Source organism: Mangrovibacterium lignilyticum (assembly GCF_010882175.1).
GTDB classification, from domain to species: domain Bacteria; phylum Bacteroidota; class Bacteroidia; order Bacteroidales; family Prolixibacteraceae; genus Mangrovibacterium; species Mangrovibacterium lignilyticum.
In genome coordinates, this window is sequence record NZ_WKLH01000002.1 from 57,672 (window position 1) to 173,014 (window position 115,343).

Below are 115,343 nucleotides of genomic sequence, written 5' to 3' on the forward strand. Positions count from 1 at the left end.
AGAAATTCTGAATTTGAATGCCCCGACAGAAAAGACGATCTCTAGCGCCATGAAAATTTTTGAAGATAATTTTCAAAATATTTGGATAACGACTTTCAATAAGGGTATTTTTCTTTATGACCGAAGTAACACTTCTTTTCCAATTGCAAGGGTTGATTTTCCATTGAATAATCAAAGCACTTACGGAGTGCGTTCGCTATTTGAAGACCGGGACGGCGAAATTTGGGTTGGAGCGCGTGAGGGCGCGATTTTTTCAAGATACAATAATAAGACAGGTAAATCCTATAGTTTTGCTTTACCGGTTATGGCCGGGGGGACCAATATCGAAGATGATTTGGTTTTTAGCATTGCTGACGCAGAGCCAGGCTGCTTGTGGATATCAACATTACACAGCGGTTTGATTCACTTTAATAAATTGAATCAACAATTTCGTTCGATTCACTATTCTGCTTTGCATCCCGAAAGGCTCAAATCGAATTCGATCTATTCATTGATGAATGACGGAGAGGGGAATTTGTGGATTGGATACTCAGACAAAGGACTGGACATTTACAATGTCAAAAACGATTCGTTTGAAAATTACAGTGCAGCAAACAGCTCACATCGTATTTCTGATGATAAAATACGATGTATTTACAAGGATAAGCATGGAGTGGTGTGGGTTGGTACCACGCATGGCTTAAATAAGTTCGGTCGAGAATCGCGTACATTTCAAAGCTATTATTCTATTCCGAATGATTCCAATTCGTTGGTCAACAATCATGTCAATTGTGTCTATGAGGACTCACGATTTATCCTATGGGTTGGGACTTACCTTGGGCTAAACCGTTTCGACAGGGACAGCGGAAAGGTGAAACAATATGCAAAAGAATCGGGATTTGGTTTTAACAACCTGTTCAATATATTAGAGGACGGTGATGGTAAACTTTGGTTGAATGGAGAGAGAGGTTTATCGCGTTACAATGTCTTGTCTGAGGAGTTCGACAATTACACAGATGCGAATGGTCTTCACAATCCGGTCTTTTATCATGCAGCCTGTAAATTAAATAGCGGTGAATTGCTTTTCGGAGGGATCAACGGGTTTAATAACTTTAAGGGAGAGGACGTGAAACATCAGGAAAAGGTACTGGATACCAAGATCACGGATATTAAACTTTTCAATAAATCGGTGGGATTAGGAGAGGATTCACCGCTTCAAAAGCATATTTTGCAAACCGATACAATAACGCTTTCATACAAGAATACGGTTGTAAGCTTTGATTACTGTGCCTTAAATTATGGTAGCGATGCCAATACGGTTTATGCCTACCGGATGGCTGGTTTTGAAAAGGAGTGGAACTATGTGAACAACCGGCGTTCGGCAAGTTATACTAACCTCCCTGCCGGGGAATATACATTCGAAGTTAAAGCATCGAATAATGATCGTGTTTGGGACAGTCCCCCCAAAAACCTGCGCATTACCATTTTGCCGCCACCTTGGAGGACCTGGTGGGCCTATTCCCTGTACTTTTTGCTGGCAGTTGGATCATTGCTAAAGTACCGTAGTTTTCTGGTAAAACGGCACGAACAAAAACGGAAAAAAGAACTTGATGAGGAAAAAATGAAATTCTTCATTAATATATCGCATGAATTTCGCACTCCGCTAACCTTAATGGTTAACCCGTTGATGGATATTCAATCGGATGAGGGAGTTTCTGAACAAATAAAAAGACGCCTCTCCGTTGTTTCCCGAAGTGCACAAAAATTACTTCAGTTAGTAAGTCAGTTGCACGAATTCAGGCGGCTGGATTTTTCAGGCGTACGACTAACCGTTCAGCAGGTCGATGTGATTAATTTGACTCAAAAGTTGCTCGACCAGTTTCGGGAATTGGCAGAAAACAGAAAGATGGATGTTCGTGTTGAAACTGCACAAGAGCATTTGGATGCCTATTTGGATGTGGACAAATATGAGAAGATCCTGAATAATTTGATATCGAATGCGTTTAAGTACACCGGCGAAAACGGAAAAATAACCATTCGGCTAGAAATAGAGGAAATTCGAAGCTTACAAAATCAACGCGGAAAATCAACTGTGGTGAAGTACCTCGTAGTTGAAGTACGGGATACGGGAATCGGCATGTCTAAGCAACATCTGGATCATATTTTTGAACGTTTCTTCCAGGTGAATTCGAATAGTGTGGGAGCTGGGATCGGGTTGAATTACGTAAACAGCCTGGTGAGACTACACCGTGGATTGCTCGATGTTAAAAGCGAGGAAAAAGTGGGGACAAGTTTTTTTGTGAAATTACCAATCGAGGGTAAGCAATATACCGAAGATGAGTTGTCGTTAGTTGCAGAGGATAGAGAAAATCTCTCTTCTCGTCATTCCATGATCAATGCACTGGAATACGACTTAATGTCGATGGCTGAAGACGAGGAAGGACTTCTGGAAGACGAGCAAGTAGACAAAAAACAAACGATCTTAATCGTTGAGGACAATAAAGCGTTGCAGGAACAAATAAAAAGCTATCTCAGCACCACTTACCATGTTTATACGGCAAAGAACGGTGAAGAGGGAATGCGCAGAACCATGAAATTAATTCCAGACCTGGTTATTTCTGACATTATGATGCCTGTCATGGATGGCATTGAAATGCTAAAACAACTCAAGGAAAAAGAAGAAACCTGTCATATTCCTATTATTCTGTTAACAGCAAAAAGCTTGGTTGAAGATAAAATTAGGGGGTTTGAGACCGGGGCTGATGCCTATATTTCGAAGCCTTTCTACATGGATTACCTGAAAGTAAGGGTAAAGAATATTCTGGCGAGTCGGGCTTTATTGAAGGAGCGCTTTAAGTCAAAAGACCTGTTAGTCGACTTGGTTGAAGAGCAGGTTGAGAACAAAGATGAATTGTTCCTCGATAAAGTTACCTCCATCGTACTTCAAAATTTGGATAAAACAGACTTCTCGGTTAAAGATATTTGCTCCGGGATGAGTATTGGGAGCAGTCACCTGTTTAATAAACTCACCAAACTAACCGGGCAAAATCCAAGCGGATTTATCCGTACCATCCGTTTGAAAAGGAGCGTTGAATTGTTGCTCAAAGATGGCGCATCGATTAAAGAAGTCGGCTATCAGGTTGGCTTTAATTCGCACGCCTACTTTTCCAAATCATTCAGCGATTTTTACGGTTGTTCTCCCAGCGAGTACCTGAAAAAGCTCAAAAACGAAAATCGGGTATAAGTCGATATTACATACGCTATTTTTTTCTGTGTTTGTCCTCTGCATTTCTATCTGTAGGTTTTGGTTGAGGTCAAAAATACGATAACAATAAATGAAAGAAAACTGATGAGGTTGGCCGGGTCGGTCAACCTCATTTTTTGTTTGAAATACCAATCCGATGCCGCTTTGTCTTCGGTCGTATGCCTTTCGCTTTTAAAATGATGTAATTTAATTGATTGGTTAATAGTATCTTGTCTGGTTTGTGGCAATGGTTTAAAGCCATTTGATGATAATTGAAAGCCGATCTGAGCCCGATTGTCAACCTTTGATTTCGAAAATTAAACTAACAAAGATCAAACGGTAGACTTATGAAAAAAGAGACTTGACTTACCCATTCGTTTATCCGGAGACGAAGCTCTTATCCGGGTAATTCATTTGCATCAACATGCGCATTTTAAAGGATGACAATTCTGTCAGTCTATTAATTAGTAGAATGACTTTAAAATTTAAATGTTGTAATCGGTTCAAACCGATCCAGGGTGAAGTGAGAACCTGACACAGACCTCAGTTTTTATTAAAATCATCTTAATCTTATGAAAAAAAAATGTATAACTTTTTTGAAAACGCGAACTGTTTTATTTAAAGCTTTTTTGCTTTTTGTTGCGTTTTGCTTAACCATTCAAGCGGATGTTTTTGCAGAACGATTTGTTGGTCAAGAAACTATTTCTGAACAACAAACTAAGACGTTCTCAGGCACTGTTAATGACGAATCAAACCTACCATTGCCAGGCGTAACCATTGTTGTTAAAGGAACTTCAAAGGGAACGATTACTGATATTGATGGTAAGTTCACGTTTGCTGACTTGAAATCAACCGATGTTTTGCTCTTTTCATTTATAGGAATGGAACCGCAGGAAGTAACGGTTGGCAGTCAATCAGTATTTAACGTTGTGATGAGTTCCAGCTCTATTGGTCTTGAAGAAGTAGTTGCCGTTGGTTATGGTACGCAGAAGAAAGCGACCATGACAGGATCTGTTGAACAGGTCAAATCTGATGTCCTTGAGAGTAGGGCAGTAACAAATGTCGCTCTTTCGTTGCAGGGGGAAACTCCCGGGCTGGTCGTGACCCGTAGTTCGCCACGTCCCGGTAACGAAGGGATTAAATTCCAAATCCGTGGTGCTACTTCGGTTAACGGTGGATCTCCCTTGTTAATCGTCGATGGTGTGCCAGTAATTAACAACGGTGGCGCGGGTTTCGATAACCTGAACCCGGATGATATCGAGTCCATATCTGTTTTGAAAGACGGTGCAGCTTCAATTTACGGAGCGAAGGCTGCCAACGGCGTAATTTTGGTTACCACTAAAAGAGGGAAAGGATCTTTAAAGGTCGATTATACCGGTAATATGCGCTTTACAACCAATGGTATTGTAAACTATTCGCCCGACATGACCCAATATGCTACCATGTGGATAGAAGCAAACAAAGAGGAAGAGGTTCCAAACTGGTGGGTATGGCAAAATGAAGAAATCATGCAGAAAATGCAGCAGGGCGTGGAAGGTGCTTACCCCCTTTTTGGTACCGATTACTTCATTTTTAATGCTAACAGGTTGGACGAAATGTTTGGCACCCGCTTTTCTTATCAGCATAATTTGAGCCTATCAAACAGTACTGATAAAATGGGATACCGGATATCGTTAGGATATGCAGATAACCAAGGTAACCTGCTAACTGCCTACGATGGGCAGAAACAGTACAATTTCCGATTGAATTACGACTATAAGCTTTCTGAAAAGCTTAAACTGGAAACTGGTGTTAGTGTGATCAATACAAATACAAGTGCTCCATCCGTTGGCCTTGATAATACACTCTACGGTTATGATATGCCTTTCTTTCCTGCAAAAAACCCGTATGGACAATGGTTTGCGTGTTTTAATGGGATTGATGCGGGAGCAAACCGGAATGCTGCTGCAATGACCAGTGATGGTGGTCGCGACGATCAAAAAGATCTTCTTGGAAGAGTGGATTTAAAAGGTACTTATCAGATTATTGACGGCCTGGATTTTGAAGCCATGGCTTCGTTGCAAACTCGGAGATATGACCAGGAGAGATACGTATTGGAGGTGCCGGTATATAACTGGTATGGTGAACAAACCGGGATAGGTAAAAATACCGGCGGAACGGCTAACAATTACTATGTAAAGAGTAGAACCGACAATTATCAATATTATTCAGCCTTGTTGCGCTTCAATAAAACAATTAACGAAGTACATAATTTCTCAGCGTTGGCTGGTATTAATGCGGAAAAATATGAAAGCCGGTATATCGATGCCAAACGTATTGGTGTTGACGATTATGGCGTACAGGATATTAGTTTAGCTTCAGCAGAGACTCAGACAAACGGAGGCGGTAAATCTGAAAACGGGACCTTCTCTTACCTGGCTAAGTTTAATTATAATTACAAAGAAAAGTACCTCGTTGAAGCGATGGTTCGAAGTGATGGTGATTCTCGTTTTGCATCAGATTATAAGTTTAAAACGTTTGCGTCAGCATCAGTGGGGTGGGTGTTTTCAAGTGAAGAATTTTTTAGCGGACTGAACTCAATTATCAGTTTTGGTAAATTACGGTTTAGTTATGGTAACGCAGGGAATAACGTAGGCATCGGCGAATTCGACTACCTCAGCCTTGTAAATACCGGAACGAGCGTTCTGGGAAATCCGGCAGCACCACAAAACTCTGCATCTTTAGCGAATAATGGTTTGATCAGCTATCAAAGAACCTGGGAACGGGTTGAGCAAACAAATGGTGGTATTGATTTAAGATTTTTGGACGGCCGTTTATCTGCGTCATTCGACTACTTTGAAAAGAATAACATTGGTATGTTGACCAATGTAACTTATCCTTCTGTATTGGGGGGCAGTGCACCAAAAACCAACAGCGGGCGTTTCAACACCAAAGGATGGGAAGCGATAGTTAGCTGGAACGACAAGATCAAGGATTTCAGTTATAACCTGTCTCTAAATATTGGTAATACCAATACAATGGTTACCGAGGTTGAAGGAGCTGACAATTACGGCGCTGGAAAAAACGGTATCGTCAATGGTCATCCTTACCAGAGTTGGTTCGTTTATAAAACGGATGGCTATTTTAAAGACCAGGCAGAGGTTGATGCCTATTATGCACAGTATGGAGCCAGTGACGATCTGGCCAGCTTACCTGCAGGTAACTCAAAAGCAACATTACGCCCGGGCGATACCAAGAAAGTGGATGTAGCCGGGACAGGCAATATTACATCAACAGGTAATGAGAAGAGTTCATTGGTATATGCCGGAGATGCTGCTCCACACTACAACTTTGGTATCCGGATGGGAGCTTCCTGGAAAGGATTTGATCTTTCAGCTCTTTTTCAGGGACAGCTGAAGCAGAATATCATGCGTAGTGGCTATATGGCTTATCCGTTTACAGCCATCTGGACAAACCAAAACCCAAATTTTATCGGGAATACATGGACTGAAGATCATACAGATGCGCTGTTTCCTCGTTTAACGGTTAACCCAACTCGCGCAAAATGGAACTATGCCAACAACGACTTCATGTTACAGAACAACCGATATATTCGTTTGAAGTCATTGGTCGTAGGGTACACGCTACCGAAAAGCCTGACAAGTAAAGCCAAGTTAGAAAAAGTACGTGTTTACTTTTCTGGAAACGATTTGTGGGAATCATCTAGCATAAAAGACGGATTTGACCCGGAGATGGGAGAAGCATCTGTTGATAGCAACGGTTATCCATTTGCTCGTACATGGTCGTTTGGTGTAAACGTTGGATTTTAATTGGGTAAATTTTACGGTTAACAGTAAAAAAGAAATATGATGAAAAAATTAATATATTTTATTGTAATTGGAACTTTGTTTCTGGCTGCAAGTTCTTGTCAGGACAATTTTATCGAACTGACACCGCCGGCACAATTCACAGACGAGGTATATTTTAAGGTTTCTAGTGATTTTAAAGCGTATACTGCAAGCTTTTACGGTGGTTTACCAGGATGGGATTTTGGAACGATGGATAACAGTTCCGATCTTACTGCAAATGGAAATGGTGCCGGTTTTGATTTGGGACATGGCACAATATCCTTAGGTGGTACTAGCTGGAGTTATTCCGGAATTAGGAGCTATAATATTTTGTTGGATAAGGCTAAAGAATATCCAGGTAATGAAGTGGATATAGCTCAATATGTGGGTGAAGCCTATTTCTTCCGTGCTTTTGCTTATTTCAATTTATTGAAAACATTTGGGGGAGTTCCTGTTGTGACTTCTATACTTGATATTGACTCTCCTGAGTTGTATGCACCACGTAACAGTCGTTATGAAGTGGTTGACCAGATTATTAGCGATTTGGATGCTGCAATTGGCAAGTTGCCGACAGAACAGGCTATTGGCAGTGATGATAAAGGCAGGATCAGCAAATGGGCTGCTGAAGCATTTAAGGCTCAGGTGTTACTTTACGAAGCGACCTGGGAGAAATATGTAGGACAGGGCCCCGACGGTGATGGAACAACGGCTGGAGCAGGTAAAGCAGGCTATGATGCTGCCGATGTAGATCAATATTTGTCTGAAGTTGTGACGTTGACAGAAGACGTGATGACCAACGGAGGATATGAATTGTGGAACAAGAATGATGATCCGTTGATGGACAATGCGAGCCATTGGTACCTGTTTAACCTGGAAGATGCAGGCAGTAACCCGGGCGGTTACGATAAGACAACCAACAAAGAATATATTTTATACCAGGTGTATGATTACACGTATAAGCAAAGTGGTAAAAACCTAACCTGGACTGGTTATCAATTATATCCCAGCCGCAAGTTTGTTGATATGGCCGTTTGTAAAGATGGCTTGCCACCGGAAAAGTCTTCTCAATTTCAGGGATATCACACAAGAGGTGATGAATTTATGAACAGAGACTTACGTCTGATCAATTATGTCTATGGGTCAGAAGAGCCTTCTACAACTTTGACATTGGATTATGGAAGTTTAGGTTTCAGTGGCTATGGCAACATGAAATATGCAGTGTACTTGCCTGGTCCTGAACCCAACGGACGACGTACCGATGGAACAGAGTCCTATGACTATCCAATTATTCGCCTGGCTGAGGTTTATCTGATGTATGCCGAAGCCTTGGTTGAACTGAACGGTGGCATTACAGATGAGCAATTGAACGCCTCGATTAACAAGCTACGTGACCGTGCTGCTGTAGCTCATCTGACAAACGAATTAGTTAACGTTAACGGCTTGGATCTATTAACGGAGGTAAGAAGAGAGAGAGCGGTAGAATTATACAAAGAAGGAAAGCGTTTTGACGACCTGAAACGTTGGGGGATTTTAGAGGAATCATTGAATGCATCTCACTGCGGAATGGTTGTCGGCGATGCCTCATATTCGACCGAGTTTAAAGACGAGCAAGGCAATGCAACAGCTAACTATTTGCCTAACTCCTATGTGTGGGGAGAGGAAACCGTTGAAACTCCATCTGGTGAGTTGAAGTGTGTCGTTGTAGACAGCTACCAGAACATTACCGTTTCGTCGAAGCACTATCTGTATCCAATCCCACTGTCACAAATGATTTTGAATGAGGATTTGCTTCAAAATCCGGGATATTAATCTTACTGGTAGAAATTATCTAATCCGAATTTTTCTCGAGAACGAAACATGATTTGTACTTCCTGTTTTCCATTGAAAAGCAAATGAATCATGCTGGTTTTCGGCAACAATGAATTTTAAAATGATTCACTTATGAAAAATAGAATATTTCATATAGCTTTTTTACTAACCGTATTGAGCTTGCTCTTTTTCGCGTGCGAAGAGGGCCCGAATTTCGTAGATTACAGTAACTATTACCCGGAAGCAACGGTTACCGGGCTAAGCAATACTATCGGATTCCCCGGCCAGGAGGTCACCATTAACGGAAGCAATCTCGACACGTTGACCGGGGCTGCCAAAGTTTGGTTTGGGGGAATACAAACGTTGGCTACCGACCTGGTAAGCAGTAATGGTAACCAGTTGGTTGTAAAAGTACCTGCTGACGCGGTATCCGGTCCGGTCGGCTTGCAGATATGGACAACAAAAATCGATAGTATTGCGATGTTTACAGTTTTGCCCGCACCCGCAATATCGTCGGTAGTTTCTCAAGGAGTAGCTGAAAATATTGCCGAGCCAGGTGATGTGGTGTTAATCAACGGAGCTAACTTTTTGACCGATCAGGCAAGTGTTGCAGTAGATTTCAACGGAACACCAGTTTCTGAGATCGTCTCGTTGAGCAGTACTCTGATAACAGTAAAAGCACCTTCGGGTTACGCTGCCGGGAATGTAAATGTAACCTTCAACGACGATTTTACAATTACTGGTTCTGGTTTTGCCTTGTCTCCGGGAATCTCTCCAGGAGATGTAAGTGTAATCTTCCTGAAAAACTACATGCAGCCGTTTACGACCAATAATATGACCACAGACCAGGGTTTCAGTGGGACAAACTGGGGTACTCCGGACTTCTGGACTGTCAATGAAGCTGGCTTGAATGTAACAAACAGTGGAGCTACGGCGCCAACCGGTGGGGCAAACTATCAAAAGAGTGGTATGGCTAATATCGGCGAACTATGTTTCCAGGCGGGCTGGGGATGCGCAGCTCTCACCAATGGAAAATATTATCAAACAACCACGCTGCCGGCAGGTAGTTACCAGGTAGATATCGAGGTTCAGGAAAGTGCCGGCAATCTGTTCAACGGTACAAATGCCATTTATTTGGTAGTTGACAATGGAACTGAAATTCCTGATTTGGTAGGAGGCTATGAAGCTCCAACTGCTCTGGCTTCTCTTGCGATACAAAAAGGAATTAGCTATGGTACTAAAACAGTTCAAAATGTAACGTTTACGTTAGCTGAACAGACTGAGGTGTCGATTGGATTTGTCGTTACGATGGCACCGAACTCTTATGTGAGAGTGAATTATATGAAGCTTATTTTGCTGGAATAGCGGTTTTGAGCAGCAATTACGGGAGCTGTTTTCAGCTCCCGTAATTTGATGTTAAGCCCTCAATTTTTTTGAATGAATTAGATAATGTTCCAGATGAAAAGTAAGTTAAGCAGGATTTTATGGGGAAGTATCGTCATGGTTGTGATGGCTTCCTGGTTTGTGAGTTGCGGGAAAGACAATCCAACTGAGATTATAGATGATGACGGTGATGAAACAATAGTCGAAGATGAGTTTCCGGTAGACGAAAACAAAGTTTTCAAGCATCCCGGGTTATTGCATACCCAAGCTGATTTTGACCGGGTTATAGCAAAAGTAGAGAGTCAATCCTCTCCCTGGATGGAGGGATGGGAAAAGCTGACCAATAATTCGCATGCTCAATTAACTTATAATCCGGCCCCGGTTGTTAAGTTGGTACGCGGTGGAAATTCAGCCGAAGAACCCGATTCTGACAACTACAGCCGGGCAATGAACGATGTTGCTGCAGCTTATCAGTGTGCAATAAGATGGAAGGTTACGGGCGATGAAGCTTACGCCGATAAAGCCGTCGAAATACTTAATGCCTGGGCTGAAGTTTGCGAGCGTATTAGTGGAAACTCAAATACAGCTTTGGCTGCGGGAATTTATGGGTATGAGTTTGCCAATGCAGGTGAGATTATGCGCGACTACGAGGGGTGGTCAGAAGTTGATTTTCAAAAGTATCAACAATGGATGCTGGATGTTTTTTATGCAACGAGTTCTGCATTTATTGAGACGCACTGGGGAACATGTATCACCCACTACTGGGCCAACTGGGACTTGTGTAACATTGCTTGTATCATGTCGGTCGGTGTGCTGTGCGATCGCGTCGATCTCTATAAAGATGCGATCGATTATCTGATAGATGGCTTGGGAAATGGAAATCTCCATAAATGTATCAATTACATTCATCCAAAGTCAACAAACGATGATATCGACTTGGGGCAGATTCAGGAGAGTGGTAGAGACCAGGGACATACATTAATGGATATTGGTCTTTTAGGAACAATTTGCCAAATGGCCTATAATCAGGGCGAAGATCTGTTTGCCTACGACGATAATTTGGTGCTGAAAGGTGCGGAGTACACTGCTAAATACAATTTTGCAAATCTCCAGGTGCCGTTTACCGAATATACGCGTGTTTATACTGATGCGTGGAGCCAATGCGGTGGTCGCGAAGTACATACTCAAATTAGTTCATCCGGCAAAGCGGGAGAACGACCTATCTGGGAACTGATTTACAATCACTATGTGGTGAAGGAAGGTATTGAAGCCCGTTATGTAACCCTGGCGGCACAGCGGCACCGACCCGAAGGAGGAGGTGGAGATTATGGCTCTAACAGTGGTGGGTTTGATCAACTCGGATTGGGAACGTTGATGTATGCGCTTGAATAATGAAAGTGTATATTTTGTTAATCATAAAATATTGCGAAACCCTCATTTAGGTTGCAATAAGAATAAAGGTAGCAGAGGGGATTTACCCGGCAGGATGATTCTTCATCTGTTTGCCGATGTAATGCCGCCGATCTGACCAATAATTTATTTGAAAATAAAAATGAAAAAAAGGAAACTAAATATTCGTCTTTTGCAAATTGGTTTCATTCTGACCGTATTGATTCTTACGGGCACGCAAGCCTTTTCAAAAGATAAGCTAATTACATATCCAGCACCGGAAGGAGCAATATTGACGAAAGACTTTACAGTCAAGGTTCGTCAAGCAGGGCAGGAGTGGCACGAGCTTGCCGGTTACCGGGTAAAAGTGGATGAAGTTAGAGAAACCAAGCATAACGAATCGATTGCAACAATGAGTTATTTCGACTTTTTCGGAACGGTTGAAGTCGCAGTTACGTTTAATAACGGTACTGTTGAATCGGGCCGGGTTCGTCCGCTATCATACGAAATTGAACCGAAGATCGATGGAAATACACTGACTTTTCAACTTGATCGTCCCCGCAACCTTTCAGTGGAGGTTAATGGCGACATTTTTCATAATCTTCATCTGTTTGCCAATCCAATAGAAGATTATATTCCGAATCCGACCGACACCAATACAATCTACTTTGGACCAGGTATACATCAATTTGAAAACAGGAAGCTTTATGTGCCTTCAGGAAAAACGGTCTATATCGCTGGCGGGGCCATATTGATGGGACAAGTATTGATCGAGAATGCGCAGGATGTAAAGGTACTTGGACGCGGCATGATAGACCACCGCATTAAGATGGGTGTTAGCATTGCTAACTCGAAAAACGTGTTGGTAGAGGGTATTTTTTGTACCCAATGTGCAACAGGCGGTTCCGATAGTGTGACCATCCGCAACGTGAAAAGCATTAGTTATTACGGTTGGGGCGACGGGATGAATGTTTTTGCCAGCAACAATGTATTGTTTGATCATGTTTTCTGCAGGAACTCTGACGATTGTACAACTGTTTACGCCACGCGGAAGGGATTTACCGGAGGTTGTAATAATATCACCATGCAAAATTCGACACTTTGGGCCGATGTCGCACATCCCATTATGATCGGTATACATGGCAACAGTGATGATCCTGATACGATTCAAAATTTGAAATATCTGAACATTGACATTCTTGACCAGAAAGAAATGCAGGTGGATTACCAGGGATGCATGACCATCAATGCAGGTGATAATAACGTGGTCAAAGATGTTCTTTTCGAAGATATTCGGGTAGAAGACTTTCGGGAAGGTCAACTGCTTAACCTTCGGATTTTTAACAATCAAAAGTATTGTACGGCACCTGGATTGGGGATCGAGAACATAACGTTTCGAAATATCGAATATAACGGAGATAATGCAAACCTATCCATTATTTCAGGCTACAATGAAGAGCGAAAAGTTAAAGATATCACATTCGAAAATCTTAGAATAAACGGGCGCCTGATTTCTGATGATATGCCGGGAAAACCAGCATGGTACAAAACTTCCGATTTGGCTCGTTTTTTCGTCGGCGAACACGTTGAAAATGTTCGCTTTGTTGATACCGAAAAGAATGATTCGGAAGCGAAGTGTACTTCCGAGTAAGCGCTGTATGGGATGTTGAAAAGAGCAATTGAAGGAAACAATTTTGAGAATCAAGAAATGAAGATAGTAGTTCAGTTTGTAGTCGTAATAGTAGTAGGGCTAATTAGTTCCTGCACAACTTCCGTCAAAAAAACAGAGGCGTTTGATTCAGGAAAAAAGTTGGCTTATTGTGTGGAGAAGACTAAGGCATCGATGAGCATGCTCTCGTTTGCCGACAGTCTTCCTCGCAATATCCTGCAAGGACAAACAGCCTGGAACAAAGTAGGTATTCACGATTGGTGTAGTGGTTTCTGGCCGGGCATATTGTGGTATGCCTATGAAGCCTCAGGCGATAGCGCAATTTTGGAAAATGCGCGCAATTTTACAGAACCCTTAAAGGGTGTTCTGGATGTCCCGGTTGACAACCACGATCTGGGATTCATGTTGTATTGCAGCTTTGGCAATGGTTATCGATTGACAAACGATTCTGCATACCACGACTTTCTGTTAGTTGCAGCAGACTCATTAGCGACCTTGTACAATCCTAAAGTCGGAACAATTTTATCGTGGCCGGCTATGCGCGAAAAGATGGGATGGCCGCACAATACGATCATCGATAACATGATTAACCTCGAGCTACTGTTCTGGGCTGCGAAAAACGGAGGAAGTCACGATTTATATGATATGGCGGTAAAACATGCCAAAACCTGCATGACTACGCTGGTTCGTCCGGATTATTCAATCTACCATGTTGCAGTTTTTGATACTATTGACGGACACTTCATAAAAGGTGTTACTCATCAGGGCTATAGCGACAGTTCTATGTGGGCTCGTGGCCAGGGGTGGGGAATTTATGGCTACACCATGTGTTATCGGGAAACAGGCAAAGAAGAGTTTTTGACGATGGCCGAAAAACTATCCGATAAGTTTTTGGAACGTTTGCCGGAAGACGGTATTCCGTACTGGGATTTTGATGATCCGGTTATTCTTAATTCACCCAAAGACGCTTCCTCTGCAGCAGTTGCTGCGTCAGGTATGTTGGAGCTTTCAACTTATATGAAAGATGAAACGCTAAAAGCTAAATACAAAGACGCAGCCGTAGCGTTACTTGAATGTTTGTCAACTAACGATTACCTAAGTAATGATAAGAACGAGGCTTTTTTATTGCACTCAACCGGTCATTATCCGGATGGTAACGAAATAGATGCCTCAATTATCTATGCCGATTATTATTATCTGGAGGCATTGCTGCGTTTGAAAAAATATTATCAAGAATAAAGTAACCAAATACCAGCTAAACAGCAAGGAACGATCAGCTTCAGGTGTTATCGAAGGGTTAAGGTAGATGGGTTTTTAATTTCTGTTGTCCAAAGTAGTTTCAGGCAATACGCAATATAAACTTGATTAAACAAATAGTATTCGTTTTAATCAGAAGCCAATCGCAATTTTCCAGTGATAACTCTGACGCTTGTTCCAATAATGTGAGGGTTTGTTTTATGTATAAGAAATTTCAAATAGGTCTTTGGTTGGTCGGTTTTCTGTTTTTGATTGCAGCTTTTAACGATAAGGTACCTACAAATCAAGAGACAGTAAATGTTAGTCTGAAACCGGGCTACGTTTCGTCAGTTTACGTTTCTGATAATGGAGACGGGACATATACGAATCCAATCTTACAGGCCGACTATTCCGATCCGGATGTAATTCGGGTTGGTGACGATTATTATATGACGGCGTCAAGTTTCAATAGTTCCCCCGGCTTGCCGATTTTGCATTCCAAAGATTTGGTGAACTGGCAAATTGTGAATTATGCCTTACCTGTGCTACCGGAAGAGGTTTATAATACGCCTCAATACAGCAAGGGTGTTTGGGCGCCTTGCATTCGGTATCACGGCGGTGAGTTCTACATTTTTTGGGGAGATCCTGATTTTGGAATTTACCGGGTGAAAACCAAAGATCCTTTAGGCGAGTGGGATAAACCTGTTTTGCTGAAAGCCAGTAGAGGAATGATCGATCCCAGTCCACTTTGGGATGATGATGGTAACGCTTACTTGATTACAGCTTGGGCTGGCTCGCGTGGCGGGGTGAACAGTATTCTGACCGTTTGGCGCATGTCGCCCGATGCTACAAGCTTGTTGGATAGAGGGCATAATGTTTATTCCGGACACGATCATAACCATACAATTGAAGGCCCCAAATTATACAAGAAAGAAGATTATTACTATATTCTGGCTCCTGCTGGTGGAGTGGAACAGGGCTGGCAGTTGGCACTTCGGGCGAAAAACGTTTTCGGCCCTTATGAAGAGAAAATTGTAATGGCTCAAGGAAACACCAACATTAACGGCCCCCACCAGGGAGCCTACATTGAAACGCAGACTGGAGAATCTTGGTTCATACATTTTCAGGCCAGGGACGTTTACGGACGTATTCTTCATTTGAACCCAGTGACTTGGGGCGATAATTGGCCGGTTATCGGTGAGGATAAAGATGGAGATGGCTGCGGGCAGCCGGTACTTACATATAAAAAGCCGGATGTTGGCCGCCAGTGGCCGATTATGAGTCCGGATGAATCGGATGAGTTTAATGATAAAACTATAGGATTGCAGTGGAGCTGGAATGCAAATGAGCAAGTGACTTGGAGCGTATCGATTCCCGCTAAAGGGATGTTGCGATTACTGGCAGTTCCCAGACCTACTGGTGACGCTTCGTTGTGGAACGTTCCCAATATTCTCACGCAACGTTTACCCGCCGAAAATTTTACGGCTACAACCAAGGTCAGATTAAACATTGAATGGGATGTTTGGCAAGGCAAACAAGCCGGGCTAATCATGTTGGGGAATGATTATTCATACCTCGCAATTCGTAAAGATGCGGAAGGGTTTTATTTAGAACAACTTCAAAATCAGGGCGCGAATCAGGGCGGTTTGGAAAAATGTCATGGGAAAGAACGTCTTAGTTCGAATGAAGTTTACCTGAGGGTAAAAGTAGAAGGACCCGACGCACTTTGCCAGTTTAGCTACAGCGAAGACGGTCAGAATTTCAAGGAAATCGGAAATGATTTTCACGCTTCACGGGTTTTGTGGAGTAGTGCAAAGCTTGGAATTTTCTGTTCGTCGGAACCTGGATATCGCATTGGCGGCTGGGCCGACTTTGATTGGTTTAGAATTGAAAAACTGTGATTTCTGTAGATATAAAATGGTTAGTCTTATTTGAAAATAAACGAGAAAAAGATGTAGCCCATCTGACAGGCTAGCTGGTTGAATTCTAAAATAAAAGATTTTACAATGAAAAGAAGAATAGTTGTAGTGTTGGTCTTTTGTGTATTAAATGTTTCTGCGTTTGCCCAGAAACGTGCTTTTTTGTTGCATACCGATGAGAACATCAATCGCCTGAAGGGGCTGATTGAAAAAAATGACGAAATACGCGAAGCTTGGAATAAGCAGAAAGAAGCAACGGATCAGATGTTGGAACGCGATCGTTTTGGTGCAGCTGATTGCCAAACGTTGGGTTTAGTTTACCGGATGACAGGGGAGGATAAGTATGCAGAAGCCATCAAAAATATTCTCTTGGATCAGGTGAAACGGGACAGTTGGGAAGGACGAGAATTGTTAAGCCGTACACCAAGTTGGCAGGGTGGTTTGGGGGGTGCGCACAATTCTTTTTTCCTGTCAATTGGCTTCGACTGTGCGTACAATTACCTGAGTGCTTCAGAGCGAATGGAAATTGCTGAGGGCTTGGCTCGTTTGGGGGTTCAGCCACAATTGCACGACTGGTTAAATGCAGAAACAAACATTCACACCTTCGATACCATGGGGCATAACTGGTGGAGTGCCTGCGTATATATTGCCGGTTTTACTTCGTTGGCCATCCGTAACGAAGTCCCGAAGGCACAGAATTGGGTAAAAGAAATTGAGGCTACTGCTCCCGAATGGTTTAAATATTCAGGTGATTTGCTTCAAAATAAGATTCCAACCTTCGATCGGAATGGCGGATACTGGGAGAGTATCAACTATGCGAATTTTGGTGTCTCCCAATATCTGATCTTCCGTCTGGCATTGGAGAATGTGATGCCCAAATTTCAGCAGAGCGACATTCCGATTCTGGATAACGTGATCGATTTCTTTATAGCGACAACCTATTTCGCGAAAGACGAAGCGCCGATGTGTGTTAATTTCGGCGATGGAAACATCCATAAAAATGGGAATGCCTGTGCTGTTTTGTTGTGGAACCTGGGATATCACAAAGACCGCTATGCCTGGTACATTTATAAGGTTGCGCATGGCAATGATAAAGAAGGATTGCAGTTGGGAACCCCTAATGGATTGATCCTGTTCCCTGAGCTTCCCATACTTAATGATGACTATAAACCCGATCTGGGCGACTCATTTATCTATCCGGATATGGGATGGGCAACCATACGTAACTCGTTGGACGACAATGCGACTATGCTCGCGGTAAAATCAGGTTTAACCTGGAATCACTCGCATGCCGATGCCGGTTCATACATCTTATTTCACAAGGGTAAAAATTTGATTATCGATTCCGGAAACTCGTCATATAGTAACCCGCTCTACACAGAGTATTACTGCCAGAGCGAAGCCCACAATGTGGTTCTTTTTAATGGAGAAGGACAAAGTCGCAAAGATCCATACTTTGGTTCGGTGAACCATGCGACAATTCATAATTTGGTAGATGGTGATAAATTCAAATATTTGTTAGCCAACGCTACTGGACCGTATTTCCATCTTCTGGATCGCAATTATCGAAGCTTTTTGTGGATAGGTAATGTAATCCTGGTGATTGATGATTTGTTGGCCCGGGAACCCGGAAAATTTGAATGGCTGCTGCATTATAATGGTGAATCGAAACGGAGAGGATTGGATTTATCCGTGAAGCAAGATAATGCCGAAGTACTAGTTCGTCCGCTGTATCCGGAAACCTTTCCGGAAGGAGGACTTCCTCACGATTTCCCCGAAAAAATGACATTGGAAGAGCGGTTGGGATATGAAGACCATCATCCGGAAAATAGAGTCCCGTATTGGTCAATCAGTCATTTTGAAAAGACTGACCGAACTAAATTCATCACTGCCATACTACTTAAGGACAACGAGAACACTGACAATCTACCAGTAATTGAACGCTTCCAAGGAAACGATTACCTGGGTGTTCGGATCACTCAAAAAGGTGAAACAACAGAGGTGTATTTCAACTTGCTGGCTGACGGTCGAATCAAGCATCGCAATAGTATGATTAACATGAATGGTTGGGAAACGGATGCTTACCTGACGGCGTTGACTTTTAACGTTGGGGCTGATCTTAATAATGCAGATAATATCCGAGACTTATTTATAACTCATGGAAGCTACCTGCGTCGCGACGGACAAGTTTTGATTCACGCTTTGTCGAAATATACTGCTGAAATTGAAAACTTCGGGCAGTCTCCTAAAATGATTTTTCAAGGGCAAAAAGGTGTTTATCTGGGTATCTACAATAAGAGCTCTGTAAAGTCGATCTCGGTGAATGGAGGGAAAGTCGATGGTGATTACAATACAAAACTGAAATTAACCCAAATAAGAATCGACTAGATGAGAAAATTAATAATAGCATTGATATTGGCTTTTGCCGGGGGAGTGCATACAAATACCCAAGCCCAATCACAAAAAATGGTTGCTACAAACGAGATAGAATCGCCAAACGGAAAGCTTAAGTTCCAGTTCTGCCAAAAAGAAATTGGCGATGATAAAACGCAAATGTATTTTTCCGTGAGCTACGACGGAAAGCCGGTTGTGTTGGAGTCGGAGTTGGGGATTATTGTTGAAAACCAGATGTTTGAGTCTGCTTTGGGAGTTGAAAATGATCATAGCAAGTTTTGGTGTGAGAACCTGGAGTTGAAATCTGTTTCTCGTGGTAGTTGCGATCAAACTTGGAATCCTGTTTATGGAGAGCGCTCGGTTGTTCGTGATCATTATAATGAAATGACATTGCATTTTAGTAAGTACGACGAAGCTGGAGAAATCCAGGAAGGTCATTCCGGTACCAGTTACGATAAACGTCGGAGCTACCAGATGGATATTGTTGCACGTGCTTATAATGAAGGCATTGCTTTCCGCTATCATTTCCCGGAAACCTCGAATGGTTTGTTTTTGCACATCGCAGGCGAACAAACCAGTTTCACTTTCCCAGAAGGAACGATGGCCTACTACGAAGGCTGGGCACAAGGCCCTTTCAGCTATTTGCCTTTAAAAGATTGGCCGGACGAATGTGAACGTCCACTGACGTTGGATCTGAAAAGTGGTTTGAGCGTAGCTTTGCTTGAAGCTCAAATGATTGATTACAGCCGTGGAAAATTCAAACTCGATGCAGAGCAACCAAATACCATTGATTTGACGATGTACAGCAAAGTTGATGTAATCAGTCCGTATTCGACTCCCTGGAGAGTAATTATGGTCGCTGAAACACCAGGGCAGTTACTCGGAAATAATGATTTCGTACTGAATCTGAATACGCCGAACCAATTGACAAATACGTCTTGGATTAAGCCTGGAAAAGTGATTCGCTCGAATCTGACAACAAATGAAGCAAAAGAATGCGTTGATTTTGCGGCAGAGCGGAATCTAGAGTATGTCCATTTGGATGCCGGATGGTATGGCCCGGAAATGAAAGTGGCTAGCGACGCAACGACCGTTTCACCAACGCGCGATCTGGATATGCGGGTATTGGTGAATTATGCAGCGAGCAAAGGAATTGGCATTTTTGTTTATATCAATCAGCGAGCATTAACTGACAAATTGGATGAAGTTTTTGGACAGTGTCGAAAATGGGGAATCAAAGGCGTTAAATTCGGTTTTGTGCAAATTGGTTCTAACCATTGGACTGTTTGGTTACACAATGCCATTAAAAAGGCAGCCGAATACCATCTTTTAGTTGATATTCACGATGAATATCGTCCAACTGGTTTCAGTCGCACTTATCCGAACCTGATGACTCAGGAAGGTATCCGTGGAAATGAAGAAATGCCGGATGCGACCCATAATACAACATTACCGTTTACCCGGTATCTGGCAGGTGCTGGTGATTACACGATTTGTTACTACAATAATCGCATTAAAACCACTCACGCACATCAACTTGCACTTTCAGTCGTGTATTATAGTCCAATTCAGTTTTTGTACTGGTACGATAAACCTTCTTCTTACCATGGTGAAAAGGAAATTGAGTTTTTCGATGCTGTGAAAACGGTATGGGATGATACCAAAGTGTTGAATGGTGAGGTAGGTAAATATATCAGTGTTGCTCGTCGCTCAGGTGATGAATGGTTTGTAGGGGCAATTACGAACAATGATGCCCGTACCGTTGAAATAGCTTGTTCTTTTCTTGAGGCGGGAAAAAAGTATCTGGCAACGATTTATTACGACGATCAGAAATTGAATAATCGCACTAATGTGAGCATTAAAACACAAAAAGTAGACGCTTCTAGGAAATTGATTTTCGATTTGGAAGCCAGTGGTGGTGTAGCCATTCGAATTATTGAAGAATAATTTTGAATATGCACTGGAAAAAGGCAAATGTTGTTGCTTATTTGATCTTTCAGGCAGAGAGAAAGTGGCTGATGGTCATAGGTGTCGTATTTGGAGAATGAAGGAATAAATAGTCAAATTGGCTAAATCTGATGAAATGGAGAATGTATTTGAAACAAGGTGTAACTGGGATGAGGAGAAATTCAGCTTTTTATTCGAGCAGTATTTCGAGAGTTTGTGTTTTTTCGCTGATCGGTATACGGAGGACATGGATTTATCAAAGTCGGTTGTGCAGAGTGTTTTTGTTAATATTTGGACGAAACGGAATCAAATGGCTGAAATATATTCGGTCAAATCTTTTCTGTTTATTGCTGTCCGAAATAAGACTTTAGATTTTCTGCGTAAAGACAAGAGGAGCAAGAATGTGAAAATCTCTAGTGATATCGAAAATAGCTTGGTAGCTCCATTTTGAAAATTAATTGAAGAAGCTGAAATCAATACTCTAATCAACCAGTCAATTAATGAATTACCAAAACGATGCCGAGCAGTTGTCGTTCTATGTTGGTTCGAAGGATTAAAGTACAGTCAATGTGCAGAAAAATTGGAAATAAGTGTTAAAACAGTGGAGAATCAAATGTCAATTGCTATAAATTACTTTTCAAATGAAAATCATCGATTTTAAAGACATGAGGCTTAGCCATATTATGCGTAACCTTCACCGGGATATTGGCTATTTGGTTTTAGGTATAACTCTGATTTATTGTATCAGTGGCACTATATTGTTGTTCCGGGATAAAGGGGTTTTTGTCTATAAATGTCCGATTGGAACGTCCTTTGGCCCAGGTAGAAAGCGGGCTTGGAGCTCATGAGTTAGAACCTTTGCTCTTACAAAACGGGATGAGCCGTAAGTTCGTTCTTGAAAGCGAGAATGACAGCCTGGTTGTTTTTAATAAGAATGAGTTAATCTATAACCTCAAAACAGGTGTTGTAAGCTGTCGCTATTTTACTAAGCCGCAGGATAGCATAAAAGTAGAACTGAAGGATGGTTTGACCGAAGAACAACTGGTTCAGACACTTTCGAATGCAAAGGTAATTCAAGGTTATTTCCCAGTTTCAAAATCACCACAAACAATTGTTTTTAACGGTGACAGTGTTGTCTACAAAAAGTCAAGTGGAAATATCGTACGTCCGTACCTACAGCCAAAATTACCATGGTTTGTTCAGTAAATTACACGCCTACACCAATTGGCCAGTAAGGAGGCCTTTCACTGGGTTGCTTTGATATACGCTATTTTACTCGCCTTTTTGGCAATATAAAGTTTTTGGATGTTCCGTTTTGGGTCGAGCAATTTCAAGCGGGGATTAATATTGGCTGCTGTTGGAGTTATCTTGACCTTTGTTTTTATCTATTTGATTTAGATTAAATTAAGGGGCCGTTAGATAGGCGATCCTTCACTTCGAGGGAAGAGAATGATATGTTGGATGGCAAGGGACGAGGCTTAAAGTAATTTTACAAGAATGACTGAACTCGTTAGGTTTTCGACATCGGTTACTGTTAGTAAACAGCGATTAATTTTTCATAGAAGCTGGAACTTCATTCTCGCACGATTTTAAGTTTGGCGTTTGGTAATTCAGTTTACCAAACGCTTTTTTTTGTTGTGCCTTAATATGAACGGCTGTACGAAAGAAGCAAGTTACAGCATTTAGATGTGCCTTTGTTACTGAAGGCTTTTTAAAACAGTTAGCATGTTACACTTCCAGTTCATGCTTTGATTTTTTGGGACGAGTTTGCATATAACTTAGCTCAGTGAACAGAAGAACAATGGGCGCAGAGTTGAAATTTATTACCCTATTTCGGCTGATTTTCGCTAGAGACTCACAACTCAATATACATCCTCATGATAGCGCTTTTCGGCCAATAGCTTTGCCACCGTGTATTCCGAATTACGTGTTGTCGCTAGTTTGTTGAACGTTTCCTTCACTGCCTGCCCCATCTTCCGAGAGCCACACACATAAATATGGGCCCCCGCTTTTAGCCATTCCTGAACCTCTTTGGCTTCCTGTAATAATAAGTCCTGCACGTAAATTTTAGCCTGCTGATCGCGCGAAAAAGCAAGATTCAAACGTTCCAGTTCATCAGTTTCTTTCCGGCTTTCCATTTCTGCACTGTAGAGGTAATCCACAGCCCTGGTCTTTTCGCCAAAGAACAACCAGTTACGGCTATCGGCTTGCTGGCTACGTTCCGAAAGAAATGCCCGAATAGGTGCAATACCTGTTCCGGCACCGATAAAAATTGCAGGAACCGAAGGATCAGGTAAGCGGAAATCATCGTCGGGCGAGATGAAAAACGATATAGAAATTCCGACTTCGAGTGAATGGCTTAAATAGCTTGATGCTGCACCATGTCTGCGGCGTTTTTTGTGTTCATATTGCACTTTCTTCACTGTCAAATGTAGCTCGTTAGGCGATACTACCTGATATGATGCAATGCTGTAATAGCGAATCTTTGGCTTGTCGAGCAAGCCGGGCAGGTCAGCGGCATTCAGTCTACATGGAAAATCGTGCAGAAGATCCAGAAAATCGTGCTGGTGTAAATAGTCGAGTGTGGCATGCTCGTGCTTCAGTAAATCGGCCAGATTTTCGTCTGCACATAGCGACAAATATCGTTTTAGTAAATCACGGCTTAAATTAGTCAGCTCGGCTTTGGTTTGCAAAAAATCGCTTAATGCTGTTTGCTCCTTATCCACCAGCTCGTCGGGTGCCAACTGCATGACGCCCAGTATTTGCCCGATCAATTCTTCCGGGTTTCGGGGCACTATTCCAATCGAATCACCGGTTTGGTACTTCACTGTTTGTTCGTCAATAGCCAGGTTCAAATGCCAGACTGCCTCTTTGGACCCTGGATTAAGCTGGTGCTTTTCTCGAATAACGGCAGTATGCCACTGGTGGCTTTGAATTGCATCTAAGTTGAAGCTATCTCCTGAATCATCGACCGTGAGTAATTTCGAAACAGAAGAAATCCAGCTGGCAGCAGTCTTTTCGAAGGCGGCATCGCAATCGACACGTGGCAGAATAGCTTGTGCCCCCATTTGCAGCAAACGCTTTTCCAAATCTTTCCCGGCCTGACAAAAGTGTTCGTATTCGGAATCACCCAATGCACAAAGGGCGAATTCTAAGTTAGCCAGTCCTACTGTACTGAGCTCATTCAACTGACGAAAAAAGCGAAGAGCTGCGGGGGGCGGATCACCCTCTCCATATGTGCTAACCACGAAAAGCACACGACTCTCATCCAATAGATTCTCCGCTTTGTAGGAAGACATATTTTTCAAACGGACCTTCAATTTTCCTTTACTTAAATGGCGTGTCATTTGAGAAGCGACAAATTCGGCATTCCCCGATTTACCTCCGTACAAAACGGTTATAAGATCGCTATCAACAATGGTTGTATTTCGTTCTCCAAATAATTTTCTTAAGCTCGCAAACATCTTATTCAATTTTGTTTTCTGTTTTCAATTCATTAAAACTAATAAACCGCATGCAAGTTCATCGGCGGAGATCAAAAAACGCGTAAAAATGCCTTTAGGGTGACATTTATTATTCTTTACAAAATATTTACGACACTTCCGGTCATCATTGTCACATAAGCCCGGACATGCCGGGTAAGGCAGGTGTTTCTGCGTCGGGTGTTGTGTTCGATGTTGGTTCGGTTACAGAATGTATCAATTGTTATATGTAAGGGCGATATTATAGGGGAGTTGATTACAGACGTAATCATAGCTTTCGGAATCCGAGGCTTGGCCTTTCGATTAAAACGTTACGCCGAATGCCAGTGACAAGTGCCCTGTGAGGCAAACAATTGAATGGTTTGATAAACATATAATAGCGTGGTTTGGAAAAGAGCGGCGATTTCATTACGCTCAAGCTTTTGCATGTGCTGCGGATGGTGATCCCCAAGCTGCGGGCGTACTAAAAGAGATTGCGGCGAATGATCATTACCTGCCCAATATTCGAAGTTTGACGCTGCAGAATTTTGATTCTTACTTCCCTGATTCATTGGGTGGACCGGTCGACAATTATCTCGTCAATTTAGCCCCCTCGTTAAGACTTGCTGCGATGCGTTCTTTAGAACAACCAACTCATGGAAATATTGCCAGGCTATTAAACGCGTTGACTAATTCATTGCCGCCTTTTAGTTATTACAGTTTGTTTGTTTGTTTGTTTGTTTGTTTGTTTGTTATTCATTGAGAGATGATTTGGAGGGGGAGCTTTTGCTAACACTGTGAAAAAAGAGGAAGACTAGGACCAAATCAACCTATCGAAAGCTACCTGTTTATAAGGCTCCGAAATTGCTGTTTAAACTATCATCGGGATAAAAAAGCTCGTTTATTCCGTCGAGGATGTCAGGTATGAACTCGTGCAATTGTTGCAGTTCATCTTCCAAATTCAACATTATTATTTCATTTTTATTAAAATTTCGGTCAATTTTTGCTTTTTTTGAATAGCGAAAATTTGAGTTTATGAAAGAAGTGAATCATGATGCGTTTATTCTAAAGAAACTGGTTGCGGGAGATGAAGATGCATTTAAATACTTCTTTGATCACTATTACGACGATCTTTGCAACTTTGTAAATGCCTATGTGCGCGATGAGAATCTTGCCGAGGACATTGTGCAAAATATCTTTGTTGACTTGTGGGAAAACCGGGATCGTCTGGCTGACAATAAATCGCTGAAATCTTATTTGTATTCTTCCTCTAAAAATAAGAGTTTAAACCATCTTAGGGATCTCAAAAATCATAACCGTATTGAGAAAGAGGTTGTTGGTATTTCTGCCGATTCAACTGATTCGACTTCAGAAATCATCGACTATGAGGAAATGAAGATGCTGATTTCCGGGGCTATCGATCAATTACCCGATCGCTGCAAAGAAATTTTTCAGCTTAGCAGAAATGAAGAATTGAGCAATAAGGAGATTGCTGAAAAGCTTGGCGTTTCCGTTAAAACTGTTGAAAATCAGATGACAATTGCCTTTCGGAAAATCAAAGAATACCTTGCGCCGTACCACGATAAGATCCTTCTCTTGTATATTATTTCAACTTTTTTTTGAGCTTGTTTGGGGGATGTGATTAACTTGTGTGCTATAGTAGTAAAAACATCTCATCTCCATGGAAAATAAAATACCACTTTCAATAATCATGCAGCATATCGCATCGGGAGGAAAGGAGTATTCCGGTGAAGCCAAAACGTGGGTTGAAGAATCAGAAGCAAACAAAAAAACATTTGACGATCTTTCGCTAATCTGGAAATTGACCGGGAAATTCCCGGAGCGTTATACTCCCAATAAAGATTTAGCCTGGTCTAAAATCAAGGGGCGCATTAAACAGCCGAAGCCCAAATTCAATTTGTATCGTCGCGTTGCACAAATTGCAGCCGCAGTATTGGTTGCTGCACTGTGTGTTTGGTCCGGTGCCGAATTTAAAGATGCTTTTAATCAACCAAGGTACACCGAAGTTATTTCTCTGGCAGGACAAAAAACAAAAGTCATGCTACCCGATAGTTCGGTTGTGCAATTGAATGGAAATTCACAATTACGGTACAGCAGTGATTTCAGTAAGGCTGACCGGGAGGTAGAGTTGAAAGGAGAAGCCTATTTTGATGTTACCAAAGATAAACACCACCGGTTTGTTGTTCATGCGGGAGATCTCGATGTCAAAGTTTACGGAACCTCGTTTAATGTGAAAGCCTATGATACTGATGCATTGATTGAAGTGGGGCTGAAACATGGTAGCGTTGCACTGGAGAAAAATAATAGCGAAGTTTTAAGATTAGTTCCCGGACAGCTGGCCAAATACGATGCCGCTAAAGACAAAGTGAATGTATCTGAAGTAGATATCGATTTAGTTTCGGCCTGGACCCGAAATGAGATGATCATCGAAGAATTGCCCTTGCAGGAAATTATTCTGTACCTCGAAAGATGGTACGGTGTGCAAATTAAGGCTTCCCCGGAGTTGCTTGATGGCGAACTGTTTACCTTTAAAGTGAAAACAGAATCACTACACGAAGTTATTGAAATGTTAAGTGTGTTAAAACCAATAAAATATAATATTGACGGAGAACTTGTGACGCTGTCGAATAAATAAAATCTGCCTATGAAATAGTAAATGCCGAATCTAATTTAACTAAACAAAAAAGGTTTGCCATTCCGACAAACCTTTCTAAAACAAATTTTTATTAACACAGTCTGAGGAAAGACAAATTACACCACATAGCCTGTATTTCCTTTTGAGACTGGTAATCATTACAAAACTATGAAAAAAAACTGTAGTTCGGGTAGCTATTGCTCAATTTTGACTGCCCGAAGAAATCTTATTTTGAAGATGAAAATAGTCTTAATCCTAATTTGTATCGTTGGCTTGACTGGTAGTTATGGCTCGGTTTATAGCCAGCAGTCGAAGCTCGATATAAGAGTTCAGAATACCGCGATCAAGGATATTCTAAAGCAAATTGAAGAAAATACGGATTATTCGTTCATGTATAATGCCAGCCAGATTGATGTCTACAAAACCTTGGATATCAATGTGGAAAACAAGTCGGTGGAAGAAATTCTTGATTTGATTTTTGGCGAAGATCAGGTGAACTATAAAATTATTGATCGTCATATTATCATATCTACAAAATCGCAGAATCCGGTAAAAAACGAATCCAACCAAACCAAAAGTGTGAAGGGTCAGGTAACTGATTCAGACGGAAATCCCTTACCCGGAGTTACTGTTGTGGTAAAAGGAACGACCAAAGGAACCATTACCGACATGGATGGAAATTACACACTGGGAGATCTAAAACCAGCTGATGTGCTCTTGTTTTCGTTTATTGGTATGGGAGTTCAGGAATATGCAGTTAACGAGTCTTCGGCGATTGATGTTGTGATGCGTGAAGATGCTGTTGGTATTGAGGAAGTTGTTGCCATTGGTTACGGAACGCAATCAAAGCGAAACCTGACCGGAGCCATCCAGAATGTAAGCAGCGAAGATTTTGAAAATATCCCGACAGCGCAGTTAACTCAAAAGCTGCAAGGTAAATTGGCTGGTGTGCAAATCAATCAAACAACCGGTATTCCCGGACAGGGAATGTCTATTCGTATTCGTGGACAAGCTTCAATTTCGGCAGGTAGTGACCCGTTATATGTTGTTGATGGATTTCCAATTACAGGAGATATTTCAAACATTAACCCCGATGAAATTGAAAACATTACTGTATTGAAAGATGCGTCATCGACAGCTCTATATGGTTCACGTGCAGCGAACGGAGTGGTGATGATCACCACCAAACAAGCCAAATTCGGAAAATCAAGTTTGACTGTAAGTGCTTATGGTGGACTTCAGTATATCCCTGAGAGTTTGAAGCCTGAAATGATGAATGCACGCGAGTTCGCGCAATTCAAAAAGGAGATTCAGGAAGAAAATGGCTGGGGAGTGCCGGAAATGTTTCAAAATCCGGAACAATATGGCGAAGGTACCGATTGGTTGGATGCAGTTACAAGAACGGCCATGATTCAGAACTATTCGGTTAATTACAGCGCCAGTAAAGATAAATTCAAATCATCGGCAGTGGCTGGATTCTTCAGTCAGGATGGTATTTTGTTGAATTCGAATTACAAACGTTTTTCGCTTCGTGTAAATTCTGAATACCAGTTTAACGACAAACTGAAAGTTGGTGTAAACGCATCAAACACAGTTACAGCGAACAAAACGCCGCAAAGTGATGGTATCTGGTATAATTCACCAAGTATTGTACAGTCGGCATTGCTAACATCACCGTTAGCGCCCTACATCAATGAAGATGGAACGATTCCTGTAAATGCCGGAGAATGGGGAAATGACTACGGTTCTTCTCCTGGTCCAAACTGGTACAACCAGGTTCGGGTTGTGAAAAATACTTCAAAAAATATGGGGCTTTTGGCTACGGCATTTGTTGAGTACGAACCTATTCATGGGTTGAAGTTCAAGTCGTCTGCAGGGGTTGACCTGGGAAGCAGTGTGTCCGATTTTTTCAACCCATCTACAGCAGGTAGTATTTTCAATCCGGGTAATGAGGCTGATGCTTCCCGTATTTATGCAACGCACGGAAATTCTTTCGGATACTCTTGGTTGTGGGAGAATATCTTGACCTACAAAAAGAGCATCAAAGATCATAACTTCGAGCTTTTGGCTGGTTATTCGGCTCAAAGTGCGCATGGAGAAAGTGGTTCGATGACCGGAACTGGTTTCCCTGATAATAATATTCAAACGCTGAATGCAGCCAAAACGATCACCGGAAGTACCGACATTCAGGATTGGTCATTGAATTCGATCATTAGCCGTTTGACGTACAATTACAAGCAGCGCTATTTGCTTACGCTGGCTTATCGTCGCGATGGTTCTTCAAAATTCGGTTCCGACAATCGCTGGGGAGGATTCCCTTCCGGATCTGTGGGCTGGGTTGTTTCCGATGAGAACTTTATGGGATCTCTTCCCCAGGTATCTTTTCTGAAGGTGCGCGCAAGCTGGGGGGTTACCGGTAATAACAACATTGGTAACTACACGCAGTATGCAAGTATGGTGGCCACCAATAATCCGGTAAATAGCGCACTAATCAGCGGGAAAAGTCTCGCCGGATTAAACAATACCGAGTTAGGTTGGGAGAATACAACTGAAACTGACTTTGGCCTTGACTTTGGATTGTATAATAATCGGATCTATTTCTCATACGATTATTATCATCGCATTACAGATGATTTGTTGTACAGTGTTGACATTCCTATTTCTTCCGGATTTTACAATTTTACAACCAACATTGGTAAATTGAAGTTTTGGGGACACGAGTTTACCTTAAGTACTAAAAATCTCGAAGGTAAATTCAAGTGGAATACTGATTTCAACATTGCATTTAATCGCAATAAAGCACTTGAACTTGGTACTTCAAATGCAGCTATTTACGGCGACAATACGATTACCGAAGTTGGCAAACCACTTGGACAACTTTATGCGCTGGAATGGGAAGGACTGTATTATACCCAGGACGAAATCGATGCTGTTGGTCGCGATGGTGCTCAGATTGGTACGGTGAAATTTGCCGATCAGGATGACGATGGCTGGGTTTATAATGACGACCGTGATAAAACAGTCTTGGGTAGTTCTGCGCCAAAAGGTGTTTACGGTATTACCAACACCTTCTACTATAAAAACTTCGACCTGTCCGTTGTAATGCAGGGAGCCTATGGTCATAAAATCTTCAACCATATTGAACGTTTTTCAACAAACCTTGATGGAGCATTTAACGTGCTTAAAGCTGTTGATCGCAGATGGCGTTCTCCGGAAGATCCGGGAGATGGTATCTATGGTAAAGTTATCTCGGGAACTACCGGCTATGAACGCGACTGGATGAGCTCTAAATTCCTTTACAAAGCCAATTACTTAACCGTGAAGAACATCACTTTGGGATATCAGGTTCCAATTCGCAACACAAAATACTTTAAAGGTGTGCGTATTTACGGAAGCGTTCAACAAGCTTTTGTGTTTACCAAGTATCCCGGAAACAATCCTGAAGTATCTTCAGGTGGAGGACTATTCTCCGGTAATGACTACACGACTTATCCGGTGCCAAGAACTGTCACTTTTGGATTGAATGTAAACCTGTAAATCTAAATCGACTCGAAAAATGAAAAAAATTAATATCATATATCTGCTGCTTGTTGTCGTATTTGCGACAAGTTCATGCAAAGAAGACTTTCTGACCAATTTGCCTGAAACCGTAGTTTCGGCAGAAGATTTTTATAAAACCGAATCTGACTTTGCCCAAGCTATTATTGGGGTTTATCAGCCGGTTCGATCGCTGTATAATACTGGATTGGCAGGCTACGGAGCCTGGTCCATGGGTGAAATGAGATCGGATAATACGACCTTTAGCTATAATGCCTCCAACAGAGGATATGCCGACCGGGAATATGTAGACCTGTTTATTGATGATTCCAATGGTGGACCAATTTCTAACAAGTACAATAATGATTACATAGTAATCGGACGCGCAAACCAAATTCTAAGTCGGATCGATGATGCAGACATTAGCGACGACGCCAAAAATAACTACAAAGGACAAGCGCTGTTTTTGAGAGCTTTCGCTTATTTCGATTTAGTTCAATACTTTGGCGAAGTTCCGTTGGTAATCAACCCACCAACAAGCTATGCTCAAACGCTACAAGACAGAGCATCTACCGACGCGATTTATGAACAGATTATCGCAGATGCTGCTGAAGCGGCCGCTATTTTGCCGGCAAAGGCAGCTCAGACAACAGGCTATGTCGCCAATGGAGCGGCTTATACACTATTGGGAAATGTTTACCTGGTGCTGGAAGATTGGGCCAAAGCGGAGACTGCTTTAAGTAGTGTGTCTGGTTATACCTTGCAATCTGATTATGCAGCTATTTTTAACCCCGGGAATAAGAATAATTCGGAGATGATTTTTGAGGTCCAGTTCACTGATGACCCGACAGCTGGAGCAGCCAGTAACTTTGCCTATAACTTTTTGCCAATTTTGAGTAATCCCGGCGTTATTCCCGGATTTCCGAATGGCAACTCCAATGCTTATGCTGGTTGGAACACACCGACTCCGGATTTAATTGCCGAATATGAATCGGGTGATATGCGCATGGATGCGTCGATTGGTTATTACTCGGGTGAAGGCTATGTAAACCGTCCGTATGTGAAAAAGTATGTTCATGGTGCCTCAATCGCTCCGAATACAAACGACGACTGGCCAGTTTATCGCTATGCCGAAGTCTTGTTGATGTTGGCTGAAGCAACCAATGAACAGGGAAATACAGGGGCGGCATTGGGCTATTTGAACCAGGTACATGCACATTCGCGTACGGGTTTAAGTGCGCTGACTATTGCTGATCAATCGCAATTACGTGAAGCGATCATAAAAGAACGTCAAATTGAATTGGCTTTCGAAAATAAACGTTGGTTGGATTTGGTGCGTTGGGGAATCGCTGTCGATGTCATGAATGCACAGGGAGCTAAAATTAAAGCGAATCCGCAAGCATACTATTATCCCGATGGAGTTGGCCCAATTACTGAAGCTTACAATGTAACTGAAGACCATTTGTTATTTCCAATTCCCGAACGTGAGATGCGTTTAAATCCGGATTGGGAACAAAATCCCGGATATTAATTTGAAAATAGGCGACCATTGCGGCTGTAGTGGTCGCCTATGCTTACTTATTAGGAGCTAAATCATCGGTCAAAATTGGTGATAATGCCACTGCTGTATCTAAATTTTCTGTTGGATAAACCCGATTTACAAACCTGTATCGACTTGAATAATGAATAGAATATTTAAAAACATGCGCACATTTTTAGTGGGACTGTTTTGTTTTACGACCCTTGCGGGTTATGCGCAGTTCGACAGCTCAGATTTTCTGAAAGCTGCCGGGCCGGTTATTAAAAATCAATCCGGAGAAGGGGAGCTTGTTGCTTTGCGGGGAACCAACCTTGGCTCCTGGTTGAGTATGGAATATTGGATTGGCCCGCTTGGCTATGGTGCGATTAATCGGGATAACTGGATTGTGTCAGGCTCAGCTTCTGTTTCCGGTACTAACTTATCCTACATGTTGGATGGCGATGAGTCAACAAAATGGAATTCAGGAACTGCACAGGTTGCAACAGATGGGCAGACGATTACGATCGATTGTAAAAAGAAGGTTGTATTCGATAAAATAACAATGAACGCCGGCGATGTGGCAGATGAAACACCTTCTTTCTACCGTATTTCGATATCAAACGACGGAATTAGCTGGACTGAAGTTGCTAACGGTACCGGAACAACAAAAGTAATCGATGTTTACATCGGAGCGGTAGAGGCTCAGTTTATAAAAGTTGCTCAAAAAGGGAATTCCGATAATAGCTGGTCGATTGCCGAATTTTACTTGTTGATGAATGATGATTATTCTGTGCGCAATGCAAATTATGATCGGTTTGGCGTGGATAAGACCGACGAACTTTGGGATTACTACCAGGATCTGTGGATTACAACGACTGATATGGACAGCATAAAAGCCATGGGAATGAATATGGTTCGTGTTCCGTTTTATTGGATGGAAGTGATGAACAATGACGGAACCATCAAAGCCAATGGTTTTAAACAACTGGATTGGGTGGTTGAGCAATGTTCCCAACGCGAAATTTATGTCATGCTCGATTTGCATGGAGCACCCGGAGGGTTGGATGGTTATATTACCAGCGGACAGGCAACGACCAATGAACTGTGGAACGATCCGGAATCTCAGCAAATGACGGTTGATCTGTGGAAAGCAGTTGCTACACATTTCAAGGGAGAACCGGCAGTTTGTGCCTACGACTTGATGAATGAACCTGTCAGCAGCAATTCATCATTTACAACAAGTGATATGTATGATCTGATTTACAAAGCAGTTCGTGCTATCGACCCGGATCATATTATTTCCGTTCAAGCCTTCTATAACTTCGATATGATTGACTCTCCAAGTCAGCGTGGATGGGAGAATATGTTATATCAAGCCCATTATTACAATACTGATTTTTATAATTGGGATTCTCAAAACGGTTTTATTAACTGGGCTTTAGGAGATATGGCCTGGCACCAGCTTCAGTGGGATACTCCGGTTTTGGCCGGTGAGTATAACTTCTGGGGATTTCTCGATCTGTGGAGTAAGTGGATGAATGGATTAAACTGTTTCAACGGTGCCTGGTCGAACTGGACGTACAAAAACATGACTTCGAATTTAAACTGGGGATTGTACCTGGGAAATTCAAACCCAATCCCGGACCTTAGTTTTGAATCGGAGGAAACCATTAAGGCGAAATGGGATAAGTTTGAAACAAAATACTTCTATCGCAATGCCGGCTTAATTGATACGATCCGCGGAAATACGGAACGAATAGCCTATCGGGGCATCGGCAGCTATATCAGTTTCGAAGCTTACAACAATACCTTTATAAGCTCTGAGGGCGGAAACGCTGCGATGACTTGTAACAGGTCGTTACGTACCGATAGTGAATATTTTTTGATTGAAGATGCCGGAGAAGGTTTTATCGCCCTGAAAGGAAACAATGGGAAATATGTGAGTTCCAACAACGGAACCAGCTCAATGACCTGCGATAAAGATGTCATTGGTGAAACAGAAAAATTTTACTGGATTGATCTGGCTGGAGGAAAAATGGCACTGCTTGGTAAGGGAGGCTTTGTTTCCATGGAGGGTGGTAGTATCCCAATCAATGCTAATCGTACCGGAATCGATGGCTGGGAAGTCTATTATTGGGATAAAAAGGATATTTCAACATCGGTTAATGATCTTGAAAATTCATCCCTGATTTACCCGAATCCGTTGTGCCAGGGGCAAAGACTAAACTATACATTGGAGAACTCGCAGGAAAGGCTTTTGTCCATCTACAATGCCAATGGCATAAATGTTTTTAAGCGGGAAATTCAGGGAGCCGGAACCCTTGATTTATCGTTCTTGACTGCCGGAATCTACCTGGTCGAATTTGGACGCAAAACAGAAAAACTAGTTGTGCTTTAAACGATTTTTTTGCATAAAAACCGCATATTATTGAACTGAAGCTATGAGAATAAGACGATCAAAGAACCCATTAAATCGAAACCTAAAACGAATTGCAGCCCTTGTCGGATTGGCTAGCCTGATCAGTTGTGGCTCAAATAAAACACCAGTAAAACTTGGCGTTAGTTCCAACCAGGAAGTAATTGCAGCAATGACTTTGGATGAAAAAGCCCAATTGTTGGTTGGCGATGATCCCGGCTTTCCGCGCGGGTATCCTTCCATATTTGGGGGTGCCGATACGCTTTTTATGTCACAGCCTCCGGTTGTTGGAAAAACGGAAAAACTGGTGCCGGGTGCCGCCGGAACAACCTATGCCATTCCCCGCTTGGGAATTCCGTCGATTGTTTTGGCTGATGGCCCGGCAGGTGTCCGTATTGACCCTACGCGTCCCGATACCTCAAAAACTTTTTATGCGACTGCTTTCCCCATCGAGTCATTGTTAGCTTGTTCGTGGGATACAGAGCTTGTCCAAAAAGTTGGCAAATGTATGGGTACTGAAGCCAAAGAATATGGTGTCGATATCCTCCTGGCTCCTGCTTTGAACATTCATCGCAATCCACTGGGAGGCCGCAACTTTGAATACTATTCAGAAGATCCGGTTATATCAGGAGAGATGGCTGCAGCCATGGTAAACGGTGTTCAGTCTGTTGGCGTTGGCACGTCGATCAAGCACTTTGCAGCCAACAACAACGAAACCAATCGTATGTCGATTAATGCGAATATTGACGAGAAAACATTGCACGAAATTTATTTGAAAGGTTTTGAGATCGCCGTCAAAAAATCGAATCCCTGGACGGTGATGTCGGCCTACAACAAAATTAATGGCGTTTATTGTTCCGAAAATCCGGTTTTGCTGGATTCGATCCTAAGAAAGGATTGGGGCTTCTCGGGTTTTGTAATGACCGACTGGTTTGCCGGTCGCGACCGCATTCAGCAAGTGAAGGCTGGCAACGACCTGCAAATGCCCGGGAGCAAATATATTGCAGAACAGATTGCTAAAGCTGTCGAGAATGGCGAGTTGGATGAAGCCATTGTAGACCGGAATATTGATCGGATTCTCAATATTATCAAACAGACACCGCGTTTCAATGGCTATGATTACAGCGACAATCCTGATCTTCAGGCGCACGCCAAAGTTGCGGCACAAGCAGCTACCGACGGGATGGTGCTGCTTAAAAACAACCGGAATACGCTTCCGCTGGGTAAGTCGATTTCTAAAATTGCAGCATTCGGTATCGCTAGTTTCGAGACGATTTCTCGTGGTACCGGCAGCGGTAATGTAAATAGTTCATACACCGTGTCGATTAGAGAAGGTTTGGAGAATAAAGGTTATAAGATTCCCGACGAATTGGAACCTGCCTATGCGGAGCATGTGAAACAGGAAAAAGAGAGAGTGGGAGAGAAGAAATCTTATTTTGATCCCGATATCATGCTGCAGGAGAAGAATTGGAGCGAAGCCGAACTGAAGCAGTTTGCTGTTGATTGCGATCTGGCTTTGTTTACCATCTCCAGAACATCGGGTGAGTTTGCTGATCGTAAAGTGGCGGATGATTTTGGGTTAACCGCTGCAGAGCAACAAATGGTCAAAAAGCTATCCAAAGCTTTTCATGCGAAAGGAAAGAAGCTGGTGGTTGTTCTGAATATTGGTGGAGTCATCGAAACAGCTTCGTGGAAAAATGAGGCTGATGCGATCTTGCTAGCCTGGCAGCCGGGGCAGGAAGCCGGAAATGCTATTGCACAAATTCTCTCCGGAGATGTTACACCCTCCGGAAAACTGACGATGACTTTTCCTGTGAAGTACAATGATGTTCCTTCCGCACCCTATTTCCCTAATCCGTCAACTAATCCTCAACAAGCTGATTACACGGAAGGAACTGCAGTGGGGTACCGATACTATAGGGAAGCAGGTGTTGCCACTTCTTATGAATTTGGCTTCGGTTTGTCTTACACAGACTTTGTCTACAACAATCTCTCGGTCGACTCACTTCCGGATCATAAATGCGAGATTGAGCTAAGTGTTACCAATACCGGGGTAAGCAACGGACAGGAAGTGGTTCAGCTTTATCTGAAAGCGAAAGACTCGAAAATGATTCAGCTGAAACATTTTGCGAAAACCGCTTTGTTGAAACCCGGTGAATTGGAAACCCTGAAATTTGAAATTACAGCCGAAGATCTGGCCGGATATGATCCCAAACAGAAAGCCTGGATCACAGAGCCTGGTGCTTACGACGTCCTGCTTGGTGCTTCGTCCGAAGATATTCGGCTGAGAACAGAGATTGCACTCGACCAGCAGGTCGTTTTTAACTACTAAATAAGGAACAACTGAAATTTTACACCATGCAGAAATTACATATTCAAGTATTACTCTTTGTCCTGTTACTGGCGGTATCCAGTCAGGCAGTGGCTCAAAACTATTACCCCAATGGCAAACAATGGATAGAAAAGGCAGAAGCTTTAAAACCGAAGCTTACTGAAACGATTGTTAAGCCTGCAACTTTAGTTGAGTTGGTCCAGAACGAGAATGCTTTTCAAGGCTGGGAAGCTAGAAAGGTAGCACCAATTGATTCGCTTTACAGCAAATCAATCCGGCAAATAAAAGAAGTTATTGTTGATCTTGGTGATCATTACACTGGGTATTTCACCTTCAAGCTGAAGACAATTTGGGGGGCAGCAGATTCGCCTGTCCGGTTTCGGCTTACATTTGGCGAAGTTCCAGCCGAGTTGGCAACTCCATTCGATCCTTTCCCGGGAACAATCAGTCGCGCTTGGCTGCAGGATGAGCAGATGACGATTATGAATGTTCCTTCAACGAACACGCTCAGTCGCCGGGTTTCTTGCCGCTACATCAAAATAGAACTTACGGGAACTTCGCCTTATTTTGATTTTGGAATCAGTGACATTCAGTTTAAAGCGCTAACCTCAGCTGTTAAACAACCAGAAGCATTGGCTGCAACAGCATCTCCAATTGTGAAAAAAATTGATGAAATTGGTTTGAAGACGCTGAAAGAATGTATGCAAACGGTTTACGAAGATGGCCCCAAACGTGATCGCCGTTTGTGGGTGGGAGACATGTATCTGGAATCTCTCGCGAATGTTTACTCCTATGAGAATCACAATCTGACAAAAAGATGTCTCTATATTTTGGCCGGGTTAAGTGATGACGAAGGTTATGTGTTAGGGACTATTTTTGAGGAACCGGAGCCACATCCTCAGGCTGGCCAGCGGTTAATGGACTACTCCTTGCTGTATAATGTGACCCTGAAGAATTATCTGCAGGCCACAGGTGATAAAGTCACAGCAGAAGTACTTTGGCCCGTTGCGAAACGTCAGTTGGATATCATCTTCAATTACGTCGGTGAAGATGGACTAATTGATTACGAACGCGCCAATAAAGAATGGTGGTTATTCTTCGATTGGAAAGAAGGGTTGAACAAGAATGCTGCTATCCAGGGATTGATGTTATTTGTACTGAACGAAACCTATGAGTTGGCAACACTTTTGGGAAAGGAAAGCGAAGTGGTGAAGGTTCCTTCGTTGATCAAAACGATGAAGAAAGCAGCCATGGCTAATCTTTTCAATAAAAAAGATGGTCTGTTTGAGTGCGGTGACGATCAGCAAATTTCATATGCTTCACAAATCTGGATGATCCTGGGAGGTGTGCTGAACGAGAAACAAAGTCAGAAGGCATTGACGACAGTGATGGATACGCCGGAGGCGCTTTATCCGGGCGGTCCGTATATGTATCATTATTTTATTCAGGCTTTAATCAATTGCAATATGCAGGCTAAAGCCAAAGAACTGCTGGTAAACTATTGGGGAGGCATGGTTAAAAAAGGCGCTGATACCTTTTGGGAAGTATATGATCCGAACAACGATTTTCTGTCGCCTTACAACTTCTATCCGATCAACAGTTATTGCCATGCATGGAGTTGTACGCCGGTTTATTTCATCCGCAAATACCCCGGTATATTTCAGCAGTAGGCAGACTAAAACTCTAAACAATAACAGAATATGAAATTTACTGGTAATCATCGATTGTCAGCACTAGTCTTTTTGGCTTTTTTGTTGCCCACCGGCCTTTCGGCAAAAGGAAGTAACGTAGACAAACCCGGAGAAAGAAAGATATTTATTGACTCTTTGATGTCCAAAATGACATTAGATGAAAAACTAGGCCAACTAAATCTCCTCGCTTGGGATGGCAGCCTCCAGACCGGAGCTGCTGCCAACTCAGGCGTTAGCGAGAAGGTAAAAGACGGTCTCGTTGGTGGTCTTTTCAATATCGAGTCGAAGGACGTACGCATGCAGGTGCAGCAGCTGGCTGTTGAACAGTCGCGATTGGGTATTCCAATAATTTTTGCGCAGGATGTGATTCACGGACACCGTACTGTTTTCCCAATTCCCCTGGGACTGTCGTGCAGTTGGGATCCGGAATTGATAAAGCAAACAGCCCGTGCAGCTGCTGTTGAAGCAAGTCGCGACGGGATCGATTGGGTCTTTTCACCCATGGTCGATGTGTCGCGCGATCCTCGATGGGGGCGTGTTGCCGAAGGTGCCGGAGAAGACCCGTACCTTGGTTCCCTGATTGCGAAGGCGATGGTTGTGGGCTATCAGGGGGACGACATGGCAAAACCGGATGCAGTAATGGCTTGTGTGAAACATTTTGCGCTTTATGGAGCTGCTGAAAGCGGACGCGACTACAATACGGTTGATATGAGTGAAATCAAAATATTTCAGGACTACCTGCCTCCATACCAGGCTGCTGTTGATGCAGGTGTTGGTTCAGTTATGACTTCCTTCAACGACATCAACGGAGTTCCGGCAACTTCCAACAAGTGGCTGATTGATGATGTATTGCGGAAAGATTGGGGCTTTAGTGGTTTTATAGCGACTGATTACACTGCTATTCGCGAAATGGGCGCACACGGCTTAGGCGATCTCGAAAGCTGTTCAGCCCTGGCATTGGATGCCGGCATCGACATGGATATGGTGAGTGAAGGTTTCGTCAACACCTTGAAAACCTCCTTGGCAAGCGGTGCAGTGACGATGGCTGAAATCAACCTGGCGTGCCGGCGCGTACTCGAAGCGAAATATAAATTGGGTTTGTTTGTTGATCCGTTTTTGAGGCTAAAGGAAGCCGATGGAAATAGCCTACAGAATAAGCGTTTTATGGACTTAGCACTTGATGCAGCTCGAAAATCTGCTGTATTGCTTAAAAACGAAAATCAGACTCTTCCCTTAAAAGAAGGACAGAAAATAGCTGTTGTTGGTCCGTTAGCGGATTCGAAGAAAGACGCTATGGGCACTTGGGTGCTTAATGGCGATGAAACCCGTGTAACCACGGTTCTCGAAGGATTGAGAAAACGAAGTGTAGTAAGCTACGCCAAAGGTGCTAAGCTGACTGATGATGGCGCTATGGCTAACCTAATTGGATATTCGATGGACGAGCAAAGCAATGACGAGCTCATTGCTGAAGCATTGGAAGTTGCACAATCTGCGGATGTTGTGGTGGCAGTTTTAGGAGAATCGGCTGCGATGAATGGCGAGGCAGCCAGCATGGCAGATATTAGTTTGCAGGCTTCACAAAAGCGACTCCTTCACAAACTCGTTGAAACCGGTAAGCCAGTGGTCCTAGTTTTGGTCACCGGACGTCCGGTGACACTGGAATGGGAAAATGAGAACTGCGCAGCCATCCTGCAGTGCTGGTCGGCAGGTTCGCAAACCGGAAATGCGGTGGCGGATATCCTTTACGGAGATTATAATCCATCGGGAAAACTCACAATGTCCTTTCCCCGAAAAGTAGGACAGGTGCCGGTGTATTACAGTATGAAAACAACGGGACGCCCGTTTTGGGATGGTGTGAAATATACCAGCCGTTATCTTGATGTAGCCAACAGTCCGCTCTACCCGTTTGGCTATGGATTAAGCTATACTTCGTTTACGATGAATGATATTCAGTTGAACAAGACAACTTTTTCGGAGAACGATACGCTAACGGCTACTGTTAGTCTGACCAATACGGGAGGAATGGCGGGTGAGGAAACCGTACAACTGTATGTCCGGGATTTGGTGGCTACCATCACCCGGCCACAAAAGGAACTGAAACATTTTCAGAAGGTTTATCTTAAGCCGGGCGAGACAAAAACCATTGGCTTTAAAATTACCATCGACGATTTGAAGTTTTACAATTCAGCCTTGAAATATCAAGCCGAACCCGGAGAATTCCGACTCGAAATCGGGTTCAACTCCCGAGATATAAAAGCGATAAACTTTACCCTTGAGTAAGTCCTTTCTGATACTTAAACCAATACCTAAACTCGTTTTTGGGACCGATTAATGCTTAAATTTTAGTCGGTCCCTTTTTATTTGTAAAAAGGGGAGGAATGCTGCAAAAGGGAATGTCAGTGAAATAGCTTTTTGGATGGGATGGTGGAATTCTAGTCCCTATTGCAAATCTTGTTTGAATGGTGAACTAGATTCCTCAGACAACGCGGTTTTGGTAAAGGTTATATTTTCCTTTTATCGTTAGGCTTTATGCAGTTAAACTCCCTATATTCTATAACATTTAGTGGAGATTTTGGGATAATTAAATTATCTTCAAGGTAAACTAATTACCCCTAATTTATGCCACGAATACCCGAGGCGAATTTGTTGAATGCTCTAAAGTCCAACCAAAAAGGATCCTTAAAACAAATCATGGAGGCATGGTACGCTCGGCTTTTTAATTTTGCGAATGGCTATTTAAAGAATGATGAATGGAGTAAAGAGGTTTTGCAGGATGTCTTTCTTCAGTTATGGGATCATCGCGAACAACTATACCAGGATACCAGTCTGAAAGCCTATCTTTTTACAATCACTCGCAACCGTTGTATTGATGTTATCCGGAAGGAACGAGCCTCATTGCAGTTTCAAAAAGATAAAAAGGATGAATATGTGAGATTGAAGAATAGCTATAATGCACTGCATGATCCGATTTTAGATGAAATTTTCACGAAAGAGTTTCAATCAGGGATTGATAAAATAATTGGTTCGTTACCAGATCAATGTCGGCTTATCTTTATTCTAAGCAGGGAAAAAGGACTGAAAAATCGTGAAATTTCAGATCAGTTAGGCCTTTCATTAAAAACAGTTGAGAGTCATATTACCAAAGCGCTAAAAACCATTCGTGAAGAGTTGGAACATAAATTCCCGGAAACTTTTCATCTTCTGTTTCTATTTTGGAATTCTTTGGGAGAGTGTGCTACTATTTGATTATTAGATCTTTTGTTGTGAACGATTTCATGTTTGCTGTTTCTATTCCGGTTTTTTGAAAAAAGTTGAGTTCCCACTCAGGGTATATCTTTCTTCTTCCGTTCTACTAGTATAGCGCTCAATACCCAGAAGAAAGGAGCCGTAAAATCTAACAAAACTTTTATTTATCGAAGGAGTTATGAAAAAATCAATTGCAAGTGTAGTGATACTGATAGGAATCGTAATGGCACTAGTGGTGTCAGTTAGTGGGCAAAAAAATCAAAAATCGCAGGAGGCAGGTACAATTAAAACCTTTAGACCGGGCCAGCCCTGGTATGATACAAATGGTAAATTAATTCAAACTCATGGTGGTTCTGTTCTGTACCATGAGGGGATGTACTACTGGTATGGAGAAGATAAAGAAACCTATAAACCAGGTGGGAAAGTATGGCATAATGGCGTAAAGCTTTATTCTTCCACTGATTTGTATAATTGGAATGATGAGGGAACCATCCTGGAAGTAGCGGATGACATCTCAAATCCAATGCATCCGGAACGTATAATGGACCGTCCCCATATTATCTATAATAAACGAACAAAACAGTTTGTTATGTGGGTGAAATTTGCCGGTACTAATGAGGACCATTATGATTGGCTCACACAGTATATGGGAATTGCAGTTTCAGATGACATTACGAAACCGTTTAAAATGGTAAAGATCATCCGTCCGTTGGGCATGGAAACGGGCGATTTTGACTTATGGGTTGACGAAAGAGACGGCAAAGGTTATTTTATTGCTGATAGAGTGCATACGGAGGTCGTGATTGCTGATTTAACCGATGATTATCTGGATGTGACAGGGAACTATTCCAGCCATTTCCCTCATACCGAGCCACCTCTTGCCAGAGAAGCACCTTGTTTCTTTAAAAAGGAAGACAAATATTATGTGATCTCATCAGGAACGACCGGATATCATCCTAACCCTACGGAAGTTGCTGTCTCAAAATTAACTCATGGTGGCTATGATGTATTGGGGAAGTTTTGTGTTGATGATGATGAGGGTACAAGCTTTGATTGTCAATTTAGCTCTGTATTCAAACACCCCACCCGCTATGGGCTCTATATTGCGATTGGAGACAGGTGGATGGCAAAAACGTCATTGATCAATGGCGGGGAAGAAGCAGAAACGAGCGAGGCAACCTATGTCTGGCTGCCCATCAGATTCCATGGTGATACAGCATACGTTTCTTGGGAGGACGAATGGCAACTTGAGGAATTTGAGGTGAGCGATGGACCCATCCCCTGGTGGAAAAGGTAATAGTCCCAGAACTAGAAAAGAGAAGTTATTTAAATTGAATTGATGAGGCTGAGAATGCAGCAGTAGCAACTTTCAAAGAGACAGATTTTGTATTTCCAATTTCGTTAAGTGGATGGCAGCGCAATCCTAGTTTGAGTACAAATGATGCCTGTGCAAGTAGATAATAGTGGACATAAGAAGTTTCATTGTTGAGCTCAGCCTATTTTCGTTGAGTGGGAAGGTTGATTGACTAAAGCACACATGTGAACCAGCGATGTACACGTGTGCTTTTTGTTTGCTGTCCGGAAAAATTAGATGGACGTGTTGTTGTGTGATTAGTCGTGTTTTTTAGTGGCGTGTTTTCGGTTTGGCTATTTCTTTTCGTTTTTTTTTGAAAAATAGTGATTTTCGACTCAGGGTAAAATTTCGCTCTTCCGTTCTACTAATATAAAGCGTAAGAATTATGAACGAAGATACTCTTTACAGATATGTTACTGGTCAATCCAATGAGTCAGAGAAAGCGGAGGTAGAGCGTCTTTCTTTGGAATCTGAAGAATTTAGAAAAGAACTGAATCGCCTTCAAAACATCTGGATTCTGGCTGGTATCGAAAACGAGCTTGACGATGAGTTCATTCAGGTCGAGATTGAAAAAATCCTTTCTCGAATTGAGGTCAATCCTACCCCCAATCGTATTCGGATGACAAACCTAAGCATATTGAAATATGCGGCAGTACTGGTTGTGGCTGTTTTGGTGTCGGGAACAATCGGCTATTTCGCTTCGAATATATTTTCTCGATCATCAACGAGTCAGACAACTGAGGTGATTGTTGCGCGAGGCGAAAGGTCAACCGTTGTACTTCCTGATGGGTCCGAGGTGAAGATTAACAGTGGGTCAACCTTGCGTTTTCCAGCATCTTTCAACGGTTCTAAACGGGAGGTTTCCCTGGTGGGGGAAGCTTTTTTTAGTGTTAAAAAAAATCCGGACAAGCCATTTGTTGTCGAATCGGGCAAGCTAAAAGTTGAAGTGCTGGGTACCCAATTTAACCAGTGTAATTATTGTGAGGAATGTGTGGCATCAACCTATTTGAAAAGCGGAAAAGTTAAACTCGTGTTGAATGGAAAGGAGCGAATCTATATGTCCCCCAATGATTTGGTGAGAGTCGACAATCGTGGCCATTACGAAAAGGTAAAGGTGGCGGACGACTATTACATGGATTGGACGAGAGGAATATTCACTGTCCGGGGAGAGACAATAGAATCATTGGCCATAAGGTTGGAGCGACTGTTTGATATTCAGGTTCATTTTGGCGATGAAGAAGTTCGTCGGCACACCTATAGCGGCTCCATGAAAGATGATAACCTTGGAAATATACTGGAAGCGCTTGAATATGCATCATCACTAAAATATAAATGGAATGAGAAAAATCGGAAAGTAACCTTTTACTCAAGATAAAACCGGAAAACATTCGCAGTGTTTCCCGGTCATCTTAAAAGTTTAAATAATGTGCCTGTAAGATTCGCAGTCCAAAGGCACAATTACTAACTAAATAGAAGCCTAAAATTATGAAAAAAAATCTAACGTTCGACCGCTGTGAGTTTTTACGGCTGGTCAGAAAGGGAATTATTATTATGAAACTAACTCTCTTTTTAGTGCTTGTTGCTGTTTTATACAGTTCTGCTGCTGTATCGCAAGCAAAACGCTTCAACCTAGTTGACAGAAATGCGACTGTCAGAGAGGTTTTAAACCAGATTGAAAAAGAAAGTGACTATCGTTTCTTTTACGAAAATGATAAGTTGGCTTTAGATAGTAAGCTTAATCGAGAATTTAACGGACGTTCAATCGATGAAATTTTAAGTCAATTGTCCGAAATCGGTTCTTTCAGCTATAAAATAATGGACAATAACTTTATTGTTCTCAAACCAGCTGAATTTATTTCCAATATGTCGGTGTTAGCCCAACAACAGAAAGTTTGGGGAAAGGTTACCGATACAGCGGGAAATCCTTTGCCAGGGGTAACAATCGCTGTTAAAGGTACGATGAACGGTACGATTACAGATTTTGATGGAAACTATACGATCTCTAACATACCAGCCGATGCTGTTCTTACTTTTTCATTTGTGGGGATGAAATCACAGGAAATCACGCTGGATGGACGTGTGGAAATAAATGTAAGCTTAGAAGAAGAAGCGATTGGTCTGGGTGAAGTTGTGGCTATTGGCTATGGTACCCAAACCAAAAGGAATATGACGGGATCTATTCAGAATGTTAGTGCCGAGGAACTAACCGACATGCCGGTACCACAGGTCGCTCAAAAGCTGCAGGGGAAATTGGCAGGAGTACAAATTACTCAAACAACAGGGATTCCCGGGCAGGGGATGACCGTTCGGGTTCGGGGACAGGCTTCGATCACTGCCGGGAATAGCCCTTTGTATGTTGTTGATGGAACTCCGATTGTAGGTGACCTAAACAATATCAATCCAAATGAAATAGAAAGTATTTCTGTGTTGAAAGATGCAGCATCCACCTCCCTTTATGGTTCAAGAGCAGCTAACGGTGTGGTATTAATAACCACCAAAAGAGGTAAAGCCGGAAAAACATCTGTGACCTTCAACGCCTATTACGGAGCTCAAGTATTGCCGAACAAGGGGAGGCCAGATATGATGAATGCGAGAGAGTTTGCCCAATTTGAAAAAGAATTGGCTATTGAAAATGGTCGCGAAGTAGATCCTGCATATCAAAACCCGGAGCAATATGGTGAGGGAACAGATTGGTATGATATTTTATTCCGTGTTGCGCCCGTGCAAAATTATAACCTCAGTATTACAGGAGGAACTGAAAAGTTTAAAACCGCTGCTGTCGTTGATTACTATGACATGGATGGGATTATGCTTAACTCGAATTACAGACGTTTTTCGTCCCGGATTAATACGGACTTTCAGATTAACGACAAATTGAAAGCTGTAGTCAATATTGCGCCTTCATTTTCAATCAATAAAACACCACAGTCTGACGGGGTTTGGTGGACTGTCCCAAGTATCATTCAGGGAGCGATTCTGACAACACCTTTGGCACCTTACAAAAATGACGATGGTACAATCCCGTTAACAGCAAGCGGACCTGGGTTATTCCCAAATCCGAACTGGTACAATGTTTTGCAGGTTGTCGAAAATGAAACGAAAACTTCACGCTTAATAGCTAATGGATACCTTGAATATGAGTTGATTAAAAATTTGTTCGTGAAATCCAACTTAAGTGCGGAACTGAGTGATGAACAGTTCTTTAATTTTACACCTTCAACAGCAGGGTCTTTATTTAACCCACCACCACAAATTCCGAAGGCTACGCAGAATATCATGAAATATTATACCTGGATGTTTGAAAATACAGCCACGTATAGTAAGACAATTCAGGATCATTCTTTTGATATGCTTATAGGTGGAACCGCTCAGAAATATCATGCCGATATTACATCCACATTGGCGAGCAACTTCCCTGACGACCAGATTAAAACATTAAACGCAGCGACTTCCACATTAACAACTTCCGACATACAGGAATGGACTTTGTTGTCAGGTATTGCGCGTTTGAATTATGCCTACAAGGATAAGTATCTGATAAGTGCGGCAATTCGTGCAGATGGGTCATCTCGATTTGGTAGTGAAAATAAATGGGGGTATTTCCCGTCGATTTCGGCTGGTTGGATTGCTTCAGATGAAGCGTTTTTTCCAAAAATCGAAGCAGTTAATTTCATGAAAATAAGAGCAAGTTACGGTATCACGGGGAATAATAACATTGGTAACTACACTCATTATGCTTCGGTTGGAAACCTTACTGGTGTGAATGGCGAAGGACAATCGAAGACCATTAACTATGTTTTCAATAATACACTTTCCAGTGCGCGAATTGGAACAACTTTGGGAAACCCTGATTTAGGATGGGAACAAACAAAGCAGGTTGATCTTGGGTTCGAGTTGGGATTATTTAAAAATCGCGTGTACTTTACTTACGATTACTACCATAAGAATACCAGTGATTTATTGTACCAGGTTGACGTGCCTCTTGCTTCCGGTTATCCAAACCTTATTACAAACATTGGCGAGTTGGAATTTTGGGGACATGAATTCTCTGTCAACACCAAGAATACAACTGGCAAATTGAAATGGGATACTGATTTAAATATCTCGTTTAACGACAATAAGGTTATAAAATTGGGAACCGCAGATGCTCCTATTTATGGTGATTTTAGCGTTACGGAAGTCGGAGAAAGACTAGGCCAGTTTTACGGATATATTATGGAGGGTGTTTACGTTGACCAAGATGACTTTGATAACTCTCCAAAGCAAGTTACGTCAACAGTTGGATCTGCTAAAATGAAAGATGTAAATGGAGATGGCTCGATTACCGCGGATGATCGTACGGTCATTGGCAATCCACTTCCTGTATTTCTGTTTGGGATAACGAATAGTTTCAAATATAAAAACTTCGATCTGTCAATAGTTATGTCTGGTACTTATGGTAATGATATTGCTTACATGACGCAAGAATTTACCACCAATTTAGATGGCGTGTTTAATGTGGAAAAAGAAGTGGCCAACAGGTGGAAATCGCCAGAGGATCCGGGTAATGGGAAATATGGTACAACAAAAGCCGGAGCTACTGGCTTGAACCGAAGTTTCAATACAACTTACGTCTACGATGGTAGTTATTTGACGGTTAAAAACATCACGCTTGGCTACAATTTAACATTCAGAAATTCCAAATTTGCGTCGAGTGCACGGATTTATGGGAGTATACAGCAGGCTTTAGTCATTTCAGGTTATAAAGGGGGCAATCCGGAAGTTGCGACAACCCGGGGTGGAGGTACTGCAGACGCTTTAAGCCTCGGTATTGACCACTCGACATATCCTGTTCCGAGAACATTTACAATAGGTGTTAACGTCAATTTTTAAGTGTAACCTGTAATTTAAAATTTGAACTTATGAATAAGCATATTAAATATAAAAATATTGCCAGAGTAATGGCGCTTTTGTTATTGCTGGCATCCTGTTCTGATTTTCTGGAAGTGGCTCCGGAGAGTTCTTTATCAGCGGAAACATTTTTCAAAACGGAAGCCGATTTTGAACAAGCAGTCAGCGCCACCTATAAGCCGTTACAAGATATTTATGGTGTTAGTGTGACTGATAATCCGGGATTTGGAGCTTGGATTATGGGGGAGATGCGCTCAGATAATACCCATTATATTTTGAACACAGGAAACCGTGGATTTGAGGCATGTGAGTGGATTGATAATTTCCTTGATGATTATGATAATGGTTACCAGGCATGGAAATATTATTATAATTTTATTTTGATTGGTAGAGCAAATCAGGTCATCGTACAGATCGATAACGTTGAATTAGATAGCTCAGCAAAAGACAATCTGAAAGGGCAAGCATTGTTTTTAAGAGCGTTGGCCTATCTCGATTTAGTACAATATTATGGTGGGGTACCGCTTCATGTTACTCCTGCTTCATCTATGGAAGAAACAGCTTTGCCAAGAAGTACGAAAGAGCAGGTTTATGACCAGATTATCTTGGATGCAACCGCTGCGGCCTCAATGCTGCCAAATAAAGCTGACCAGGAACCTGGTCGCGCGACTTCAGGAGCTGCAAAAATGTTGCTGGCTAACGTATATATTGTACAGCAAGAGTGGTCGTTAGCTGAGCCGATTTTGAAAGAGATCGTAACCTCAGGACAGTATGACTTAGTTCCCAGTTATGAAAACATCTACTTGACAACCAATAAAAACAACCAGGAGTCTTTGTTTGAAGTGCAATATATGCAAGGTGCGACAGAAGGGCAGCGGAGTAATTTTATCTATAACTTTTTACCAAGGCTAGTTGACCCAAGTGTTGTGACTGGTGTTTCCGGTTCGGCAAACTCTCAAGGGGGATGGAATACGCCAACTCCGGATTTAATCGCGAGTTATGAGGACGGAGACTTAAGAAAAGACGCTTCGATCGCTTATGTAGATGGCTATCCATATATCAAAAAATATTTGCATCCTCATTCTACCTGGAATAACACCGATGACAACTGGCCGGTGTACAGGTATGCTGAAGTATTGCTCTATTTGGCTGAGGCTTTAAATGAACAGTCAAAATCGGCAGATGCTTTACCCTACTTAAACCAAGTGAGAGCAAGGGCCGGATTGGATGATATTACAACAACGGATCAATCCGGCTTGAGAGATATCATTATGCACGAACGTCAGGTGGAGTTAGCGTTTGAAAATAAGCGATGGTTAGACTTGGTTCGGACTGGTGAGATGGTTGAGGTGATGACTGCTTTTGGAGCTCGAGTTAAAGCCAATCCACAAGATTATTATTATCCGGAAGGATATCAACCTGTTGAATCTGCTTATACAGATATTGATGAACATCGGGAGATATTTCCAATTCCTCAGCGTGAATTACAATTGAATCCGGATCTAGATCAGAATCCAGGTTATTCAGGAGGAAATTAATATTTACAGTAATGGCTTATTGGGCTACACAGCCCAATAAGCCATTCGTTTTTTTTCCTTAGTCAAAATTGAGTTAGTACCGATAAGGAAGCACGAATATTACCTGGTTGCTTTTATTCGTTTAATGGAAGAACTGCTTTGGATGCGCAGGAAATGATTGCTCCTGATCAAATTGATTTGTTGCAGATCAAATGAAAATTGAAAAATATATATTGGAAAAAATTATGAATCAAAAAGTTACCACCCCAATTCACAGGATGCCATTGATTTTATGGGCCGTGTTTTTATTGGTTAGCATAGCAATATCTAGCTGCAACAGGAGTGAAAGTTTAATCAGGAATTTAACGGTTGAGTATACGACGGTACCATTGGGTATAGACGTGGAAAAACCCCTTTTTGCCTGGCAGATGCTTGCCCCAGAAAATGAACGTAGATACTTTCAGACAGCCTATCAAATTGAAGTCGAAGATTCATCTGATGAGCTTGTTTGGGATTCAGGTAAGATAGAAGACCAGAAAGCGTTGGCAATTCAATATGATGGTTCACCGCTTGAGGCGTCGACCCGATACCGCTGGACCGTTACAGTGTGGGATCAGAACGGAAAGGCCCATCGGGCAAGTTCGTGGTTTGAAACAGGGTTAATGAATCCGGAAATAGAAGCCTGGGATGGCGCCCAGTGGATCGGGGGAAGCGATGACGACCTGGTTTTCTTCTCTGATTACGAACTTATATTTAACGCAAAATATGATGTGACTATAAACAATGGTAGCACCAAAGCCGGTTTTGTTTACGGTGCCAACGATCTGCGCCTCATGGATAAATACAAAAACATTTACCAGCTTGAAAACAAACACAACGAAAGTTATATCAAGCTTGAACTTGATATTTCAGAACTTGAAGAATCGGCAAATGGATTGGCTAAATTTAATGTTTACCGAGCGGGTTATGCTCCCAACGATCAGGCAGATGTACCCTTTAAAACATTTATAATAAAATCTACGGTCATCAATTCGAAAAATAAATATGCCTCTCATAACATCGAATTTAAAAGTGCATATGGCAAAATTTCAATAAGTATTGATGGCAACGATGAATTCTTTGTAAAAAGTAAGGCAGACGAACCGCAGAACGAATTGCCTGCATTTATGCGGCGCGACAGTGGAGCTACTGTAATTCTCAACCCTGTTGGTCCGGATCACGACTATATTCCTTTTGGCATGGTTTGCGAAATGGGCTTTGCAATGGATGCCGGGCAACAAGCCAAATTTTCAAATGTTGAGATTCTAAACAATCGGATGCCAAACAATCCGCTTTTCAAAGAAAATCTAACAGCCGATTACAATGGAATATTTAGCGGACAAGTAACAATTGATGACGGAGCTTATCTTGTTGATGGAGGAAAAGGTGGGAAATTTGTTGTTGCTGATCCGAGCCACAATTCTACCCCCATGTTACGAACCGAATTTATAACTAAAAATAAAATAGCCTCTGCCCGTTTATATGTCACGGCCCGTGGGATTTACGAAGTTTTCATCAATGGCGAAAAAGTAGGTAACGATCATTACAATCCGGGGCAAACTCAGTACAATAAAACACATTTTTACCAAACATATGATGTCACTGGTTTATTAAAGGAAGGCAAAAACGCAATGGGAGCAATGATGTCTGAAGGTTGGTGGAGCGGCTTGCTTAGCTTCGGTGCTACCTGGAACCATTTTGGTGACCGCCAGTCATTATTAGCCATGCTTGAAATTATCTACACCGATGGAGAGAAACAAACCATAACAAGCAACGATCGTGATTGGAAATATTTTAACGACGGACCAATAATATACAGCAGCCTCGATTTAGGAGAGGTTTACGATGCGACCAAAGACGCTGACATCGAAGGTTGGACAAGTCCTGGATTTGATGATTCGGCATGGGACAGAGCTTCAATGGTACCTTTGGAAGGAACCACTTTCTCGGGAGAAGTACGCGAATTTACGGGGGCTGTCACACAATTTAACTACGACGATGTTAAGTTGGTAGGTCAAATAGGAAATAATGCAGGTGTATTTAATGTACTTGCGGCTCAAAGTATGGACGAAGTTCGTCCGGGGGTTTACGTCTACGATATGGGACAAAACTTTGTGGGTGTTCCAAAGATTACACTGGAAGACGGAATCGCCGGCGATTCCATGATCATGCGCGTTGCCGAAATTCTTTACCCCGATCTTGAAGAATCGGGTAACAATGTTGGAATGATCATGACAGAAAATTACCGTGCAGCAATAAGTCAGGATATTTACATCATGAAAGATGGTCACCAGGTCTTTCAACCAAAATTTACATCACACGGATGTCAGTATATCGAGATAACCGGCATTGATAAGCCCCTTCCGTTGGAAGCCGTTCAGGGTGTTGCCATCAGCTCGGTGACAGAGCTTTCCGCTGATTATAAAACATCAAATCCAAAGGTTAATCAGCTTTGGTCAAACCTAACCTGGTCAAACGTAGATAACTTCCTGACCCTGCCAACTGACTGTCCGCAACGAAACGAACGGATGGGCTGGTCGGGTGACATCTCTGTTTTTTCGAGAACGGCTACCTATTTGTCTAATTCCGATCAGTTTCTGAGACGGCACATGTTTGCCATGCGCGATGTGCAGAAAGAAAGTGGCAAGTTTTCGGATATTGCTCCTATTGGAGGCGGCTTTGGCGGCGTACTTTGGGGAAGTGCCGGTCTCACAGTTCCATGGGAAGTTTATCAACAATATAACGACGTGGCTTTGCTTAAGGAACATTACGACGCCATGGTCGCCTATATAGATTACCTGGAAACTACAATTAATCCGGAAACCGGGATTACCAACGATGGACAGTTGGGCGACTGGCTTGGGCCTCAAAACAATCGGCTTGGTACACCCTATTTAACCACTGCTTATCATGTTTACGACCTGGAGATCATTAAAAATGTTGCTGAAATCTTAGGCAAAAAAGAAGACGCTGCACGGTTCGAGAAAATGTATCAGCAGCGTAAAGCATTCTTCAACAAAACATTTATAAATGCCGACGGAAAAACAATGGGATTGGTTGGCGGTGGTGGTTTTGGTGCCCCCCCCGGACAAAAAGCAGCGTTCAAACTGGCAGACACACAAACATCGTATGCGGTAGGTTTGGCACTTGGCGTTTTCGACGATGCTGTTGAACTTCAAATGGCTAAAAACTTAGCAGAAGCGATCGGACGTAAAAATACAGATGACAATGGCGTTCTTCGACCTGAATATTCGTTAATGACTGGTTTTATTGGAACAGCGTGGGTAAGCAAAGGATTGTCAGACTATGGATACAACGAAGCAGCCTACAGACTGTTACAGAACGATAGTTACCCTTCGTGGCTCTACTCGATTGAGCAGGGGGCAACAACGATTTGGGAACGCCTGAACGGCTATACGGTCGAAAATGGATTTGGGGGTAATAACAGCATGAATTCATTCAATCATTATTCGTTTGGTGCCGTTGGACAATGGATGATTGCCTATTCGTTAGGAATACAGCGCGACGAACCGGGTTTCCAAAAGTTTATTCTTCAACCAACGCCTGATCCATCCGGAATGATGACATGGGCTGAAGGGCACTACGATTCCATGTACGGGGAAATATACAGCAAGTGGGAGGTTAAAAATGGTCAATTGTTGTACGATGCCGTTGTGCCTGCGAATACTTCTGCAACTTTATATTTGCCTGCAAAATCAGAAACCGATGTGCTTGATTCGGATGGTTGTGAACTTGCTAATTTTGAAAACGGGAAAGCCGTTTATCAGCTAAAATCCGGAAGTTATCGCTTCGTTTCGGCTTTTTAGTTTGTACCGAATTACTAACAGCAGCTCAATAATGCGGTTCGCTAATCGCACTGTTGAGTTCCTGTTAAACCTGACCATGAAAAAAAACACAGGCTTTTTGCATCGTTTTGGGCTTTATATGTGGAGCCCAAAAACCATTTCTTGAAATGTGAATAACAGTTTAGGTTAATATCATCGAAGGTAGTTTTGTTGATGTAACTACATTGTTAACAGATTAGTAGTTGGTGCAGTATCTGCTATTTGTTGAATGTCTGTTTTGGGTCGTTTTCTTCATACTGGGATTTAAAAAAGTGGGTGAAGTTGCTGATCTATTCTCTTTTCAAGTACCGAAAAATTTACTGAATCATTCTTGGTATGGCTTAAGTGGATTTCAGCTCCATCAAGGTTGGAACTATTTTTTCGAGTTGGCGCTTTTCCATAAACTTGGCTACCTCTCTCTCTAATTTTATCCGTTTGTTTTATGATATTTTTCCACGGAATCAGGCTTGTTGCTTGTCATTAAGTCCTTCGAATTCGGATATCGTTTCAATTTTTCAGGGATTACAAATGTATCGTTCTAAATACCAATTTCATTTCTGGTCAAAAATTGATAATATTGTTCCACTGTGAAATGAATCTATGGGAGTCCTGTTTCAAAATAAACTCACTTTGTCGGATGCATCTTTGTTTGAAGAGTTCTTTAAAAAGAACTATCAGCTTTGCTGTCTGGTTGCTTTGCGCTATGTGAAAAGTGAGCAGATTGCGGACGATATTGTGCAGGAGGCATTTGTTACGCTCTGGCAAAAAAGGCATGAGTTGCGTATTCAGACGAGTTTGAAAAATTACCTGTTAAATATGGTAAAGAATCGGAGTCTGAATTACCTGAGGGATGAGACGCAGATGGATGAAATTACAGAATCCAGTTTGTCGTCGGACTTGATAGATGATCCGAATGATAACTTCTCGCAAGAAGAATTGGCATTGCATATTGCGAAAGCTATTGATGAATTACCGAGTCAATGTAAAAAAGTATTTCAATTAGCTTACCACGAACGTCTGACCTACAACGAAATTGCGTCAACGCTGAATTTGTCGAGAAATACCATTAAGACCCAAATGGGCATTGCTTACAAGATGATTCGTTTCAAACTTTCCGACTATTTCCTGAATCTTTTCAGTTTTTCATTCTTTCGTACGAAAAAGTAATCCCTGTAAGTGGCAGATTAACAGGTGGGAATGAATTTTTGTTAAAAAAAGTTTATTTATTCTTCACCCTATCGGCGTTTTTTCGTGTCTAAAGAGTGAAATGACAGAACAAGCAAAAAATAAGTGGGAAGAATTAGCTGCAAAAATGCATGATGAAGAAACAGGTTCTTTGGTGCAGTTAGATGCTGGTGATGAAGATTTGCAGATCGCGCAACAGATTTTTGACGCTCGCGACAAGGTTGCGAGACTCGGAAATCAAAAATCTGCCGATAAAGCATGGAGAGAGGTTCAGGGCAGTATCACAAAAAGTCGGAAACTATGGCTTAGTTTTGCGAAGTATGCAGCCGTGTTTGTTGTAGCTGTTTTACTCACCGGCGGACTGTTTCTAATCCAAACGCCTCCTGCCATGCCCGACACTTTTGCCTGCATATCTGCTCCCAACGGACAAATCTCAAATGTGACACTTTTCGATGGCACGAATGTGTGGTTAAATGCCGGATCAAACCTAAAGTATAAACAATCTTTCGGCGGCGAAAATCGCGAAGTGTTTTTGGAAGGTGAAGCTTTCTTCTCGGTCACCAAAGACAAAAAAATCCCATTCATTGTACATGCCGGTAATTCGGCTATCAAGGTACACGGTACCCAGTTTAACGTGAAAGCTTACGAGAACGAGCCTGTGATTGAAACCGTACTGGTTGAAGGTAAAGTTGAGTTCTTATCGGACAATGAGGATGTGATGATGAAGCCCGGGGAGCAATTGCGTTTTACCCGGAAGTCGGGCGATGTGGAAACCAAAGAAGTTAATACGGACGAGTTCACCTCGTGGAAAGGTGGAAAGATTTACTTCAACGACGAAACGCTGTTGAGCCTAACCAAACAGCTTGAACGTTGGTATGAAGTGAGTTTTGCATTTGAAAATGAGAAGATTAAAAACTACCGTTTTTCAGGAGTGATTAACAAAGATCGCTCATTGGACTACACGCTCATAATCATTCAGGAGATTAATAAAGTGAAATTTAAAACCAATAAAGAGCAAATTGAAATAATGGACAAATAAAAAAACAGGCCGGAGATGTTACCAGCATCATCCGACCTAAAATCTCAAACCTGTTTTACCAGAACAGGCTTAATTAAGTAATAAAACTCAAGGACAAACTTATGAAAAAAAATCTGATCTATCCGCCTGATTGGCAGGGGTATTTCGTACCTAAACTTTTCTTGTGTATGAAACTAACAATCTTTCTATTCTTTTTGAGTATGTTGGGTGCCACGGCAAGTTCCTTCTCCCAGCAAAGCAAATTCAACCTTCAGTTGAAAAATACCTCGATAAAAGAAGTGTTGGATGAGCTCAAAAGTCAAAGTGATTACCAGTTTTTCTACAGTAACGATGATTTTGATGTCAGCCGTCGTGTTGATGTTGACCTGAACAATGCGAGCATTGACAATGTGCTCGAACAAATTCTTGGGGATATGGATGTTTCCTATAAGATTGTCGATAAATCGGTGATCATTTCCAAGAGCGATGTTGTGTGGTCGTTCGATCAACAACAGCAACAACAACAACAAGTTTCGGTTAGCGGAACGGTGACAGATGTTACTGGCCAACCGCTTCCTGGAGTTACTATTGTCGAGAAAGGTACAACAAACGGTACGGTTACCGATTTCGGCGGTAAGTATACGTTGAAGGACGTTCCAGCGGGAGCAACGATGATTTTCTCTTTTGTTGGGATGGAAAATATGGAGATTCTTCTGGAAGGAAGAACTCAGGTAGATGTGGTGATGATTGAGCAAACCATTGGTTTGGAGGAAGTTGTTGCTATTGGTTATGGCGTACAACGAAAAGAAGAAGTTACCGGTTCTGTTGCATCTGTCAATGCAGAGCAAATGAAAGAGATACCTGCAGCTAACGTTTCTCAGGCTTTGCAGGGGCGTGTTTCCGGTGTTCAAATGACACAAACATCTTCAAAACCAGGATCTTCTATGCAGATTCGTATTCGTGGGACCCGTTCTCTGAATGCAAGTAACGATCCGTTAATCGTATTGGACGGGATTCCATTTGCCGGTTCGATCAATGATATTAGTCCAAGCGACATCAAAAGTCTCGAAATCTTAAAAGATGCCTCCGCCACTGCAATTTATGGTTCTCGTGGTGCTAACGGTGTGATTATTATCACAACGAACAAAGGTAAAATGGGACAGAAAGCAACTGTAAGCTACGATAGCTATGTCGGGTTAAAAACTCTTTTTTCTAAATATCCAATGATGGGGTCGTCTGACTTTATTAAGCTTCGCGAGTATGCTGGTCTTTATGCAAATGGTACGGATGAAAGTGATGATGTGAGTACTGATTGGCAGGATTTGTTGTTCCAAAATAGTATGGTAACTTCTCACGATGTTAGTGTATCTGGAGGTACAGAAACTGGGAATTATAATTTTGGTATTGGCTATTATAAAGATGAGGCTTTGGTTCCGGAACAAAATTATACTCGTTTTGCAATTCGCTCATCGTTAGACCAAAGAATTGGCGACCATGTTAAAGTAGGCTTTTCGACAAATAGTAACTACTCCATTACTAACGGTAGCGATTTTAGTCTTTACAATACTTTGGCTACTACTTCTATCACTAATCCTTATAATGAAGATGGTTCTTTAAAGACCCGTGTAAATGTTGCCGGTATTGATGATATGTATTCGTATACCAGGGATGGTATCAAGTCACTGGGCGACGCTTGGGTAAATAAGTCGTTAGCATTTGGATCGTATAATACTATTTATGGTGAAGTTAAAATACCTGGAGTTGAGGGATTAAAATATCGTTTGAATATAGGTTTGAACTTCCGTACGACGAATGATGGGGATTATACTGGTGAAGGTGTTTTTAATTCAAGTGAGTCAGCAGTTTCTGTGGCAACTATCGGGAACTCGCTTACAACTAACTGGGCTATTGAAAACCTGATTACTTATGACCGCGTGTATAATGATAAGCACAACTTCAACTTCGTCGGTCTTTATTCAGCAGAACAAACTCATTATCATAGTTCTGTTGTTTCAGCTACAGGAATTCCAGCAGATCAGTTTCAGTTCTATAATTTAGGACAAGCTACGAATGAGATTACGATTGATCCCGACAAACAAGGGTATTACGAGGCAGGATTGAAGTCGTTGATGGCCCGTGGAATGTATTCTTATGATGGTAGATACATGGTAAGTGTTGCTGTCCGGTCAGACTGGTCATCCAGGCTATCTCCAAGCAATAATAATCATACTTATCCTGCAGTTTCGGCCGGTTGGAATATTAGTGAAGAAAACTTCATGGGTAATCTGAAAGCAGTTGATAGATTAAAACTTCGTGTTGGTTATGGACAAACATCGAACCAGTCAGTAGATCCTTATTCAACGCTTGGGTTGTTGAGCTCATCGCCTTACAATTACGGTAATCAATATGTAACAGGTTATTATGTTTCTGAGTTAGCTAATAATAATCTTGGATGGGAATATTCAGCAACTTATAACATCGGGTTGGATTTCGGATTAGCCAATAGTCGTATAACCGGTACTTTGGAATATTACATTCAGAAAACAAAGGATATTTTGTTTGATGTGAGCCTTCCGAGTACTTCAGGGGTTGAAAGTTACACGGCAAACATTGGTCGTTCTCAGAACAAAGGTTTTGAATTGTCTCTTAACGGAGTAATCATGGAAGACCATAATGGCTGGACATGGGATGCTGGCATCAACCTCTACGCAAACCGAAATAAACTGACAGGTTTGGCTTCAGGTGTGGAGCGTGACGAGTCAAACTGGTGGTTCGTAGGACACCCGATTGATGTAGTTTATGACTACAAGAAGATTGGTATCTGGAACGAAGGAGACGCAAACATGTCCATTTTAGAACCGAATGGCCAGCCGGGGGATATCAAGGTTGAATATACCGGAGATTATAATGAAGATGGCACTCCTACAAGGCAAATCAATACGGATGATCGTCAGATAATTGATCTGGAGCCGACATTCCAGGGAGGTTTCAATACCCGCGTTGCGTACAAAAATGTTGATCTCTCAGTTGTTGGAGATTTCAAGGCTGGAGGTAAGCTGATCAGTACACTCTATTCTTCAAATGGTTATTTGAACATGTTAACCGGACGTAGAAATAACGTTGATGTTGATTACTGGACAGAATCGAATACTGATGCAAAGTATCCAAAGCCAGGTGGTACGTTAGCTGGCGACAATCCAAAATATGGAAGCACTTTAGGTTATTTCGACGCTTCTTATCTGAAAGTGAGAACCATTACATTGGGATATAATTTTGATCGCGAAGGGTGGCTTAAAGACGCCGGCATCAGTAAACTGAGACTTTACTTTACTGTACAGAATCCATTTGTTTTGTTTTCTCCATATCATAAAGAATCGGGTGGAGATCCGGAAACTAACTCTTATGGTAATGAAAACCAGGCTGTGTCGACTTCTTACGCAAAGCGTCTTTTGGTTATTGGTACAAACTCTCCATCTACGCGTAATTTCTTATTTGGTATTAATCTGACTTTCTAGAACCTGATAACTATGAAATATTTTCAATTTAAAAATATAATAGGAACAGCCTTACTGGCATTGTTCTTTGTAGGGTGCTCCGATATTTTGGACGAAACCCCGCGTGCGACATTCACTCCCGAATATTTTAAAACCCAGGAAGGAGCAGAAGGAGGACTGACATATTTATATGCGAATTTGCGTTACATGTTTGGAAACGGGTATTTTCTGAATGCATATGAAACGGGTACTGATGAGTATACGTACGGTTTCAGTGCTGATGAACAGTTCAAAGCAATGGACTATTCAGGGGCTGGAGTCTTGACCTCGGCAAATAGTAATTCCAATATCACCTGGGAATATGCTTTTAAAAGCATCAATACCGCAAACGGTATTATTCAATATGGAACAGATGCGGGAGTCTCAGATGCATATATCGCTGAAGCTAAATTTTTCCGTGCATTCAACTATTTTCTGTTGGTTCAGACCTTTGGGGGGGTACCTTTAGATTTAGGATCAGGTGAGTTGGCTTTTAATACAAGTCCATCACGTACCTCAGTGCGCAATACCGTGGCTGAAGTTTACACAACAGCGATTTTTCCGGATTTGTTGGACGCTATTGCGAACCTCCCGGAAGAAGGTCGGGCAACAGGTACAGCAACGACGACTTTAGCACGTTTATTTTTGGCAAAAGCTTATTTGACTTATGGCTGGTGGCTGGAAAATCCGAACGACATTGCCACTTATCCGTTCGTTGATAGCAGAACTGACCCTGACGGTCAAAGTGCATCCTGGTATTTTCAGGAGGCTTATAATGTAGCAGTAACTGCAATTGACAATCCTGGCCCCTTCTCTTTGCAAACATCATTTTATCAGATACATGTAGGTTCAAACGATCGGCACAGTGAGATGCTGCTATATGCCGATCATACTGAAGATAGTGAATACTATGACGGCTCAAGTCACTCTTATAACAGTGGGTCAGCTCCGGGTAACTTTGCTGCATGGTTTCCTAACTGGAACTATTCAGGAAACTTAACAAGTTACACTGCCAGCGGTTCGGCTTTAATTTCGACACAACGTGAGGAAGCTCAGCCTTACGGACGTCCTTGGAGTCGTATGTCAACACCAATTGGTGTATTTGAAGATACTTTTGGAGATAAAACTTATGACTCTCGTTACGACGGAACATTTAATACTGTTTTCAGAGGAAACTGGCAAAAAAATTCTTCTTATGAAGGATCTGACTATGACGTTTTGTATAACGCAAACAACTTAGCTGTGGAGATGGGTGATCCGGTTTTAACTTTCGTAAATGAGGATTCTTCAGAGATCAGCTATCCAGCTTCTTCTTCAGAAGATAAAAGTGGAATGGGAGCCGGTACGCTTCCCGGAAGAGCAGATTGGATTGTCGGTCCCTCGGCAATCAGTCGGTTTGCCTGGCCAACGCTATGGAAGCTGGGACCTTATGTTTCGACGCATGAGCAGGATGGTGGATTGGGTTCACCGAATAGCGGTATCACACGTCCATTCCCGATTGCTAAATTGTCTGAATTGTATCTGGTTGCTGCTGAAGCTGCGGTAAAGGGTGCATCAGGTACCTATTCTGCTATTGATTTTGTAAACGTTCTGCGTGCCCGTGCCGGTGTATGGACATACAGCAATAGCGGTGATTCGATTGTAAGTGTCGATTATAGCGCTCAGATGATTGCCAATACTCCTTCTGCAATTACAATTGATTACATTCTGGCCGAACGCTCTCGTGAATTCTTCGGAGAGGGTTACCGTTGGTTGGACTTGGTTCGTACCCAAAAGTGGGGTGAGATTGCCGGAGAATTTGATATCTGTAGTGATGCCTCAAAAGAGAATGCTCATGTGCACGATAGAGAGACTTTTAACAGGACTATAACAGAAAAAGATTATTTGCGTCCAATTCCTTCGAACCAGATTGATGGTTTAGAGATGTCGGAAGCCGACAAAGAGGCTTATCAAAATCCAGGTTATTAATTTGGTAGGATTTCATAAGTTTAATTGAATAGATTCAAAATGGGACCGGACTAAGTTCCGGTTCCGTTTTTCCAAAATAGAGGCAGGCACAATTTCAGTTTGCTAATGTGTCAGCCAGTCTTGATTTTCCGACCGGCACGGAAAGCGTATCCAAAACTGGTGGTGCTTTCAGCCAGAAAAAATTAGTCAACGATGAATCGAACCTACACGAAGACCAGGAACTTACTATTCCTCTGTTTGCTCTTTTTCGTTTTTGGATGCAAGCCGAACCCGGCAGCTGAAAAAGTTGTCCGCGAACGTATCAGTTTAAATGGCGGATGGGCTTTTTACAAATACGATAGCTCCGAAAAGAGTGACTCGCTGATTTACGATGTGCGCCCGGATGGAAAAGAGAATAACGACAGCAAGGATGCCGATTCAAAGCCGACAGAGGCTGTTGATATCGAAGCAAAGCAACTGGCATTGAAACCGTGGGTAATGCCAACAGCAAACGAATTTATCGCAAATCCTTCTGCGAAGTACAGTCGGCCGGAAGGAAATCCCGGCGGCGATTTCCCGTTTGTTCAGGCTGATTTTGATGACAGTTCGTGGGAGCCGGTAAATTTACCACACGACTGGGCGATCAAAGGGCCATTCTTCGTCGGCGAAAATCCCGAAGTTGGTGGCGGTATGGGACGCCTCCCTAGCAACGGTGTGGGCTGGTACCGTAAAAAGTTGACTATTCCTGCTGCTGATGCCGGAAAATCCATCTTTCTTGATATCGACGGAGCCATGTCGTATGCTATCGTCTGGTTAAACGGAAATTTGGTTGGAGGCTGGCCTTATGGCTATAATTCCTGGCGCGTCGATCTGACGCCCTACCTTATCCCCGGAGGCACAAATCAGCTGGCTATCCGGGTTGATAATCCTAATTATTCAGCTCGCTGGTATCCCGGCGGCGGCATTTACCGCAATGTTTGGCTGGTAAAAACAACCCCTGTTCACATTGTCCATTGGGGAACATTTGTAAGAACGAGCGATATTTCCAACGAGTCTGCCAAACTCGATCTGGAAGTAAAAATTGAAAACAGTTCAGAAAAAGACATTGAAACAAAACTGATTACCCGGATTTATGAGTTGGACGAAAACGGCAAGCGAAAAGAAGCCGTCGTTGGAGGCTTTGAGCCACAAACCTTATCTGTTGTTGCAGGAGAGCAGGCAAAAGCTGAAACGAGCACAATTTTTAAAAATCCAAAGCTTTGGGGTCCACGTCCAACGCAGCAACCAAATTTATATGTTGCGGTTACAGAGCTTTATGAGAATGAAAAATTAATCGACCAATACGAAACACGGTTTGGCATTCGCGATGTGAAATTCGCCCCGAATCAAGGAGTTCTGGTGAATGGCGAACTGATCAATATTCACGGAGTTAACCAGCACCACGATTTAGGCGCTTTAGGCGCTGCCTTTAATACCCGAGCTGCCGAACGCCAACTCGAAATATTACGTGACATGGGTTGCAATGCCATCCGAATGTCGCACAACCCAGCGGCTCCGGAGCTGCTGGAGCTCACCGACCGTATGGGATTCCTGGTCATCGATGAGATTTTCGACTGCTGGGAAATGAAAAAAACGCCTCACGACTTCCACCTCATTTTTCCGGATTGGTCGGAGCCGGATACACGCGCCTTTATTCGCCGCGACCGCAACTGTCCGTCGGTTATCATTTGGAGTTTTGGTAATGAAGTCGGCGAGCAATATACCGCCGAAAAAGGAGCTGCAGTTGGGCAGCGGCTGTATGATTTAGTGAAAGAAGAAGATCCGACACGCCCGGCAATTACGGCGATGAATTATGCGAAACCATTCATGGAACTTCCCAAGGTGCCCGATTTGATTGGGCTGAATTACCAGGGCGAAGGTATTCGGCAGGATCCGATGTTTGAAGGTACCGATCGCATTCGGACGGCACCTCAGTATCCAGCCTTTCACGAGCAATTCCCGGGCAAAGTCATTATCAGTACCGAGTCGGCATCAGCTTTAAGTACCCGTGGAACCTATCTGTTTCCGGTGTCGGAGAAAGTGAGTGCTCCGGTTCGCGAAGGTAAAGGTGGAAATGAAGCCAAAGGCTATGTGAGTGCCTATGAGCTCTATGCTGTCGACTTTGGTTCAAGCGCAGATAAAGTGTTTGCTGCTCAGGATGCACATCCTTTTGTTGCCGGCGAGTTTGTCTGGACTGGCTGGGATTACATAGGCGAGCCTACTCCATACTATTCTGCCAGAAGTTCTTATTCCGGAATTATCGATTTAGCGGGATTTCCGAAAGATCGTTACTACCTGTACCAGGCACGTTGGCGTCCCGATTTGCCAATGGTTCATGTTCTTCCACACTGGAACTGGCCCGGTCGGATAGGTCTGGTGACACCGGTACATGTGATTACCTCGGGCGACGAAGTTGAGTTGTTCCTGAACGGCCGTTCGTTGGGTAAGAAAACCAAAGGTGAATTTGAATACCGCTTGCGCTGGGATGATGTGCGTTACGAGCCGGGTGAGTTGAAAGCAGTGGCTTACAAAGATGGAAAAGAGTGGGCTGAGCAAATTATTGGGACGACCGGTGAGGCTTCAGGGATAGCATTGGAAGCTGATCGAAATAAAATTTCTGCGGATGGTAAAGATTTGGCATTTGTTACCGTAAAAGTGACTGATGAAAACGGACTGCTGGTTCCGGATGCTGCGAACAATATCCATTTCAGGGTAGAAGGGCCCGGCGAAATTGTGGCGACCGACAACGGCGATCCCACTGATATGAACGCTTTCCCGTCGCACGACCGAAAAGCATTTGGCGGACTTTGCCTTGTGATTGTAAAAGCGCAGGCCGGAGCCGAAGGACCAATTCTGTTAAAAGCGGAGTCCGCTCGGCTCAAGTCAACCGAAATCACCATTGAACTGAAACTCTGACGATAATTAACGAAAAACCACAAACCAATGAAAATAAAATCAATCATATCAAGCCTGTTTATACTGTTGTTGGTCAATTCTGCCTCATTCGCTCAAGCGATTGATGGTTCCCAATTGTGGTTCACCAACCAACAGCATTCGGCCAAAGTTAGAACCGCGATTCCGACGATTGTTTGCATTCAGGAAGAATCAGCCACTTTCCAAATTATAAAAGAGGAACTTGCCGAAAGTATTCCGGCTTTAGGAATCGGTGAAGTGAGTTTCACTCAAAAAACCGCCAAAAATATCGTACTGGTTGGAACTTTAAAATCGAAAGCAATTGCCAGCCAGCTGAATGAAGACGAATTGACAAAGCTTGGAAATGATGGCTTCATCATTCGCAGATCGAAAGGTGAAGGTACAATATTAATTGCTGCAAACACGGAGTTTGGAACATTATACGGAGTTTACGAATTTCTGCGTCTGATTAAAACAAGCTCTTCCGATTTGGCAGAAATTGATCGGATTGAAATCCCTTCGTACCATCGCCGGGTTTTAAATCATTGGGACAACCTGGATGGAACAGTAGAACGTGGCTATGCCGGTCATTCCATCTGGAAATGGGACGAGTTGCCTTCAACAATCAGTCCGCGCTACGAGGCGTATGCCCGAGCGAATGCATCTATCGGTATCAACGGCGCGGTGTTGAATAACGTGAATGCCAATCCCGATATTTTGACGAAAGACTACCTGGAAAAAGTAAAAGTTATTGCTGGTATTTTCCGCCCTTACGGCATCAAAGTTTATTTGTCGGTTAACTTTTCGTCGCCTAAAGAATTGGGAGGTTTGGAGAATTCAGATCCGTTAAACGACCAGGTAAAAGCCTGGTGGAACGATAAAGCAGATGAGATCTACTCGATGATTCCCGATTTCGGAGGCTTCCTGGTGAAAGCTAATTCCGAAGGCCTCCCGGGGCCGCAGGACTACGGTCGTACGCACGCTGATGGCGCCAACATGTTGGCCGACGCACTGGCTCCGCATGGAGGTATCGTCATGTGGCGTGCTTTTGTTTACAACCCGGATGGCGACGACCGTGCCAAGCAGGCCTACAAAGAGTTCGTTCCCCTGGACGGACAGTTCCGGAAGAATGTGATCATCCAGCTGAAAAACGGTCCGATTGATTTTCAACCTCGCGAGCCTTTCAGCCCGATGTTTGGCGCGATGAAATACACCACGCTAATGCCCGAATTTCAAATTACACAGGAATACCTTGGATTCTCTGATCATCTGGTATTCTTGTCAACGCTTTTCGAAGAGTGCCTGAATACGGATACATACGCGGAAGGGCCAAACACAACAATAGCCCGGATTACCGATGGTGAAGTGTTTAACGATTCTATAACGGCAATTGCCGGGGTAGCTAATATTGGTGAAGATACCAATTGGTGCGGGCATCATTTTGCCCAATCAAACTGGTATGCTTTCGGACGTTTGGCTTGGAACAATAAGTTGTCTTCAGCAGAAATTGCCAACGAATGGCTCAAGCAAACCTTCACCCAAGACGCGGATTTTGTTGCTCAAATGCAAACGGTGATGCTGCAATCGCGCGAGGCAGTTGTCGATTACATGACCCCGATCGGTTTGCACCACCTGATGGGCTGGAGCCATCATCACGGACCGGAGCCTTGGTGCGAGATCCCGGGAGCACGGCCGGATTGGTTACCGACCTATTATCACAAAGCGGATTCGGCAGGCATTGGTTTCGATCGCTCAACAACCGGAAGTGAAGCGGTATTGCAATATGCGGAGCCGCTTCGGTCAATCTACGATAATATTTCAACCTGTCCCGAAATGTACTTGCTGTGGTTCCATCATTTGTCCTGGGATTACATCTTGCACAACGGCAATACGTTATGGGATGAACTGTGCTACAAATATTCCTCTGGAGTTGATCGGGTAAAAGTATTTCAGCAAACCTGGGATCGGATGGAAGGGAAGATTGATGTGCAACGTTTTAAGGACGTTCAGGCGAGATTGGCGATCCAGGCAACCGAAGCTATGTGGTGGCGCGATGCCTGTTTGCTCTATTTTCAAACCTTTTCGGGTAAGCCTATTCCGATGGAGCTGGAACGCCCGGTTCATGTGCTAGAGAAGTTGAAACAAATCAAGTTCGACATGACACACCACAATTAGAAAATCAACAAATCACAAATCTAATACCAATCAAATATGAAAGCCGCAATAGAAAGAATATCGGTTGTCGAGAAGATCGGCTACAGCCTGGGAGATCTGGCTGCCAACCTGATCTTCCAAACGCTTATGGCATTTATTGCCTTCTTTTACACCGACATTTATAAAATACCACCGGTGACGGCCTCTGCCATTATTTTCGGCGGCGGTATGTTCGGTGCCTTTTTCAACCCGGTAATGGGCATTATAGCCGACCGCACCAGCACGCGCTGGGGAAAATTTCGTCCCTGGGTTTTATGGACTTCAATTCCCTTTGGCTTGTCTGCGATTTTAGCTTTTGCAACGCCGAACTTTAGTCCAAACGGCAAAATCATTTATGCGCTTGGCACTTATGTCTTTTTGGTGTTGATGTATTCGGCCAACAACCTGCCGTACTCGTCGCTTAGCGGAGTGATGACCGGTAGCATGCAGCAACGCAACAGTATCTCGGCATACCGTTTTACAGCGGCCATGATTTCACAATTTATCATTCAGGTATTGTTGCTCCCTTTAGCGATCATTTTTGGCGATGGCGATAAAACAGTTGGTTTTGGGAAAGTGATGACGATGTTTGCCATCATTGGCATCGTTTTTTTCATCATCACCTTTTTAACAACCAAAGAACGGATTGTGCCAGAGGCAGAACAGGAAGCAACCGTCAAACAAGACCTTTCAGACTTAAGTAAAAACCGCCCGTGGTTGATGATGTTGGGTGTTATCATCTTTCTGTTTATCACCGTGTCGCTTAAAGGCGGCATGTATGTGTATTATTTTGAAGACTTTGTTAACCGTGAAAAGCTGGGCTTGTTCCTCGAAAATATCGGCTTCAACGGTTTTATCGACGGCTTGAATTCAGCCTTTGTAAAGATTGGTTTGCATGGTTTTCAGTGGCCTGAGGATATTGCGACTTCCGGTTTTAGTTTATTCAATGCATTAGCAACCATTTGCATGATCATCGGAATCATGTTCTCCAAGCGTTTGGCCGATCGTATCGGTAAGCGCGAAGTGTTTAAATGGGGAATCGTCATATCAGCATCCTTTCAATTGTCATTCTTTTTCTTCGGCCCGGGGGCGGTAGGTGCGATTTTCCTGATTCAGATCATGCATGGTTTGTTCTACGGGCTCACCATTCCTATGCTCTGGGCTATGATTGCCGACGTTGCTGATTATTCAGAATGGAAAAACAACCGTCGTGCGACCGCTATCATCTTTTCAGCGATGATTTTCGGATTGAAAGTGGGCTTGAGCGTTGGCGGTGCTTTAGTAGCCGGAATATTGGGCTGGTTTGGCTATGCAGAGCAGATTGCTGTCCAATCTGATCTGACGGTTCTGGGAATCAAACTGTCCATGAGTGTTTTCCCAACGATCACTTTTGCGGTATCTGTCATCTTCTTGCTTTTCTACGAGATCGATAAAAAGACCGAGGTTAAGATCGAAAAAGAGCTGGAGGAACGAAGACGAAATAAGAAAGAAAACAAGGTACAGCCTGTGCCGGTAGTAGCCGATTCCGCAGGCAGTAATCCAATATTGACCAAAATAGAACCATAGTAATAAAACGTTACCAACTTAAAATTAAAAGGAATGAAAACAGCAATCATGACCGAACTGGAAAAAGTAGAGATTCAGGAAACAGCGATTCCGGTTCCAACAGCGAATGAAGTTTTAGTGAAAATAGAATATGTAGGCGTGTGTGGCTCCGATTTGCATTATTATGAGCATGGCCGCATCAGTAATTTCATTGTTGAAACACCTTTTGTGTTGGGACATGAGTGTGCCGGAACAGTGGAGAAAGTGGGCGAAAGCGTGAGCCATTTGAAAGTCGGCGATCGGGTAGCTTTGGAGCCGGGAAAAACCTGTGGCGTGTGTGAGCACTGCAAGTCGGGAAAATACAACCTGTGTCCGGATGTCATCTTCTTCGCGACACCACCGGTGCCTGGAACTTTTCAGGAATATGTAACCCACGAAGCCGGTTTATGTTTCAAGTTGCCGGATAATGTAAGTACGATGGAAGGTGCGTTAATTGAACCTTTGGCCGTTGGTTTCCATGCTGCCATTCAAGGTGGTGCATCGGTGGGGCAAACAGCGGTTGTTACCGGTGCCGGCGCAATTGGCTTGGTGAGCTTGTTGGCAATGAAAGCCATGGGCGTGTCGAAAGTGTACGTGGTAGATGTGTTGCCGAAACGCTTGGAAAAGGCGCTTGAATTGGGTGCGACTGGAGTGATCAACGGGATGGAAGAAGACGCGGTCGCAAAGATTATGGAACTGACAGAAGGCGAAGGAGTGGATCTTTCGATTGAAACTGCCGGAACTGAAATTACCATGACACAGTTGCTGAAAATGGCCAAGAAAGGTTCGACGGTTGTGTTTGTCGGATACAGCGCAAAAGAAACAGTGAGCCTGCCGGTTAACCTGATCATGGATAAAGAATTGTCAATCCAGTCGGTTTTCCGTTACCGGAATATCTTCCCGCTGGCCATTGAAAGCGTTGCTGCCGGTATTGTGCCAATCAAAGACATTGTGTCGGACTCTTTTGACTTCGACGATATTCAAAATGGCCTGCAAAACTGTGTGAAGAATAAAGCCGATATCGTGAAAGCGGTTATAAAACTTTGATGTATGGATCGTCAATATTTTGAAAATCCGATTCTGAGTGGCTTCTATCCCGACCCTTCCATCTGTCGGGTGGGCGACGATTACTACCTGGTAACGTCATCCTTTGTGTACTACCCCGGCTTGCCGATTTTCCACAGCAAGGACCTGGTCAACTGGCAACAAATCGGGCATGGTATTCACCGCATCAATCAGCTTGACTATAAGAATTGTGAGACATCTTTAGGTTTGTGGGCACCTACCATCAGATATCACAAAGGGCGTTTTTATATTATAAACACCTTTGTGTCTGAGGGTAGGGAAGCTCGCAGAGATAACTACATAATAACTGCAGAAAAACCGGAGGGCCCCTGGAGCGATCCGGTTTTTGTTGCGGGCGCCGACGGGATTGACTCGTCGCTGTTTTTCGATGACGACGGCCGCGTTTGGTATGCCGGTAATTGTATCATCCCCTACGACAAGCAAGAGTACGAGGGCCATCACGCAATTTATTTGTGTGAGCTGGATCCGGAGACTTTCCAAATCATCGGCGACAAGAAAATCGTCTGGAACGGGAATCGTACTACCAGCAAATGGATTGAAGCACCGCATATCTATAAGAAGGGTGGTTTTTATTACATGATTGTGGCAGAGGGCGGTACGTTCACCAACCACAGTGTGATGATGGCGCGGGCTAAAGAGATTGATGGTCATTATGAGATTTGCCCTCGTAACCCGATTGTTTCGCACCGGCATGTGTCGCTGATGAACCCCATTTCGGTGGTTGGCCATGCCGACATTGTGGAAACACAAAACGGCGAATGGTGGATGGTTTTGCTAGGTGTGAGACCTTACGAAGGAATCAATTACAACCTTGGGCGCGAAACCTTTTTGGCTCCGATCATTTGGGATGAAGATGGCTGGATTCGACTGGACACGCCTTATGGGTTGATTCAGGAAAAAGAGCGTCGCCCGAATTTGCCGGAACATCCTTTCCATGTGAAGATGGTACGGGACGATTTTCATGGTGAAATCGACCTTGTTTGGAACACGGTCCATCCGTATTCAACCGGTTTTTTTAGCTTGAATGAACACCCCGGGCACTTGCGTATTCATTTGCAGCCCGAAGTCATTCACGAAATCTGTACACCCGCTTTTGTGGGACGCAGACAGCAGCATAAGAATTTTGAGGCCAGTTGTTTAATGGCGTTCGATCCAAAGGCTGATAACGAAGAAGCAGGAATGGTTTTGTTGAGTGATCATCGGTTCAACTACGTTTTTGTTGCAGGCCGGCAAGGAGAAGAATATGTTATACGGCTATACAAGACTGAAAGCGGTAAAAATATTTTGATAAGCGAGGCGAAAGGGGTATTTTCAAAAACTGTCATATTAACAATAAGTGCAACGGATTTGGAGTACAGCTTTTATTACCAGTTGCCGGGTGGCGAGAAAACGCTCTTTGTGGCCAATCAAAAAGCATCGCTGCTAAGTTCAACGGTTAACGAAGGTTTCACCGGCACTTACATTGGAATGTATGCCAGTTCGAACAAGCAGCAATCGGGTAATTATGCCGATTTCGATTGGTTCGAGTATAAGGCGTTGACCTAACAGAACTAAAAACCATGGCTAACAGATTTTCTTTACGGCTAATATTTGCCTCGGTATTTGTTTTCTTGTTGATTTCTACAGGAAAACTGATGGCCGAAGGGGGAGATAAGCTGGTTTTGTTTGAAAAAAATGAAACTGGATTTGTCTTGTCTGACGAAGGTCGGACAGCGACCATCATTTTGGGAAGTGACGAATATAAAGGTGTCAAGTATGTAACCAATCTTTTTGTCGAGGATTTGAAGCGAATTGGCCTGGCTGAACCCAAGCTGGTTATTGGCGATGTTCCCGCCGAAACGAATATTGTGTTGATAGGAACAGTTGGGCAAAATCCCGTGCTCGATGAATTGGAGAAATCCGGGAAACTGGATTTATCAGAACTTCGCGGGCAGTGGGAGAAAAGCCTGGTTCAGGTTGTTGAAAATCCGTTTCCGGGAGTTGACAAAGCGCTGGTTTTGGCCGGTAGCGACAAGCGCGGAACTATTTATGCTATGCTGAATTTATCGCGTGCCATGGGTGTTTCACCTTGGTACTGGTGGGCCGATGTACCGGTTAATCAGCATTCGGTAGTTTCCATCAACCCTGGTCGTTTCGTGACCGACAGCCCGAAAGTGAACTATCGTGGGATTTTTCTGAATGATGAAGAACCGGCTTTGGGAGGCTGGGTACGAGATAATTTTGGCGACTTTAATGGGAAATTTTACAGTCATGTGTTTGAGCTGATTCTTCGACTGCGGGGGAATTACCTTTGGCCGGCCATGTGGGGGAAAGCCTTTTTTGATGACGATCCGGAAAATGGTCGTTTGGCTGACGAGCTGGGTGTTGTGATCGGAACGTCGCACCACGAGCCGCTGGGCCGCGCACACGATGAATGGCGTCGCTACGGTTCAGGCCCCTGGGATTTTAGTAAAAATGCCAAAGTGCTCACCGACTTTTGGGCCAAAGGCATGGAGCGCATGAAAGACTACGAGACCATTGTGACGGTTGGTATGCGTGGTGATGGCGACGAAGCGATGAGCGAAGGAACGAACATTGCTTTGCTGGAAAAAATCGTTCGCGACCAGCGGAAGATCATCAGCAAAGTAACCGGCAAGAAGGCCGAAGAAACACCGCAAATGTGGGCCTTGTACAAAGAAGTGCAGGACTATTACGATAGAGGCATGCGTGTGCCTGACGATGTGACCTTGTTGCTGTGCGACGACAACTGGGGCGATGTACGTAAACTGCCGAACATCAATCCTCCGGCTCATCCCGGAGGATATGGCATGTATTATCATTTCGATTATGTTGGCGGGCCACGAAACTATAAATGGACTAATGTGAGCCAAATTCAACGGGTTTGGGAGCAAATGAATTTGACATACAGTCATGGCGTCGATAAGGTTTGGATTGTCAATGTTGGTGATTTGAAGCCGATGGAATACCCGATCAGTTTCTTTTTGGACATGGCCTGGAATCCCGATCAGTTCAATGCACAAAACTTGTTTCAGCATACAGTTAACTGGTGTGCTGAGCAGTTTGGCGAGAACTATGCCGAGGACGCTGCACGGGTCATCGACCTGTACACAAAATACAATCACCGGGTGACGCCTGAGCTGTTGGATGAAAACACTTTCAGTCTGGAAAATTACAACGAGTTCGAGCGCGTGCGTAACGATTATCGAGGTTTGGCGCTGGAGGCGCTGCGTTTGTATAACCTGATTCCGAATGCATCCAAGGACGCGTTTGACCAGCTCGTGCTGTTCCCGACAAATGCCTGTTCGAACCTTTACGAAATGTACTATGCCGTGGCAAGAAACCACCAGTTGGCGGCGGCGAATAATCCGGAAGCGAATGATTGGGCTGCTGAAGTGCAGCAGTGCTTTGATCGCGATTCCCTGTTGACGGTTCATTACAACCAGCAAATCGCGGGCGGTAAATGGAATCATCAAATGGATCAGATCAGGATTGGCTACATCGATTGGCAACAGCCCGATGTGCGAAAGATGCCGGAGGTTTTCCGGGTTGAAGTGCCGGAAATTCCAAATTCGGAGAAAGTTTTCGTGGAGGAAGATGGCTATATCTCTATCCCGGCAGAGAACTTTCAGGAGGCAAAAGGAACCCGTAAAATTCACTGGGAAGTGATTCCAGAACTGGGAAAAACAGGCTCGGCCATAACTACTTTCCCGCAAAACGAATACCCGGCAGAGACGGATTCTGTCTATCTGCAGTATGCCGTTCAGTTTAAGACAACCGGAAAATTCGATGTGCATGTGTTGGTTTCTCCCAGCTTGAATTTCAATGCTAACAAGGGATTGCGTTATGCGATTTCTGTTGATAATGGAGAAGAACAAATTGTCAACATGAATGGTGAGTATCGCGGAGAGCTGGGGCAATGGCAGGCCGACCGGATTATTGAAAAGACGACGCAACACGAGATAAGTGCCCCCGGAGTACATCAGTTGCGGATTCGGGTGCTGGAGCCGGGAATCGTGCTTCAAAAAATACTAATCGACTGCGGCGGGCTGAAACCGAGTTTCCTGGGAGCGCCGCAAAGTGAACTAATAAAGCCGGACTAAATGAAATATAAAGGAAGTGAAATCTGGATTCTGCTGATTGTATTGCTTGGCCTGGGGGTGTCGACTCAGGCAGCTGTGAAACTGCCCCGTTTGGTGAGCAATGGCATGGTGTTACAGCGCGATGTGCCGATCAAAATCTGGGGGTGGGCAGATTCGGGCGAAAAAGTGAACGTTGAATTCAAGGGAGAAAACTATAACACGAAAGCGGACAAGAATGGAAACTGGGCGATAGACCTGCCTGCAACAGCAGCCGGTGGACCTTACGCATTGAAAGTAAATGAAATTGAACTGACGGATATTTTGATTGGAGATGTGTGGTTGTGTTCGGGGCAGTCGAATATGGAATTGCCAATTCGCCGGGTGATGGATTTGTACAAAGATGAAATCAGGCAGGTGAATAACCCGCAAATTCGATTGTTTAAAGTGCCGATGCGCTATGTCTTTACCGATGCGAAAGCGGATTACGAAGGGGGCGATTGGAAGACAGCGACCGCCGAAAACAGACTGGATTTCTCTGCGGTTGCTTATTTCGTCGCTGCCGATTTGTATCAAAAATACCAGGTTCCGATTGGGCTGATTAGCTCCGCCGTTGGCGGCTCACCGGCTGAAGCCTGGCTGAGCGAGACGAGCTTGAAGAAATACCCGCACTATTGGGAGACTGCTCAACAATGCCGTTCTGCAGCTTTTGTTGACAGCGTAAAATCGGCCGATCAAAATCGAATCCGGGATTGGCATAATGAACTGAATCAAAAAGATTCCGGTGTGAATCGTTGGTCGACAGGTGATGCTGAAGTGTCTGACTGGCCCGGGATTTCCTTGCCCGGATACTGGAGCGAGCAAAATATCGCGTTCAAAAACGGTTCGGTTTGGTTTTGCAAAGAATTTGAGCTGACAGATGAATTGGCGGGAGAGGATGCCATTCTCCGCCTGGGGCGTATCATTGATGCGGATTCAGCCTTTGTGAACGGCACGTTCGTTGGCACCATTTCCTACCAATATCCACCGCGAATTTACAAGGTGCCCGCTTCTGTGTTGAAGACCGGTAAAAACCAGCTGATGGTTCGGGTGATTAGCCAAAGCGGCAGGGGAGGCTTTATGCCGGATAAACCTTATGCGCTGCGTTTTCCGTCGGACACGATCGACTTGACCGGGCAATGGCATTACCGGATGGGTACTGAGATGCCCTCGTTGGATTCGCAGACCTTCTTTCAATATAAACCCGGCGGACTTTACAGCGGGATGATTCATCCGGCGCTGAATTACACGCTGAAGGGAGTGATTTGGTACCAGGGCGAATCGAACACGGACCGGCCGGGAGAGTACCGACAGTTATTCGGCGATCTGATTTTGGATTGGCGGACTCAGTTCCAACGTCTTGAGTTGCCCTTCCTGTTTGTGCAGTTAGCCAACCTGGGTGAGCCTCAGAAATTGCCGGCCGAAAGTAATTGGGCCGAATTGCGCGATGCGCAGCGCCGCACACTCGAACTTCCCAAAACCGGAATGGCCGTGATCTGCGACATCGGTGAATGGAATGACATTCATCCTTTAAATAAAAAAGAAGTTGCCCGTCGCTTGTCATTGCAGGCACAGCATGTTGCCTATGACGATAGCACTGTCGTTTACAGTGGCCCACTTTACAAAGCAATGGAAGTTAAAGCTGGCAGTATCATCGTGACTTTCGGCTCGGTGGGATCAGGGCTATTCACCAATAGCCTGCTTCAAGGTTTTCAGGTTGCCGGAGAGGATGGCCGGTTCGAATGGGCTCATGCAGTGGTCCTCCATAAAAATACAGTGAGAGTGTGGAGTGAGAATGTAGCAATCCCAACAACGGTTCGATATGGCTGGGCCGATAACCCGGCCGATGCGAACCTGAAAAATAAGGAAGGACTTCCGGCTTCTCCGTTTTCAACAAACAACTAAAACACGAACCCAATAACACAGACCTAATGACTACAAATTCTCAAAAAATCTCCATCGTGGAGAAGATCGGGTATAGCCTTGGAGACTTGGCTGCGAACCTGGTATTTCAAACCTTAATTACCTATCTGGCCTTTTTCTATACCGATATTTACGGGTTGAAGAACAACGATGCTTCAATCATTATGTTGTCGGTCGGATTGGTAGCGGCTTTTCTTTTCAACCCGATTATTGGCGCTGTTGCCGACCGCACAAAATCGCGCTGGGGTAAATTCCGTCCCTGGATTTTATTTACGGCTGTTCCGCTTGGGGTGATGGCCTTGCTGGCCTTTTCAACGCCTCATTTTGCCTACAAAGGAAAGCTGATTTATGCGGCGGCAACCTACAGCTTATTGTTGTTGCTTTACGCATCCAGCAACCTGCCTTATTCAGCTTTAAGCGGCGTGATAACCGGCGATATGAGCGATCGTAACAGTATCTCGTCCTATCGTTTTGCGGCAGTGATGTTTGCGCAGTTTTTTGTGCAGGTCTTTATGTTACCGATTATCGAATTTGCAGGTAAAGGTGACAAAGCAGCAGGCATGGAAACGGTGATGACCTGGCTGGCCATCGTTGGAACAGTGATGTTGCTGATTACCTTTTTCACGACCAGGGAGCGGATTGTGCCTACGGCGGAACAAGCGTCCAGTCTAAAAGAAGATCTTTCGGATTTAGTTAAAAACCGGCCCTGGCTGATCATGCTGACCGTTACAATTTTGATTTTTGTGACGCTGGCGATAAAAGGCGGGGCGCATGTGTTTTACTTCAACAATTATGTCGATGCTGTTGCCCTCGAGAATTTTATCAGCCCCATATTGGCTGTCTTATCGGGCATTGGTTTAAACTTCTTTGGTAACGATCCTGTTTCTGCCGGCTTTGGTTTGTTTAATGCGGGAGGGATCATTTTCATGATGGTTGGCATTGCGTTGTCGAAGAGGCTGGCCGATAAATACGGAAAGCGCGACGTGTACATGTCGGGGCTTTTTATATCCACCTTATTCATTCTGATTTTTTATGTCTTCCCGCCCAAAAGTGTTCTGTTAATGTTCACTTCCCAGATGTTGTACGGGCTTTTTTATGGTGTTACCATACCGGTGCTGTGGGCGATGATTGCCGATGTTGCTGACTATTCGGAATGGAAGAACAACCGCCGCGCAACAGCGATCATTTTTTCGGCAATGATGGTTGGACTGAAAGCAGGTCTTTCAATAGGAGGGGCATTGGTTGCCTGGATCTTGGGCTTGTACGGTTACCTGCATCAGGATGCGGTAGCTGCCGGGCAGGAGCTCATTCAGCCTGAATCGGTTTCAGCCGGTGTTAAAATGCTGATGAGTGTGTACCCGGCGATTCCGTTTCTATTGGCTTTTGTGTTGCTTTTCTTCTATCTTATTAATAAAAAGATGGAAGTGCAGATTGAACAGGATTTGATTGACAGACGAAAATAAAAACAGAAAGATGAGAGCATACATTCGAAATATATGCGTACTGGCTTGTGCATTTTATGCTGTAGCCTGTACTCCGGCAGAAAAGGTAGAAAAACCTTCGACCCTGAAAGATGCATTTGCCGGCAGGTTTTATATCGGCGCGGCCTTAGACTCTGTTCAGATTAACGGGAAAGACACCGCAGCAATTCGCGTTGTGCAAGAGCAGTTCAATGCGATTGTGCCTGAGAACTGCATGAAAAGTGAGAACATTCAGCCTCAGGAAGGCATGTTCGACTTTGCACTTCCCGACAAATTTGTGGCGTTTGGTGAGCAGAACGATATGTTTGTTACCGGGCATACGTTGATCTGGCATTCGCAAACACCGCCTTGGTTTTTCGTTGACAGTCTGGGAAATGATGTGTCGCGCGAGGTGATGATCGAGCGGATGAAAACGCATATTGAAACGGTTGTTGGCCGCTACAAAGGGCGCATAAAAGGTTGGGATGTGGTGAATGAGGCTGTGTTGGACGACGGCTCATTCCGTCAGAGTAAGTTCTTCCAACTTGTTGGCGACGATTTTATCCGCCTGGCTTTTGAGTTTGCGCATGAAGCCGATCCCGATGCTGAGCTGTATTACAACGATTACTCGATGGCTAATCCGGGTAAACGGGAAGGGGTGGTTGCCATGGTGAAGAAGTTGCAACAGGAAGGTGTTCGCATCGACGGAATTGGCATGCAGGCCCACATTGGACTTGAACATCCGGATATTAATGAATTCGAAAAGAGCATTGAAGCATTCAGCGCGCTTGGTGTGAAGGTGATGATAACCGAGTTGGATTTAACGCTCTTGCCATTCCCCGATATGAATGTTGGGGCAGAGGTTTCGGCCAGTTTCGAATACCAACAGCAAATGGATCCTTACAAAGAAGGTCTGCCTGATTCGGTCAATGTGCAATTTGAAAAGCGTTACCTCGACTTTTTCAACCTGTTTCTGAAGCATCAGGATGTGATTTCGCGGGTGACCCAGTGGGGGGTGAATGATGCCCAGAGCTGGCGGAACTACTGGCCAATCGATGGTCGTACCGATTATCCGCTGTTGTTTGATCGCGATAACAATCCCAAACCGGTGGTGGCGAAGATTATTGAGTTGGCAAACGACTAATGAGGCTGCCTAAAAAGGCGGATTGAATAGATTTCAACTTATAAATTGAAGAGCGACCTTGAGATTTACCCTACCAACCACCCTTGAAGGGTAGGCTAAAAGTCCCCTTCAAGGGATTTAGGGGTGACGAAATCTTGGGCATCTAGATAGAGAAAAGAATAAATCAAAACATACAATACAATGAAAAAAGCAAGATACCTCGTTCCGCATTTATACACGGCCGACCCGGCAGCCCACGTGTTTAACGGAAAATTGTACATTTACCCTTCGCACGATGTGGAGTCGGGCATTCCCGAAAACGATAATGGCGATCACTTCGACATGCGCGATTACCACATTTTCTCGCTGGAGGACATTGAAGGAGAAGTGACGGATCACGGTGTGGGTTTGGCCGTGAAAGATATTCCCTGGGCAGGTCGTCAGTTGTGGGATTGCGATGCGGCTTACAAGGATGGCAAGTATTACCTCTATTTCCCGCTGAAGGATCAAACCGATATTTTCCGCATTGGTGTGGCTACGAGCGACAAGCCGGAGGGACCTTTCGTGCCGGAAGAGGCGCCGATGAAGGGCAGTTACTCCATCGACCCCTGCGTGTTTTGCGACGACGATGGTTCGCACTACATGTATTTTGGAGGTTTGTGGGGAGGGCAGCTGCAACGATACCGCAACAATAAAGCGCTCGAATGTGCAGCCTTTCCTGCCGATGATGAGCCGGCTTTGCCTTCGCGCGCTGTCAGGTTGAGCGACGATATGATGGAATTCGGTGAAGAACCACGCGAACTGATTATTTTAGATGAAAACGGTGAAGCGATAAAAGCAGGAGATGCCGATCGCCGTTTCTTCGAAGCTTCGTGGATGCACAAATACCAGGGCAACTATTACTTCTCGTACTCAACCGGCGATACGCACAAGTTGTGCTATGCTGTGGGCGATAATCCTTACGGCCCGTTCACCTACCAGGGAGTGATTCTGACTCCTGTTGTGGGTTGGACCACGCATCACTGTATAGTTGAATTCAAAGGGAAATGGTATTTGTTCCATCACGACTGCGTGCCGTCGGGCGGAAAAACCTGGTTGCGTAGTTTGAAAGTTGTTGAGTTGGAATATGATGAAGACGGCACGATCAAAACCATTGAAGGTTTGGATGATGAAAGACCTTAAGATGGGGATGGAAATAGCCCATGGTATGTGATGGAACCTGTTAAAAATGTTTTAGAATAGTTAAGGCTGTAGAATAGCTGTTCCAAATTTTGGAATCATGGGCAAAATTCTATCTTTGGTTGTGTAATACCAAACGAATGGCTAAACAGAGCGAGGATTTGCAACTGTGGAATGATTTCAGAAAGGGAGAGGAATATGCTCTTTCTGAAATCTATCGTCGCCATGCAGATTCGCTTTACAGTTATGGTAAGAAATTTACGAGCAACAGCGAATTGGTCAAGGATACCATTCAAGACCTGTTTTTCAACCTCATTCGCACCCGGTCAAAGCTCGGAGTTACCGATAACATCTATTTTTATTTGTTGCGCTCGTATCGGCGGGCATTAACCCGAAATCTGAAGAAGACCGAGAATGCCAACGTATTTCAACTAAATCCGGAGTTGCCGGTCATGGAGTTGAAGTATAGTTTGGAAGAAGAGTTGCTGCGAAAGGAAAAATTGGATAATCGGGAACGTATTATTCTGAATAGCCTGCAAATGCTTAGTCCCAAGCAAAGGGAGATCATCTATTACCGGTATACCTGCGATTTTGATTACGATCAGATTTGCGAGCTGATGACGCTGAAATATGATTCGGCCCGCAAGTTGGTCTTTCGTGCGATTAAAGTTTTACGGGAGCAATTAGAGAATGACAAAAAGTTGATCTTGCTGTGCGTTAGTTTTCAGTGAATTATATGTGTCGTTAAAAAAAATCTCAAATCCTGTCCACAAAATTTGCGGTTGAGTCTTTATCTTATTAAAAGCATAGAGGATACCGTGAAAAAAGAATATCTACATTATAAAATTGAAGAATTAGTTGATAACAGCGATTTCATTGCCTGGGTTGTCAACGGAACGAATCAAGAGCTTTGGGAGCAGTTTATCAGCAACCACCCGGATTTTGAGCCTTCGGTTAAAGAAGCTCGTCGCTTGATCGAATCATTACGTGATGAATCTGAACATTTAACATCCGAAGACTTTCATACGATCTGGCAAAACATAGAATCGTTTGATCGTTTGTACAAATCGGAACGAAGATTAAATCCAGCGAAGAAATTAATGCGTTACGCCGCGATTTTCATTGGCCTTGTCGCTGTTGGAACAGCCGTTTTTCATTATTCTCAGCAAAGCCAGCTGTCAAGCTATGTTTTCAATACCAGCCCTGAGGACGCCGATCAGCAGCAGTCGCAAATTGTTTTGGCCGACGGAACCAAAGTACCTTTGGAAAATGAATCATCGAATATTACGATGACTGGCAATGAACAACTCATTATTGACAGCACCAGGGTCATTGATATGACGCAGCTGGAAACGGCTGATCCGGCAAAGATGAACGAGGTGGTTATCCCTTATGGCAAACGGTCGCAGATTGTTTTAGCCGATGGAACACATGTTTGGCTTAACGCCGGAAGTCGGTTGGCCTTTCCGAGTCAGTTTAATGGAAAACAACGGGAGATTTACCTGGAAGGGGAAGCCTATTTCGAGGTCGCTCATAACACGCAGCAACCGTTTATTGTGAATACGGATGTTATTGCTGTAAAAGTGCTGGGGACGAAGTTTAATTTATCGGCTTATGCCTCGGAGCCGGTTGCCGAGACTACGCTTTTGGAAGGAAAGGTTGCTATGGCGGATTTAACCAGGAAGCAACTTTTTAATCGGGAGACCATTCTGGCACCTAACCAAAAGGGAACTTTTAATAAGGAACAGCGAGAGATTTCGGTGAAGGATGAACCGGATGCAGACTTGGCCATTGCGTGGATCGAAGGATGGCTGGAATTTCATCAGCAACCGCTGAGCAGTGTCATTGCGAAATTGGAACGTTACTACAATGTTCAATTTAAGGGTGTAGAAGGAAAAAATATCCTAGTAAACAGAGTCGAAGGAAAAGCAGGAAATGTGTTGATCTCCGGTAAACTTGATTTAAAAGACTCCCTGGAGCGGGTGCTCATGGTTTTGTCTGATGTGAGCGGGCTGCAGTACGAAATTCAGGGAAATCAAATTAACGTAAGCATGAAACCAAATTAATAAAATGAAATAAAAAGCCGGTAAGTCTGCCAACTTACCGACTGACGTAGTTGAAAAACTACGGGTGTTTAATCTAAACAATTCAAAATTATGAAAAAAAATCGAACAGGGAAGTACTTCTCCGCAAGAGGTATGTCCGAAATTTTGCTGAAAATGAAACTGCTAACTCTATTCGTGTTAATATCGTTGGTCTCCTCGGCGGCCAGCAGCTATTCGCAACAAACGAAATTTAGTTTCAAACTAAAAAACGTTACGATCAGCGAGGTTTTTCAGGAAATTGAACAAAACAGCGAATTCATATTACTTTATAACGAAAGCCAACTCAACGTTAATCGGCAAGTTAGTGTAAATGTAGAAAACGGAAATGTTGAAACCGTTTTGGAACAAGCGCTTCAGGGTAGTGGTACCACCTACAAGATTTACGATCGCCAGATCGTTATTACGCCCAAAGAAAACCCGGACCCATCTGTTCTACCTGTCGAACAGAAAGAAGAGAAAGAAATTAAGGGAACTGTTAAAGACCAAAAAGGAAATGCAGTGCCCGGTGCCACGGTGATTGTTAAAGGCACAACCATTGGTACAATTACCGACCCGGATGGAAATTTTATACTGGATGTTCCGGTTGATGCGCAAACCCTATCGGTTTCCTTTGTTGGAATGGAAACACTGGACATTCCTATCGGTGTGCAGACATCTTTTCAGGTGGTGATGCAAGAATCTACTCAAGGTGTTGATGAGGTGATCGTAACCGGTGTTTTTGACCCACGCAGCCGCATGGAAGCTTCGGTGGCTATTACTGCTATAAAATCGCAACAGATCGAACAGCTTGCAGTAACCAGTGCCGGTGATCTGTTGAAAAATGTTCCGGGTGTTTTTGTGAATACATCGATGGGCGAAATTCGGAATACCGTTTATTCGCGTGGCGTTTCAGTAGGCTCTAATGATGGTGAATCTGGCTACTACTATGTGTCGATGCAGGAAGATGGACTGCCTGTAACCAATGCGACCTTTGGAAATTATGGGCCTGACTACTATTTGCGTCCTGATGCTACATTGGGGCGTCTGGAAGCAGTTCGAGGAGGTACCGCTTCAATCTTAGGTAATAATGCTCCGGGTGGAATTTTCAATTACGTATCGAAAACCGGGGGTGAAAAACTTGAAGGCGAAGTGCGGGCCAAGTACGGGTTGGAAGGAAATGGAAGAAATCCGTATTACCGTGCCGATTTTGATTTAGGAGGATCGCTTGACCCCGAAAGGACTTTGCGCTATAATGTTGGCGGCTTTTACCGTCGTGCCGATGGAGCTCGTTATCCTGGTTATCCGATGAACGAAGGAGGCCAACTAAAAGCTAATCTTTTAAAAATTTATGGTACAGGAAACATTAAGTTTTACGTGAAATATTTAAACGATAAGAATGCCTGGTTTGAATTTTTGCCTTCAGTTGATTTCGATAACCCACGGTTGGCCGATGGCGTTAAGCAACATTACTCGGTGTTGATTCCACCGGTTACAGCTGACTTCAGAGTCAATCAAACGGATAAGATCGTACATTTCGATTCTACAGATAAAATTCATTCTATCGACAAATCATTCGGTATGAATTGGGATCAAAACTTCGGAGAAGGATGGAAAATTGAGAATAAAATGCGCTATTCCATGAAAAGTTCGATCTGGAATACGACTGCTGTAGCCTATCCAATAGCGGTTGATAATCTGATCTTCCATGCTATTGCCGGAACATTGGGCCATTTTGGAACATATTCATTCAACGATTTGAAAACCGGTAATTTGTTAGGTAAAGTATTGCAATCACCAAACATCATTGACGGGAATTTTGCCGGATTCAATTTTACGATGCTGGATAGTAACTTCCCGGGAGAGTCTATTCAGGCCAATTCGCTACTCATGAACCCAGTCGTATATCTTGAAAATGAAATGGATGAATTCATCGATCAGCTGACCATCTCGAAAAAGCTGGACAACATGAGTTTCACAGGTGGATTGTATTATGCCCATTCCAAGTTGGATCAGCTATCCGGTTTTGGTGCTGCAGAATCATTCTCACAAATGACTTCCCCCCGTCCCAGCCAAACTGAAATTACACTGGAAGGATTTGATGGACAAACTTATTACGTGACTAATCCGGATGGGATTATTGGAGGTACTGCCGCAAGTGCTCCTTTCGATTATATTACAGCAACGCAAAGTCAAACAGCATTTTTCTTTGGTCACAATTGGGAAATTACCGATGACTTGAACCTGGATTGGGGAATTCGTTATGAGAGAATAGCTATAAATGGAGAAAATCAATGGGCTGCTGAAACAGCTGTCGATGATGGTGGTGCTGATGGTAATGTTTACACGCTTTACGATAATTACGAATCGGATATTGCGGAAGTGTATTCCTATGATGATCAGGTCATGAATACATTCTCGTTTTCTGCAGGGGTGAACTACAAGCTTTCTGATGTTTCTGCAGTCTATGGTCGTTATTCGCAAGGTGAGAAAGCTCCGGATTTAAGCATCTTCGTTGCCATCGATAATCAATTTGCATTAGACAACCTTGATCCGCAAAGTCAGAAAATTCAACAGTTGGAAGTAGGTTATAAAATGAATGGCCGTAAACACCATTTATTTGTGACACCATTTTTGAGTTTTTTGAGTAATGTGCCGCAGCAAACTACAGCTAGTGAAGACGGCAGTGTTGACGGCATGTACTCTTTGCCAACACTGTACAATGAATATCGCACTGTTGGTGTTGAAATTGAAAGTATTTATGATATTACAGATCGGTTTAGCGTACGTACTGTTGCGACGTTCCAGGATGCTGTTGCGACAAAATTCCAAACCTGGGATGTGGGAGATAATGGAAGCAGTGATGACGTGATTATAGATTTTTCAGGAAATAAAACAGACAATAGTGCTCATGCCATATTACGTATATCTCCGAGCTACAACACCGACAAGATGTTTGTTTCTGCCGACTTCTCATACATGGGAAAACGGTCAGCTAACGTGGCTAATGCTTTTGACTTGCCATCGTATAACCAGACAAATCTGAATTTTGGCTATAAACTGACCTCAAAATGGCAGCTTCAGCTAAACATCAACAATGTGTTTAATCAAAATGGTGTTATGGGCTGGTCCGCACCGGGCGGTTTCCCAAGTTCACTGGACCGGCAAGGATTTACGCAGGAAGATCTGGATGCCAATCCTGATGCCGTTTATTCGACTTTAAGCTTGCCCCCAAGAGCCTATTTCCTGACATTGAGTTATAAATTCTAACCACATTGCGGGACATTAATCGGAAGGGATTTTCCTTTCCGATTATTGCCCTACTTTAAAAGAAATCAGTAAGTGCTTTGACAGGCTATCTGTGATAACCCGAAAGTGTTATAACAGATGCACCCTTTTACAAAATATAGAAGATGAAACAAATTATAGTCATTCTGCTGGTAATTATTTGCTATCCAATAAAAGGACAAGATGTTCCAATAAGCTTTAGTGAGTTGTCTGCCAGAAATCCATTTACCCCCTTGGAAAACAATGATGGGGCGGTTAGCTACCAAAACCCGGTGATCCCGGGATTTTACTCCGACCCCAGCGTTTGCCGGGTGGGCGCCGACTATTATTTGATTACGAGTACTTTCGAGTACTTTCCTGCAGTTCCTGTCTTTCATAGCAAAGACCTAATTAATTGGGAGCAAATCGGACATTGTATCCACAGAAAAGATCAGTTGCCGGAAGGATTCAACTTGTTTGCAGCTACTTTACGCCATCATGATGGGGTTTTCTATATGATTACGACCAACCTTTTTGGTAAAGGAAATTTTTATGTGACTGCTACAAATCCGTCCGGACCATGGTCTGATCCAATTTGGGTGAACGCCAAAGGAATTGACCCGGATCTGTTTTTTGACGAAGATGGGAAAAGCTATATAATTACTTCAACCTTCGAACTATTTCAGATTGATTTGGATACAGGGAAACTATTAAGCGAAGGTCGAAAGGTTTGGCATGGCACCGGGGGTAGATATCCGGAAGGACCACATATCTACCTAAAAGATGGTTTTTATTATCTGATGGCTGCAGAGGGAGGGACAGAGGAAGCGCATTGCGAAACCATTGCCCGAAGCAATTCAATCTGGGGGCCATATGCTAATAATCCGGCTAATCCGATTTTGACCCATTGCAACGCAGCGGGTCAGGGAAAACCTATTCAAGGCGTGGGACATGCCGATATGGTAAAAGCTGAAGATGGATCTTGGTGGGTTGTGTTCCACGGTTACCGTTCTATTGCAAATAATCCGCAGCATACGCTTGGGCGCGAAACCTGCCTGGCACCAGTCAGCTGGCCTCAAAACGGATGGCCCGTTGTGAATGGCAATGGTACCGTGAATGAAGAAATGAATTGTCCGACACTACCGTTGGTTCCGGTAAACATTGAAAGCGGAAGGCTGAACTTTGGCGAAGAGCAATTGGGGCTGGAATGGAATTACATTGGTGTTCCTGATTCACATCAATATTCCTTGACTGAGCGGAAAGGCTATTTGCGGTTGAGAGGATCAGCCTCAAAAATTGCAGAACCCGACTCCCCAACTTTTGCAGGACGAAGATTACAGCATCTGTATTTCACAGCAACTACCAGTCTGGAGTTTGAACCTGATAAGGATGGAGAAGAAGCAGGAATGATTCTGCTCAATAATGGTTCTTATTTCGACATGATGATTGGACGAGAAGCTGGACAGAAGTACCTGTCGGTTAAACTGATGTTTGGCACTACTCTTTCTGAATCGGCGAGAATACCTTTGAGTTCAGGGCCAGTAACGTTAAGAATCACGGGCGAGAAATCAAGCTTTTCATTTTCATATGCACAAGATGAAGACAATTTCCAGGAAGTAGAGAAAGTAGATGCGAAGTTTTTAAGCTCTGAAACGGCTGGTGGTTTCACGGGGGTTTATGTTGGACTGTATGCGACGGGAAATGGTGAAGCCTGCTCTTCAGATGCTGATTTTGATTGGTTTGAATATCTCCCAAAAGATAACAAACATTGAATGCCAACAAATTAAACTAAGCTTAATTGAATGATTTATGAGCTTGACTAAAACTAATAAGTTGAAGACTATGAGAAAAAAACTCATCAAAACTGGACTATGGCTTTTCGCTTTGTCTGGAATGACGATCGGACTACTAAGTTGCGCGAATCAACAGAACGAATCGATAGACCAGTTATATGCGGAATTTCTAAACCCGCCTCAAAGTGCCAAGCCACGTGTTTGGTGGCACTGGATGAATGGCAATGTCACCCAGGACGGTATTCGAAAAGATCTGGCTTGGATGGATCGTGTTGGAATCGGTGGTTTCCAAAATTTCGATGCCGCGTTAATGACGCCGCAAATTGTGGAGAAACGGCTCACTTACATGACGCCCGAGTGGAAAGATGCTTTTCAGCTCACAGCTCATTTAGCTGACTCGTTGAAGCTGGAGATGGCGATTGCCGGATCTCCGGGATGGAGTGAATCGGGAGGTCCCTGGGTAGCACCCGAGGATGGAATGAAGAAACTGGTGTGGACGGAGACACGCGTAAAAGGCGGAACATCGGGCGTTCAGCTGCCGAAACCTTCCGACATAACCGGGCCGTTTCAAAATATCCAGAAACAGCCGGAATTTGGAGTCCCCGTAGATATGGAGCGTTTACCGTCTTACTATAAGGATGTGGCAGTCGTGGCTTTTAAAGTACCGGAAGCTGATCTGTCGCTGAAAGAGCTGGGGGCGAAGGTAACTTCCAGTGGTGGTCATTTTACCATCGATCAGCTAACCGATGGCGACCTGGCAACGGCTGCTTTATTGCCGAATCATTCATCGGGTAAAGGCTGGATTCAGTTTGCCTTTCCGCAAGCTCAAACGATTAAGGCGATAACCATGGTTGGTGGCGGAGAACCCGGCATGTTTGGCAATGGAGCTACGGCTCCCGATGCTCGTCAATTAGAAGCAAGTAACGACGGTGTCAACTTCGATTTCGTTTGCAATATTCCGGCAGGAGCAATTCTGCAACAAACCATTGCTATTCCCGAGACTACAGCCAACTATTTCCGGGTGACGGTGAATAATCCGCCTCCAAAATTTAACCCGCTTGCTGCTGCAATTGGAATGGACGTGAAGCCTGAAATTTTACCAGGAACCGAAATTGCCGAGATCGTTTTGCATCCGGCTGATGTCATCAATTGCTTTGAAGAAAAGGCGGCTTTTGCTCCCGTGGACGATTTATCAGAAAAATTAACGGCAAAGAGTGAGGATACCGTAGATGTGGCGAATGTTTTGGATTTAACAGCCCAAATGAATGCTGACGGAACATTGAATTGGGAAGCGCCGGAAGGCGAGTGGAAGATACTTCGTTTGGGATATTCGTTGATGGGAATAGAAAACCATCCGGCTTCTCCTGAAGCTACCGGACTGGAAGTTGACAAACTGGATCCCGATGCGATCAGACGATATTTCACCAACTACCTGGATCAGTATAAGGCGGCCACCGGTGGTTTGATGGGCGCTAACGGAGGCCTGCAATACCTGGTTACCGATAGTTGGGAAGCTGGTGCCCAAAACTGGACAGCCAATTTGCCTGCTGAGTTTCAACAACGAAGAGGTTACAGTCTGATTCCGTGGATGCCGGTTTTGACCGGCGCTATTGTGAAAAGTGCCGAAGCCAGCGAACAGTTTTTGTTTGACTTCCGGGAAACCCTGAGTGAAATGGTTTCGGACTACCACTACGATGGACTGACGGCAATTTTGAATGAATATGGCATGAAGCGTTATTCGGAATCGCACGAGAACGGTCGGGCGATGATTGCTGATGGGATGGAGGTGAAGCGTACCGCAGCGGTTCCAATGGCTGCCATGTGGACACCCGGCGGCATCAGCCCGGATCAGATCAGGCACGAAGCCGATATTCGCGAATCAGCATCGGTTGCGCACATTTACGGACAAAACCTGGTAGCAGCCGAGTCGCTCACCGCATTGGGAGTGCCCGAAGCTGCCTGGAAATATTGCCCGGAGAATTTGAAACCGACAGCCGACCTGGAACTGGCCAGCGGATTGAATCGCTTTGTGATTCACTGCTCGGTACATCAACCGGTTGACGATAAAATACCCGGTCTGGGCCTTGGCCCTTTCGGGCAATGGTTTAACCGCCACGAAACCTGGGCAGAGCAGGCCCATGCCTGGTGCGACTATCTTTCCCGAAGCTCTTATCTGTTGCAGCAAGGACACTTTGTTGCCGATGTGCTTTACCTGTATGGCGAAGATCGAAACATTACGGCGCTGTTTGCCAACAAACTGCCTGACATTCCGGAGGGATACAATTACGACTTCGTTAATGCGGATGCGTTAATCCATGTGATTGGTGTGGAAGATGGCAAACTGACCACTAAAACAGGGACCAAATACCGGTTGCTGGTGCTCGACGAAAGTTGTCAACAGATGACATTGCCGGTTTTGCAAAGGATCAACGAGCTGGTGCAGGCCGGCGCTACGGTAGTAGGTAACAGACCAAGCTCAGACTTGAGCTTATCGGATGATCAAGCTGAATTCGCCCGTTTGTGTGACGAATTATTTGGAGCTGAAGGCCAGGCCAAAACGATTGGTAGTGGTACCGTGTATGCCGGAATGACAGCCATTCAGGCATTAAATGCAATCGGTTTAACGCCCGACTTCGCTTACACGCAGCCGCAAGCCGATTCGGAATTGATGTTTGTCCACCGGGCGGTTGACGACACTCAAATTTATTGGGTGAACAACCGAAAGGCACGAACCGAAAAAGTTGAATTGACTTTCCGGGTTGACGGAAAAACACCGGAATTGTGGAATCCCGAAACAGGCGAACAGTCTGCAGTACCCTATACAATCGCTGACGGTCAGACAACCATTCCCTTGACTTTGACGCCTGACGATGCTGTCTTTATTGTCTTTGGCCAAAAGGCGAAACAAAAGTCGCTGACATTGCCGCTGACACTTGAGTCGGTTGTTCAGGAGATTGACGGACCATGGGAGGTGAGCTTCCAAGCTGGAAGAGGCGCACCGGCTGAGAGTACTTTTGATAGCCTGACCAGCTGGACCGAAAAAGCAGATGCCGGGATTAAATACTTTTCGGGAACTGCCGGTTATAAGAACAGTTTCAAACTCGAGGCTAAGCAGGAGGGGAGTCGGATTGTGCTGGATCTGGGAGATGTGAAGAACCTGGCCGAGGTATTTGTCAACGGTGTCAATTGTGGAATCGTTTGGAAAACACCATTCAAAGTTGATATTACCGATGCGGTGCAGACCGGCGAAAACCAATTGGAAGTACAGGTGACCAACCTTTGGGTGAACCGACTGATTGGCGATATGCAAGCCGGCGTTACCGAAAAAATTACCTATACAACGATGCCTTTTTACAAAGCCGATTCGTCCTTGTTGCCATCAGGCTTGCTGGGGCCGGTAAAACTGATTCAAATTAAAAAATAGGGGATGAATTGCTAGCCATTTCATCGTCCTGATCGCGAACAAACAAGAAAGAACTGAACTATGAAAAAGTATATTCTGATTGTCTTTTTGACGATCAGCCTGGGAGCTTTTGCTCAAACTGAAAGGCCTCCTTCGCCTATTCCTGTTGAAGTAATGGCCGGGAACCACTCCAATGTGTATCAACTGATCGTGAATAAACGCTTCGGCCCGGAAAGCCCGTTTAAGTTCTTCAACCTGATTAGTTATGAGATTGACGATAATGATTATACACCGGATGATTATATCATTCAAACCATCGGCTACTATGAGTTTTATAACGGATTTGATGCCGGGGTGGGAACCAACTTTAAGGCGTATGGCGGCTTTAAACCGGTGGTTTCAGTTGAATACACCAGGTTTTCACCAACCTGGGGAATCGTTGTTCAGCCGGTGTACGAAGTTGACAAAGACGGCGAGTTTAGCACCCTGGCTATTGTTGAATGGCACCCGATGAACGGGAAAAAGATTAAGCCGTATTTTAGGTTCCAGGGATTAACGGCCTGGGCCAGCGAACATGCCTTTAGCTATCACCGCTGGCGAGTGGGAGCACAATACCATCATTTTCGCTTTGGTCCCGCACTGAATGTTCAGTATGCAGGCCCCGATAAACTAACAAGTTGGAATTGGGGCGCTTTTCTGAATGTCGAGATCTTCTAAAAAGTTTTCCTTAACAGCCCCCAAACAGGGGGAATTTGAAAAATGATCAATCAAACAAAAACTGATACGAATGAAAAAAATAGCTGTAACAATCGTTTTACTGGGCCTGTTGATCGGCAGTTCCCGTGCTCAAGGTCCGCAACCGGATAAAGCTGATTTCCCCGATGATTTTTTGTGGGGAGTTGCCAGTGCGGCCTACCAGGTAGAGGGCGCTTATCAAGCTGACGGTAAGGGTGAAAGTAAATGGGATTTCTTTGCTAATACAATCGGAGTAACTCAATTTACGATCGGAGAGAAGCAAACTGCGAATGTGGCCATAAACCAATACGATCGCGAACAATACCTGAAAGATATTCAACTCATGAAGGAGTTGGGCGTGAATACCTACCGGTTCTCTATTCCATGGAGTCGGATTATTCCCCATGGAGTGGGCGAGGTGAATCCTAAAGCAATAGCCCATTACCATTTGTTGATTCAGGATTTGAAGGCAGCCGGTATCGAGCCGCTAGTTACACTTTATCATTTCGATTTGCCCTTGGCGCTCTTGCAACAGGGAGGATGGTTGAACCGTGAATCTGTTCAGTGGTACAAGAACTACGCAAAGGTAATTTTCGAGAATTTCGGGAATGAAGTGAGTCATTTTATCACCTTCAATGAGCCATATATTGAGTTCTTTGTGGCCAACTTCCTGATAAATCCTTCGCAAAGTAAAGAGTCGGCAAACGTGCGCTATGCAAGTGAGATGAATAATGTGCATCACCAATTGTTGGCCAGTGCCGAAGCGATCCGCTTATATCACGAGATGAATTTGAACGGTAAGATCGGGATCACCTTCAACCTGTCTCCATGTTTGCCTTTCGACCCGAACAATCCGGAAGACGTGGAGGCTGTTTCGTTGCAGGATGAATTGTTGAACCGCATTGTACTCGATCCGGTTTTTAAGGGGAAATATCCGGAAAAAGCGTTGGCTGCCATTCAGCAGTATAATCCCGGTTTTCAACCATCCAAACAGGATCTGCAGTTGATGTTGGATAATCAACCCGATATCCTGGGGATTAATTTTTATGCACCTGCCCAGGTTAAGAAAGACGATAATGCACCGCTTGGTGTTTCATGGATGGGCAATAATACCGATGCTGTTAAAATGGCTAACGGGCCTGTTCGGCCGGAAGAGCTATACAATTTGTTGATGCGGGTTAAAAACGAATACGGTGATCCGGAAATCATTATCACTGAGAATGGCGCCAGTTTCCACAACGATGAAGATACGCTGGTAGAGGAGAAGGTGGCTGATGCTTTACGCAAAGACTATATTCAGCGCCATATTGCAGCGGCTTTGCAGGCCAAAAAGGAAGGTGTGAAGCTCAAAGGCTATTTTGTTTGGAGTGGCTGGGACAACTTTGAATGGGTATTTGGCTACACGGAACGTTTCGGCCTCATCTATGTCGACTATGACACGCAGCAACGTTATCCCAAGAGCAGCTATTATTGGTATCAGCATTTTCTGAACAACCGTGCGATGAAGTAAACGCAACATAGATGTCACGGATGAATCCTGTTGCCCGGTCTGGGGTAGCAGGATTTTTTTTGCAACCTGCTTCCGATAAACTCCTTGTTTGTTGTAAGGCAAAAAATCACTGTTCGGTAAAATGTGCTGAAGCCTGGTTGAAACAACAGTCGGCTTTGCTTACAGCGCTTTTAAACACATCGCGCAATGTTCTAATTGGGACGTAAACGACTTATTCAGAGTATGACAGGGCTTAAACCCCCTGTTTTTGGCTGGTATATTTAGTATATTTTCGGCTTAGGATTGTATAGCCGCGTCCGGGTTTTGTACAAAACTGCCGGGGTTTTATACAAAACTCCCAGGGTTTTATGCAGCCGCGCCGGAGTTTTATGCTATTGTTCGGTCGTTTTTTAGGGATCAGAGGTTGGGGGAAAAGATACTTACCGGGTGACTCGAAAGTCACCCGGTAAGTTGCAGCCGGCTGTTTAGAACAAAGCTAAATTGCGGTTTCGGATATAAGTATTTTGTAAAGTTTTGTAAATTGAAGATTGAAACCAGTTAAGAGCCCGATGCCTGAACAGCGATCCATCAAACTAAGTTATGCTACACACCGGCAACAAGCTGTTGTGCGGATTGATTCGTTAGGGCATTCGTTTGCACCCCATTTATTAGAGCAGGGAGTTGATCTTCGGTATATCCAAGAGCTTTTAGGGCATTCATCCTCTAAAACCACGGAGATTTACACCCATGTGAGCACCAGGTCTCTTGCAAAAATCAAAAGCCCATTAGACTTGATTTTAAAAGATAAAACGCAAAATAACAACGACTTATAGCATGAGCCCTATAAGCGACATATAATACACCCGTCGAATACACAGATGTTGGTACCAATATAGGAGACAGACACAAACATGAAACATATGAGTACGATTTTATGGATTAGTTTAACAATTTTAGTTGTTTTCGGATTACTAAATAGAAATTCACTATTTAAAAAATCATCAAATAACCAGATAAATAATCAAGTTGCGATTGAGTCTGATACTAATGATATTTTGACTTCAGCTGAACTTAAAAATAGATTCGCAAAATTGGGATTAGGTGAGCATTGGGACAAATTTGAATCTTTGCTTAGAAATGAGATTAGGATAATAACATCTATATCAGATTCTGAAAACCTTGAACTTGGACAATCAAAAATTGGTGGGCAACCTGATTTGCCGCTAGAAGTTGATTGGTTTAAAGAGAATAACGATAAACCTCTTTCATTTATCGCACAGATTAATTTGAGTGAGATTCACCCTTTCGATAAAGATAACTTACTGCCCGATAGAGGGATAATTTATTTCTTTTATTCTGCGGAGCAAGAGGCATGGGGATTTGACCCAAAAGACAAAGATAAGTTTAAGGTGTATTGTAGCACTGAGACTGATAACTTGACTAGACGTGAGTTTCCAAGTGATTTGCCTGACTATTCGAGATTTAATGAATGTAAACTGGATATTAAAACAACTGTTGGATTACCAAGCTGGGAGAATGAATTTGTGCAAAAGAATCTATCAGAAAAAGAAATTGACCAATATCTTAATTTGCCTCAGGATTATGCAATAAATAAAATGCTTGGATACTCAAATAATATCCAAAGTGAAATGGAACTTGAGTGTCAATTGGTGACAAATGGGTTATATTGTGGAGACCCATCAGGATACAATGACCCAAAAGCAAAAGGACTGGAAAAGGGTACTAAAGACTGGATTTTATTATTACAAATAGATTCCGAAGATGAAAAAACAGGAATGATGTGGGGAGATGTTGGTCGTTTGTACTTTTGGATTAAAAAGGAGGATTTAAAGAATAAGGATTATAGTAAAACTTGGATGATTTTACAATGTTCATAAAAATACTGGCGCCAACACTAAACATAGGCAATAGCGGTTTCTGTGGGTATTCGGGCGGTAGTGGTTCTAATTAACTCCGCCAAATCTGCCGATTTGACTATTTAGCTAAGGTGCAGCTTTGGCTACTTGGTAACTTGATCCGAAACCGCTTTAAAGTCCGCTACATGCTCATATTATTAACGTTGTGTACCATATTGAAATCAGACAACCAAACAATCTTGATAAATGGAAAAAACCGAAATCAATATAAATCATTTACGACTCTTTTTTCAAATTGCAGTTATTATCAGTTTAACTTTTTTCTGCCATGTAAAATCAAAAGCTCAAATTGCATTTGTTGCCGGTGGAAACTATTCAAATATTCGAAGTAATGTATCCCTTGAAAATAAAAAACCAATACTTGGTTACAATTTTGGGGTGTCTGTTCAATACTACCCTTTCAAAAAATTTCAAAATATTTCCTTGCTCAACGAGCTGGAATTTGTTCAAAAAGGATATCAGCAAGATTTTACGGAGAATTATTCTTTCAGATTTAACTACTTGTCATTCCCCGTATTAATTAATTATTCACTTTCTACTCAAATTTCAATCCAAGCAGGTATCGAACTGAGTACTTTAATCTCAACTAATATTGAACAAGGCACAAAAACATACAATAATTTCGATACAGGATTGGCATTGGGAATAATTTGTTTTGGAGAAAAAAGAATTAGTTGTTATTCAAGATTTACCTATGGATTACTTCCGATGCTTAACTATTATCAAATTGATGAAATTGGAAATTTCAAAAACGAAATACACGATTTGAAAAACATCTGTTTATCTATTGGAATTAAAGTCAACCTATACAATGAAAAAATTCTACTTCATAAAAATTAGAACGGTATTGGTAATTTTATTCCTCATTCTTAATGGATGTGATGGCATATTTGTACCTGACCCAATTGACCCACGAATTCCCAAATATACAGAAGATGGAAATAACGTAGCGGGAGCATTTATAAATGATAATATTTGGAAATCAGTTGTTACGATAGGATTCCCTTATTCTTATAATCAACCATTTATTAACGTATGGCAGGAAAATGACAGCCTTGTGTTAAGATTAAACGGAAATACTGCAGGCGAAAGCTCGTCTATTGAATTCCATCTAACAGGTTTGAAGATTTCAAAAATTGAAGAGTTAGTAACTCTTGATGGTAATAAAATACAACTTGATGGAATTAAAAATATAGGTTTTTACATAGAGAACTACACTCCATCCAGTTATGACAACAAAGGAATTGGACAGATTTATTTTAAACATGTCGGTATTCAAGATTCAAATGTTAGTGTCGAAGGACAAACGTCTAAAATCGTAATAATCTCAGGAACATTTGGTTTCTCGATTAATGATTCGAATGGGGAAATTACAAAAGTTACTTCAGGACGATTTGATTATAGAATTACAGAAAGTACTAATTTCCAAACAGAATGAAAAACGGCACACAATAATTAAGCGTTCGAGCCGCGCGCAGCGCAGCGCTTGAACGCGGTGTTGACGTAACCCGGGATTGATAGCCGAAACAAGTATTATGGGTTTTCCGATGGAAAGTAAGATATGTAGCCTGACCACGATGGTCGGGCATTTTTGTTTTTGGCAGATACTGCTCCTGTTTTTAACTGTTTGAGCGAAGGATTTGCTTTCCGAATTTGTGTTTAGGAAACCGGTTTACGGGTTTTACTTCGCTACCGGGCAAAGCTCCGCCAGGCCCCGCCAGTCAGGGCTTTTTTACAAGATTTATCAAATAGTTTAGGATGTCCGTATTCGGAGGTGGCCCGCGTGAGTTAAAGCGCCAGATGGTGACCAGCTTTCCTTTGCGGCAGGCCGGACATTGCAGACGCATATCGGGGCGTTCGGGAAGTTTGATGCGTCCGAGTTCCTGTTGCAGCAGTTCTACGCAAACTTTTTTGAGCGTACTGCTCAGGATGCCGTAGTGACGAATGCGGGTAAAGCCGCGTGGCAGGATGTGCAGCGAAAAGCGCCGGATAAACTCTTCTACACTAAGGCTTAGCAGGTATTTGGCTCCGCCCCGGCGGTAATCTTTAGCCTGGAAAGTCACCTGTTCGTTTTCGATACTTCGGATACGGTGGTTGCTGATGGCAATTTTGTGGGTGTAACGTCCCAGGTATTCCACCACTTGTTTGGGGCCGAAGAATGGTTGCTTGCAGTACACCACCCAGGGCTTGGCAAACAGTGCTTTGTACAGCCCGGCATCATCGACCTTGGCAGCTCTTAAATTTTCAACATACTTAGCCCGGAACACTTTACTCATGGCCTTTACGGGGAACAGGAATTTATCCTTTCCCCGGGCTGCTTTCCACTTGCCGGAGGTGTTGATTCCGCCACCGGGAACAATGCAGTGCAGGTGCGGATGAAGCGAAAGGTTCTGCCCCCAGGTATGCAGTATGGCAATCATGCCCGGTGCGCCACCGATGAACTTCGGATTTGCAGCGAACGCTTTTACCACTTGCCAGGCAGTTTGAAACAACAAGCTATACACCAGTTTGGGGCGATGCAATGCCAGTCGGTTCAAGTCATCGGGCAAGGTAAATACCAGGTGATAGTATGAAGTTCGGAACAGTTCCTTTTCCCGGGCCTGCATCCACTGTTCGCGTTTGTGTCCCTGGCATTTGGGACAATGCCGGTTGCGGCAGCTGTTGTAACTGATATGCAGTTTCCGGCACTTGGTATTATCGCACACATCGACGTGCCCGCCCAAAGCAGCTGTGCGGCAAACCGACAAAGCCTGCAGAGTTCGCAGTTGCTAGCTACTGCGGCAAAGCTGCTCAAGCCGATGCGCTTGATTATGCAATACATCGGCCACTTCAAAAGCCGGCTTCATGACTTGGGGTATAAGCGGTCGAGCGGGCTGAAAGCTTTATCGCGCCCCAGCTGCGCGATATGCAGGTACATCAGGGTGGTATGGATGTCGACATGACCGAGCAGGTCTTTCAAAGTCATGATGTCCATGCCCATTTCCAGCAGATGGGTAGCGTAAGTGTGGCGAAGCGTGTGCGAAGTTACCCGCTTCTGAATCCCGGCCCGTTTCACAGCCTGGGTAATGACCCACTGCACACCGGTTTCAGAAAATTGCTGTAGCTGTCCGGTATTAGTTTTTCCGTTAAAGAGCCACACATAAGGAGGCTCAGCCTGCAGATAGGCGCGCAGTCCACGCATCAAGTGCCCGCCAAGCGGCACATAACGGTCTTTTCGGCCTTTGCCTTCGCGAACATGCAACTGCGAACGGTCCAGGTCAACATCGGCCAGTTTGATGTTCAGCAGTTCGTGGCGACGTAGTCCGCAGCCATACAGCAGGCCCAGGATCAACCGGTGCCGAAGCAAGGCCGGTGCTCTGAGCAGTCGCCTGACTTCCTGTTGACTCAATACAACGGGCAGCTTCTTCGGAAGCTTCATTTTTGGCAGGAACACCTGTTTTTGCGGCATCCCCATGGCCCGGTAAGCAAAACGAAGCCCGTAAACAGTGTGCTTAAAGTAGCTTTCGGAAGGTGTGCGGCTTTGCGTTTTGACCAGGTGGAGGTAGTCCAGCACCTGATCTTCCTCAAGATCCAGTGGATTGCATCGAAAGTGAAGGGCCATCGTGGCCAGGCAACGGGAATAGTTGTCAAGGGTACTCTTACTTTTGCCTAAAAGCTCAACATGGCGTTGCAGCTTTTCATAAACTTGCTTAAATTCAGGGAGTGAAAAACAAGCTTGCTCAATTAACGTGGTGCTTTTTTTTCATAATCAACAGATTTTATTGATGAACACTAAAGGTACTGGAGCCTGAGCACTTTAGCTACCTTTAGGTTTCGTTCAACAATTAAGTGTTCGGCCAGTGCGCAGCACAGTGGCTGAACCGGGTGTTGACGTCCTGTCCGGCGGCCAGACAGGAACCCTGGATTGATAGCTGAAACAAGTATGATGGGTTTTTCAGATCGGAGATAAGCTGTTTTGTCTGACCATGCTGGTTTGGCTTTTTCATAGAATGACCGATATTAGATGAGCCGGATGACGGGAGACTGTCAAGTCCGGTTCTGTGAGAGGCTTGGGGGGAAATTCCCCTTGCCGACTCGATGCCGAACCGTTCGCGGCAACCATGTGCGTGACACAATGAATATTATAAAATTAAACGCATGAAAATTAACTTACTCCTTTTTATTTGTTCATTTTGGTTTCTTTCAAAAGCATATTCGCAAGAAGTAGTATCACTTCATCCACTTTTTATAGAGCAGGACGCTGTGTTAATACCTGAAATCGAAGGTTCATGGTGCATTGAGGGGATAGACACGATTTCAATTCAAAAAGCTGGAGATAATTTCTATTTATTGAAATATGGTAGTGAAGCAAACCCATCAACATTTGAAGCCGTCTTTTTAAAAATCAAGGATCAAATATATCTGGACCTTAACGGTGTATTCCCGGATACATTAGGGGATGAATATTATAGAAATACCTTCCTTTCGGTTCATTCGTTATACAAAATCGAAATTTGTAACGACACTTTGCAGCTTTTTGAACCCAGGTATGCCTGGTTTTATAATTATACGATGCAAAATGATTCACCGCTTAAATATGAATGGGTGAAAAATGGCATGTTGTTAACCTTCAAAACGGATGAATTAAAATCATTTTTTGCAGAACAGAACAATAACCAGGAGCTGTTTGACAATCCTACTTCATTTATAAATAGTCGTTCTGATAATAAGGGGAAAGAAAATAGTATGCTAGATGGATCAACTGTTAAATCATCCAGCGGTATCTCCCAAACATGTATTCCTCAATTTCCTTTTAAAGATGGCTGGTTTGGTGGTGATGGTGATGTGTCTGTTCCAATAAATGCAACGACCACTTTATTTATTTTTAGTGATACTTGGGTAGGAACAAAAAATCAGCAGAGCAGAATGGAACCGGGTATGAAAATGGTCAACAATTCTGTCGCTGTTGAAACTTGTTTGCCAAATGGAGAAACCGATGTGAAATATTACTGGAGAAATAAATATTCTGAGCATCCAAAACCCATTTTTGAAAGCTTTACCAATCGATATATTTATTGGGTGCCACAGGCATTTATGATGAATGACAATCTCTATGTACTATTGGAAAAGGTTGGGCCCCGGTTAGCTGCACCTCCAAAGGCAACTTTTAATTTTTCCCTTTTAGGATACACGCTGGCAAAAATAAGCAATCCTGACGCTGCACCGGATAAATGGGAAATCGAGTATACTCCTTTACCAGACTTTGGATATCCATCCAAGAGTATAGGAGCCTATGTAATATTGGATGGCTACTTCTATTTCTTCGTAAGCCGCCATGACAAGGCTCAGGTGCTGGTCAGGAAACGAGTCGATGTCTTTGATGATCCTCAAAAACCCTACGAATATTTTGCCTTGAACAAGAAATGGAACGAAGGTTTAAACACAAATGATATGGATACGCTAATCAATGGATTTAGAACCACTACAGTTAACTATCATCCGGAAATGAAACAATGGGTAATGATTTGTGATATTAGACCTTGGGACAATAAAATAAAAATGCGAACGGCACCTGAATTAACCGGTCCATGGTCGGATGAAATAGATATTTACGAAATCCCCGAAGTAACGCCTGGCAATCCTTCTTATACCGAATCAAATTTTTGTTACCTGCCACGGGAATGCATACAAAACTATGATACTGCCCGCCATCAAATGCTCATTACATACGATATCAACAATCCGGATTTTTCCATAATAAATGCAAATCCTAAAATTTATACTCCAAAGGTAATTACCATTCAATTAAAGTAGAATGGTAGCCGCTAACAAATAAGTGTTCGGCCAGTGCGCAGCACAGTGGCTGAACCAGGTGTTGACGTCCTGTCCGGCGGCCAGACAGGAACCCGCGATTGATAGCCGAACCGTTATCTCGGAAAATTCAAGCTGTTGGAATTATTTCGTTTCTCAACACTTTCATTCTATCAGCATTTTAATAATTTTGGAACTCGCTTGCCCGTAAACAAGAAGGTACATTCGCATCCGGACACAAATAAGAGCGACATCGATACCTGTCTGTTCGATGAAAGGCTTCTATAATATTAAAATTTATACCCAATGAAATTAGTGACACGATTACTTTGTTTGGCGATTTTTTCCATTAGTATTCTCAGTTGTCAGCAGCAAAAGGAACTGTTTGTTGATCTCGACGGTACGGTTCTCAGCAAGGCTGATGTCAGTGGCAGCGATGCGCCCTATCTACAGATTCAGAACTCCAAATTATCCAAAGGAGTGCTTGTGTTGTATCCGGGCAGTGGCGCCGACAATGGATCTATGTCAACGGTATTTCAACAATTGGGTTTTTCGGTTGCCAGCTTGAAAGGTGACAGCCTGAAACCTGCCGATGCGATCAAAGCTTTTCGCTTGATCAAGTCAGGGGTAAATCTCAATTTAAAAACAGATCACACGACTTTGGTTGGTTATTCCAACGGCGCAAAATTGGCCGCTTTAACGGAATACGAATTAGATGAAAACGAGCGTCCGGACGATTTGATTTTGATTAACCCAGCCAATTTCGATGAGACAACACCGGGGATTGTCTTTCCGGTAGTTAATCCTCCGCTGACAACAAAAACAAAATTATTATGCATTGCCGATACCTTGGTGCTGGATCAAACAGCGTTAAAAGCGGCAAGTGAATACACCAAAACATGGATTGGATACGACGGCGTGGCCTTCCGGCAGGCAATTGGAGACGCGCAAGACGGAGCTTCCAGAAACAACGGGTTGATTGCTGTTTTGACTTCCTTTTTGAACGGAGAACTTGTTTTACCAACGGTAGCTGAAAATCCAGCGGCTGTTCCGGTTGAAGGTTATTCGCCCAAACGCCATTCTGAGAAGGTCGCGCTGGTTAAAAATCACAAATACGATTTGCTGTTTGTCGGCAACTCGATCACCAACAATTTTGAGAAACCGGCATATCAGCCAGTCTGGAACAAATACTATGGTTCTCGCAATGCTGTCAACCTGGGCTTTTCCGGTTATCGCACCGAAAACATCATCTGGAATATTGAAAACGGGGAGCTGGAGAACCAGTCGCCGAAAGTGATTGTGCTGGAGATTGGCACCAACAATATCGATGAAAAGAATTACCCGACACGCCATACGGCAGGGCAGTTGGCTGGAGGTATTGAAAAGATTGTGAGCCTGCTTCGTGAAAAATGTCCCGAGGCGAAAATCATCGTGCTTCGTTGCTTCCCGGGATGTTATGGCGGACCAAACCCAACATCGCATCGCCGGATATTGGAACGGGCTTCTGATTTGGTTTCTCATTTGGCGGATGGCAAGCACGTTTTTTACTGCGATGTCAACCATGTTTTTCTGAATATGGATGGCTCGATCAATCACGACATGTTGGGTGATTGGTTACATCCCACGCCAGCTGGAGCCGAGGCCTGGGCCCAGGCGATGGAACCGCTGCTTTCGGAATTGATGGGAGACAAATCGCAAGACGATCAAAAACCCCGGAATACAGCGATCATTCCGGCTTCGAAACTCGAGCAGGACAGTTACGACTGGTGGGTGCGACACAACGATGTACTAGCGGTCAAAGATTCATTGAATCCGGAGATTGTTTTAATTGGAAACTCCATCACGCATTTCTGGGGAGGCCAGTATCCGCCGCTGAAATATGCCGACGGAACTTCACGGAAACCGAACGGCCCAAACTCGTGGAAAGCGACTTTTGGCGGTCATCGGGTGTTAAACCTGGGATTTGGATGGGACCGTACGCAGAACGTGTTGTGGCGACTGGATCATGGTGAGCTTGACGGGCTCGATCCCAAACTGGTTGTGATACACATTGGCACCAACAATACCAGCGATACAAAGAATGCACGCATAAACACGGCTCCAGAGATCGCAGAAGGCGTTAAAGCGGTTTGCATGCGTGTTCGGTCGAAAGTACCACGAGCCAAAATCGTTTTAATGCAAATTATGCCACGCGAAGAAATGCCCGATAACCCACGCCGGCTGATGATCAACGAGACGAACAAAATTCTTCAGCAGTTTGCCAGCGAAAATGAGATCACCTTGCTGGATATTAGCTCACAAATGCTGACTCCGGAGGAAATTCTAACGAAGGAAGTTGCCGGCGATTTCTGCCATCCAACCGATGCGGGCTATCAAATCTGGGGAGACGCTTTGCGGTCCTACATCGACGGCAAAAGCCAACAAATTAAATAAGCCCGGCCACCCATCTGCGAAGGGCCCCACTGGTATCGTGGTATCTTTGCGATTCCCGAGGCTCACTTCGTTCAGGGGCGAGTTTTCCGGCTCCTGGTTGCAAATACGGATAATTATTCTTTTATATCCTTTAGCCGGACGGGCTGTTACTTTTTGCCTGCAGTCGCAGAAAAGCTTGTCAGGCTTTGACTGATAACCAAAGAAGACCGCGCTGCCTGAAAAATTAGCTAAAAACCAGGGTGAATCTAAAATCAAAAAACTCCTCCTTGTAGTCCGTCGTACCTATGGACTACCGTTCGTCAAACAGTTTTTCAAGCAAGTAAAAGGGCCATTGAAATTTCACTAAAAAGCATTAATTTACTAAGTACATTAATGCCATTTCGCTATGAAAAGGATACTTACTCAATTTTCGCTGAAAAAGCGTGTTCTGATGTTTGTAGTCGTTATGGTGCTGGGGGTTTCCGTTCTGCAGGGACAGCCCGCAAGCTACGGTGATATCGGTGTCGGTGCCGGATTAAGTTATGGTGGACTGGGAACACGGCTCACCTACAAGCCCATCGAACAATTGGGCCTGTTTGGTTCTCTTGGGTATAATTTCGATGCTCTGGGATATAACGTTGGGGCGCAGGTGCAGGTGCTAAGCCAAAAAAAGCTGAGCGCATACCTTACCGGTATGTACGGATACAATGGTGTATTGATTGTTGACGCGATCGGGATGAAAACCAAAACAACTTATTTTGGTTTTTCGACCGGTGTTGGTGCCGCATTCAAACTAAAGGAAAAATCATTCCTGTGCGCCGAAATACTGGTGCCATTTCGTCCTCAGGTCTTCAACGACGCGGTAGATGATCTTAAGTTGATCGGTTACGATATTAAAGAGCCGCTGCCGATCGCCATTTGTATTGGTTATCATTTCAAATTTTAAATTGAAGAAAATGAATCCAAGACTGAACCGCAATAAAAGCAGACTTAATCAAGGACTTGTGGTGCTTGTGCTGCTTTGCCAAAGTGTTTTGCTGAATTCCTGTTTCGAGAATCCGACCCCGCCGGAACTCACAACCCGGCCAATAACGGTTGTTGATCTCTATACGATAACGAGCGGCGGAACGATAACCGACGACGGAGGCTCGGAGATTTTCCAGAAAGGGATTTGCGTAAGTCTCGACAATACGCCAACAATACAGGATTTTTTCTACTCGATTGATGGTGTTGGCAATGCTGATTTCGTATCGACTGTAGCGCTGGAGCCGAACACCACTTTTTACATTTGTGCTTACGCTGTTAATGGCGCGGGCATCGGCTACGGAAACATTTTATCCTTCACACAGTCTTATGTTGAAGTCGTTATCATGGATTTTGGTGATATTACCGGCAATGAAGCCTTTATGCGCGGGCGACTGGCAACGAGTCAAACCGTTACGTCACGGGGAGCCTGCTGGGGCACTTCACCCAATCCGACCATCAACGACAGTAAGACCGAAGCAGGCAGTGGCTCCGGAATTTTCGAAACTACCCTTACCGGACTAGAACCTGGAACCAGGTATTATACGCGCGCATATGCCGTTGCGAACTCCGAGGTTTTTTACAGCGACAACTACGAATTCACAACGCTGGGATATCCGCTACTGACAACCAAAGAAATCAGCAACGCAGGCACGTTCATCATTTCAACCGGCGGCGATATTCTTTCACAGGGGCTCATTCTAAATGCCGGGGTTTGCTGGAGCACTTCACCTTGGCCAACCATTGCTGACAGCAAAACCGACGACCAACTCGTTCTGAACTCATCCACCGGCAATTATAATACATTCAACAGCGACCCATACGGACTGTTACCGGCTACTACGTACTATATAAGAAGTTACGCCACCAATATTGCCGGTACCGGATATGGAAACGAAATTGCCATTACGATGCCCGATGCAACGGTTTACGATTTGGACGGGAATCCCTACTCGGCTGTAACGATTGGCACACAGACCTGGCTGGTCGAAAATCTCAGGACCACCAAATATGCCAATGGCGATCAGATCCCCAATGTGGTGAATACGAATGAATGGCAGAATGCCACATCCGGTGCCTGGTGCTACTATGAAAATCTGGCCGATTATGCCGTTCCATACGGCAAACTGTATAACTGGTATGCTGTAACCGACGCCCGTAATGTTTGTCCCGCAGGATGGCATGTTCCGACCGACGCAGAATGGCAAACACTCATTACTTTCGTGGGCGGCAGTGATGTTGCCGGCAATGCCTTGAAGGAAACAGGAACTGCACACTGGCATCCCAATGATTTGGCAACGAACAGCAGCGGGTTCACGGCATTGCCCGGAGGAGCTCAAAGTGCATTTATCGGAACCGGATATCCCGCAAACAGCCTGGGAATGTTTTGGACTGCAACACCTGTTGATGGCGAAAATGCTTACGGTTATTATTTATTCGATGGCTATCAATCCATCAATCAGCAGGGCTATGTGAAACAAACAGGGCTTTCGGTGCGATGTGTCAAAGATTAACAGTCGATATACACCGGATTGCCTGCGCCAATAAGCCATTCGCGAGGGGAGACCTGTCTGCATGAACCTGACGAATGACAAACGAAGTCCCAAACTTACCGCAAATTTGCCCCTTACCGCGTTTTGCCCACCGGCAATTGGTTCCCCGGCGGCTGGGGAGAGCATTGCTCATCGGCAATTGGTTGCCCGACGGATGGGGAGGGCATTGCTCACGGGCCAAGGACCCGGCAAAACCAATCGCCCCGAATCAACCATTTGTTGCTTTCGACCTGACAGCCAATGGGCTGCGCGGACATTTGTTGAACCTTTATTAATAAGTTAAATGCAGCAATCGCCTGCTGTTTGGGTTGAATATGCTAAATTGACCGTCGAAATAAAAACCGCTAACCAAGCCCCCAGGCCCGGATGAACAGTAATTCATTTCAGGCAGGAAGTCAGTCCTTGAAATTGTTGAGAAATCCGATGAAACGACCGATTGTAAAGGCTTTCGGGGTTTGGTGATATAAGGGAAATAAGCGGCGGGTGTTATATACATAGCGGTTGAACGTTAGCACACATATGGTAACAACAAACATTTTTACCAATGAATAAAGAAATATCAAATGTATTATTTAGCGTATTGACAGAGTGCCGAAACGATGGATTTGTAGTTCTAACCAAGGATTCTCCAGTTGAGCTAAGAGAAGCAATCAATGAAGCAAAAGCAAGAAATTGGATTTGTAGTAAAAATCCATATAGCTACGAATTGACGCCAACGGGAATAGATATTCTTGACTTTAGTTCTCTTGATGAGTATTTGGAACATCAGAGAATTATACACGAATCAAAGAAAGTAATACAACAGCCAGTAATAAATGCTGTGAATGTTTTGTATGGAGAAAATCATGGGACTATTAACCAATCATCATCCCATGATAAAATCACAAAAATAAATTCAGTAAAAAGACATCGGAATAAACTTTTTAAAATACTGAAGACGATTATTATAGGGATTATTATATGGTTGATTACCCAGTATATTCTTATGCCATTTTTTTCAGGAAATTAAAAAAACAACCGCAACTAAGCGTTCGGCTAGTGCGCAGCACAATGGCTGAACCCGGGACTGATAGCTTCTCCGGCTTCAGGCAGGGGAGCGCCGGGTGCATGTTAAAGATGACTGTGAAAAAATAAAATTACTACTCAATATCGCCTGAAACTACAAAGGGCAATTCTAACTAAACTATCAAAAAATGATCTTATTCGAATTTAAAAACCGGCTTCGTTATTCATTGTTGCTTTGCGTTCTTTTGTTTGTAAGCCAGCAAACGACTTACGCGCAGGCTACCCGCCAAACCTATAACTTCAACGCCGGCTGGAAATTGTATGTTGGCGATCCGGAGGGGGGCGAGCAGGCAAACTACGACGACTCAAAATGGAAAAGTGTGACGCTTCCGTATGCCTGGAACGAGCAGGAAGCTTTTCAGAAAGATATCCGGGAGCTTTCAACGGGCATCGCCTGGTATCGAAAAACGTTTGTATTGCCCGAAAACGACCGTCATCCGAAAATATTTCTCGAGTTTGAAGGAGTCCGCCAGACCGGCGAATTCTATGTGAATGGCACCATGGTTGGTTTACACGAAAATGGGGTCATGGCGGTTGGACTTGATATTTCACAGCTGGTAAAACCTTACCCGGCAATAAATGTCGTCGCCGTTCGCACAGATAATGATTGGGAGTACCACGAGCGTTTTTTCAAGCAGAAATATCAGTGGTCTGACAAGAATTTCAATGCCAATTACGGAGGCCTTCCAAAGAATGTTTACCTGCACACGGCGGCTGATGTCTATCAAACGCTTCCGCTTTACTCAACCCTGGGAACTACCGGTGTGTATGTTTATGGCACCGATTATAACATTCCCGAAAAATCAGCCACCATTCATGTTGAATCGGAAGTGAAAAATGAAAGCTCCAAAGCCGTTGTGGCCGGTTTGGAAATAACCGTCAACGACCGCGATGGCCGGGAGATTGCGAATTTTAAGGGCACCCCCCGGATGATTTCACCGAATGGGATTCAAACCCTGTCGGCTTCGGAAGCGGTCAGCGGACTCGAGTTCTGGAGCTGGGGATACGGTTACCTCTACCAGGTTACATCGAAGGTGGTGGTTGACGGAGCAACCATTGACGAGGTTCCTGTTACAACCGGTTTTCGGAAAACAGCTTTCCAAAACGGGATGGTTTACCTGAACGACCGCGTCATCATGATGAAAGGTTATGCGCAGCGTACCAGCAACGAATGGCCGGCGGTGGGCATGTCGGTCCCCGCCTGGTTAAGCGATTACAGTAATCACCTGATGGTTGAGTCGAACGGTAATTTTGTGCGCTGGATGCATATTACGCCCTGGAAACAGGATGTGGAATCGTGCGACCGGGTGGGCTTAATCCAGGTAATGCCGGCGGGTGATGCCGAACGCGATGTTACCGGTCGTCGCTGGGACCAACGCTGCGAGGTCATGCGGGATGCGATCATTTACAACCGGAACAACCCGAGTATTCTTTTCTATGAGGGCGGAAATGAAAACATCAGCGAGGAGCATATGGCTGCGTTAAAGCGCATCCGCGACACCTACGACCCCAATGGCGGGCGTGCAATCGGCAGCCGCGAAATGCTCGATAGTAAGGTCGCCGAATATGGTGGGGAAATGCTCTACATCAACAAGAGTGCCGGAAAGCCTTTATTTGCTACCGAATACTCGCGCGACGAAGGGCTGCGTAAATATTGGGATGCGTATACGCCTCCTTATCACAAAAACGGAGAGGGTGGTACGTTTGCTCATAACGTCAATGGCAGCAAAGTCACCGATGCGAGCGCTTACAACCATAACCAGGATTCGCATGCCATTGAGAATGTTATTCGTTGGTACGACTATTATATCCAGCGTCCCGGCACAGGAACGCGGGTTAGCAGCGGTGGGGCAAATATTATTTTCTCCGACACCAATACGCATTATCGCGGAGCTGAAAATTACCGCAGGAGCGGCGAGGTTGATCCGATGCGTCTTCCGAAAGATAACTTTTTCGCCCATCAGGTGATGTGGGCCGGCTGGGTCGATCTTGAAAAGCAATTAACGCATCTAATCGGACACTGGAACTACGAACCGGGAACCGTTAAACCAATTTATGTGGTGTCGGGCGGCGACAAGGTCGAATTGTTTATTAACGGCAAATCGCAGGGTCTGGGCGAAAATTCATACCGCTATCTGTACACTTTCCCGGCCGTCAAATGGGAAGCAGGGGAGATCAAAGCGATTTCCTACAATGAAGCCGGCGAAGCGGTTTCCGAAGATGTGATCAACACAGCCGGCGAGCCTGTTGCGCTTAAGCTAACAAGTGTGCAGTCGCCGGTTGGTTTTAAAGCTAATGGTGCCGATTTAGCGCTGATTCAGGTTGAAGTGGTCGACAAAGACGGGCAACGTTGCCCAACAGCGCTTAACCCGATCAAGTTCGATTTATCCGGAGAAGGAGAGTGGCTGGGCGGTATTGCCAAAGGTCCTGATAACTATGTCGGCGCGACAACTTTTCCTGTGGAATGCGGCGTGAACCGGGCATTGATTCGCTCAACAACGAAGGCCGGTAAGATTAAGGTCAAAGCGTCTGCTGCCGGGCTCGAGTCTGCCAGCATTGGACTGGAAACGATCCCGTTTGCCGGAAAAAACGGTTTGACGACCGAGCTGCCTTCAGCTGGATTGAAAGGGAATTTGTCGAAAGGGCCAACTCCTTCGACGCCATCATACCGGGTTTCCCGCGAAACAATTGCGATTACAGCTGTTAAAGCCGGGGTCAACCAGGAAACAGCGCTGAATAGCATCGATGATAATGAGATGACAGAGTGGACGAATGATGGTAAAATGTCAACGGGGTGGATTACTTACGAGTTTGCGAAGGAAGAACAGATTGATGCGGTCTCGCTGAAGATGACAGGATGGCGAAGAACCTCATATCCGATCGATATTTTGGTGGATGGCAAGAAAGTTTGGGAAGGCGAAACAGCGCGCAGTTTGGGCTATATTCTAATTCCGGTTTCACGTACTGTTGGGAAAACAGTAACCATCAGACTTACGGGAGCCGGAAGGGATGAAGACGCTTTTCAAAATATGATTGAGCTGAGCGGAAACAAAGAGCTTGACGGATTTAAAGATCCGGAGGGCATGGATACCAAGGGCCAATTGCGTATTGTTGAAGCTGAAATATTCAAAAAAGTTGAATAATAAAAACGGGCAGTTCCGGAATAATTCGGCTGCCCGCTTTTTATCCTTTTTTAGCAATCTGTACTTTAATGAGGTGGAATTGAAGGCGCTATAGCAATACCCGGTAAGGTATAACAACGTTTTGCGGAAAATTGAATCGTCAAATGCTACGCTGCCAATTGGTATCTCGGTGTGTGATCTTTTCGTCTGTCGTTCTTGCTTGCCCTTTGGCGGTTCTTGATTGCCGGCGTAACATCAGCTATATTAATACCATTTTTCAACCATGTCCTTCAGGAACGCCAGGCTTCCTTTGGCCAGGTCTTCCGAGTTATATGTCGATGGTCTCCATAGCGAGGTCGGTCCAATTAACGCCTTTATTTCCGATGAGAAATTTTCCAGAACTAACGGTCCCTGGTAGTTAATCTCTGCCAAAGCCTTAAAAAAATCATCCCAATGCACATTTCCTTCACCGGTCATGCCCCGGTTGCTTTCCGTAATGTGGATGTGTTTCAGACGGTCGCCACACCAAATAACCGGATCGTAAAAATTGTCTTCTTCAATGTTCATGTGGAAGGTATCTAAATGAACTCCGATGTTCGTAGCCTTTGTTTCATCAATTAAATTCAGCACCTCTCCGGCGCTTGTGAAAACATAGCTTTCGTAACGATTGATGGGTTCCGGTGCAAGCGTGATTCCGCGTTCGGCTGCATAAACCGACAGTTCGGTAAAGACCTCGTTGATAATTTTCCGTTCCCCGGCAGTACAGGGTTTCCCGGTAAACTTGCCAATAGCCGAATGCAGCACACCTCCCAGAAAATCACCTTCCATTTCGGCAACAAGATCAAGCGCGCTTTTTATCAAACGCAAAGCCTTTTCGGGATAAGCGGGCAGGTGGCAACTCTGCGGAATATTTAACGTTAACCGACATTCGATACCGGCTTCCGTCAGTTGTTTTTTCACTGTCTGAACATCAAAGTCTAACAATGAAGGCAGACAGATCTCAAGCATATCGAATCCATATTCTGCAGATTTCTGTATGGCATATTTGCCACCTTCGGGAGACCATGATGGAATAAACGATAAGTATGAAGTTCCAAACGTTGGCATAATTGTGAGTTTATTTGGTGAAAAATTAGAATAACCACATTTCAGTTTTAATCCCGATGTAAGTTCCCCATCGCTGGTGATTCAGTTGCAGGTATGGGGAGTATTGGTTGTCACCGGCAAAATCGTTGTAACGTGCAGCAGAAAATACAAGACGAATATGAGGGCGGCACCATGGATTCTTTTTCCCCAACGGGACAATGGAAGGAGCGAAGGAAAATTTCAACATGGCAGCAGTTGGATTATCGCCGTCTTTGCGCGTTGCATAATGCGCTTCATTAATCAAGTGTAACCAGTCGGTGGCATAATAAAGTGAACGAAAACCAAGTACAAAATCCGTTTTTTGGTTATAGATCTCGTTACCGTCAAAGAATAGTGCTTTGTCGGTACTTGAAGCACCGCCTTTACTCCGGGTAAAAACACCATATCCGTTTAAACTAAACCTTTTATGCAGGTTTAATAGAAAGTGCTCAACCAGGGTAAACGAATATGCACCGGCATATTTGCCGTTGGTGTCCGGGGCGCCATAAGTAGCCCAGGTCCAGGTATTCCCGTTATCGCCACCATTGGCAATTCCGGCACCATAGCGAACGGCGATCTGGTTAAACGATCCGGGCATCGTCGTTTTTAAAAGGGAATTAAATTTAACTCCTGCTACCCAACCTTTATCTGACGGATATGAATAATTTGCATCTGCGGAATTCGCCGCCACACTGTGATATTCACCCAACAGCTTAAGCGAGTTGCCATTCTTAAAATGCAAGCTGTGTTCTCCAACAAAAACCAAACGCTGGCGAATAACGGGATTGGTCGCTCCTTTTACGGTAATTTCGTAGTTGTAAGGATAAACACCCGCCGAATCGGACGACGAGGGCATATAAACGGCCAGTTCGGTGTTCTTATAACTAAATCCTGCCCCCTGAGCCGAGTGATCATCGAAATAGAAATAGTCGCAAATATGGATGTCATCATAACGTCTGAAGCGAACACCTGCCCAGGCCGACCAGTCACTTCCCATGATATTCCGTGCTTCGATGTATGCTTCGGGCAGGATAAACGTTAGTCCCTCGGGAGAACGCGAACTAACATTTCCCATAAACTGGCCATTCGCCGAATACATTCCCAAACGCACCTGAAGCGTAACATCCGTCGTGTCTTTATTATAGGTCTGCGGCGTAAAGTGTATGGCAGGTAGTAAGTCGATATAATCGTATTGTTCCATTCTGCCAGCCAACGAACCCTGCCCTGACAGGTTTAATGGTTTCCATTGATTTCCCTCTCCGTTGGGCGAAAGTCCGATACCAATACGTCCGGTTGTTCCCATCGAGAAATTTGTATTGGTAATCACAACCTGCGCTTCCGCTGAGAGACAAAAAGTGATCATCAAGACGATAAGTTGGATTTTGTGTTTCATGATTAGGTTTTTTTTACAGCCAAAACGGAGTGAGATTTTGACCGGATATATGATTGCTTTAAAAGTTTCAGTGAATAGATTGGCTGAATGTTTAAACGTTTAAACATTCAGCCAAAATAAAAATCAGGCAAGAACCTCTTCTTCCGTTTTTTCTTTGTACCCAACCATACCATAATAGGCTATAAATGCAAAGCAGATCAGCGGGATTACAATGGCATTGCCGATACCGAAATACACCGATACTAATCCCATAACGGGAGTCAACAAAGCACCGCCAATGATTGCCATCACCAAAACCGATGAAGCCAACTTGGTGTGCTCACCGAGTCCACGAATACCTAATGAGAAGATTGTCGGATACATAATCGACATGAAGAAACTGGTAGCAACCAAGGCCCAAAGTCCAATTGTTCCGGGGAATGCTAAAGCAACTGCAATTAGCGTAACATTTAAGGCGGCATAAAGCCAAAGTAAATTGTGCCCTTTAATTCGTTTTAACAAGGCCGTTCCGATAAAACGTCCTGCTGTAAAGACAACCAACGAGATTGTCAGGAAATTAGCGGCGTCTTTTTCCGATGTGCCTGGAATTGTTTCCTGGATGTAACGAATCAGGTAGCTCCAAATACAAACCTGGGCACCAATATAGAAGAACTGCGCAATTACGGCCATTCGGTAGTGTCGCTTGCTAAGTATAAATTTCAAGGTTTGGCGGGTCGAAACTGACGATTGTGTTTCTTCGTCGCGCACGACCGGAAATTTTGTTAGGAAAATCACCAGTGCAGCGACTACGATTGTCAAACCAATAATCAGATAAGGCATTTGTACGGTGTGAGCTTCAGCCGTGTAATAAGCTTGGACGGCCGCATGCGACATGCTTGCCAATTCTTCTTTGCTATGCTCAACACCGGTTAAAATGAAATGCTGACCGATTAAAATACCGGTAACACAACCAATCGGATTGAATGCCTGGGCCAGGTTTAGCCGAAAAGTGGCGGTTGCCGGGTCTCCCAAAGCTGCCACATAGGGATTTCCTGCAGTTTCAAGAAATGTCAGTCCGGAAGCGATAATAAACAAGGCAAACAGAAAAAAGGCATAAGACTCTAACTGCGCCGCCGGATAAAAAAGAAAAGCACCGGCCGCAAATAGGAACAATCCCGTCACAATGCCAGTCTTGTAATTAAACTTTTTCATGACAAGCGACGCCGGAATGGCAAAAAGAAAATACCCCAGGTAAAAAGCGGACTGAACTAAACCGGACTCAAAATCGGTCAATTCAAATGTCTTTTTGAACTGCTTAATCAGGATGTCGTTTATACTACTTCCCATTCCCCACATAAAGAACAGGCTGACAATAAGAATAAGTGGCAAAATGTAGCTATTTGCCTTGGATTTGGATGGCGCAGCGGATTTTGCGCTAAGACTAAATGTTGTCATTATTGATTTGTTTAGTTAGTTGATTTTAGACAGAAATACTCGTGCTCAGGTTGGCAAATTGCTCCAATTCATCAATGGAATAGGAAGGGCAGGCTCCCTCATTCGAAGCAACAAATGCCCCCAGGGCTGTCGCATAAGACATGCTTGTGTCAATGCTTTCATTTTGAATTTTGTTAGCCAGAAAAGCGGCCAGAAAAGAATCTCCGCTTCCAACTGTGTCTTTTACATCGACTTTGAAAGCCGGGAAATTGTAGGTATTGTTGCTATCGTAATAGGTCGCTCCACAACTTCCTTTTGTCACAATGACTTCCCCAATGCCAAATCTTTTCTGTAGGAACCGGACAGAAGTTGCTTCGTCGGGCAGATCGTTCTTGTACCAAGAAAGGATCAGGTCAAGTTCCGAGTCGTTTAATTTCAGAAGATTACACTGCTGCAATAAATATTCAATAACCTCTTTCGAGTAGAAAGGTGGGCGCAGATTGATATCGAACACTTTATAAGATGCTTTCTCCAGTAGTTTATAAAGTGTATTTCGGGAGGCTTGGCTGCGGGTAACAAGCGTTCCGAATACAAAAGCATCCGATTTTTCAACCATTTCACCAGATTGATTGCATGGCTTAATTTGGTCCCAGGCAACATCGGGGTGGATCACATAGGTCATTTCATGATCATCTCCGGAAATGGCTTCGACAAAGCCTGTCCGGTACTGTTCGTCAACCTGACAATTTTCAGTCGGAATTTTCCATTCTTCAAGTAGATCCAAAAGAGCTTTACCTAAAGCGTCAGCACCAACACGACTAATCATCCGGCTATCAATGCCGAATTTTTTCAAGTGGTAAGCAACATTCATTGGAGCACCTCCCGGTTTCGAACCGTCGGGGAAGATATCCCAAAGTACTTCTCCGTAACATACAATCGTTTTGACGTTTGATTTTTTTGATTTCATAATTGATGGATATTTAAGTGCATAATCAGTTTAATCGTTTAAGCAACTGGTGAAAAAAAATATTAGCCTGTTGTTGAATGCTGAATGACCAGTTCTGTTTGTAAATTAACAGTAGTCTCAGTTGGAACACCGGATATCGCTTGCTGAACAAGCTTTACGGCTTCAACTCCCATTGCATTCATCGGTTGATTGACGTAGGTAATCGTAGTGTAAAACAGATCGAACGCGTCGGTTTTGTCGAAAGCGATGACAGCTAATTGATCGGGAATCGTAACCTGAAGTTTATTCAGATATTTCAAACCGGAAATCGCCAATAAATTGGAGAGGAAGAAAATAGCTTCGACCTTATTTTCAGGGTTTAAAAACGCCGTAATTGCAGCCTCTACATCTTCCTCAATATTTCCCAAACGAACTTTCCCAACTGTGGCATTTCCGTTGCAACTTTCCAGGGCACCCCGCAAACGTTCTTCTAAGTGGAATAAGGATGTTTCGTAAGTAACAATGCCAATTCGCGCGATGTTATTTTCTTGTAAGTGCTTTATTGCAGCCTCTGCCGCTGAATAATTATCGATAGTAACCGAATTGGTCGAAATTTCAGGAAAATAACGGTCCAGTAATACAAAAGGGATTCCTTTTTCCTTTAAATCGGAAACAATCTCTTCCGAGTTTTCAGGGAGCGATAAGATTAGTCCATCGACCTGCCGGTTTAAAAATAATTGGATTAAGCTTTTCGATTTTTCAACCTGTTCATCGGAGCTTCCGATGATAACAGTATATCCGAGTTTATTGGCTTCGTTTTCAATAATCCGGGCTATTTGAGACGAAAAGGGGTTAGCAATATCGGCCAATAGCAAACCAAGAGTATGCGTTCTGTTGGTCTTTAAACTTTTTGCAATTTGGTTTGGGCGGTAGTTTAACTCTTCTGCTACAGCTTTGATCTGTGCTGCAACCTCTTTACTGATTCTACCTTCCATTTTACCATTAAGGACATAGGAAACCAGTGCTGTAGAAACCCCAACTTTTTCGGCAATGTCTTTTAGTGATACATTCTTTTTCATACAGGTAGAATTCAGAGATCAAATTGGCTTTTATTAATTTGTCACTACAAAGCTATTGTTTAAACGTTTAAGCTCGACAAAATATGCTCCAAAACACATCGTGTGATTCGGTATATCGTGAGTCAGCTCGAATGATTCACAATGGAAAGACGTGGAGACAGTCGATATTTAGCATTTCAACGGAGTTTCTCTGTTTTATGTCTCAGAAATTCATTCGACGATCGTACTTCCATCGATTCCATGAGTGCCTGTGTTTTTCTCCCTTTATGCCTCCCGGTTTTCTATGATCTAACTTTTTATTCCGAAGCCCATTCTTTTATTGATGGATCAAACTGGTCGGTGAATTCATTAATTTACATCAGTTTACTTATAGCATAGAACTCTGGTGGAGCAATTTCCCCCGCTTATTTGGCAGAGAAAGAACAAAGAATATTCATCCAAGACGCACGAGTTATCAATAAAATTCTATTTTTGACGGAATTAATACTTAAGAGAATCACATTATGAAAGAACTTTTAGAAAAGATTAACGCAGAGATTGCTTTGTTTCAAGAGAATGCCGGATCACAATCAGAAAACGGCAACAAAGCGGCAGGCACTCGTGCACGTAAATCAAGTTTGGAATTGACAAAGCTTTTGAAGGAGTTCCGTCAAGTTTCACTGGAAGAGTCTAAAAAGTAAATCCCATTCCTCTCTGCTCATTCCTTTTGAGCAGGGAGAATTCTTTCTCCCGCTCTGGGTGAATCGGACTCTCAAATTTCCGAAATTTAAATTAGAACAATACAGGCACTTATCCAGAAGTGGTTAAAGATGAGTTTTGGACTAACGACCTGGAAACTGATCGACAGAGATGTTCGTTTTGGCTTTTCTTTTGTTTAGGCGGTTTGGACTCACCAAACACGCAGCCTTTTGAGATTGATTAGCAAAATCGATTGAATTATTTCTTTTACTTTTAGCTGATGTTAGGCTAGTAATTCCCATTTTTAACAGCTACAATTTAGCAAACGAGAGAAAACGTTATGATACAGGATTTATTTGACTTGAAAGGAAAAGTGGCCTTAGTAACCGGTGGCGGTCATGGCATAGGGATGGCTATCGGGAAAGTATTGGCACAGGCCGGG

69 protein-coding genes and 1 pseudogene (2 of these 70 cut by a window edge) are annotated in these 115,343 nt (G+C 43.7%); 62 read left to right on the plus strand and 8 right to left on the minus strand.

All coding sequences use genetic code 11. The annotated features are described in order from the left end of the window. The 13 genes from GJV22_RS07750 to GJV22_RS07810 all read left to right on the plus strand — a co-directional run. Positions 1 to 3,223: the 3' portion of a hybrid sensor histidine kinase/response regulator transcription factor gene (locus GJV22_RS07750; RefSeq protein WP_163711264.1), read on the plus strand. 878 nt of this gene lie to the left of the window's left edge; 3,223 of the gene's 4,101 nt are visible here — the last part of the coding sequence; its start codon lies off the left edge, out of view; the stop codon is at positions 3,221 to 3,223. A 572-nt stretch (positions 3,224 to 3,795) separates the two neighbouring features. After that, the gene (locus tag GJV22_RS07755; RefSeq protein WP_163711267.1) at positions 3,796 to 7,032 is read left to right on the plus strand and encodes a SusC/RagA family TonB-linked outer membrane protein; all 3,237 of its coding nucleotides are present in this window, start codon (positions 3,796 to 3,798) and stop codon (positions 7,030 to 7,032) included. A gap of 39 nt (positions 7,033 to 7,071) precedes the next feature. Next, positions 7,072 to 8,859, plus strand: coding sequence for a RagB/SusD family nutrient uptake outer membrane protein (locus GJV22_RS07760; RefSeq protein ID WP_163711270.1), 1,788 nt, complete (start codon positions 7,072 to 7,074; stop codon positions 8,857 to 8,859). A gap of 132 nt (positions 8,860 to 8,991) precedes the next feature. Beyond that, entirely contained in the window at positions 8,992 to 10,224 is a 1,233-nt protein-coding gene (locus tag GJV22_RS07765; protein ID WP_163711274.1) for a DUF5013 domain-containing protein, read from the plus strand. Between the two features lie 93 nt (positions 10,225 to 10,317). Next, positions 10,318 to 11,634: an alginate lyase family protein gene (locus tag GJV22_RS07770; RefSeq protein ID WP_163711277.1), complete on the plus strand. Its 1,317-nt coding sequence runs from the start codon at positions 10,318 to 10,320 to the stop codon at positions 11,632 to 11,634. Positions 11,635 to 11,794: 160 nt separating this feature from the next. Next, positions 11,795 to 13,282 carry a glycosyl hydrolase family 28 protein gene (locus GJV22_RS07775; protein ID WP_205461788.1) on the plus strand — a complete coding sequence of 496 codons (1,488 nt, stop codon included), beginning with the start codon at positions 11,795 to 11,797 and terminating at the stop codon, positions 13,280 to 13,282. A gap of 57 nt (positions 13,283 to 13,339) precedes the next feature. After that, positions 13,340 to 14,539 carry a glycoside hydrolase family 88 protein gene (locus tag GJV22_RS07780; protein WP_163711280.1) on the plus strand — a complete coding sequence of 400 codons (1,200 nt, stop codon included), beginning with the start codon at positions 13,340 to 13,342 and terminating at the stop codon, positions 14,537 to 14,539. Positions 14,540 to 14,757: 218 nt separating this feature from the next. Beyond that, the gene (locus GJV22_RS07785; RefSeq protein ID WP_163711283.1) at positions 14,758 to 16,437 is read left to right on the plus strand and encodes a glycoside hydrolase family 43 protein; all 1,680 of its coding nucleotides are present in this window, start codon (positions 14,758 to 14,760) and stop codon (positions 16,435 to 16,437) included. A 105-nt stretch (positions 16,438 to 16,542) separates the two neighbouring features. Next, the gene (locus tag GJV22_RS07790; protein WP_205461789.1) at positions 16,543 to 18,843 is read left to right on the plus strand and encodes a heparinase II/III domain-containing protein; all 2,301 of its coding nucleotides are present in this window, start codon (positions 16,543 to 16,545) and stop codon (positions 18,841 to 18,843) included. Then, complete coding sequence (locus GJV22_RS07795; protein ID WP_205461790.1) at positions 18,844 to 20,796, plus strand: glycoside hydrolase family 97 protein; 1,953 nt, start codon at positions 18,844 to 18,846, stop codon at positions 20,794 to 20,796. 136 nt (positions 20,797 to 20,932) lie between these two features. After that, positions 20,933 to 21,247 carry a sigma factor gene (locus tag GJV22_RS22385; protein WP_163711286.1) on the plus strand — a complete coding sequence of 105 codons (315 nt, stop codon included), beginning with the start codon at positions 20,933 to 20,935 and terminating at the stop codon, positions 21,245 to 21,247. Between the two features lie 6 nt (positions 21,248 to 21,253). Further along, a complete protein-coding gene (locus GJV22_RS22390; RefSeq protein ID WP_163714814.1) occupies positions 21,254 to 21,457 on the plus strand; it encodes a sigma factor-like helix-turn-helix DNA-binding protein in 204 nt (67 codons plus the stop codon). A gap of 140 nt (positions 21,458 to 21,597) precedes the next feature. Beyond that, on the plus strand, positions 21,598 to 22,002 hold the full coding sequence (locus tag GJV22_RS07810; RefSeq protein WP_163711289.1) for a hypothetical protein: 405 nt from the start codon (positions 21,598 to 21,600) through the stop codon (positions 22,000 to 22,002). A gap of 656 nt (positions 22,003 to 22,658) precedes the next feature. Here the strand turns inward: GJV22_RS07810 and GJV22_RS07815 are convergent. Further along, positions 22,659 to 24,260 carry a diflavin oxidoreductase gene (locus tag GJV22_RS07815; protein WP_163711293.1) on the minus strand — a complete coding sequence of 534 codons (1,602 nt, stop codon included), beginning with the start codon at positions 24,258 to 24,260 and terminating at the stop codon, positions 22,659 to 22,661. Between the two features lie 358 nt (positions 24,261 to 24,618). Here GJV22_RS07815 and GJV22_RS07820 point away from each other — a divergent pair, with 358 nt between their 5' ends. From GJV22_RS07820 to GJV22_RS08015, 40 genes are all read left to right on the plus strand, one after another. Then, a complete protein-coding gene (locus GJV22_RS07820; protein WP_163711296.1) occupies positions 24,619 to 25,020 on the plus strand; it encodes a hypothetical protein in 402 nt (133 codons plus the stop codon). Between the two features lie 272 nt (positions 25,021 to 25,292). Further along, positions 25,293 to 25,880: an RNA polymerase sigma-70 factor gene (locus tag GJV22_RS07825; RefSeq protein WP_163711299.1), complete on the plus strand. Its 588-nt coding sequence runs from the start codon at positions 25,293 to 25,295 to the stop codon at positions 25,878 to 25,880. Between the two features lie 58 nt (positions 25,881 to 25,938). Continuing rightward, positions 25,939 to 26,913, plus strand: coding sequence for a FecR family protein (locus tag GJV22_RS07830; RefSeq protein WP_163711301.1), 975 nt, complete (start codon positions 25,939 to 25,941; stop codon positions 26,911 to 26,913). A 237-nt stretch (positions 26,914 to 27,150) separates the two neighbouring features. Then, on the plus strand, positions 27,151 to 30,450 hold the full coding sequence (locus tag GJV22_RS07835) for a TonB-dependent receptor (protein ID WP_205461791.1): 3,300 nt from the start codon (positions 27,151 to 27,153) through the stop codon (positions 30,448 to 30,450). Positions 30,451 to 30,469: 19 nt separating this feature from the next. Then, positions 30,470 to 31,981 carry a RagB/SusD family nutrient uptake outer membrane protein gene (locus tag GJV22_RS07840; protein ID WP_163711304.1) on the plus strand — a complete coding sequence of 504 codons (1,512 nt, stop codon included), beginning with the start codon at positions 30,470 to 30,472 and terminating at the stop codon, positions 31,979 to 31,981. Between the two features lie 172 nt (positions 31,982 to 32,153). Further along, complete coding sequence (locus GJV22_RS07845; protein WP_163711307.1) at positions 32,154 to 34,367, plus strand: cellulase family glycosylhydrolase; 2,214 nt, start codon at positions 32,154 to 32,156, stop codon at positions 34,365 to 34,367. A 43-nt stretch (positions 34,368 to 34,410) separates the two neighbouring features. Further along, a complete protein-coding gene (locus tag GJV22_RS07850) occupies positions 34,411 to 36,717 on the plus strand; it encodes a glycoside hydrolase family 3 C-terminal domain-containing protein (RefSeq protein WP_163711309.1) in 2,307 nt (768 codons plus the stop codon). A gap of 26 nt (positions 36,718 to 36,743) precedes the next feature. Continuing rightward, positions 36,744 to 38,387, plus strand: coding sequence for an alpha-L-rhamnosidase-related protein (locus tag GJV22_RS07855; protein ID WP_163711312.1), 1,644 nt, complete (start codon positions 36,744 to 36,746; stop codon positions 38,385 to 38,387). A 30-nt stretch (positions 38,388 to 38,417) separates the two neighbouring features. Continuing rightward, positions 38,418 to 40,688, plus strand: coding sequence for a beta-glucosidase BglX (gene bglX / locus GJV22_RS07860; protein WP_163711315.1), 2,271 nt, complete (start codon positions 38,418 to 38,420; stop codon positions 40,686 to 40,688). Between the two features lie 339 nt (positions 40,689 to 41,027). After that, positions 41,028 to 41,654, plus strand: a complete 627-nt coding sequence (locus tag GJV22_RS07865; RefSeq protein ID WP_163711318.1) for an RNA polymerase sigma-70 factor — start codon at positions 41,028 to 41,030, stop codon at positions 41,652 to 41,654. 178 nt (positions 41,655 to 41,832) lie between these two features. Then, positions 41,833 to 42,951: a family 43 glycosylhydrolase gene (locus GJV22_RS07870; RefSeq protein WP_205461792.1), complete on the plus strand. Its 1,119-nt coding sequence runs from the start codon at positions 41,833 to 41,835 to the stop codon at positions 42,949 to 42,951. 442 nt (positions 42,952 to 43,393) lie between these two features. Then, complete coding sequence (locus GJV22_RS07875; protein WP_163711322.1) at positions 43,394 to 44,383, plus strand: FecR family protein; 990 nt, start codon at positions 43,394 to 43,396, stop codon at positions 44,381 to 44,383. Between the two features lie 110 nt (positions 44,384 to 44,493). Beyond that, positions 44,494 to 47,880, plus strand: coding sequence for a SusC/RagA family TonB-linked outer membrane protein (locus GJV22_RS07880; protein ID WP_205461793.1), 3,387 nt, complete (start codon positions 44,494 to 44,496; stop codon positions 47,878 to 47,880). 29 nt (positions 47,881 to 47,909) lie between these two features. Beyond that, positions 47,910 to 49,436 (plus strand): RagB/SusD family nutrient uptake outer membrane protein, encoded by a 1,527-nt coding sequence (locus tag GJV22_RS07885; RefSeq protein WP_163711326.1) that lies wholly within the window; start codon positions 47,910 to 47,912, stop codon positions 49,434 to 49,436. A 257-nt stretch (positions 49,437 to 49,693) separates the two neighbouring features. Further along, complete coding sequence (locus tag GJV22_RS07890) at positions 49,694 to 53,281, plus strand: family 78 glycoside hydrolase catalytic domain (protein WP_163714828.1); 3,588 nt, start codon at positions 49,694 to 49,696, stop codon at positions 53,279 to 53,281. 618 nt (positions 53,282 to 53,899) lie between these two features. After that, positions 53,900 to 54,466, plus strand: coding sequence for an RNA polymerase sigma-70 factor (locus GJV22_RS07895; protein ID WP_163711329.1), 567 nt, complete (start codon positions 53,900 to 53,902; stop codon positions 54,464 to 54,466). A 100-nt stretch (positions 54,467 to 54,566) separates the two neighbouring features. Beyond that, positions 54,567 to 55,523 (plus strand): FecR family protein, encoded by a 957-nt coding sequence (locus GJV22_RS07900; RefSeq protein WP_163711331.1) that lies wholly within the window; start codon positions 54,567 to 54,569, stop codon positions 55,521 to 55,523. A 167-nt stretch (positions 55,524 to 55,690) separates the two neighbouring features. Beyond that, positions 55,691 to 59,017, plus strand: a complete 3,327-nt coding sequence (locus GJV22_RS07905; RefSeq protein WP_238480298.1) for a TonB-dependent receptor — start codon at positions 55,691 to 55,693, stop codon at positions 59,015 to 59,017. Positions 59,018 to 59,029: 12 nt separating this feature from the next. Further along, on the plus strand, positions 59,030 to 61,003 hold the full coding sequence (locus tag GJV22_RS07910) for a RagB/SusD family nutrient uptake outer membrane protein (protein ID WP_163711335.1): 1,974 nt from the start codon (positions 59,030 to 59,032) through the stop codon (positions 61,001 to 61,003). A gap of 192 nt (positions 61,004 to 61,195) precedes the next feature. After that, a complete protein-coding gene (gene galB / locus GJV22_RS07915; protein WP_163711338.1) occupies positions 61,196 to 63,937 on the plus strand; it encodes a beta-galactosidase GalB in 2,742 nt (913 codons plus the stop codon). 27 nt (positions 63,938 to 63,964) lie between these two features. After that, positions 63,965 to 66,109, plus strand: a complete 2,145-nt coding sequence (locus tag GJV22_RS07920) for an alpha-glucuronidase family glycosyl hydrolase (RefSeq protein WP_163711341.1) — start codon at positions 63,965 to 63,967, stop codon at positions 66,107 to 66,109. 36 nt (positions 66,110 to 66,145) lie between these two features. Next, positions 66,146 to 67,693 carry an MFS transporter gene (locus GJV22_RS07925; RefSeq protein WP_163711345.1) on the plus strand — a complete coding sequence of 516 codons (1,548 nt, stop codon included), beginning with the start codon at positions 66,146 to 66,148 and terminating at the stop codon, positions 67,691 to 67,693. A 33-nt stretch (positions 67,694 to 67,726) separates the two neighbouring features. Next, the gene (locus GJV22_RS07930) at positions 67,727 to 68,758 is read left to right on the plus strand and encodes an NAD(P)-dependent alcohol dehydrogenase (protein WP_163711347.1); all 1,032 of its coding nucleotides are present in this window, start codon (positions 67,727 to 67,729) and stop codon (positions 68,756 to 68,758) included. Between the two features lie 3 nt (positions 68,759 to 68,761). Next, positions 68,762 to 70,342, plus strand: a complete 1,581-nt coding sequence (locus tag GJV22_RS07935) for a glycoside hydrolase family 43 protein (RefSeq protein WP_163711350.1) — start codon at positions 68,762 to 68,764, stop codon at positions 70,340 to 70,342. A gap of 14 nt (positions 70,343 to 70,356) precedes the next feature. After that, positions 70,357 to 72,897 carry a glycosyl hydrolase 115 family protein gene (locus tag GJV22_RS07940; protein ID WP_238480299.1) on the plus strand — a complete coding sequence of 847 codons (2,541 nt, stop codon included), beginning with the start codon at positions 70,357 to 70,359 and terminating at the stop codon, positions 72,895 to 72,897. Next, entirely contained in the window at positions 72,898 to 74,817 is a 1,920-nt protein-coding gene (locus GJV22_RS07945; RefSeq protein ID WP_163711352.1) for a sialate O-acetylesterase, read from the plus strand. Between the two features lie 26 nt (positions 74,818 to 74,843). Continuing rightward, positions 74,844 to 76,298 (plus strand): MFS transporter, encoded by a 1,455-nt coding sequence (locus GJV22_RS07950; RefSeq protein WP_163711354.1) that lies wholly within the window; start codon positions 74,844 to 74,846, stop codon positions 76,296 to 76,298. A 10-nt stretch (positions 76,299 to 76,308) separates the two neighbouring features. After that, a complete protein-coding gene (locus GJV22_RS07955; protein ID WP_163711356.1) occupies positions 76,309 to 77,439 on the plus strand; it encodes an endo-1,4-beta-xylanase in 1,131 nt (376 codons plus the stop codon). Between the two features lie 180 nt (positions 77,440 to 77,619). Then, entirely contained in the window at positions 77,620 to 78,600 is a 981-nt protein-coding gene (locus GJV22_RS07960) for a glycoside hydrolase family 43 protein (RefSeq protein WP_163711358.1), read from the plus strand. Positions 78,601 to 78,737: 137 nt separating this feature from the next. Continuing rightward, positions 78,738 to 79,328, plus strand: coding sequence for an RNA polymerase sigma factor (locus GJV22_RS07965; RefSeq protein WP_163711360.1), 591 nt, complete (start codon positions 78,738 to 78,740; stop codon positions 79,326 to 79,328). 87 nt (positions 79,329 to 79,415) lie between these two features. After that, positions 79,416 to 80,663, plus strand: coding sequence for a FecR family protein (locus GJV22_RS07970; RefSeq protein ID WP_163711362.1), 1,248 nt, complete (start codon positions 79,416 to 79,418; stop codon positions 80,661 to 80,663). Positions 80,664 to 80,753: 90 nt separating this feature from the next. Continuing rightward, positions 80,754 to 83,948 carry a TonB-dependent receptor domain-containing protein gene (locus tag GJV22_RS07975; RefSeq protein ID WP_163711365.1) on the plus strand — a complete coding sequence of 1,065 codons (3,195 nt, stop codon included), beginning with the start codon at positions 80,754 to 80,756 and terminating at the stop codon, positions 83,946 to 83,948. A 143-nt stretch (positions 83,949 to 84,091) separates the two neighbouring features. Beyond that, positions 84,092 to 85,717: a glycoside hydrolase family 43 protein gene (locus GJV22_RS07980; protein WP_163711368.1), complete on the plus strand. Its 1,626-nt coding sequence runs from the start codon at positions 84,092 to 84,094 to the stop codon at positions 85,715 to 85,717. A gap of 70 nt (positions 85,718 to 85,787) precedes the next feature. Next, entirely contained in the window at positions 85,788 to 89,162 is a 3,375-nt protein-coding gene (locus tag GJV22_RS07985) for a glycosyl hydrolase (RefSeq protein ID WP_163711372.1), read from the plus strand. A 60-nt stretch (positions 89,163 to 89,222) separates the two neighbouring features. Beyond that, positions 89,223 to 89,858 carry a hypothetical protein gene (locus GJV22_RS07990; protein WP_163711375.1) on the plus strand — a complete coding sequence of 212 codons (636 nt, stop codon included), beginning with the start codon at positions 89,223 to 89,225 and terminating at the stop codon, positions 89,856 to 89,858. Positions 89,859 to 89,928: 70 nt separating this feature from the next. After that, a complete protein-coding gene (locus GJV22_RS07995) occupies positions 89,929 to 91,386 on the plus strand; it encodes a glycoside hydrolase family 1 protein (protein ID WP_163711378.1) in 1,458 nt (485 codons plus the stop codon). A 548-nt stretch (positions 91,387 to 91,934) separates the two neighbouring features. Continuing rightward, positions 91,935 to 92,198 carry a tyrosine-type recombinase/integrase gene (locus GJV22_RS08000; RefSeq protein ID WP_163711380.1) on the plus strand — a complete coding sequence of 88 codons (264 nt, stop codon included), beginning with the start codon at positions 91,935 to 91,937 and terminating at the stop codon, positions 92,196 to 92,198. An 87-nt stretch (positions 92,199 to 92,285) separates the two neighbouring features. Then, positions 92,286 to 93,263 carry a YwqG family protein gene (locus GJV22_RS08005; RefSeq protein ID WP_163711383.1) on the plus strand — a complete coding sequence of 326 codons (978 nt, stop codon included), beginning with the start codon at positions 92,286 to 92,288 and terminating at the stop codon, positions 93,261 to 93,263. A gap of 225 nt (positions 93,264 to 93,488) precedes the next feature. Continuing rightward, a complete protein-coding gene (locus GJV22_RS08010; protein ID WP_163711386.1) occupies positions 93,489 to 94,142 on the plus strand; it encodes an outer membrane beta-barrel protein in 654 nt (217 codons plus the stop codon). Then, complete coding sequence (locus tag GJV22_RS08015; RefSeq protein WP_163711389.1) at positions 94,114 to 94,740, plus strand: hypothetical protein; 627 nt, start codon at positions 94,114 to 94,116, stop codon at positions 94,738 to 94,740. Before GJV22_RS08010 ends, GJV22_RS08015 begins: the two co-directional genes overlap by 29 nt. A 283-nt stretch (positions 94,741 to 95,023) precedes the next feature. On the opposite strand, the pseudogene GJV22_RS08020 reads toward GJV22_RS08015, so the two are convergent. Together GJV22_RS08020 and GJV22_RS08025 are read right to left on the minus strand one after the other, a co-directional pair. After that, positions 95,024 to 96,148 (minus strand): annotated as a pseudogene (locus tag GJV22_RS08020) (IS91 family transposase). Next, complete coding sequence (locus GJV22_RS08025; protein WP_163711392.1) at positions 96,145 to 96,903, minus strand: tyrosine-type recombinase/integrase; 759 nt, start codon at positions 96,901 to 96,903, stop codon at positions 96,145 to 96,147. Before GJV22_RS08025 ends, GJV22_RS08020 begins: the two are co-directional and overlap by 4 nt. A 536-nt stretch (positions 96,904 to 97,439) precedes the next feature. On the opposite strand from GJV22_RS08025, the gene GJV22_RS08030 reads away from it, so the two are divergent. The 7 genes from GJV22_RS08030 (at position 97,440) to GJV22_RS08060 (ending at position 108,288) form a co-directional block, all read left to right on the plus strand. Continuing rightward, positions 97,440 to 99,095 (plus strand): hypothetical protein, encoded by a 1,656-nt coding sequence (locus GJV22_RS08030; protein WP_163711395.1) that lies wholly within the window; start codon positions 97,440 to 97,442, stop codon positions 99,093 to 99,095. Between the two features lie 303 nt (positions 99,096 to 99,398). Beyond that, the gene (locus tag GJV22_RS22150; RefSeq protein ID WP_205461795.1) at positions 99,399 to 101,525 is read left to right on the plus strand and encodes a GDSL-type esterase/lipase family protein; all 2,127 of its coding nucleotides are present in this window, start codon (positions 99,399 to 99,401) and stop codon (positions 101,523 to 101,525) included. Positions 101,526 to 101,910: 385 nt separating this feature from the next. After that, positions 101,911 to 102,450, plus strand: coding sequence for a hypothetical protein (locus GJV22_RS08040; RefSeq protein ID WP_163711398.1), 540 nt, complete (start codon positions 101,911 to 101,913; stop codon positions 102,448 to 102,450). A gap of 10 nt (positions 102,451 to 102,460) precedes the next feature. After that, the gene (locus GJV22_RS08045; RefSeq protein ID WP_163711400.1) at positions 102,461 to 104,041 is read left to right on the plus strand and encodes an FISUMP domain-containing protein; all 1,581 of its coding nucleotides are present in this window, start codon (positions 102,461 to 102,463) and stop codon (positions 104,039 to 104,041) included. 74 nt (positions 104,042 to 104,115) lie between these two features. Beyond that, entirely contained in the window at positions 104,116 to 104,355 is a 240-nt protein-coding gene (locus GJV22_RS08050) for a hypothetical protein (protein ID WP_163711403.1), read from the plus strand. A 269-nt stretch (positions 104,356 to 104,624) separates the two neighbouring features. Continuing rightward, a complete protein-coding gene (locus tag GJV22_RS08055) occupies positions 104,625 to 105,089 on the plus strand; it encodes a hypothetical protein (RefSeq protein ID WP_163711406.1) in 465 nt (154 codons plus the stop codon). A gap of 184 nt (positions 105,090 to 105,273) precedes the next feature. Continuing rightward, complete coding sequence (locus tag GJV22_RS08060; RefSeq protein WP_163711409.1) at positions 105,274 to 108,288, plus strand: glycoside hydrolase family 2 protein; 3,015 nt, start codon at positions 105,274 to 105,276, stop codon at positions 108,286 to 108,288. Positions 108,289 to 108,531: 243 nt separating this feature from the next. On the opposite strand, the gene GJV22_RS08065 is transcribed toward GJV22_RS08060, so the two are convergent. From GJV22_RS08065 to GJV22_RS08085, 5 genes are all read right to left on the minus strand, one after another. After that, positions 108,532 to 109,374, minus strand: coding sequence for a sugar phosphate isomerase/epimerase family protein (locus tag GJV22_RS08065; RefSeq protein ID WP_205461796.1), 843 nt, complete (start codon positions 109,372 to 109,374; stop codon positions 108,532 to 108,534). A gap of 25 nt (positions 109,375 to 109,399) precedes the next feature. Next, positions 109,400 to 110,785: a carbohydrate porin gene (locus GJV22_RS08070; RefSeq protein ID WP_163711412.1), complete on the minus strand. Its 1,386-nt coding sequence runs from the start codon at positions 110,783 to 110,785 to the stop codon at positions 109,400 to 109,402. 123 nt (positions 110,786 to 110,908) lie between these two features. Further along, complete coding sequence (gene fucP / locus GJV22_RS08075) at positions 110,909 to 112,219, minus strand: L-fucose:H+ symporter permease (protein ID WP_163711415.1); 1,311 nt, start codon at positions 112,217 to 112,219, stop codon at positions 110,909 to 110,911. A 25-nt stretch (positions 112,220 to 112,244) separates the two neighbouring features. After that, a complete protein-coding gene (locus tag GJV22_RS08080) occupies positions 112,245 to 113,165 on the minus strand; it encodes a carbohydrate kinase family protein (RefSeq protein ID WP_163711418.1) in 921 nt (306 codons plus the stop codon). 62 nt (positions 113,166 to 113,227) lie between these two features. After that, positions 113,228 to 114,223, minus strand: a complete 996-nt coding sequence (locus GJV22_RS08085; protein ID WP_163711421.1) for a LacI family DNA-binding transcriptional regulator — start codon at positions 114,221 to 114,223, stop codon at positions 113,228 to 113,230. Positions 114,224 to 114,726: 503 nt separating this feature from the next. Between GJV22_RS08085 and GJV22_RS08090 the strand changes: the two genes are divergently transcribed. Further along, entirely contained in the window at positions 114,727 to 114,903 is a 177-nt protein-coding gene (locus tag GJV22_RS08090) for a histone H1 (protein WP_163711424.1), read from the plus strand. A 338-nt stretch (positions 114,904 to 115,241) separates the two neighbouring features. Further along, positions 115,242 to 115,343, plus strand: the 5' end (the start) of a protein-coding gene (locus GJV22_RS08095) for a gluconate 5-dehydrogenase (RefSeq protein WP_163711427.1). 696 nt of this gene lie beyond the right edge of the window; 102 of the gene's 798 nt are visible here — the first part of the coding sequence; its start codon is at positions 115,242 to 115,244; the stop codon falls past the right edge of the window.

Coding starts and splice junctions, on each gene's coding strand:
- GJV22_RS07995 (WP_163711378.1), top strand. CDS start 89,929: ATGAAAAAAATAGCTGTAACAATCGTTTTACTGGGCCTGTTGATCGGC.
- GJV22_RS08005 (WP_163711383.1), top strand. CDS start 92,286: ATGAGTACGATTTTATGGATTAGTTTAACAATTTTAGTTGTTTTCGGA.
- GJV22_RS07955 (WP_163711356.1), top strand. CDS start 76,309: ATGAGAGCATACATTCGAAATATATGCGTACTGGCTTGTGCATTTTAT.
- GJV22_RS07910 (WP_163711335.1), top strand. CDS start 59,030: ATGAAATATTTTCAATTTAAAAATATAATAGGAACAGCCTTACTGGCA.
- GJV22_RS07770 (WP_163711277.1), top strand. CDS start 10,318: ATGAAAAGTAAGTTAAGCAGGATTTTATGGGGAAGTATCGTCATGGTT.
- GJV22_RS07945 (WP_163711352.1), top strand. CDS start 72,898: ATGAAATATAAAGGAAGTGAAATCTGGATTCTGCTGATTGTATTGCTT.
- bglX (WP_163711315.1), top strand. CDS start 38,418: ATGAAATTTACTGGTAATCATCGATTGTCAGCACTAGTCTTTTTGGCT.
- GJV22_RS08000 (WP_163711380.1), top strand. CDS start 91,935: ATGCCTGAACAGCGATCCATCAAACTAAGTTATGCTACACACCGGCAA.
- GJV22_RS07880 (WP_205461793.1), top strand. CDS start 44,494: ATGAAAAAAAATCTAACGTTCGACCGCTGTGAGTTTTTACGGCTGGTC.
- GJV22_RS07780 (WP_163711280.1), top strand. CDS start 13,340: ATGAAGATAGTAGTTCAGTTTGTAGTCGTAATAGTAGTAGGGCTAATT.
- GJV22_RS07760 (WP_163711270.1), top strand. CDS start 7,072: ATGAAAAAATTAATATATTTTATTGTAATTGGAACTTTGTTTCTGGCT.
- GJV22_RS07815 (WP_163711293.1), bottom strand. CDS start 24,260: ATGTTTGCGAGCTTAAGAAAATTATTTGGAGAACGAAATACAACCATT.
- galB (WP_163711338.1), top strand. CDS start 61,196: ATGAATCGAACCTACACGAAGACCAGGAACTTACTATTCCTCTGTTTG.
- GJV22_RS08025 (WP_163711392.1), bottom strand. CDS start 96,903: ATGGCCCTTCACTTTCGATGCAATCCACTGGATCTTGAGGAAGATCAG.
- GJV22_RS07950 (WP_163711354.1), top strand. CDS start 74,844: ATGACTACAAATTCTCAAAAAATCTCCATCGTGGAGAAGATCGGGTAT.
- GJV22_RS07795 (WP_205461790.1), top strand. CDS start 18,844: ATGAGAAAATTAATAATAGCATTGATATTGGCTTTTGCCGGGGGAGTG.
- GJV22_RS07965 (WP_163711360.1), top strand. CDS start 78,738: ATGGCTAAACAGAGCGAGGATTTGCAACTGTGGAATGATTTCAGAAAG.
- GJV22_RS07940 (WP_238480299.1), top strand. CDS start 70,357: ATGGCTAACAGATTTTCTTTACGGCTAATATTTGCCTCGGTATTTGTT.
- GJV22_RS08045 (WP_163711400.1), top strand. CDS start 102,461: ATGAATCCAAGACTGAACCGCAATAAAAGCAGACTTAATCAAGGACTT.
- GJV22_RS07900 (WP_163711331.1), top strand. CDS start 54,567: ATGACAGAACAAGCAAAAAATAAGTGGGAAGAATTAGCTGCAAAAATG.
- GJV22_RS07870 (WP_205461792.1), top strand. CDS start 41,833: ATGAAAAAATCAATTGCAAGTGTAGTGATACTGATAGGAATCGTAATG.
- GJV22_RS07765 (WP_163711274.1), top strand. CDS start 8,992: ATGAAAAATAGAATATTTCATATAGCTTTTTTACTAACCGTATTGAGC.
- GJV22_RS07890 (WP_163714828.1), top strand. CDS start 49,694: ATGCCATTGATTTTATGGGCCGTGTTTTTATTGGTTAGCATAGCAATA.
- GJV22_RS08085 (WP_163711421.1), bottom strand. CDS start 114,223: ATGAAAAAGAATGTATCACTAAAAGACATTGCCGAAAAAGTTGGGGTT.
- GJV22_RS08030 (WP_163711395.1), top strand. CDS start 97,440: ATGAAAATTAACTTACTCCTTTTTATTTGTTCATTTTGGTTTCTTTCA.
- GJV22_RS08055 (WP_163711406.1), top strand. CDS start 104,625: ATGAATAAAGAAATATCAAATGTATTATTTAGCGTATTGACAGAGTGC.
- GJV22_RS07990 (WP_163711375.1), top strand. CDS start 89,223: ATGAAAAAGTATATTCTGATTGTCTTTTTGACGATCAGCCTGGGAGCT.
- GJV22_RS07905 (WP_238480298.1), top strand. CDS start 55,691: ATGAAACTAACAATCTTTCTATTCTTTTTGAGTATGTTGGGTGCCACG.
- GJV22_RS07775 (WP_205461788.1), top strand. CDS start 11,795: ATGAAAAAAAGGAAACTAAATATTCGTCTTTTGCAAATTGGTTTCATT.
- GJV22_RS22385 (WP_163711286.1), top strand. CDS start 20,933: ATGGAGAATGTATTTGAAACAAGGTGTAACTGGGATGAGGAGAAATTC.
- GJV22_RS07980 (WP_163711368.1), top strand. CDS start 84,092: ATGAAACAAATTATAGTCATTCTGCTGGTAATTATTTGCTATCCAATA.
- GJV22_RS08015 (WP_163711389.1), top strand. CDS start 94,114: ATGAAAAAATTCTACTTCATAAAAATTAGAACGGTATTGGTAATTTTA.
- GJV22_RS07835 (WP_205461791.1), top strand. CDS start 27,151: ATGAAAATAGTCTTAATCCTAATTTGTATCGTTGGCTTGACTGGTAGT.
- GJV22_RS07865 (WP_163711318.1), top strand. CDS start 41,028: ATGCCACGAATACCCGAGGCGAATTTGTTGAATGCTCTAAAGTCCAAC.
- GJV22_RS07960 (WP_163711358.1), top strand. CDS start 77,620: ATGAAAAAAGCAAGATACCTCGTTCCGCATTTATACACGGCCGACCCG.
- GJV22_RS07785 (WP_163711283.1), top strand. CDS start 14,758: ATGTATAAGAAATTTCAAATAGGTCTTTGGTTGGTCGGTTTTCTGTTT.
- GJV22_RS08065 (WP_205461796.1), bottom strand. CDS start 109,374: ATGCCAACGTTTGGAACTTCATACTTATCGTTTATTCCATCATGGTCT.
- fucP (WP_163711415.1), bottom strand. CDS start 112,219: ATGACAACATTTAGTCTTAGCGCAAAATCCGCTGCGCCATCCAAATCC.
- GJV22_RS07925 (WP_163711345.1), top strand. CDS start 66,146: ATGAAAGCCGCAATAGAAAGAATATCGGTTGTCGAGAAGATCGGCTAC.
- GJV22_RS07790 (WP_205461789.1), top strand. CDS start 16,543: ATGAAAAGAAGAATAGTTGTAGTGTTGGTCTTTTGTGTATTAAATGTT.
- GJV22_RS07825 (WP_163711299.1), top strand. CDS start 25,293: ATGAAAGAAGTGAATCATGATGCGTTTATTCTAAAGAAACTGGTTGCG.
- GJV22_RS07885 (WP_163711326.1), top strand. CDS start 47,910: ATGAATAAGCATATTAAATATAAAAATATTGCCAGAGTAATGGCGCTT.
- GJV22_RS07930 (WP_163711347.1), top strand. CDS start 67,727: ATGAAAACAGCAATCATGACCGAACTGGAAAAAGTAGAGATTCAGGAA.
- GJV22_RS08060 (WP_163711409.1), top strand. CDS start 105,274: ATGATCTTATTCGAATTTAAAAACCGGCTTCGTTATTCATTGTTGCTT.
- GJV22_RS07755 (WP_163711267.1), top strand. CDS start 3,796: ATGAAAAAAAAATGTATAACTTTTTTGAAAACGCGAACTGTTTTATTT.
- GJV22_RS07895 (WP_163711329.1), top strand. CDS start 53,900: ATGGGAGTCCTGTTTCAAAATAAACTCACTTTGTCGGATGCATCTTTG.
- GJV22_RS08080 (WP_163711418.1), bottom strand. CDS start 113,165: ATGAAATCAAAAAAATCAAACGTCAAAACGATTGTATGTTACGGAGAA.
- GJV22_RS08010 (WP_163711386.1), top strand. CDS start 93,489: ATGGAAAAAACCGAAATCAATATAAATCATTTACGACTCTTTTTTCAA.
- GJV22_RS08090 (WP_163711424.1), top strand. CDS start 114,727: ATGAAAGAACTTTTAGAAAAGATTAACGCAGAGATTGCTTTGTTTCAA.
- GJV22_RS08070 (WP_163711412.1), bottom strand. CDS start 110,785: ATGAAACACAAAATCCAACTTATCGTCTTGATGATCACTTTTTGTCTC.
- GJV22_RS07840 (WP_163711304.1), top strand. CDS start 30,470: ATGAAAAAAATTAATATCATATATCTGCTGCTTGTTGTCGTATTTGCG.
- GJV22_RS07985 (WP_163711372.1), top strand. CDS start 85,788: ATGAGAAAAAAACTCATCAAAACTGGACTATGGCTTTTCGCTTTGTCT.
- GJV22_RS07850 (WP_163711309.1), top strand. CDS start 34,411: ATGAGAATAAGACGATCAAAGAACCCATTAAATCGAAACCTAAAACGA.
- GJV22_RS22150 (WP_205461795.1), top strand. CDS start 99,399: ATGAAATTAGTGACACGATTACTTTGTTTGGCGATTTTTTCCATTAGT.
- GJV22_RS07830 (WP_163711301.1), top strand. CDS start 25,939: ATGGAAAATAAAATACCACTTTCAATAATCATGCAGCATATCGCATCG.
- GJV22_RS07920 (WP_163711341.1), top strand. CDS start 63,965: ATGAAAATAAAATCAATCATATCAAGCCTGTTTATACTGTTGTTGGTC.
- GJV22_RS07975 (WP_163711365.1), top strand. CDS start 80,754: ATGAAAAAAAATCGAACAGGGAAGTACTTCTCCGCAAGAGGTATGTCC.
- GJV22_RS07875 (WP_163711322.1), top strand. CDS start 43,394: ATGAACGAAGATACTCTTTACAGATATGTTACTGGTCAATCCAATGAG.
- GJV22_RS08050 (WP_163711403.1), top strand. CDS start 104,116: ATGACAAACGAAGTCCCAAACTTACCGCAAATTTGCCCCTTACCGCGT.
- GJV22_RS08040 (WP_163711398.1), top strand. CDS start 101,911: ATGAAAAGGATACTTACTCAATTTTCGCTGAAAAAGCGTGTTCTGATG.
- GJV22_RS07855 (WP_163711312.1), top strand. CDS start 36,744: ATGCAGAAATTACATATTCAAGTATTACTCTTTGTCCTGTTACTGGCG.
- GJV22_RS07935 (WP_163711350.1), top strand. CDS start 68,762: ATGGATCGTCAATATTTTGAAAATCCGATTCTGAGTGGCTTCTATCCC.
- GJV22_RS07845 (WP_163711307.1), top strand. CDS start 32,154: ATGCGCACATTTTTAGTGGGACTGTTTTGTTTTACGACCCTTGCGGGT.